General features: G+C 33.5%; 93 protein-coding genes and 5 pseudogenes (1 of these 98 running past the window's edge). 74 read left to right on the top strand and 24 right to left on the bottom strand.

Features of this window, described 5'->3' with window-relative positions:
* The 13 genes and pseudogenes from ACXQH5_RS08085 to lip1 all read left to right on the top strand — a co-directional run.
* A protein-coding gene (locus ACXQH5_RS08085) for an ABC transporter ATP-binding protein (protein ID WP_057504552.1) crosses the window boundary here: on the top strand, nt 1-666 show its end. The gene continues 1047 nt to the left of window position 1, outside the view; 666 of the gene's 1713 nt are visible here — the last part of the coding sequence; its start codon lies beyond the left edge, outside the window; its stop codon occupies nt 664-666.
* Complete coding sequence (locus ACXQH5_RS08080) at nt 663-1496, top strand: energy-coupling factor transporter transmembrane component T family protein (protein WP_001077835.1); 834 nt, start codon at nt 663-665, stop codon at nt 1494-1496. Before ACXQH5_RS08085 ends, ACXQH5_RS08080 begins: the two co-directional genes overlap by 4 nt.
* A gap of 46 nt (nt 1497-1542) precedes the next feature.
* On the top strand, nt 1543-2040 hold the full coding sequence (locus ACXQH5_RS08075; protein ID WP_000610980.1) for a GNAT family N-acetyltransferase: 498 nt from the start codon (nt 1543-1545) through the stop codon (nt 2038-2040).
* A gap of 117 nt (nt 2041-2157) precedes the next feature.
* Nucleotides 2158-3282: a polysaccharide deacetylase family protein gene (locus tag ACXQH5_RS08070; RefSeq protein WP_000549227.1), complete on the top strand. Its 1125-nt coding sequence runs from the start codon at nt 2158-2160 to the stop codon at nt 3280-3282.
* A gap of 311 nt (nt 3283-3593) precedes the next feature.
* Entirely contained in the window at nt 3594-4412 is an 819-nt protein-coding gene (locus ACXQH5_RS08065) for an ATP phosphoribosyltransferase regulatory subunit (protein WP_001065591.1), read from the top strand.
* A 17-nt stretch (nt 4413-4429) separates the two neighbouring features.
* Nucleotides 4430-5044 (top strand): ATP phosphoribosyltransferase, encoded by a 615-nt coding sequence (hisG, locus tag ACXQH5_RS08060; RefSeq protein ID WP_000944134.1) that lies wholly within the window; start codon nt 4430-4432, stop codon nt 5042-5044.
* Nucleotides 5037-6287 (top strand): histidinol dehydrogenase, encoded by a 1251-nt coding sequence (gene hisD / locus ACXQH5_RS08055; protein WP_000930655.1) that lies wholly within the window; start codon nt 5037-5039, stop codon nt 6285-6287. The genes hisG and hisD overlap by 8 nt, the downstream gene beginning before the upstream one ends.
* Nucleotides 6288-6302: 15 nt before the next feature.
* Nucleotides 6303-7316, top strand: coding sequence for a pyridoxal phosphate-dependent aminotransferase (locus ACXQH5_RS08050; RefSeq protein ID WP_000639176.1), 1014 nt, complete (start codon nt 6303-6305; stop codon nt 7314-7316).
* Entirely contained in the window at nt 7285-7863 is a 579-nt protein-coding gene (gene hisB, locus ACXQH5_RS08045; RefSeq protein ID WP_000640270.1) for an imidazoleglycerol-phosphate dehydratase HisB, read from the top strand. The genes ACXQH5_RS08050 and hisB overlap by 32 nt, the downstream gene beginning before the upstream one ends.
* Entirely contained in the window at nt 7860-8438 is a 579-nt protein-coding gene (hisH, locus tag ACXQH5_RS08040; protein ID WP_000635619.1) for an imidazole glycerol phosphate synthase subunit HisH, read from the top strand. Before hisB ends, hisH begins: the two co-directional genes overlap by 4 nt.
* Complete coding sequence (gene hisA, locus ACXQH5_RS08035; RefSeq protein WP_000571744.1) at nt 8431-9135, top strand: 1-(5-phosphoribosyl)-5-((5-phosphoribosylamino)methylideneamino)imidazole-4-carboxamide isomerase; 705 nt, start codon at nt 8431-8433, stop codon at nt 9133-9135. The genes hisH and hisA overlap by 8 nt, the downstream gene beginning before the upstream one ends.
* Nucleotides 9132-10519: pseudogene (hisF, locus tag ACXQH5_RS08030) on the top strand (imidazole glycerol phosphate synthase subunit HisF). The gene hisA and the pseudogene hisF overlap by 4 nt, the downstream one beginning before the upstream one ends.
* Nucleotides 10520-12037: 1518 nt before the next feature.
* Nucleotides 12038-14080 (top strand): YSIRK domain-containing triacylglycerol lipase Lip1, encoded by a 2043-nt coding sequence (gene lip1, locus ACXQH5_RS08025; RefSeq protein ID WP_000842043.1) that lies wholly within the window; start codon nt 12038-12040, stop codon nt 14078-14080.
* Between the two features lie 501 nt (nt 14081-14581).
* Here the strand turns inward: lip1 and icaC are convergent.
* The 4 genes from icaC to icaA are packed head-to-tail and all read right to left on the bottom strand — an operon-like array spanning nt 14582 to nt 17997.
* On the bottom strand, nt 14582-15634 hold the full coding sequence (icaC, locus tag ACXQH5_RS08020) for a polysaccharide intercellular adhesin biosynthesis/export protein IcaC (RefSeq protein ID WP_000723829.1): 1053 nt from the start codon (nt 15632-15634) through the stop codon (nt 14582-14584).
* Nucleotides 15621-16493 (bottom strand): intercellular adhesin biosynthesis polysaccharide N-deacetylase, encoded by an 873-nt coding sequence (gene icaB, locus ACXQH5_RS08015; RefSeq protein WP_000877362.1) that lies wholly within the window; start codon nt 16491-16493, stop codon nt 15621-15623. Before icaB ends, icaC begins: the two co-directional genes overlap by 14 nt.
* A complete protein-coding gene (gene icaD, locus ACXQH5_RS08010) occupies nt 16490-16795 on the bottom strand; it encodes an intracellular adhesion protein IcaD (RefSeq protein ID WP_000240580.1) in 306 nt (101 codons plus the stop codon). The genes icaB and icaD overlap by 4 nt, the downstream gene beginning before the upstream one ends.
* Nucleotides 16759-17997: a poly-beta-1,6 N-acetyl-D-glucosamine synthase IcaA gene (icaA, locus tag ACXQH5_RS08005; RefSeq protein ID WP_001159430.1), complete on the bottom strand. Its 1239-nt coding sequence runs from the start codon at nt 17995-17997 to the stop codon at nt 16759-16761. Before icaA ends, icaD begins: the two co-directional genes overlap by 37 nt.
* A 163-nt stretch (nt 17998-18160) precedes the next feature.
* On the opposite strand from icaA, the gene icaR reads away from it, so the two are divergent.
* The 7 genes from icaR to ACXQH5_RS07970 all read left to right on the top strand — a co-directional run bounded on the left by icaR (nt 18161) and on the right by ACXQH5_RS07970 (nt 23608).
* Nucleotides 18161-18721: an ica operon transcriptional regulator IcaR gene (icaR, locus tag ACXQH5_RS08000; protein ID WP_000653261.1), complete on the top strand. Its 561-nt coding sequence runs from the start codon at nt 18161-18163 to the stop codon at nt 18719-18721.
* Nucleotides 18722-19568: 847 nt separating this feature from the next.
* Nucleotides 19569-20231 (top strand): YveK family protein, encoded by a 663-nt coding sequence (locus tag ACXQH5_RS07995; RefSeq protein ID WP_000659677.1) that lies wholly within the window; start codon nt 19569-19571, stop codon nt 20229-20231.
* A 16-nt stretch (nt 20232-20247) separates the two neighbouring features.
* The gene (locus tag ACXQH5_RS07990; RefSeq protein ID WP_000185863.1) at nt 20248-20940 is read left to right on the top strand and encodes a polysaccharide biosynthesis tyrosine autokinase; all 693 of its coding nucleotides are present in this window, start codon (nt 20248-20250) and stop codon (nt 20938-20940) included.
* A complete protein-coding gene (locus ACXQH5_RS07985; protein WP_000565316.1) occupies nt 20937-21704 on the top strand; it encodes a tyrosine-protein phosphatase in 768 nt (255 codons plus the stop codon). Before ACXQH5_RS07990 ends, ACXQH5_RS07985 begins: the two co-directional genes overlap by 4 nt.
* 234 nt (nt 21705-21938) lie before the next feature.
* On the top strand, nt 21939-22439 hold the full coding sequence (locus ACXQH5_RS07980) for a GNAT family N-acetyltransferase (RefSeq protein ID WP_234720435.1): 501 nt from the start codon (nt 21939-21941) through the stop codon (nt 22437-22439).
* A 2-nt stretch (nt 22440-22441) separates the two neighbouring features.
* Nucleotides 22442-22918 carry a peptide-methionine (S)-S-oxide reductase gene (locus ACXQH5_RS07975; RefSeq protein ID WP_000301937.1) on the top strand — a complete coding sequence of 159 codons (477 nt, stop codon included), beginning with the start codon at nt 22442-22444 and terminating at the stop codon, nt 22916-22918.
* A 78-nt stretch (nt 22919-22996) separates the two neighbouring features.
* A complete protein-coding gene (locus tag ACXQH5_RS07970; RefSeq protein ID WP_000556737.1) occupies nt 22997-23608 on the top strand; it encodes a flavin reductase family protein in 612 nt (203 codons plus the stop codon).
* 84 nt (nt 23609-23692) lie between these two features.
* Here the strand turns inward: ACXQH5_RS07970 and ACXQH5_RS07965 are convergent, their stop codons facing one another.
* The 5 genes and pseudogenes from ACXQH5_RS07965 to ACXQH5_RS07945 form a co-directional block, all read right to left on the bottom strand.
* Entirely contained in the window at nt 23693-24052 is a 360-nt protein-coding gene (locus ACXQH5_RS07965; RefSeq protein ID WP_000603495.1) for a hypothetical protein, read from the bottom strand.
* Between the two features lie 149 nt (nt 24053-24201).
* Nucleotides 24202-24435 carry a hypothetical protein gene (locus ACXQH5_RS07960; protein ID WP_001150564.1) on the bottom strand — a complete coding sequence of 78 codons (234 nt, stop codon included), beginning with the start codon at nt 24433-24435 and terminating at the stop codon, nt 24202-24204.
* 1785 nt (nt 24436-26220) lie between these two features.
* Nucleotides 26221-26295, bottom strand: a pseudogene (locus ACXQH5_RS07955) (hypothetical protein); the annotation flags it as partial.
* Nucleotides 26282-27226: a hypothetical protein gene (locus ACXQH5_RS07950; RefSeq protein WP_078156769.1), complete on the bottom strand. Its 945-nt coding sequence runs from the start codon at nt 27224-27226 to the stop codon at nt 26282-26284. The gene ACXQH5_RS07950 and the pseudogene ACXQH5_RS07955, both read right to left, overlap by 14 nt.
* A gap of 71 nt (nt 27227-27297) precedes the next feature.
* Nucleotides 27298-28251 (bottom strand): hypothetical protein, encoded by a 954-nt coding sequence (locus ACXQH5_RS07945; RefSeq protein ID WP_458067111.1) that lies wholly within the window; start codon nt 28249-28251, stop codon nt 27298-27300.
* 313 nt (nt 28252-28564) lie between these two features.
* Between ACXQH5_RS07945 and ACXQH5_RS07940 the strand changes: the two genes are divergently transcribed.
* The 11 genes and pseudogenes from ACXQH5_RS07940 (at nt 28565) to ACXQH5_RS07890 (ending at nt 50127) form a co-directional block, all read left to right on the top strand.
* A complete protein-coding gene (locus tag ACXQH5_RS07940) occupies nt 28565-29257 on the top strand; it encodes a flavin reductase family protein (protein WP_001109870.1) in 693 nt (230 codons plus the stop codon).
* A 547-nt stretch (nt 29258-29804) separates the two neighbouring features.
* Entirely contained in the window at nt 29805-36605 is a 6801-nt protein-coding gene (gene sasA / locus ACXQH5_RS07935) for a serine-rich repeat glycoprotein adhesin SasA (RefSeq protein WP_057504553.1), read from the top strand.
* Nucleotides 36606-36733: 128 nt separating this feature from the next.
* A complete protein-coding gene (secY2, locus tag ACXQH5_RS07930) occupies nt 36734-37945 on the top strand; it encodes an accessory Sec system protein translocase subunit SecY2 (protein WP_000916113.1) in 1212 nt (403 codons plus the stop codon).
* A 10-nt stretch (nt 37946-37955) separates the two neighbouring features.
* Nucleotides 37956-39509 (top strand): accessory Sec system protein Asp1, encoded by a 1554-nt coding sequence (asp1, locus tag ACXQH5_RS07925; RefSeq protein ID WP_000873217.1) that lies wholly within the window; start codon nt 37956-37958, stop codon nt 39507-39509.
* Nucleotides 39499-41067 carry an accessory Sec system protein Asp2 gene (gene asp2 / locus ACXQH5_RS07920; protein WP_001137486.1) on the top strand — a complete coding sequence of 523 codons (1569 nt, stop codon included), beginning with the start codon at nt 39499-39501 and terminating at the stop codon, nt 41065-41067. The genes asp1 and asp2 overlap by 11 nt, the downstream gene beginning before the upstream one ends.
* Nucleotides 41045-42004 carry an accessory Sec system protein Asp3 gene (gene asp3, locus ACXQH5_RS07915; protein ID WP_000916734.1) on the top strand — a complete coding sequence of 320 codons (960 nt, stop codon included), beginning with the start codon at nt 41045-41047 and terminating at the stop codon, nt 42002-42004. The genes asp2 and asp3 overlap by 23 nt, the downstream gene beginning before the upstream one ends.
* Nucleotides 41994-44384, top strand: a pseudogene (gene secA2 / locus ACXQH5_RS07910) (accessory Sec system translocase SecA2). Before asp3 ends, secA2 begins: the two are co-directional and overlap by 11 nt.
* Before the next feature lie 17 nt (nt 44385-44401).
* Nucleotides 44402-45910: an accessory Sec system glycosyltransferase GtfA gene (gene gtfA / locus ACXQH5_RS07905; protein WP_000158407.1), complete on the top strand. Its 1509-nt coding sequence runs from the start codon at nt 44402-44404 to the stop codon at nt 45908-45910.
* Nucleotides 45903-47261, top strand: coding sequence for an accessory Sec system glycosylation chaperone GtfB (gtfB, locus tag ACXQH5_RS07900; RefSeq protein WP_000593160.1), 1359 nt, complete (start codon nt 45903-45905; stop codon nt 47259-47261). Before gtfA ends, gtfB begins: the two co-directional genes overlap by 8 nt.
* Before the next feature lie 241 nt (nt 47262-47502).
* Nucleotides 47503-49398, top strand: a complete 1896-nt coding sequence (sasF, locus tag ACXQH5_RS07895; protein WP_001151903.1) for a cell-wall-anchored protein SasF — start codon at nt 47503-47505, stop codon at nt 49396-49398.
* Between the two features lie 168 nt (nt 49399-49566).
* Nucleotides 49567-50127 carry a cysteine hydrolase family protein gene (locus ACXQH5_RS07890; RefSeq protein WP_000088195.1) on the top strand — a complete coding sequence of 187 codons (561 nt, stop codon included), beginning with the start codon at nt 49567-49569 and terminating at the stop codon, nt 50125-50127.
* Between the two features lie 266 nt (nt 50128-50393).
* On the opposite strand, the gene ACXQH5_RS07885 is transcribed toward ACXQH5_RS07890, so the two are convergent.
* Entirely contained in the window at nt 50394-52253 is a 1860-nt protein-coding gene (locus tag ACXQH5_RS07885) for an amidase domain-containing protein (RefSeq protein WP_001125615.1), read from the bottom strand.
* A gap of 210 nt (nt 52254-52463) precedes the next feature.
* Here ACXQH5_RS07885 and ACXQH5_RS07880 point away from each other — a divergent pair, with 210 nt between their 5' ends.
* Nucleotides 52464-55406 carry a YhgE/Pip family protein gene (locus ACXQH5_RS07880; protein ID WP_458067105.1) on the top strand — a complete coding sequence of 981 codons (2943 nt, stop codon included), beginning with the start codon at nt 52464-52466 and terminating at the stop codon, nt 55404-55406.
* A 111-nt stretch (nt 55407-55517) separates the two neighbouring features.
* Here ACXQH5_RS07880 and manA read toward each other — a convergent pair whose 3' ends face one another.
* From manA to ACXQH5_RS07860, 4 genes are all read right to left on the bottom strand, one after another.
* The gene (gene manA / locus ACXQH5_RS07875; RefSeq protein ID WP_001173194.1) at nt 55518-56456 is read right to left on the bottom strand and encodes a mannose-6-phosphate isomerase, class I; all 939 of its coding nucleotides are present in this window, start codon (nt 56454-56456) and stop codon (nt 55518-55520) included.
* Between the two features lie 13 nt (nt 56457-56469).
* The gene (locus tag ACXQH5_RS07870) at nt 56470-58422 is read right to left on the bottom strand and encodes a fructose-specific PTS transporter subunit EIIC (protein ID WP_000706126.1); all 1953 of its coding nucleotides are present in this window, start codon (nt 58420-58422) and stop codon (nt 56470-56472) included.
* A 76-nt stretch (nt 58423-58498) separates the two neighbouring features.
* Nucleotides 58499-60373: a BglG family transcription antiterminator gene (locus tag ACXQH5_RS07865; RefSeq protein ID WP_000887010.1), complete on the bottom strand. Its 1875-nt coding sequence runs from the start codon at nt 60371-60373 to the stop codon at nt 58499-58501.
* Nucleotides 60374-60612: 239 nt separating this feature from the next.
* Nucleotides 60613-61071 carry a hypothetical protein gene (locus tag ACXQH5_RS07860; protein ID WP_000734789.1) on the bottom strand — a complete coding sequence of 153 codons (459 nt, stop codon included), beginning with the start codon at nt 61069-61071 and terminating at the stop codon, nt 60613-60615.
* 257 nt (nt 61072-61328) lie between these two features.
* Between ACXQH5_RS07860 and isaB the strand changes: the two genes are divergently transcribed.
* From isaB to ACXQH5_RS07795, 13 genes are all read left to right on the top strand, one after another.
* Entirely contained in the window at nt 61329-61856 is a 528-nt protein-coding gene (isaB, locus tag ACXQH5_RS07855) for an immunodominant staphylococcal antigen IsaB (RefSeq protein WP_001044557.1), read from the top strand.
* A 412-nt stretch (nt 61857-62268) separates the two neighbouring features.
* A complete protein-coding gene (gene aur, locus ACXQH5_RS07850) occupies nt 62269-63798 on the top strand; it encodes a zinc metalloproteinase aureolysin (RefSeq protein ID WP_001225026.1) in 1530 nt (509 codons plus the stop codon).
* A 366-nt stretch (nt 63799-64164) separates the two neighbouring features.
* Nucleotides 64165-64614 carry an arginine repressor gene (locus tag ACXQH5_RS07845; protein WP_000748760.1) on the top strand — a complete coding sequence of 150 codons (450 nt, stop codon included), beginning with the start codon at nt 64165-64167 and terminating at the stop codon, nt 64612-64614.
* A 2-nt stretch (nt 64615-64616) separates the two neighbouring features.
* A complete protein-coding gene (locus ACXQH5_RS07840; protein WP_049280148.1) occupies nt 64617-64784 on the top strand; it encodes a hypothetical protein in 168 nt (55 codons plus the stop codon).
* Between the two features lie 176 nt (nt 64785-64960).
* Nucleotides 64961-66196, top strand: coding sequence for an arginine deiminase (gene arcA, locus ACXQH5_RS07835; RefSeq protein WP_000129411.1), 1236 nt, complete (start codon nt 64961-64963; stop codon nt 66194-66196).
* A gap of 32 nt (nt 66197-66228) precedes the next feature.
* Nucleotides 66229-67239, top strand: a complete 1011-nt coding sequence (gene argF / locus ACXQH5_RS07830) for an ornithine carbamoyltransferase (RefSeq protein WP_000136166.1) — start codon at nt 66229-66231, stop codon at nt 67237-67239.
* Nucleotides 67240-67329: 90 nt separating this feature from the next.
* Nucleotides 67330-68760, top strand: a complete 1431-nt coding sequence (gene arcD, locus ACXQH5_RS07825) for an arginine-ornithine antiporter (RefSeq protein ID WP_001005830.1) — start codon at nt 67330-67332, stop codon at nt 68758-68760.
* 16 nt (nt 68761-68776) lie between these two features.
* Nucleotides 68777-69718, top strand: a complete 942-nt coding sequence (arcC, locus tag ACXQH5_RS07820; RefSeq protein WP_000660026.1) for a carbamate kinase — start codon at nt 68777-68779, stop codon at nt 69716-69718.
* 98 nt (nt 69719-69816) lie between these two features.
* Nucleotides 69817-70521: a Crp/Fnr family transcriptional regulator gene (locus tag ACXQH5_RS07815; RefSeq protein ID WP_000138218.1), complete on the top strand. Its 705-nt coding sequence runs from the start codon at nt 69817-69819 to the stop codon at nt 70519-70521.
* A gap of 349 nt (nt 70522-70870) precedes the next feature.
* Nucleotides 70871-73810 carry an MSCRAMM family adhesin clumping factor ClfB gene (gene clfB, locus ACXQH5_RS07810; protein ID WP_156989294.1) on the top strand — a complete coding sequence of 980 codons (2940 nt, stop codon included), beginning with the start codon at nt 70871-70873 and terminating at the stop codon, nt 73808-73810.
* A gap of 115 nt (nt 73811-73925) precedes the next feature.
* Nucleotides 73926-74687: an alpha/beta hydrolase gene (locus ACXQH5_RS07805; protein WP_000323448.1), complete on the top strand. Its 762-nt coding sequence runs from the start codon at nt 73926-73928 to the stop codon at nt 74685-74687.
* 244 nt (nt 74688-74931) lie between these two features.
* On the top strand, nt 74932-75387 hold the full coding sequence (locus ACXQH5_RS07800) for a MarR family winged helix-turn-helix transcriptional regulator (protein WP_000106183.1): 456 nt from the start codon (nt 74932-74934) through the stop codon (nt 75385-75387).
* A gap of 121 nt (nt 75388-75508) precedes the next feature.
* Nucleotides 75509-75610 carry an SE2200 family small protein gene (locus ACXQH5_RS07795; RefSeq protein WP_000731972.1) on the top strand — a complete coding sequence of 34 codons (102 nt, stop codon included), beginning with the start codon at nt 75509-75511 and terminating at the stop codon, nt 75608-75610.
* Between the two features lie 59 nt (nt 75611-75669).
* Here ACXQH5_RS07795 and ACXQH5_RS07790 read toward each other — a convergent pair whose 3' ends face one another.
* Nucleotides 75670-77094 carry an alkaline phosphatase gene (locus ACXQH5_RS07790; protein WP_000953738.1) on the bottom strand — a complete coding sequence of 475 codons (1425 nt, stop codon included), beginning with the start codon at nt 77092-77094 and terminating at the stop codon, nt 75670-75672.
* Nucleotides 77095-77291: 197 nt separating this feature from the next.
* Here ACXQH5_RS07790 and ACXQH5_RS07785 point away from each other — a divergent pair, with 197 nt between their 5' ends.
* The 8 genes and pseudogenes from ACXQH5_RS07785 to ACXQH5_RS07750 all read left to right on the top strand — a co-directional run bounded on the left by ACXQH5_RS07785 (nt 77292) and on the right by ACXQH5_RS07750 (nt 83873).
* Nucleotides 77292-77492, top strand: a complete 201-nt coding sequence (locus ACXQH5_RS07785) for a hypothetical protein (RefSeq protein ID WP_000604725.1) — start codon at nt 77292-77294, stop codon at nt 77490-77492.
* Nucleotides 77493-77517: 25 nt separating this feature from the next.
* Nucleotides 77518-78183, top strand: a complete 666-nt coding sequence (nsaR, locus tag ACXQH5_RS07780) for a nisin susceptibility-associated two-component system response regulator NsaR (RefSeq protein WP_000697884.1) — start codon at nt 77518-77520, stop codon at nt 78181-78183.
* 10 nt (nt 78184-78193) lie between these two features.
* Nucleotides 78194-79081: a nisin susceptibility-associated two-component system sensor histidine kinase NsaS gene (gene nsaS, locus ACXQH5_RS07775; RefSeq protein WP_000143422.1), complete on the top strand. Its 888-nt coding sequence runs from the start codon at nt 78194-78196 to the stop codon at nt 79079-79081.
* A gap of 107 nt (nt 79082-79188) precedes the next feature.
* Nucleotides 79189-79944, top strand: coding sequence for an ABC transporter ATP-binding protein (locus ACXQH5_RS07770; protein ID WP_000923775.1), 756 nt, complete (start codon nt 79189-79191; stop codon nt 79942-79944).
* Nucleotides 79941-81942 (top strand): annotated as a pseudogene (locus ACXQH5_RS07765) (FtsX-like permease family protein). Before ACXQH5_RS07770 ends, ACXQH5_RS07765 begins: the two are co-directional and overlap by 4 nt.
* A 668-nt stretch (nt 81943-82610) precedes the next feature.
* Nucleotides 82611-82724, top strand: coding sequence for a hypothetical protein (locus ACXQH5_RS07760; RefSeq protein ID WP_078065157.1), 114 nt, complete (start codon nt 82611-82613; stop codon nt 82722-82724).
* Nucleotides 82725-83105: 381 nt separating this feature from the next.
* Nucleotides 83106-83366 carry a hypothetical protein gene (locus ACXQH5_RS07755; protein ID WP_011382405.1) on the top strand — a complete coding sequence of 87 codons (261 nt, stop codon included), beginning with the start codon at nt 83106-83108 and terminating at the stop codon, nt 83364-83366.
* 9 nt (nt 83367-83375) lie between these two features.
* Nucleotides 83376-83873: a glutathione peroxidase gene (locus ACXQH5_RS07750; RefSeq protein ID WP_001065268.1), complete on the top strand. Its 498-nt coding sequence runs from the start codon at nt 83376-83378 to the stop codon at nt 83871-83873.
* Nucleotides 83874-83980: 107 nt separating this feature from the next.
* Here ACXQH5_RS07750 and ACXQH5_RS07745 read toward each other — a convergent pair whose 3' ends face one another.
* Complete coding sequence (locus ACXQH5_RS07745; RefSeq protein WP_010956583.1) at nt 83981-84073, bottom strand: hypothetical protein; 93 nt, start codon at nt 84071-84073, stop codon at nt 83981-83983.
* Between the two features lie 194 nt (nt 84074-84267).
* On the opposite strand from ACXQH5_RS07745, the gene ACXQH5_RS07740 reads away from it, so the two are divergent.
* From ACXQH5_RS07740 to ACXQH5_RS07715, 6 genes are all read left to right on the top strand, one after another.
* Nucleotides 84268-86148: an assimilatory sulfite reductase (NADPH) flavoprotein subunit gene (locus ACXQH5_RS07740; protein ID WP_000775146.1), complete on the top strand. Its 1881-nt coding sequence runs from the start codon at nt 84268-84270 to the stop codon at nt 86146-86148.
* 62 nt (nt 86149-86210) lie between these two features.
* Nucleotides 86211-86816 carry an NAD(P)-binding protein gene (locus ACXQH5_RS07735; protein ID WP_001057044.1) on the top strand — a complete coding sequence of 202 codons (606 nt, stop codon included), beginning with the start codon at nt 86211-86213 and terminating at the stop codon, nt 86814-86816.
* Between the two features lie 475 nt (nt 86817-87291).
* On the top strand, nt 87292-88662 hold the full coding sequence (locus tag ACXQH5_RS07730) for a CitMHS family transporter (RefSeq protein WP_000093368.1): 1371 nt from the start codon (nt 87292-87294) through the stop codon (nt 88660-88662).
* Between the two features lie 247 nt (nt 88663-88909).
* A complete protein-coding gene (nrdD, locus tag ACXQH5_RS07725; RefSeq protein ID WP_001071714.1) occupies nt 88910-90760 on the top strand; it encodes an anaerobic ribonucleoside-triphosphate reductase in 1851 nt (616 codons plus the stop codon).
* Nucleotides 90757-91293: an anaerobic ribonucleoside-triphosphate reductase activating protein gene (gene nrdG, locus ACXQH5_RS07720; protein ID WP_000173331.1), complete on the top strand. Its 537-nt coding sequence runs from the start codon at nt 90757-90759 to the stop codon at nt 91291-91293. The genes nrdD and nrdG overlap by 4 nt, the downstream gene beginning before the upstream one ends.
* Before the next feature lie 99 nt (nt 91294-91392).
* Nucleotides 91393-91503, top strand: coding sequence for a hypothetical protein (locus tag ACXQH5_RS07715; RefSeq protein WP_031874613.1), 111 nt, complete (start codon nt 91393-91395; stop codon nt 91501-91503).
* A gap of 15 nt (nt 91504-91518) precedes the next feature.
* Here ACXQH5_RS07715 and ACXQH5_RS07710 read toward each other — a convergent pair whose 3' ends face one another.
* Complete coding sequence (locus ACXQH5_RS07710) at nt 91519-91680, bottom strand: hypothetical protein (protein ID WP_001791976.1); 162 nt, start codon at nt 91678-91680, stop codon at nt 91519-91521.
* A gap of 131 nt (nt 91681-91811) precedes the next feature.
* Between ACXQH5_RS07710 and ACXQH5_RS07705 the strand changes: the two genes are divergently transcribed.
* Nucleotides 91812-93434 carry a BCCT family transporter gene (locus ACXQH5_RS07705; protein WP_000711870.1) on the top strand — a complete coding sequence of 541 codons (1623 nt, stop codon included), beginning with the start codon at nt 91812-91814 and terminating at the stop codon, nt 93432-93434.
* 169 nt (nt 93435-93603) lie between these two features.
* Here the strand turns inward: ACXQH5_RS07705 and cudC are convergent, their stop codons facing one another.
* Both cudC and ACXQH5_RS07695 read right to left on the bottom strand, forming a co-directional pair.
* On the bottom strand, nt 93604-94167 hold the full coding sequence (gene cudC / locus ACXQH5_RS07700; protein ID WP_000198600.1) for a choline uptake/conversion transcriptional regulator CudC: 564 nt from the start codon (nt 94165-94167) through the stop codon (nt 93604-93606).
* An 88-nt stretch (nt 94168-94255) separates the two neighbouring features.
* On the bottom strand, nt 94256-94351 hold the full coding sequence (locus ACXQH5_RS07695) for a hypothetical protein (RefSeq protein WP_031845090.1): 96 nt from the start codon (nt 94349-94351) through the stop codon (nt 94256-94258).
* A 68-nt stretch (nt 94352-94419) separates the two neighbouring features.
* On the opposite strand from ACXQH5_RS07695, the gene betB reads away from it, so the two are divergent.
* The 5 genes from betB to mbcS all read left to right on the top strand — a co-directional run bounded on the left by betB (nt 94420) and on the right by mbcS (nt 100887).
* Nucleotides 94420-95910, top strand: coding sequence for a betaine-aldehyde dehydrogenase (betB, locus tag ACXQH5_RS07690; protein ID WP_000421701.1), 1491 nt, complete (start codon nt 94420-94422; stop codon nt 95908-95910).
* A 260-nt stretch (nt 95911-96170) separates the two neighbouring features.
* Nucleotides 96171-97880 carry a choline dehydrogenase gene (betA, locus tag ACXQH5_RS07685; protein WP_000066521.1) on the top strand — a complete coding sequence of 570 codons (1710 nt, stop codon included), beginning with the start codon at nt 96171-96173 and terminating at the stop codon, nt 97878-97880.
* 279 nt (nt 97881-98159) lie between these two features.
* Nucleotides 98160-98372 (top strand): sterile alpha motif-like domain-containing protein, encoded by a 213-nt coding sequence (locus ACXQH5_RS07680; RefSeq protein ID WP_000011688.1) that lies wholly within the window; start codon nt 98160-98162, stop codon nt 98370-98372.
* Nucleotides 98373-98651: 279 nt separating this feature from the next.
* Complete coding sequence (locus ACXQH5_RS07675) at nt 98652-99095, top strand: antibiotic biosynthesis monooxygenase family protein (RefSeq protein WP_001028780.1); 444 nt, start codon at nt 98652-98654, stop codon at nt 99093-99095.
* A 193-nt stretch (nt 99096-99288) separates the two neighbouring features.
* Nucleotides 99289-100887, top strand: a complete 1599-nt coding sequence (gene mbcS, locus ACXQH5_RS07670; RefSeq protein WP_001172340.1) for an acyl-CoA synthetase MbcS — start codon at nt 99289-99291, stop codon at nt 100885-100887.
* A gap of 59 nt (nt 100888-100946) precedes the next feature.
* On the opposite strand, the gene ACXQH5_RS07665 is transcribed toward mbcS, so the two are convergent.
* Entirely contained in the window at nt 100947-101276 is a 330-nt protein-coding gene (locus ACXQH5_RS07665) for a hypothetical protein (protein WP_025174545.1), read from the bottom strand.
* Between the two features lie 295 nt (nt 101277-101571).
* On the opposite strand from ACXQH5_RS07665, the gene lqo reads away from it, so the two are divergent.
* Nucleotides 101572-103068: an L-lactate dehydrogenase (quinone) gene (gene lqo / locus ACXQH5_RS07660; RefSeq protein WP_001130051.1), complete on the top strand. Its 1497-nt coding sequence runs from the start codon at nt 101572-101574 to the stop codon at nt 103066-103068.
* A 194-nt stretch (nt 103069-103262) separates the two neighbouring features.
* Here lqo and ACXQH5_RS07655 read toward each other — a convergent pair whose 3' ends face one another.
* On the bottom strand, nt 103263-104153 hold the full coding sequence (locus ACXQH5_RS07655; RefSeq protein ID WP_001031407.1) for a fructose bisphosphate aldolase: 891 nt from the start codon (nt 104151-104153) through the stop codon (nt 103263-103265).
* A gap of 122 nt (nt 104154-104275) precedes the next feature.
* Nucleotides 104276-104692 (bottom strand): hypothetical protein, encoded by a 417-nt coding sequence (locus ACXQH5_RS07650; protein WP_001237630.1) that lies wholly within the window; start codon nt 104690-104692, stop codon nt 104276-104278.
* Between the two features lie 253 nt (nt 104693-104945).
* Here ACXQH5_RS07650 and ACXQH5_RS07645 point away from each other — a divergent pair, with 253 nt between their 5' ends.
* Nucleotides 104946-106283, top strand: a complete 1338-nt coding sequence (locus ACXQH5_RS07645; protein WP_000030049.1) for an aspartate aminotransferase family protein — start codon at nt 104946-104948, stop codon at nt 106281-106283.
* 79 nt (nt 106284-106362) lie between these two features.
* Here ACXQH5_RS07645 and ACXQH5_RS07640 read toward each other — a convergent pair whose 3' ends face one another.
* The gene (locus ACXQH5_RS07640; RefSeq protein ID WP_000534436.1) at nt 106363-107811 is read right to left on the bottom strand and encodes an APC family permease; all 1449 of its coding nucleotides are present in this window, start codon (nt 107809-107811) and stop codon (nt 106363-106365) included.
* Nucleotides 107812-108497: 686 nt separating this feature from the next.
* Here ACXQH5_RS07640 and ACXQH5_RS07635 point away from each other — a divergent pair.
* Nucleotides 108498-109457: an L-lactate dehydrogenase gene (locus ACXQH5_RS07635; protein ID WP_000846637.1), complete on the top strand. Its 960-nt coding sequence runs from the start codon at nt 108498-108500 to the stop codon at nt 109455-109457.
* 277 nt (nt 109458-109734) lie between these two features.
* Entirely contained in the window at nt 109735-110439 is a 705-nt protein-coding gene (budA, locus tag ACXQH5_RS07630; protein ID WP_000186117.1) for an acetolactate decarboxylase, read from the top strand.
* Between the two features lie 85 nt (nt 110440-110524).
* Here budA and ACXQH5_RS07625 read toward each other — a convergent pair whose 3' ends face one another.
* Nucleotides 110525-111385: an oxidoreductase gene (locus ACXQH5_RS07625; protein WP_000953560.1), complete on the bottom strand. Its 861-nt coding sequence runs from the start codon at nt 111383-111385 to the stop codon at nt 110525-110527.
* A 72-nt stretch (nt 111386-111457) separates the two neighbouring features.
* Between ACXQH5_RS07625 and panB the strand changes: the two genes are divergently transcribed.
* From panB to sasK, 5 genes and pseudogenes are all read left to right on the top strand, one after another.
* Complete coding sequence (gene panB / locus ACXQH5_RS07620; protein WP_000860047.1) at nt 111458-112276, top strand: 3-methyl-2-oxobutanoate hydroxymethyltransferase; 819 nt, start codon at nt 111458-111460, stop codon at nt 112274-112276.
* The gene (gene panC, locus ACXQH5_RS07615; protein ID WP_000163745.1) at nt 112269-113120 is read left to right on the top strand and encodes a pantoate--beta-alanine ligase; all 852 of its coding nucleotides are present in this window, start codon (nt 112269-112271) and stop codon (nt 113118-113120) included. The genes panB and panC overlap by 8 nt, the downstream gene beginning before the upstream one ends.
* A 1-nt stretch (nt 113121) precedes the next feature.
* On the top strand, nt 113122-113505 hold the full coding sequence (gene panD, locus ACXQH5_RS07610) for an aspartate 1-decarboxylase (protein WP_000621530.1): 384 nt from the start codon (nt 113122-113124) through the stop codon (nt 113503-113505).
* A gap of 342 nt (nt 113506-113847) precedes the next feature.
* On the top strand, nt 113848-114924 hold the full coding sequence (locus ACXQH5_RS07605) for a trypsin-like serine peptidase (protein ID WP_000161217.1): 1077 nt from the start codon (nt 113848-113850) through the stop codon (nt 114922-114924).
* A 15-nt stretch (nt 114925-114939) separates the two neighbouring features.
* Nucleotides 114940-115266: pseudogene (sasK, locus tag ACXQH5_RS07600) on the top strand (LPXTG-anchored surface protein SasK); the annotation flags it as partial.
* Between the last annotated feature and the right edge of the window lie 77 nt (nt 115267-115343).

The following is a 115343-nucleotide window of genomic DNA, read 5'->3' as shown; positions in this document are numbered from 1 at the left end:
GCAATTTGTGGATTTTTAGATATAACAGGTAATATCCAATTTTGTAATAAGGGATTTAATCAATTGTCAATTAGCGAACGATCTGAATTCGTAGGTTATGTGATGCAAAATCCAAATCATATGATTTCCGAAAAAATGATTTACGATGAAGTAGCATTAGGGTTAAGAGCACGAGGTATGAAAGAATCAGATATAAAGATACGGGTAGAGAATGTGCTCAAAATATGCGGACTTTATGCATTTCGGAATTGGCCAATTGCCGCTTTAAGCTATGGTCAAAAAAAGAGGGTCACTATAGCATCTGTTTTAGTCTTAAATCCGGAAATAATCATATTGGATAAACCGACTGCTGGTCAAGATTTCTATCATTATAATGAGATAATGTCATTTTTAATTGAGCTAAACAGACAGGGGAAGACGATTATTATGATTACGCATGATATGCATTTATTGTCTGAGTATAGTTCAAGAACAGTTGTATTATCAAAAGGTCAAGTCGTTGCTGATACCACGCCAGTATTGGTTTTAAATGATAAAAAAATCTGTGAGATTGCATCATTGAGACAAACATCGCTATTTGAAATGGCCGAATATATAGGGATTAGTGAGCCACAGAAATTAGTACAATTATTTATTAACCATGATAGGAAGGTGAGACGCCAATGAATCAATATAATACTATAGGTTATCACCCGGGAAATAGTCGTATTCATCAATTAAATGCGACTGTTAAACTTTTATTCTTATTAGTTGTTTCTATTTCTGCAATGGTGACTTATGACACAAGATATTTAATTTTAATTAGTGCTTCATCTATTTTATTGTTCAAATATGCTCATATTGAATGGAAAAAAGTTCGTTTTGTTGTTAAATTCATTCTGTTTTTCACAATATTAAATATTATTGCCGTATACATATTTGATCCTGAATATGGTGTGAAGATTTATAATCAGCGTACAGAGTTAATCAATGGTATTGGTCGATTTACGCTAACATCACAGGAATTATTCTATCTTTTTAATCTAATATTAAAATATATTAGTACAGTTCCTTTAGCGTTAATATTTTTATTCACAACGAATCCGAGTCATTTTGCTGCAAGTTTAAATCAGCTAGGTGTGAATTATAAAATCAGTTACGCAGTCTCACTAGCATTAAGGTATATTCCAGATATTCAAGAAACATATTTTAATATTTCACAAGCGCAACAAGCAAGAGGATATGATAATTCGAAAAAAGCGAAATTTACTAGCCGTGTTAAAGGTATCAAACGCATTGTGTTACCTTTAATATTTTCTAGTATCGAAAGAATTGACACTATTAGTACTGCTATGGAGTTAAGACAATTCGGACAGTATAAAAGGAGAACCTGGTACGTCAAAAAACAATTAAAAAAAGATGATTATGTTGTTTTGTGTTTGACATTAATACTTCTGATGTTAGTAGTTACATTATTCTTTTTAAATAATAGTCGATATTTCAACCCGTGGCATTAGTATTCATATAAATAGTCTTTAAATAGAAATAGGAGGGAGACATTTAATGATAAATACTGAAAGATTAAATTTAATGATTCCGAGTTCCTCGCATTTAATTGAACTTTATAATATTTGTAGTCATCCACAAGCAAATATATACACTCCCAAAGGTTTACATAATTCCAAATTAGACACACAACGGTGGATTGAAAAATGGCGAAACCATTGGCAACAATATCAATTTGGTTACTTTGTATTGGTGAAAAAAATAGATTGTAGTGTTATTGGTATTTGTGGATATGAATATCGACAATTAAAGCAAGAAACAGTACTAAATTTATTTTATAAATTACATCCAAGTTTTGAAGGACAAGGGTACGCATGTGAGGCTATTACAGCAATCACAAATTTTGTGAATTATATCGATCAAGAAACAGTAAAAGTTATCAGGACAAATAAGTGTAACCAACGTTCAATAAATTTAGCAGAAAGGCTTAATTTCAAGCGAGACGATACAATGGACGACATTATCAGTCAAGGAGATATTGTGTTTTATAAATAAAATACTATGACATTATCTAAAAAATAAAATTAAAATCCCAACAGTTTCTTAAAAAGTTATGAGCCGCATAATAAAAATGTTATAATTGTGCATAATAAAACATAGGGAGAATGTTTAATGCATAAAAAATATTTATTGCTATTTTTTCTGTTATTATCAGTTGCATTGTTATATAGCTGTTCCAAGCAAAATGAGAAAGCTCAAAATAAATCTGTTAATCCAAATGAGTATGCAAAGCATAAATCGAAAATGGATGAACATTGGGAAACATATCACGGCCAAGTATATCATGTGTTTTATCATCCATTAATTACAGACCCAAAAGTTGCGTTTACAGGAGATACACACCAAGCTAAGGGCAACAATGATTGGATGATTACTGTAAGTGAATTTAAAAAATCATTGAACGAATTATATAAAAATAATTACATCATCGTTAATCCACATGATGTATACGACTTATCATCTCATCATGTAAAAGCCAAAAAAATAAAATTGCCGAAAGGTAAAAAGCCACTAATCATCTCAATTGATGATATGAATTACTATAGTTACATGAGACACCATGGTTATGCTGACCGCTTAGTACTTGATAAAAATAAGCATGTTGTATCTGAAACGACAGACTCAAAAGGCCATGCTACTTATTCTGATGACAATGATATCGTGCCAATTTTAAATAAATTTGTAAAAGAGCATCCAGATTTTTCTTTAAATGGTGAAAAAGGTGTTGTTGCTTTAACCGGTTATGAGGGTGTATTAGGTTATCGCACGAATGAATTAACGAGTAAAGATTATACAAAGAATAAAAAGGCGGCTGAGGAAGTTGTTCGCGCAATGAAACGGGATGGATGGTCATTTGCGAGTCATTCATATGGTCACATTAATTTTGAAAAAACATCTTTAGATGGTATTAAACGTGATACTAAAAGATGGAAAAATGAAGTTGAACCAATTGTAGGTAAAACAGATATGTTTGTATTTCCACATGGCGCACAGGATAGACATACACAAGCGTATGATTATTTGGTAGATGAAGCAGAGTTTAAGTTTATTGCAGGTGTCGGTCCAAACAATTTTACAGATATATCAGCAACGAACGTTTACCAAGATAGGGTTGCGATTGATGGTCTAAACTTATTTGAATTTAAATATAAACTCAAACCATTTTTTAATCCTGAAAATGTATATAGTAAACAAGATAGACAATTCTTTAAAGGTAATCGGGATTATGAAGAATAAGTTGAAATGAATAGAGTAATCCTGAAAAAAAGATAATGTATTAACTCATTAGGCAAGGACAATATGTGCAAGAAGTACAACTTCAATATAAAAATCTTGGTTAAGCATTTTTATAGGCACAAATGTCTTGCCTTTTTCTTTTGAAAAAATTTAAAACCAATACACCGAATTTTCTGAAAAAAAGGTTGTAATGTATTGCTAAAAATGATAAGTTATTAAGCATATTACACTTTAGTATGGTAGAGAAGTAAAGTGAACAACAAAAATACCAAGTGATTTTAAATACAGTATTGAAAGTAAAGGGTGGTCGAGTGAATAATTCAGAACAATTAATTGCGTTAAAAGAATCGGAAACAGCATTTTTAAAATATTTTAATAAAGCGGATTATGAGTTAGTTGATTTTAGTGTGGTTGAAAAATTGGACTGGAAACAATTGAACCATGAGGATTTGCAGCAGATGGGTGAGCGAAATTTTTGGCAACATGAGCATCAAATTTATGCACTTCGAAATGATTTTACAGATCAATTATTACGTTATTACTCAATGTATCCAACTGCAGCAACAAAAGTGGCATACACAGGTTTAATCATTCGGAATAATGAAGCGGCTGTACAAGTTGGTTTGGAAAACTATGCACCATCATTAGCGAATGTACAACAGAGCTTAAAGCTATTTATTCAGTTTATTCAACAGCAGTTGAGAGACAACGTGCATTTTGTTGTATTGGGACATTATCAATTGCTTGATGCCTTACTCGATAAATCGTTACAAACACCAGACATACTATCAATGATTGAGGAACGTAATTTATCGGGACTGGTTACATATTTGTCGACTGAACATCCAATTGTGCAAATCTTGAAAGAGAATACGCAACAACAATTAAATGTATTGGAACACTATATTCCAAATGACCATCCAGCACTCGTTGAATTAAAAATATGGGAACGTTGGTTACATACACAAGGTTACAAAGACATCCATTTAGATATTACTGCGCAGCCACCTAGATCCTATTACACAGGTTTATTTATTCAATGTCACTTTGCTGAAAATGAATCTCGAGTTTTAACAGGTGGTTATTACAAAGGAAGCATCGAAGGGTTTGGATTAGGATTAACACTTTAAGTAAGGGAGTATGCACAATGTTAAGAATCGCCATAGCAAAAGGGCGTCTAATGGATAGTTTAATTAACTATTTAGATGCAATTGAATTTACGACATTATCAGAAACATTAAAAAATAGAGAACGCCAATTATTATTAAGTGTAGATAATATAGAATGCATTTTAGTAAAAGGGAGTGACGTGCCAATCTATGTGGAACAAGGAATTGCAGATATTGGCATCGTTGGTAGCGACATTTTAGATGAGCGTCATTACAATGTTAATAATTTGTTGAATATGCCTTTCGGAGCATGTCATTTTGCGGTTGCAGCGAAACCCGAAACGACAAAATATCATAAAATCGCAACGAGTTATGTCCATACTGCCGAAGCATATTTTAAATCAAAAGGCATTGATGTCGAATTGATTAAATTGAATGGTTCTGTTGAATTAGCTTGTGTTGTCGATATGGTAGACGGAATTGTCGACATCGTTCAAACAGGTACTACTCTAGAAGCGAATGGACTGGTTGAAAAGCAACATATTAGTGATATCAATGCAAGATTAATAACTAATAAAGCAGCTTATTTTAAAAAATCACAATTAATAGAGCAATTTATTCGCTCTTTGGAGGTGTCTATAGCCAATGCTTAATGCACAACAATTTTTAAATCAATTTTCATTAGAAGCACCATTAGATGAGTCATTGTATCCAATTATTCGCGATATTTGTCAGGAAGTTAAAGTTCATGGAGATAAGGCTTTGAAAATGTATAATCTAACATTCGATCATACGAAAACAGATCATTTAGAAATTAGTCATGAACAAATTAAAGCAGCATTTGACACATTAGATGAAAAAACCAAACAAGCATTACAACAAAGTTATGAAAGAATTAAAGCATATCAAGAAAGTATTAAGCAGACGAATCAACAGTTAGAAAAATCAGTGGAGTGTTATGAAATATACCATCCATTAGAAAGTGTGGGTATTTATGTGCCTGGTGGCAAAGCAAGTTATCCATCAACGGTTCTAATGACAGCGACTTTAGCACAAGTAGCGGGTGTAGAAAATATTGTTGTTGTGACACCACCTCAACCTAACGGAGTATCCCAAGAGGTATTAGCTGCATGTTATATTACGCAAGTTAATCAAGTGTTTCAAGTTGGTGGTGCTCAAAGTATTGCTGCATTGACTTATGGAACAGAAACGATACCTAAAGTTGATAAGATTGTAGGTCCAGGTAACCAATTTGTTGCATATGCCAAAAAATATTTATTTGGACAGGTAGGTATTGATCAAATTGCAGGACCAACAGAAATAGCACTGATTATTGATGACACCGCAGATTTAGATGCCATCGTATATGATGTATTTGCGCAAGCAGAACATGATGAATTAGCACGTACATATGTCATTAGTGAAGATGCGCAAGTCCTTAAAGATTTAGAATCACGTATTGCTAAAGCATTGCCTAATGTGGACAGATACGACATTGTTTCTAAAAGTATCGCTAATCAACACTACCTTATCCATGCTAGTAATTTTGATGAAGCATGCCATGTCATGAATACAATCGCGCCTGAACATGCGTCGATTCAAACAGTAAATCCTCAACCATATATTGAAAAAGTGAAATATGTGGGCGCATTGTTTATTGGACATTATTCGCCAGAGGTCATAGGAGATTACGCTGCAGGACCTAGTCATGTATTACCTACAAATAGAACAGCTAGATTTACTAATGGGTTATCGGTCAATGATTTCTTAACACGGAACACGGTCATCCATTTATCAAAAGATACATTTGATCAAATTGCTGATTCAGCACAACATATTGCTCATGTTGAAGCATTATACAATCACCAACAGTCCATATTAATACGTCAGTCTTAGGGGAGTGTAATTGAAATGATTTATATTGATAAAAATGAAAGTCCAGTTACGCCGTTGGATGAAAAAACAATGACGGCTATTATTAGTGCAACGCCATATAATTTATATCCTGATGCAGCATATGAACAATTCAAGGACGCTTATGCTAAGTTTTACGGATTATCGTCTGAACAAATTATTGCAGGAAATGGCTCTGATGAATTGATTCAGAAGTTAATGCTGATAATGCCAGAAGGTCCGGCATTAACGCTAAATCCAGATTTTTTTATGTATCAAGCATATGCGGCACAAGTAAATCGTGAAATTGCATTTGTAGATGCAGGATCAGATTTAACGTTTGATTTGGAAACCATTTTAACGAAAATCGATGAAGTACAACCATCATTTTTTATTATGAGTAATCCACATAATCCTTCAGGCAAGCAATTTGATACGGCATTTTTAACAGCTATTGCAGATAAGATGAAAGCAATAAACGGATACTTTGTCATTGATGAAGCATATTTAGATTATGGCATGGCATATGACGTTGAAATGGCACCACACATTTTAAGAATGCGCACATTATCAAAGGCGTTTGGAATTGCCGGCTTAAGATTAGGCGTCTTAATTAGTACTGCAGGAACGATAAAGCGTATTCAAAAAATAGAACATCCCTACCCATTAAATGTATTTACGCTGAATATTGCGACTTATATTTTTAGACATAGAGATGAGACAAGTCGATTTTTAACAATGCAACGCCAATTAGCTGAGCAGTTAAAACAAATATTTGATACACATGTTGCAGATAAAATGTCAGTATTCCCATCAAATGCCAATTTTGTACTTACTAAAGGTTCAGCGGCGCAACAATTAGGACAATACGTATATGAACAAGGATTTAAACCTCGCTTTTATGATGAGCCGGTGATGAAGGGCTATGTAAGATACTCAATTGCAACAGCACCACAGTTAAACCAATTAGAAGAAATTGTTAAAGAATGGAGCGCAAAATATGATTTATCAAAAACAACGAAACACAGCTGAAACGCAACTAAATATTTCAATATCTGATGATCAGTCACCATCGCATATTAATACAGGTGTGGGCTTTTTAAATCATATGTTAACCTTGTTTACGTTTCATAGTGGACTGTCGTTAAACATTGAGGCACAAGGTGATATTGACGTAGATGATCACCACGTAACTGAAGATATCGGCATTGTCATTGGCCAATTGTTACTTGAAATGATTAAAGATAAAAAGCATTTCGTTCGTTATGGAACGATGTACATTCCAATGGATGAAACATTAGCACGTGTCGTTGTGGATATAAGTGGGCGTCCATACTTATCTTTCAATGCAACGTTAAGTAAAGAAAAAGTTGGTACGTTTGATACGGAGTTAGTTGAAGAATTTTTTAGAGCAGTCGTAATCAATGCAAGATTAACAACGCATATTGATTTGATTCGTGGTGGTAATACACACCATGAAATTGAAGCTATATTCAAAGCATTTTCCCGTGCATTAGGCATAGCGCTAACTGCAACTGATGATCAGCGTGTGCCATCATCGAAAGGTGTGATTGAATGATTGTCATCGTTGATTATGGATTAGGGAATATTAGTAATGTAAAACGCGCTATTGAACATTTGGGGTATGAGGTGGTTGTCTCAAATAACCCAAAAATAATCGACCAAGCAGAAACAATCATATTGCCCGGTGTCGGCCATTTTAAAGATGCGATGTCAGAGATAAAACGATTAAATCTCAATGCAATATTGGCTAAGAATACTGATAAGAAGATGATTGGTATTTGTTTAGGCATGCAATTAATGTATGAGCATAGTGATGAAGGCGATGCATCTGGATTAGGGTTTATCCCAGGAAATATTTCGCGTATCCAAACAGAATACCCAGTGCCGCACTTAGGTTGGAATAATTTAGTGAGTAAGCATCCTATGTTAAATCAAGATGTTTACTTCGTACATTCTTACCAAGCGCCGATGTCAGAAAATGTCATTGCATTTGCGCAGTATGGTACTGATATTCCAGCAATTGTTCAATTTAACAATTATATTGGTATTCAATTCCATCCTGAAAAAAGCGGTACATATGGGTTACAAATTTTGCGTCAGGCAATACAAGGGGGATTTATAAATGATTGAATTATGGCCAGCGATTGATTTGATTGGGTCAACAAGTGTGAGGTTAACAGAGGGGAAATATGATAGTGAAGAAAAAATGTCGCGTTCGGCTGAAGAAAGTATTGCTTACTATAGTCAATTTGAAAGTGTGAATCGTATTCATATCGTCGACTTGATAGGTGCTAAGGCACAGCATGCCCGAGAGTTTGATTATATTAAGTCATTGAGGAGATTAACAACCAAAGATATTGAAGTAGGTGGTGGCATTCGTACGAAGTCACAAATCATGGACTACTTTGCCGCAGGAATTAATTATTGCATAGTTGGAACGAAAGGCATTCAAGATACTGATTGGCTTAAAGAGATGGCACATACATTTCCAGGTCGTATTTATCTGTCAGTTGATGCTTATGGAGAAGATATTAAAGTGAACGGATGGGAAGAGGACACAGAGTTAAATTTATTTAGTTTTGTGAGACAGTTATCGGATATACCTCTTGGAGGCATTATATATACTGATATTGCTAAAGATGGCAAAATGTCCGGTCCTAACTTTGAATTAACTGGTCAATTAGTAAAGGAAACGACGATTCCTGTCATCGCGTCTGGTGGTATTAGACATCAGCAAGATATTCAACGATTAGCGTCGCTAAATGTTCACGCTGCTATTATAGGAAAGGCCGCACATCAAGCATCATTTTGGGAGGGGCTTAAATGATTAAAAAACGTATCATTCCATGTTTAGATGTCAAAGATGGTCGTGTCGTTAAAGGGATTCAATTTAAAGGATTAAGGGATATTGGGAATCCTGTTGATTTAGCAATGTATTACAATGAAGCGGGTGCTGATGAGTTAGTATTTTTAGACATCTCTAAGACGGAAGAGGGTCATAGCTTAATGTTAGAAGTGATTGAACAGACAGCGTCACGCTTGTTTATCCCTCTTACTGTAGGAGGTGGGATTCAAAGCCTCGATGATATTACCCAATTGTTAAATCATGGTGCAGATAAAGTATCATTAAATTCAAGTGCTTTAAAAAATCCACAGCTCATTAAACAAGCGAGTGATAAATTCGGTAGACAATGCATCTGTATAGCAATTGATAGCTATTATGATTCTGAAAGAAAAGCACATTATTGTTGTACGCATGGTGGTAAAAAGATGACAAATATTAAAGTATATGACTGGGTACAGCAAGTAGAACAGTTAGGCGCAGGTGAGCTCCTCGTAACGAGTATGGGACATGATGGTATGAAGCAAGGCTTTGATATTGAGCATCTTGCAAAAATAAAATCCCTCGTAAATATTCCAATAATTGCTTCTGGTGGTGGTGGCAATGCACAACACTTTGTACAATTATTTGATCAGACGGATGTTTCTGCAGGTTTAGCTGCAAGTATATTACATGATCGAGAAACGACGGTTCAATCTATTAAAGAAGTGATACGGCAAGGGGGTATAGCAGTAAGATGACCAATTACAAAATTGATTTTAGCAAAGGTTTAGTGCCAGCAATTTTACAAGATAATCAAACAAAACAAGTATTGATGTTGGGTTATATGAATCAAGAAGCTTTTGATAAAACGATAGAAGATGGTGTGGTATGTTTCTATTCGCGGTCGAAACAACGGCTATGGACAAAAGGTGAAACATCTGGTCATACGCAACGTGTTAAAGATATTCATGTAGATTGCGACAATGACACTATTTTAATTGATGTCATACCCAATGGACCAACATGCCATACAGGCAGTCAAAGTTGTTTCAACACAGAAGTTCCATTTTCAGTGCAAACATTAGCGCAGACAGTTCAAGATAGTGCCCAATCCAATAATGAAAAGTCATATACAAAATATTTATTAACAGAAGGTATAGAAAAGATTACAAAAAAATATGGTGAAGAAGCTTTTGAAGTCGTAATTGAAGCAATTAAAGGTGATAAAAAAGCATTTGTAAGTGAAGTAGCAGATGAACTTTATCATTTATTTGTCTTGATGCATGCGCTAGGCGTCGATTTTTCAGAAATTGAGGCAGAATTAGCGCGTAGACATCATAAGCGCAATAACTTTAAAGGCGAACGACAAAATATCGAACAGTGGTAAAGCAAGTATGGACTGAGATATAGAGAAAAGGATCATGGCTTATACACTTACAAATATTGTGGAAAACGTGACATTTTCAATTTTAAAATACGAACCAACATATTTTAACTATGAATGCTGTGATGGTACTAAAGTTGCGAACTCGTTATAGATAAGTAGTGGATAATCACAACACGAAATCAAAAATGATTATGAAAAGTAAATTGAGCAACTCAGGAATAGATGTCACTGTTAAAGATGTCGAAAAGTATATGAATCGATATAATTGAAGTTATGAAGGGAAAAAATGGCGAAAAAGCTAAAGAGAATTTAGTAGCCTTTAATAAAGAAGTAGAAAAACAACAGAAAAAATACTATAAGCAATAGAGATACTTGTGATGCTCTAACTGTAACTGGTTTTGCACATACAACTGCTACAACGGGAGCGATGGCTGCTCTAGGTGTTAGTGGTCCTATTGGCTGGGGTGTCGGTACTGGAATGGCAGCACTTTATGCTGGCGGATCTATTGCTTGTAATAATATGTAGGTGAAAAATATGAAAAAATTATTCAATGAATATTTTTTTACTACGAGTCAAGCAACTGCATTAATTATTTTTTCGTTACCAATGACAGACTTATTCACTAAGAACCTTTTATTATATATGCTTCTATTTATTGTAATAATTGGAAGTACACATTTATTGAGAGAGAGTTAAGTAAAAAATATTCATTACAGGAAAAAGCTAAAAAGTTATGTTTGTCGTTACTACCTATTAATATCATAGTTGTCTTTATATTCTTTGTATTTATACTGTGAATAAAAATATATCTAGCCTGAAATAGAAATGTCATAGCCTATTTAAAAGACAATCTCCATTAGAACTAAGATGTGCATCCCGAAAGTTGGACTAAAAAACTAACTTTATGGGGTGTATTTTTATGCTAATCATCATAAATTCGAGATTAAGTTAAAGGTAGTTCAAGAGTAATTAAACAATAAATTAAAAATAACACGACATATACTTTGAGAAGAGAACATGCAATGGTATATATCAATCAAAGTTACGAGCATAATGGTTTATCCTGATACAATCATTGTAGAAGAAATGATATTTTTAGGTTTAAAATACGACACCAGCAAACATTATAACTGTGATAGCTCATAAATCCCCCCATACAGCTAATCTAAAAAATAATACATCATTGGAATCAAGACCCAAGCATGTAAATATTAAAAATCACAAAAGATATATGTAAAAAAGTTACAATTTGCATAATTAAATTGTGTCTAATTATTGACTAATTAAATTTTGCCAAATATAATATTAATTAATAATTTGAAATGATTAGCGTATACACTTTAAATTCTCTTTGGAGAATATATTTTTTAAATACAAATGTAAACGCTTTCTCTTCAAATTAAACAATAGAAAGGATGGTCATTATGAGTGCTTGGTTAAGTAAATTATTTGAGTTTATTCCTCGAATAATTATCAATTTGTTTATCTAAAATAAAAAAATAGAGGTGCTGACAATGATGAAAAGTCAAAATAAGTATAGTATTCGTAAATTTAGTGTAGGTACATCTTCCATTTTAATAGCTACATTACTATTTTTAAGTGGTGGACAAGCACAAGCAGCTGAGAAGCAAGTGAATATGGGAAATTCACAGGAGGATACAGTTACAGCACAATCTATTGGGGATCAACAAACTAGGGAAAATGCTAATTATCAACGTGAAAACGGTGTTGACGAACAGCAACATACTGAAAATTTAACTAAGAACTTGCATAATGATAAAACAATATCAGAAGAAAATCATCGTAAAACAGATGATTTGAATAAAGATCAACTAAAGGATGATAAAAAATCATCGCTTAATAATAAAAATATTCAACGTGATACAACAAAAAATAACAATGCTAATCCTAGCGATGTAAATCAAGGGTTAGAACAGGCTATTAATGATGGCAAACAAAGTAAAGTGGCGTCACAGCAACAGTCAAAAGAGGCAGATAATAGTCAAGATTCAAACGCTAATAACAATCTACCTTCACAAAGTCGAACAAAGGAAGCACCACCATTAAATAAGTCAGATCAAACAAGCCAACGAAAAATTGTTAATAAGACAGAAATAGAAAAAGTACAACCACAACAAAATAATCAAGCGAATGCTAAAATTACTAAACACAATTTTAACAATGAACAAGAAGTGAAACCTCAAAAAGACGAAAAAACACTATCAGTTTCAGATTTAAAAAACAATCAAAAATCACCAGTAGAACCAACAAAGGACAATGACAAGAAAAATGGATTAAATTTATTAAAAAGTAGTGCAGTAGCAACGTTACCAAACAAAGGGACAAAGGAACTTACTGCAAAAGCGAAAGGTGATCAAACGAATAAAGTTGCCAAACAAGGGCAGTATAAAAATCAAGATCCTATCGTTTTAGTGCATGGTTTCAATGGGTTTACAGATGATATTAATCCTTCAGTGTTAGCTCATTATTGGGGCGGTAATAAAATGAACATTCGCCAAGATTTAGAAGAAAATGGTTACAAAGCTTATGAAGCAAGTATAAGTGCTTTTGGAAGTAACTATGACCGCGCAGTTGAACTTTATTATTATATCAAAGGCGGTCGTGTAGATTATGGTGCAGCACATGCAGCAAAATATGGACATGAACGTTATGGAAAAACATACGAAGGAATTTACAAAGACTGGAAACCAGGACAGAAGGTACACCTAGTTGGACATAGTATGGGCGGTCAAACGATACGTCAACTAGAAGAATTACTGCGTAATGGTAATCGTGAAGAAATAGAGTATCAAAAGAAACATGGTGGTGAAATTTCTCCACTATTCAAAGGTAATAATGACAATATGATTTCATCAATTACTACTTTAGGAACACCACATAATGGTACACACGCATCAGATTTAGCTGGTAATGAAGCTTTAGTGAGACAAATCGTATTTGATATCGGTAAAATGTTTGGTAATAAAAATTCAAGAGTAGACTTCGGGTTGGCTCAATGGGGTCTAAAACAGAAGCCAAATGAATCATATATTGATTATGTCAAACGCGTTAAACAATCTAATTTATGGAAATCAAAAGATAATGGATTTTACGATCTGACGCGTGAGGGTGCAACAGATTTAAATCGTAAAACGTCGTTGAACCCTAACATTGTGTATAAAACATACACTGGTGAAGCAACGCACAAAGCATTAAATAGCGATAGACAAAAAGCAGACTTAAATATGTTTTTCCCATTTGTGATTACTGGTAACTTAATCGGTAAAGCTACTGAAAAAGAATGGCGAGAAAACGATGGTTTAGTATCCGTTATTTCTTCTCAACATCCATTTAATCAAGCTTATACAAATGCGACGGATAAAATTCAAAAAGGCATTTGGCAAGTAACGCCTACAAAACATGATTGGGATCATGTTGACTTTGTCGGACAAGATAGTTCTGATACAGTGCGCACAAGAGAAGAATTACAAGATTTTTGGCATCATTTAGCAGACGATTTAGTGAAAACTGAAAAGGTGACTGATACTAAGCAAGCATAATTTATAAAGTAAAGGGAGGTATATACAATGACAGCAGACTTCTTTCAATTAATCGGATCATTATTTAGAATTCTAAAAGAATTATTCAAGTAATATCTTGGCGGGGCCCCAACAAAGAGAATTTCGAAAAGAAATTCTACAGGCAATGCAAGTTAGCGGGGCCCCAACATAGAGAAATTGGAACACCAATTTCAACAGGCAATGCAAGTTGGCGGGGCCCCAACAAAGAGAAATTGGAACACCAATTTCAACAGGCAATGCAAGTTGGCGGGGCCCCAACATAGAGAAATTGGAACACCAATTTCAACAGGCAATGCAAGTTGGGGTGGGACGACGAAATAAATTTTGTGAAAATATCATTTCTGTCCCACTCCCATCGGTATTTTTTAGTTTAAATGTACAATTAGAATATATGTATAACAATATTAAACACGCGGTCAAACGAAGTCAGTCAATTCAAACTGATTTCGCCCACCGCGTGTTTTTAACATAGCTTAATAATTAATAAGCATTAATGTTCAATTTATATGGTTGTTTTCCAATAATAAACCTAAAGATATAGAATTCACGCAATATCATACCGACACCTATACATAATCCTAAAATGAATAGTAGTGATATCGCTAGAAAGACCATTGTATTATCCTCAAATATATTTGTATATGCAAACAATGAGTCTAAAATGATTGGATGTAATAAATAAATAAAGAATGAGAAAGCACTAATCATTTGAATCGTATTAAATAACATTGTTTTAAAATGCGTGCAAATACCCAAGATAACAATAAACATAATACTATTATATGGTGTTAATGAATATGAAAAGCTGGTAACGTTCCAATAGTCTCCATTTGCTAACGCAATAAACACAAAATAAGTAGCTACAGCTAATACAATCATAATAACTAAATAACGTTCTAAGAAATTTAATACACGTTCGTAGTTATAACCCATATATGCACCTAAAAAGAAATAAAAAATCCATCCGAATATTATAGTGTTTTCACTTAATGGATAATAGTGTAGCACGGTATCGTGAAACGCTGTGTTATTCGTAAAGTAATATAAAAATGATTGCTGTAAAATAAAAGATAACAATAATAATATTTTACTATTGAATAGGTTATAGTTAATTTTAAAAATGATATAACTCAAAATAAAGAATTGCATGATAACAACGATAAAATAGCCATACCATTGACCTAATAGGACATTTTCAATGAATTGTTTATTGAAACTTGAATCTGTTAATAATGATTCACTATAACTGTAAAACAATCCCATTAATATGTAAGGAATAAGTATATATTTTACGCGTGTAGTTAAGTATCTATAGGTGACTTTTTGGTAATTCAAGGTTGTCAATAACTGTGACAAGATAATAAAGCAAGGTGTACCAAAAATCACAATATTACGAATGTAAAATTGTAATACTAAGGATCCTCCCTCCAAATTTTCATGTTTTAAAGTAATTTGTGTAAGTAAATGTGTGATAATAATAATTGCACATATAATAGCACGTAAATATACGAGTTCAAGTCTAATCTTTTTCATGGAATCCGTCCCATCTCTTAATTAAATGCTCAAAAGCATCATCACTAATTAATATTCTAGGGATGTAATAATCATTGGAGTTCGGAGTGACTGCTTTTTCCTCTAATGAAAAACCGTATTTTAACCCAGCTTTTTTGATTACCGGTAATTTATCGTCATTCATCAAGCCATAAGGATAGGCTATAGTTTTCTGCGACTTTTTAAAGTTTTTAGTTAGATATTTTTCACTTTTGTTTAAATCTTTTATGATTGTAGCTTCAGAAGCTTTCATTAATTTTGACTTATTATTTTTAGATAAGTTATGCAAATCGTGAGTATGTGTTTCAAATTCCCATAAACCAGTTTTATACATTTCTTTTAGTTCTTTTTTACTAATCATATCGAGGTTGTGAAAGTTTTCTTCCCCAACATGACCTGTGATAATAAACCCAGTTGCCGGTATTTTATATTTTTTTAAGATTGGATAAGCATTTTCATAAATAGTTTCATCCATATCATCAAAGTTAATCCATACACTTCGTTTTGGAAACTTACCTTTTTTCTTGTAATATAAAAATTCTTTCAAGGTTAAAAATTTAGCATCATGTGATTTTAGCCATTTTATTTGAGATTCAAATTGTGATTGACTAACACTATAATTTTTAATTTCTTTACTACTAGAAAAGAAGTAAATAAAATTATTCAGAAAATTCGCTTTTCTTACACGGTGATAATTTAATGCCAGAGCACTATTTTCTTTATATTTCAGTTTTTTAGGTGGATCGTCATCTGCATTTGCAATATGATGACCATCCAGTGTGCTTACAGGCAATATGATCAAGATACTCAGCACTAAAATTATTAATTTTCTATACTTCACGATTCTCTTCCTCTCTGCCATTTTTGAATCAATATGCTAATTGTAAAAAATACAAAAATGATAATCGCGAAAATGCCCATAGTTTCAAATATATCTAAAATTTCAGTATTTTCAATGTTTAAAGCAACACGTATTGTATTGATACTTTCGTCATGAATTTCAAATATAGTACCAATATAAACGAGTAGAACAACTAAACAATATATCCAAAAGACACACGATATAGCGATAAGTGCTGTTTCTCTTACAATATTTAGCGATGATTTTAGCGTTGGGTATTCCCTCTGTCTGGGCTTGACCATGTTGCGTAACCACCTTTCTTACGTTTTAATGCTTTTGGAAATGCGACAAGAACTACTGCTGCGTTAATAATCCAGTATACTGTCGGATACCAACTTACAAATATGAGTCCAGCCATATTCTTTTTCTCGTAGCGACTATCAATAAAGAGTGCGACTGTAAATTGAATAACGTTTATAAAAGTCATAGTAAATGATGATAGTAGAAATATTGAAAAACTATATGTCATAAATGTATAGTCTAAGAAGTTTGCTGTTATGAACAAATAGCCTAAATATAGAAGCACTATATATACCCATAAAATTGAGATGATTTGCTCAAACATCAAAATATATAAAGGAAACCTTTTTGTTTTCATTGTGCTAAAAAAGTCTCGTAGTAATACTTCGTGTCCCCCTTGAGCCCATCTCACGCGTTGCTTCCAAAGACCTCCCAATGTTTCTGGAACCAACATCCAACACATAGCAAGCGGTTCATACTTAATACGATATCCACGTAAATGCAATTTCCAAGAAACTGCAATATCTTCGGTAATCATATCAGTATCCCAGTAGCCAACATCGACAACTGCACTTTTTTTAAATAGAGTGAAGACACCCGAAATAGTATTGACTGCGCCAGCAAGTGTCTGACTTCGCTTAATACAGCCAATTAAACTTGCATATTCTATCGTTTGAATTTTACCTAAAATAGAACTCTTATTTCGAATTCTAGGATTACCTGTAACTGCACCAAGTTTTGGATCATGTTTGAAATTTTCAATCATATAATATGGTGCATCTTGATCAACGATAGTATCTGCATCCAAGCACATTACATAATCATATGAAGCCTGTTTAATGCCTTGATTGAGTGCGTTGGCTTTACCTCTGTTTTCTTGTAAATCGACGAAAATAAAGTCATTATTTTCTTTAATTTTATAGATGAGTTCTGCTGTATTATCTGAACTTCCATCATTAATGATAATAATTTCTTTTTTCTCGTATTTAAGTGCCAGAACATTAGACAACGTATCTTCAATCGTTTCACTTTCGTTATAACAGGCAAGTAAAAATGTAATGCCTTCTAATTCATCCACATTTATGTCAGGCTTCTTGTTCAATGAATATCTAATTTCTCTGGTAAAATAGAAATAAATTGAACCGACAATCCAGTAAATAGACATAAATACAGGATAAAAAAGCAAAAAGTTAAAAAATTGCAATTTCTTTACCTACCTTTCGTTAGTTAGGTTGTAAGCCATATGGTAATTGATAGTATTTTAATTTGCAATAGATTGTTGTTATAATTAAACGGAAATATTTGTAATTGCAACTTAATTTTCCTGTAACATAGTGTGATTAATTTTCAGTAGGGGGTTTTAAAAATTGAAGGATAAGATTATTGACAACGCAATAACCTTATTTTCAGAGAAGGGGTATGACGGTACAACACTTGATGATATAGCTAAAAGTGTAAATATAAAAAAAGCGAGTTTATATTACCATTTTGACTCGAAAAAAAGTATTTACGAACAAAGTGTTAAATGCTGTTTTGATTACCTTAATAATATTATTATGATGAATCAAAATAAATCGAACTATTCAATTGATGCTTTATATCAATTCTTATTTGAGTTTATTTTCGACATCGAAGAAAGGTATATTAGAATGTACGTTCAATTATCTAATACGCCTGAGGAATTTTCTGGAAATATTTACGGACAAATACAAGATTTAAATCAATCGTTAAGTAAAGAGATAGCAAAATTCTATGATGAATCAAAGATAAAGATGACAAAAGAAGACTTTCAGAATTTAATATTGCTGTTTCTTGAAAGTTGGTATTTGAAAGCATCCTTTTCGCAAAAATTTGGAGCAGTGGAAGAAAGTAAAAGTCAATTCAAAGATGAAGTGTATTCGCTACTAAATATATTTTTGAAGAAATAATTTTTGTTACTAGTTTGTAATAATTAACTTACTTTTGTAAAAAAAGACATGAGATTATTTTTTTAAATCTATATAAAGTTGACAATACAACTCGAAATTGAGAATATTAAGATGTATATGAATTTTATAAATTAAATGCAATACATTAATATAAATATCAATTGTTGCAAAATACGATTTGTTCAATGATTTGATAATATTATTCTTTATATTTGTGAATGGTTAAGTTTGTCTTTGAACATATTATAAAAATGTAATGTTCCCCTGAAAAGAATAAGTTGTCATCTAATTACAGGAAATCCGTATAAATTAGATGAAATGGAAAGTAATAATTAATAATTTATTGATAAGCGCCTATGTGATGGTAAATCATGACATAGGTGCTTTTTTATATAAGTTTAAAATGTAAAAAAATTATATAAATTACCCACATCTTTTTAAAAGATGTGGGCTTTATTATCATTAACCCAACTCACAGTGACGAATTACGCAAGGTATTGAACTCCCGAGTACGGGCACGCTCGGTGTTGTAAAGAGTAAATAATCAAGTAATGATGATGCTTCTACTCGATTATAAGAAAGCCATGATAGAGTACGATGGTATCTTGGTTTATTATTAATAGGTTTGGATATTTGGAGGTTTGACAATATTATATCTTGTGCAAAAATATAAATAAGTTATACATAATGGTCAAGAATCATGATATAATTTTAAACGATAAAATATTTATATAAATAATTAGAGAAAATGTAGTTGTGCATGTTTTGTGGTCGTTAAACTAGATATAATTGTACGATTTATAAAACATACATAATGAATACAATGATTGATTATGTGGAGGAAACCATGAAAGAAAAGTTTGATTTAGTAAAACTATTAAATATTCTAAAGAAGAATATTAAATTATTGCTTATTTTACCGGCAATATGTCTTGTAGTAAGTGCGGCATTAACCTTTTTTGTTATGCCTGACAAATATACTGCTTCTACTCAAATATTAGTGAACATGAAAAAGTCCTCAAGTGATTTAGCGTTCCAAAATGTTCAAAGTAGTTTGCAGTCTGTTAATACATATACGGAAATTATCAAAAGTCCAAGAATTCTAGATAAAGTATCTAGAGAGTTTGACGGTCAGTATTCAACAGCTGAGTTGAATTCGTTTTTAAAAGTAACCAATCAAACAAACTCTCAGATTATTACTGTATCAGTTACAACTGGGAATAAATCTGAATCTGACAAAATTGTTAATAGAATATCTAAAGTTTTTGCACATGACATGCCTAAAATTATGAGTGTTGATAATGTTACGATACTTTCCTCAGCACATGATAATGCTGTAAAAGTATCTCCAATAGTATCTGTCAACTTAGTGATCAGTATCATTGTTGGTATTGTTTTAGCAATATTGATTATTTTCTTAAAAGAATTATTAGATAAGCGTATTAAGACGGAAGAAGATGTTGAATCGCAACTAGGATTACCTATTTTAGGTTCAATACAAAAATTTTAATTTACGAGGAATTACCATGACGAATACACGAAGAAGTACATCAAGTTTAATTGTCCATGAACAACCAAAGTCACCTATTAGCGAGAAATTTCGAGGCATAAGATCAAATATTATGTTTGCAAATCCTGACAGTGCAGTTCAAAGCATTGTAATCACTTCAGAGGCACCAGGCGCAGGTAAGTCTACAATTGCAGCAAATTTAGCAGTTGCATATGCACAAGCAGGTTATAAAACATTAATCGTGGACGGGGATATGCGTAAACCTACGCAGCACTATATTTTTAATTTACCTAACAATGAAGGACTTTCAAGTTTATTGCTAAATTGGTCAACTTATCAAGACAGTATTATCTCAACTGAAATTCAAGATTTAGACGTCTTGACGTCTGGGCCAATCCCACCGAATCCGTCAGAGTTAATTACATCAAGGGCATTTGCAAATTTGTATGACACATTATTGATGAATTATAACTTTGTCATTATCGATACGCCACCAGTGAACACAGTTACAGATGCGCAATTATTTTCAAAGTTTACCGGCAATGTTGTCTACGTAGTTAATTCGGAAAATAATAATAAAGATGAAGTTAAAAAAGGAAAAGAACTTATTGAAGCAACAGGTGCTAAATTATTAGGTGTAGTCTTAAATAGAATGCCTAAAGATAAAAGTGCTAGTTACTATGCATATTATGGGACTGATGAATCATGATTGATATTCATAACCATATATTAGTTGATATAGATGATGGTCCTAAAACAATTGAAAAGAGTATTGCACTATTAAAGCAAGCTAAGGATGAAGGTGTAACAAGTATTGTAGCGACACCTCATCATTTGCATCCGAGATATGATAATACATTTCAACAAGTGCTTGTGAAATTGGCGGAGTTAAGAACGAATCCAGAAGTTCAAGCATTGGATATTAAATTATTTCCCGGGCAAGAAATTAGAATTACAGATTCGATTCTACAAGGCTTAGATAATGGTAGTATTCAAGGTATTAATCGTTCGAAATATTTACTAATTGAATTTCCAACGGGCGAAGTACCACATTATACAAAACAATTGTTTTTTGAAATACAATCGAGAGGCTACATACCAATCATTGCACATCCTGAAAGAAATAGAAGTATCGCCAAAAATCCAGAAATATTATATGAACTTGTTGCAAATGGTGCATTGAGTCAATTAACATCGAGTTCTTTAGTTGGTGGATTTGGAAAAAGCATTCAAAAGTTATCATTACAATTTATAGAATGTAATTTGGCTCATTTTGTAGCTTCAGATGCACATTCATGTGACCAAAGACCATTTTTGATGCAAGAATTATTTCACAATCATAAATTGAAGAAATATTCGAATGACATTGAAGCATTACTTCGAAATGCCAGTTCAGTAATCAATGATAATTTTGTTTATTTAGACAGACCGACTAAGCCAGGAAAAGTGAAGTCGTTTTTGAAATGGTTTTAACTAAATATATTTTTTCTAATTAGACTGGTATACATGTACCAGTCTTTTTGAGTATGCTTAAAATGAATTATAATCATGATTATTTGCAAATTCGTATAATACAACTTGTCTAATTGATTAAGGCGAATGGCTTTTAATAAAAAGACTCGTTTTTTATAGTGAAGGTAGTTTGAAAATAATGAATATATAGATGAAGGTATTACTTTTGATATATAGGGCTAAGGAAGTGTTTTTATGGTATTAAGAAAAGTAATCATGCAGGACTTAGATCAAATTATTGCACTTGAAAATATTGGTTTTTCACCGGAAGAAGCTGCAACACCAGAGGCATTGAAATTGAGAATTGAACAAATTCAAGAAACTTTTATTGTAGCTGAAAAGAATGATGAAGTGATTGGATATATCAACGGTCCTGTCATAAAAGAGCGTTACATTAGCGATGATTTATTTAAAAATGTCCCCAAAAATAATAGTGAAAGTGGTTATATTAGTGTGTTAGGTCTTGTTGTAGCACCAAATTATCAAGGTCAGGGTATTGCAGGTCGCTTACTAAACTATTTTGAAAATCTTGCTAAGAATCAACATCGACATGGTGTAACGTTAACATGTCGAGAATCATTAATTTCATTTTATGAAAAATATGGGTATCGTAATGAAGGTGTATCAGAATCATGTCATGGCGGTATTAAATGGTATAACCTTGTTAAAAATATAAAAAAGGATAATGAGGTGTAAATATGGCAGTTGTTTATGTAGCAGGAGGTTGTCTATGGGGTGTTGAAGCATTTTTCACAACAATACCAGGAATTATACATACAGAAGCAGGAAGAGCAAATGGAAGAAGCTCTAAATTAGACAGTCCGTATGATGGTTATGCTGAATGTGTCAAACTTCATTTCGATGATCGTATGTTAACAATTACAGACATCATGAATTATTTATTTGAAATCATTGATCCATACAGTGTGAATCGACAAGGAAATGATATTGGAGAAAAGTATCGAACGGGTTTATATAGTTGTGTAGATGACCACTTAATTGAAGCGCGTCAGTTCATTGAACGACGTAAAGACAGAGATCAAATTGCAGTGGAAGTCTTACCGCTGTCTAACTACATTAAAAGTGCTGAAGAACATCAGCAACATTTGGAAAAATATCCAGAAGATATGCATATGTGTCATATTTCAAAAGATTTGCTAAATAAATACAAGTGATTTTCAGAGGAGAATAGATGTTTAAATTAACCGAAATCGGAGAAATACCTAGATATACTAAGAAAAGAGGTAGGTATTATGCATACGTTTGATGCACAATCATTAACTGCTAGAGAAAACTATAAATTATTAATTGGTTCAATTATTCCACGACCTATAGCTTTTGTTACAACATTAAATCAAGATGCATCAGTAAATGCAGCACCATTTAGTTTTTTTAATATAGTTAATAATCATCCGCCAATGATTGCTATTGCAGTTCAACGTGCAGGAGGTAAGAGAAAAGATACTGCCTTGAATATAGAGCGGACTGGAGACTTTGTTGTGCATATTACAGACGAAGATAATGTTCAAGATATTAATGAGACTGCAGCGCCGTTAGCATATGGTGACAGTGAGTTGAGCCGTACAGAATTATCACTTTTAACTTCTACAACGATTAAGACGCCAGGAATTAAAGACGCGAAAATGAGATTCGAATGTAAACTATCGCAAATGATATTGCTTGGAGATGTATTAGATGGGGCTGATTTAATAATAGGCGAAATTGTAACTTATCATATTGATGACAGTATTTATGAGGGTGATTTTAAAATCAATCCACACGCATTACAGGCTGTTTCTCGTTTAGCCGGAAATGATTATGCTAAATTAGGGGGAATATTTACGATAAAGAGACCAGAAAAATAATAAAACACATGCTATAGCGGTGTACCGTTTATGAATTGAATCAAAAGTACACAGGTGCTAAAGTATGTGCTTCTAAAATGAAGACTATTTTTTATTACAAGAAAATGTATCTAGTAAACTTAAAGTAGCAAGTCCTAATAAATCTAATGCATGTTGCGCACCTTTTTTTCCATGACCAGCTTCGAAATGTTTGTAAGCAGCTACACTTAAAATACCTATTGTTGATAGCGAAGCAAGACGAGAAATGTTTTTATTGATAAAGCTAGCTGAGTATAAAGCAGCAGTAGTTGCTTCTGCAATGCCTACGTATTTTACAAGTTCTTTTTGCAAGCCAAAAGTATGTTCAAACAGTTCAATCATACCCTTATCTTCTTGCAATTTAGGTTTACTGGCTTGGTATAGCTCTTTCGCAAGTTTTAAATTGGTCACGTAACGTAAAATCATATTTTTATTCCTCCCAATATTTGATTTTTTGAAAAACGGTTGTTTTATCATTTTACCCGTTTCTTCAAAAATGAATCTCTTATGTAACATATGTAGTTCAGGAATGTTTGCTATGGAAATATAATTCTATTCACTCAAAATATATGAATTTAATGTGTGGTTTTATCGAGTTGCTCTTTTAATTTGGTTAGATTGTTTTTTAGAGAAGCGGTACTATTTTTAAGTGCATCAACAGATTTACCTTCGTTTTGAGACATTGCGTTTATAACAGCATGAAGTTCCGTTTCTAACATGTCGGCGTCACCTTTAGCATTAGAACTTAATACTTTAATATCTCTTAAAAGGCTATCTGATAGTAGGGCATTTTTGAAAAAGTCTTGCATCTCAACAATAACAAATTCTGTAAAAATAAGTTCACCAAGGATTAATCGCATATCAGTTAATTGTTGATGTAATTTATCAACAAGATTTTTGAAAGATTTAAGTGTTTCCGCTGTTGTCTTGGCAAATGGAACTTTGGAGGCAATCTATTCAATCTTACCAACAAAATTAGATAATGTTGGCGTGCATGCATCAACTATAGAAATGAGCGCAATGATTCTTAGTGTTTCTGGTACTAATAAAAGATTTATATTTGACGCAAGTGTAGCCAAACCAGATTCCATCACTTTATTTCGGATTTCTAAATTTAATAATAAATTCTTAGATTCTGCAAGTGGTTTTGATGTTTGCTTTGTAGCATTTTTATTGATGGGTACGTTGTTAACCATTACATTGTCATCCAAATGGGTCATTTGGGTCAATATATCATTAATGCCATCACCGAAATTAGTGACTTGATTTTTGATAATTTGAATATTTGGTATGACAACATTCAAATGGGCTAAAACTTCTTCTCTAACACCATCCTCAAATCCTTCTGATAAGTTGACAAACATTTTGACAATAGTGTTGCTAACTATATCAAAAGCAGCTTCCATGAAATCATCACCATATTTAATGAATTTTGAAATTTTATCGGTAATTTTATCAATAAAATCAATAATTGAATTAATAATATGATCGGCACCTACTAAATCTAAAATATTATCTTGGTCTCTAAGTGTTCTGAGGTTACCTTTTAATTCATCCGCTTTACTTTCAATTTTAGTCCTAATCAGATTGGATATGTTGTGAATCCAACCTTCTAATTCGTTAAGTTTTATTACTTTTTTAAAATGATCTTTCGTTTCATTTACATGTTGACTAAAATTATTATTTTCACGTTCAACGGATGTTCGAATGTCTTTCATTTTAATATCAATATTATTTACATATTCGGTTAATCTACCATGCACATAGTCATTCAGATCCGCCAGATGTCCTTTGTCTAATTTTATTTTTGATGTACCAGCACCAATAGCATCACCACTCCATACAAATATTGGAGTGTGTTCATCCATGTCAGCATAAATTTTCAATCCATTGCGACTCGTGTAGACTTCCTTGTTAATAATATTGTTTTGATCAAAATGGTCTAACTTCTCTTTTTCTTCAAAGTTGTATCCAGTATGAGCAGGTACCAATGCTCCAAACGTAGACACACCATTTTCTAGGAAAATGTGCTTTCCGACCATGGAATGATACATAAGTCCACCTATGTTAATTCTAGTTAAGGTATCACTTCTACTGTGGTAATTATGTATATTATTTGCATCTCGACGAGACATACGGGTAAGAGATTTCGGTATAGGTGCAGAATTTGTAGTAGTTACGTTAAGACCTGGATCTAATACACCTAAATACTGGGCTATGGCTCCAGAGAGTGAATTACCCCCTGCATTTGTGATTGATTTTCCTTTGTAATCAATAGACGCTTCTTTATATTTATTATAAAATTCAATATCACTTAAAGAACTTGCATCACTGTATTTTTGTTTTAAATCAGAATACACTTTGTGTGCTTCTTCCAATTGATTTGGAATGGAGTCTCCAGCGAGTCTTAAATCTGTACCTACATCGTTCGGGTCACTAAAGTCAGTACCATCAAATGATATGATTAACTTTCCTGTACTTCTATCATTATCATAACGTTCATATAACTTGTAACCGAGACCTGTATTAGTCGGTTTTTGATCTTTAATAACTTTATATTTATTTCCATTAACATGAATCTCGTCTGACAAGGTTATTTTGTCATTGTAATTCCACCCACTACTTAATTCAATAGCATCTAAATCGGTTATATGATCATTTTTTCTCATTATAATTGCCCCCGATAACATATATTTCATCTGCATCAGGATTTAAGCGCCCATATTGATCAAGTTCATAAGGTGATACTTTATCTTTGTAAAATCTCATGCGTTTTTCACCTGGGTATGTTTTCATTATTTCGTTAGTGGGTTTTTTTAGACTCCAAGCATAATCAGCTACAGTTTCTTTATTTGCATCTTTATCGTAATAGCCAATAAACTCGGACTTCATATTTTTTTGTATTTGTGGATATTTGTTAATCAAAGATTGTAACTGTTGATTGAATGCATCACCTTTTAAGTGCATGACAGGCTTGAATTCCTTTTTAAACTTATCTAGGTCATCTATACTAACGGTATTAAAATTTAAATATTGTTTAGTAACACCGTTGAATTCTTGTTTCTTTTGAAGTTTTTCATTCATGGCATAATAACCGTTTCTCTCAACTTCTGATTTAAATTTTAACCGAGCTTTTTCTATATCGTGTTCATAACGTTTGTACATCATGGCTGAAACGGCCGCTGATGTTTCATTTATATGACCAGGTGTAAATGTTGTGATAGTTACGCCATTTCTAGATTCAACAAATATCAGTCTAAACTGAAAAGGAACATCATAATTAACAGTACCGACGACTACTAAACCATCTGTTTTGCTTTTCTCGCTAAATCCAGATTTATTAGTATAGGCCTCAACTAAATTAATTTTACAATCATAACCAAAGGTGTCTTTCACGTAGTCTTTGTATTTTTTGATCGCTTCATCTTTATGTTTTTTCGGAAATACTTCATTTCTTTTTTTATGCTCACCAATATATTGACCATCATAATCTTTGACGCTAACCGTCTTTGGGATATCTTTTGTTTGGTTCTTTGGTATGAAAGAGCAACCGCTTACTATGATTGATGTGCATAATATGAAGCCTATCAGTTTTCTCATTTTTAATGACTCCTCATGATAATTAGTGCTTTGGGGATATAAATATAAAATATTTGTTTTTTGACATTGCGCTACTTTATTTCTTTTTGAATCTCTTCCCAATTTCCACCAGACATAGTTATTTTATTAGTTTTATTTTCTAACTTACCATCTTCTCCAATTTCAGATGGAGAAACACTGTCTTTATAAAAATACATCATTTTCGATCCAGGTATTTTTTTCATTGTGTCATTGGTTGGTATTTGTAAATCCCATGAATATTTATTAACATTTTTTGTGCTTTTCTTATCATAATAGGCAATAAAGTCAGATTTCATGCTTTTCTTAATTTCAGGATATTTATTAATTAAATTTTGTAACTGTTGATCGAATGCATCACCTTTTAAGTGCATAACAGGTTTGAATTCTTTTTTGAACTTATCCAGATCATCGATACTATCTGTTCTGAAATTCAAGTATTGCCTTGTAACGCCGTTAAATTCTTGTTTCTTTTGAAGTTTTTCATTCATGGCATAATAACCATTTTTCTCAACTTCTGATTTAAATTTTAATCGAGCTTGTTCAATTTCATGTTCATAACGTTTGTACATCATGGCTGCAACGGCCGCTGATGTTTCATTTATATGACCAGGTGTAAATGTTGAAATAGTTATGCTATTTCCAGATTCAACAAAAAGCAATTGGAGTTGAAAAGGAACGTCATAATTGATAGTACCAACCACTGAGATACCATCTACCTTACTTTTCTCGCTAAATCCAGATTTATTAGTATAGGCCTCAACTAAATTAATTTTACAATCATAACCAAAGGTGTCTTTCACGTAGTCTTTGTATTTTTTGATCGCTTCATCTTTATGTTTTTTCGGAAATACTTCATTTCTTTTTTTATGCTCACCAATATATTGACCATCATAATCTTTGACGCTAACCGTCTTTGGGATATCTTTTGTTTGGTTCTTTGGTATGAAAGAGCAACCGCTTACTATGATTGATGTGCATAATAAGATTCGCATAATTTTTCTCATATCTTCATTAGCTCCTTTGTATTAGCTGTTTTTCAGTTGATAGGCAAATTATACAAAAACTAAAATAATGTTATTCAATATTATTATAAGCTAATATTGATTATATTAACTAATATTAATTAAATTAACAAAAAACATCATTAATTATTAATTGCATAAATCCTTATCTGAAATTTTCGAATCAAGAACGCAAATTATAAGCAACCACGTCATATATAGTTTCTACTTATAAATAAATTGATTATTTATATTAGACGCTTATGTCATGAGAGCGTAACCTTAAATGTAATTACTAATAAGGGGTGAGGATAGAATGAATTATTCGCCGAAGCAAGGTGTAAGGAGTCATGGCTTACCACACGATCCATTTAAAAGTAGTACAGTACCACGTCCAATAGGGTGGATCTCTACTGTATCGAAAGATGGGAAAGATAATTTAGCACCTTATAGTCAGTATCAAAACTTAACTTGGGATCCACCTATGGTTATGTTCGCAGCAAATCAATCTGTTCTTGGTGATCATGAGCGTAAAGATACAGTAAAAAATGCAGAAGAGACAGGATGGTTTGTATGGAACATGGCCACGTATGATTTAAGAGAAGCTGTTAATTTATCGTCGAAGGCACTACCACCTGAAGAGGATGAATTTGAATATGCAGGTGTGACGAAAGAAGCATGTATAGAAGCACCAGGTTATCGAGTCAAAGAATCGCCAGTACATTTTGAATGTGAGTACGTTCAAACTATTTGTATTCCGACAGGAGACCCTGTATCAACAGTTGATATTGTTATAGGAAGAGTTGCTCAGGTTCATATTGACGATAAGGTCATTCTTGATAACGGTAAATTAGACATTAAGTCGATTAAACCTATTGCTAGGTTAGGATATTATGATTACACGGTTGTGAATGAAATATTTGAAATGAAAGCACCATCAGCTTCTAAAGAAGAGCTTGCAGGTTTAGAAGGAAGGAATTTTGATAATCAATCAGATAACAAAAAATAATGAATTCAATCATTTTCAATACATCGAAACTACACGTTGAAATTAGTTTCGATGTATTTTTATATTTCAAAACCGGGAAGCGATATGTCGCTATATTTATAATTTTAAAGAAGAATTTTTTAGAAATTCAGATATATAACACTAGGTTTATTGAAAATATATTGATATTACTTTAATATTAAAGATGTATTATAAATATAATATTTATCTTTTAGTTGTAAATTGACTGTTAATGAATAAAAGGTGGATGATAAATACATTTTAATAAAAAGAAGTTTTTACCAAATAAATAAAAGATGTCCAAGACGATAAGCACTGATTTTCAAAATTATATAAACATAATAAGGCATGTTATTCAGAATATAGTTAAAAAATTATACTAAATCCCACACAATAAAGAAAGCGATTTCATCAAAGAATATACTTTTGAGAAAAATTGGATTTTGACAAATTAAGTATTTTTTATTTGAAAAAAGAGTTGTATTAAATTGAATAGTGGCATATATTATAATCTAATGAATGTAAAGATAATACAAGGAGTTATTACATGAGTAAAAGACAGAAAGAATTTCATGACAGCTTAGCAAACGAAAAAACAAGAGTAAGACTTTATAAATCTGGAAAAAATTGGGTGAAATCCGGAATTAAAGAAATAGAAATGTTCAAAATAATGGGACTACCATTTATTAGTCATAGTATAGTGAGTCAAGATAATCAAAGCATTAGTAAAAAAATGACGGGATACGGACTGAAAACTACAGCGGTTATTGGTGGTGCATTCACGGTAAACATGTTGCATGACCAGCAAGCTTTTGCGGCTTCTGATGCACCATTAACATCTGAATTAAATACACAAAGTGAAACAGTAGGTAATCAAAACTCAACGACAATCGATGCATCAACATCAACAGCCGATTCCACAAGCGTAACGAAAAATAGTAGTTCGGTACAAACATCAAATAGTGACACAGTCTCAAGTGAAAAGTCTGAGAATGTCACTTCGACAACTAATAGTACAAGCAATCAACAAGAAAAATTGACATCTACATCAGAATCAACATCCTCAAAGAATACTACATCAAGTTCTGATACTAAATCTGTAGCTTCAACTTCAAGTACAGAACAACCAATTAATACATCAACAAATCAAAGTACTGCATCAAATAACACTTCACAAAGCACAACGCCATCTTCAGCCAACTTAAACAAAACTAGCACAACGTCAACTAGCACCGCACCAGTAAAACTTCGAACTTTCAGTCGCTTAGCTATGTCAACATTTGCGTCAGCAGCGACGACAACCGCATTAACTGCTAATACAATTACAGTTAATAAAGATAACTTAAAACAATATATGACAACTTCAGGTAATGCCACTTATGACCAAAGTACCGGTATTGTGACGTTAACGCAAGATACTTACAGTCAAAAAGGTGCCATTACATTAGGAACACGTATTGACTCTAATAAGAGTTTTCATTTTTCTGGAAAAGTAAATTTAGGTAACAAATATGAAGGGCATGGAAATGGTGGAGATGGTATCGGTTTTGCCTTTCCACCAGGTGTATTAGGTGAAACAGGGTTAAACGGTGCCGCAGTAGGTATTGGTGGCTTAAGTAACGCATTTGGTTTCAAATTGGATACGTATCACAATACATCTACGCCAAATTCAGCTGCAAAGGCGAAAGCTGACCCATCTAATGTAGCTGGTGGAGGTGCGTTTGGTGCCTTTGTAACAACAGATAGTTATGGTGTTGCGACAACGTATACATCAAGTTCAACAGCTGATAATGCTGCGAAGTTAAATGTTCAACCTACAAACAACACGTTCCAAGATTTTGATATTAATTATAATGGTGATACAAAAGTTATGACCGTTAAATATGCAGGTCAAACATGGACACGTAATATTTCAGATTGGATTGCGAAAAGTGGTACGACCAACTTTTCATTATCAATGACAGCCTCAACAGGTGGTGCGACAAATTTACAACAAGTACAATTTGGAACATTCGAATATACAGAATCTGCTGTTACACAAGTGAGATACGTTGATGTAACAACAGGTAAAGATATTATTCCCCCAAAAACATATTCAGGAAATGTTGATCAAGTCGTGACAATCGATAATCAACAATCTGCATTGACTGCTAAAGGATATAACTACACATCTGTCGATAGTTCATATGCATCAACTTATAATGATACAAATAAAACTGTAAAAATGACGAATGCTGGACAATCAGTGACATATTATTTTACTGATGTAAAAGCACCAACTGTAACTGTAGGCAATCAAACCATTGAAGTGGGTAAAACAATGAATCCTATTGTGTTGACTACAACGGATAATGGTACAGGGACTGTGACAAATACAGTTACAGGATTACCAAGCGGATTAAGTTATGATAGTGCAACGAATTCAATCATTGGGACACCAACAAAAATTGGTCAATCAACAGTGACAGTAGTATCTACTGACCAAGCAAATAACAAATCGACGACAACTTTTACAATAAATGTTGTGGATACGACAGCACCAGCAGTGACGCCAATAGGAGATAAATCATCAGAAGTTTTTTCTCCAATATCACCGATTAAAATTGCTACGCAGGACAATAGTGGTAATGCAGTAACAAATACAGTCACAGGATTGCCGTCTGGATTAACATTCGACAGCACAAATAATACTATTAGTGGTACACCAACAAACATTGGTACAAGTACTATTACAATCGTTTCCACAGATGCGAGTGGTAACAAAACGACAACCACTTTTAAATATGAAGTAACAAGAAATAGTATGAGTGATTCCGTATCAACATCGGGAAGTACCCAACAATCACAAAGTGTGTCAACAAGTAAAGCTGACTCACAAAGTGCTTCTACGAGCACATCTGGTTCAATAATGACTTCAACATCAGTTAGTACTTCGAAATCAACAAGTACAAGTTTATCTGATTCAGTGAGTGCATCTAAGTCATTAAGTACATCTGAAAGTAATAGTGAATCAAGCTCAACAAGCACAAGTTTAGTAAATTCACAAAGTGTATCATCAAGCATGTCAGGTTCAGTTAGTAAATCAACATCATTAAGCGATTCTATTTCGAACTCTAGCAGTACTGAAAAATCCGAAAGTCTATCAACAAGTACATCTGATTCATTGCGTACATCAACATCGTTAAGTGATTCAGTAAGCATGAGTACATCAGGAAGCTTGTCTAAGTCACAAAGCTTATCAACAAGCACATCAGATTCGGCTAGTACATCACAATCGGTAAGTGATAGTACATCAAATTCAATTAGTACATCAGAATCATTAAGTGAGTCAGGTAGTACATCAGAATCTATAAGTATTTCTAATAGCATTTCGAATTCAGTGAGTGCATCAACAAGCAAATCAGATTCACAAAGTACATCAATATCATTAAGTACAAGCGATTCTAAATCGATGAGTACATCAGAGTCATTAAGCGATTCAACGAGCACAAGTGATTCAGTATCTGGATCATTAAGTGTAGCGGGGTCACAAAGTGTCTCAACAAGCACATCAGACTCAATGAGCACGTCTGAAATGATAAGCGATTCTATGAGTACAAGTGGATCATTAGCTGCATCAGACAGTAAATCAATGTCTGTAAGTAGTTCAATGAGCACGTCTCAGTCAGGTAGTACATCAGAATCATTAAGTGATTCGATAAGTACATCGGATTCTGACAGTAAGTCATTATCATTGAGTACAAGTCAGTCTGGCTCAACAAGCACATCAACATCAACAAGTAGTTCAGTACGTATGTCGGAATCACAAAGTACATCTGGTTCAATGAGCACAAGTCAATCCGATTCAACAAGCATATCAACGTCGTTTAGTGATTCAACGAGTGATAGCAAATCAGCTTCAACTGCATCAAGTGAATCAATATCACAAAGTGTATCAACAAGTACATCTGGTTCGGTAAGTACTTCGACATCGTTAAGTACAAGTAATTCAGAACGCACATCAACATCTATGAGTGATTCCACAAGCTTAAGTACATCAGAGTCTGATTCAACGAGCGACTCAACGTCGACGAGCGATTCTATCAGTGAAGCGATATCTGGTTCAGAGAGTACGTCTATATCATTAAGTGAATCAAATAGTACAAGTGATTCAGAGTCGAAAAGTGCATCTGCTTTTTTAAGTGAATCATTAAGTGTAAGTACGTCTGAATCAACATCAGAGTCAGTGAGTAGTTCGACAAGTGCGAGTACGTCATTATCAGACAGTACATCAGAATCTGGTAGCACTTCAACATCATTAAGTAATTCAACAAGTGGTAGTGCGTCCATTTCAACATCGACAAGTAACAGTGAATCAACGTCAACGTTTAAGAGCGAGAGTGTTTCAACATCACTGAGTACGTCAACGAGTACAAGTTTGTCTGACTCTACAAGTTTGTCAACATCATTAAGTGATTCCACAAGTGATAGTAAGTCTGATTCATTAAGTACATCAATGTCGACAAGTGATTCAATCAGTACAAGAAAATCAGAGTCATTAAGTGCATCGACATCATTAAGCGGTTCAACGAGTGAGAGTGAATCCGGCTCAACATCATCAAGTGAAAGTACATCCGAATCAACATCAATGAGCCTGAGCGTGTCCCAATCAACATCAGGAAGTACAAGTTTGTCAACATCAGAAAGTTTGTCTGACTCAACGAGTACATCATTGTCACTGAGTGCCTCAATGAATCAAAGTGGTGTAGACTCAAACTCAGCAAGCCAAAGTGCCTCAACCTCAACAAGTACAAGCACGAGCGAATCCGATTCACAAAGCACATCATCATATACAAGTCAGTCTGGCAGCACAAGTGAATCCACATCGACATCAACGTCACTAAGCGATTCAACAAGTATATCTAAAAGTACAAGCCAATCAGGTTCAACAAGCACATCTGCATCATTAAGTGGTTCAGAAAGCGAATCCGATTCACAGAGTATATCAACAAGCACAAGTGAGTCAAAATCAGAAAGTACATCAACATCGCTCAGTGACTCAACAAGTACAAGCAACTCAGGATCAGCAAGTACGTCAACATCGCTCAGTAACTCAGCGAGCATTAGTGAATCCGATTCGTCGTCAACATCATTAAGTGATTCAAAGTCAGCGTCAATGCAAAGCAGTGAATCCGATTCACAAAGCACATCAACATCATTAAGTAATTCACAAAGCACATCAACATCAAACCGAATGTCTACTATTGCAAGTGAGTCAGTATCGGAAAGTACATCAGAATCTGGCTCAACATCAGAAAGTACAAGTGAATCCGATTCAACATCAACATCATTAAGCAATTCACAAAGCACATCAAGAAGTACAAGTGCATCTGGATCGGCAAGTACATCAACATCAACAAGTGACTCTCGTAGTACATCAGCTTCAACTAGTACTTCGATGCGTACAAGTACGCTTGATTCACAAAGTATGTCGCTTTCAACAAGTACATCAACAAGTGTGAGTGATTCAACGTCATTATCTGATAGTGTGAGTGATTCAACATCAGACTCAACAAGTACGAGTACATCTGGTTCGATGAGTGCGTCTATATCGTTAAGTGATTCGACAAGCACATCAACATCGGCTAGTGAAGTAATGAGCGCAAGCATATCTGATTCACAAAGTATGTCAGAATCTGTAAATGATTCAGAAAGTGTAAGTGAATCTAATTCTGAAAGTGACTCAAAATCGATGAGTGGTTCAACAAGCGTAAGTGATTCTGGCTCATTGAGCGTCTCAACGTCATTAAGAAAATCAGAAAGTGTAAGCGAGTCTAGTTCATTGAGTGGCTCACAATCGATGAGTGATTCAGTAAGCACAAGCGATTCGTCATCATTAAGTGTATCGACGTCACTAAGAAGTTCAGAAAGCGTGAGTGAATCTGATTCATTAAGTGATTCAAAATCAACAAGTGGTTCGACTTCAACAAGTACATCAGGTTCATTGAGCACTTCGACATCATTAAGTGGTTCAGAAAGTGTAAGCGAGTCTAGCTCGCTAAGTGATTCAATGTCAATGAGTGATTCTACTAGTACAAGTGACTCCGACTCATTAAGTGGATCAATATCTTTAAGTGGTTCCACAAGTCTTAGCACTTCTGATTCATTAAGTGATTCAAAATCATTGAGTAGCTCGCAAAGTATGAGTGGATCAGAATCAACGTCAACAAGTGTGAGCGATTCGCAGTCAAGCTCAACAAGTAATAGTCAATTTGACTCTATGAGCATCAGTGCATCAGAAAGTGACTCAATGTCTACAAGCGATTCGTCTAGCATCAGTGGATCAAATTCAACGAGTACATCACTTTCAACATCTGATTCAATGAGCGGAAGCGTATCAGTTTCAACATCGACAAGTTTAAGTGACTCAATATCAGGTTCAATAAGTGTAAGTGACTCGAGCTCAACGAGTACATCAGAGTCGCTAAGTGATTCTATGGCACAAAGCCAGTCAACAAGCACAAGCGCATCAGGTTCGTTAAGCACATCGATATCATCATCAATGTCAGCAAGTGCAAGTACATCGAAATCACAAAGCACGTCGGTGTCGACGTCATTATCAACATCAGACAGTATAAGTGATTCGACTTCAATAAGTATCAGTGGTTCACAAAGTGCTGTAGAATCAGAATCTACAAGTGATTCAACTTCTATCAGTGACTCAGAATCATTGAGTACATCTGGCTCAACAAGTGGTTCAACTTCAACAAGCACATCAGAATCATTAAGTACGTCAGGTTCAGGTTCAACGAGCGTATCCGAATCATTAAGTACGTCAGGTTCAGGTTCAACGAGCGTATCTGACTCATCGAGTACGTCTAGTTCCTTAAGTACATCTGGTTCAACGAGTGTATCTGACTCAACATCAATGAGTGACTCAGAATCAGTGTCAACAAGCGCATCAACGTCATTAAGTACGTCTAATTCGGAAAGTGCGTCAGTTTCAATAAGCGACTCAACATCATCAAGTATGTCTAACTCAATGTCAATGAGTACATCAGAATCTAACTCAATACATCCGTCAAATTCGATGAGTACGAGTCAGACTCATTTCACGAGCACATCTATTTCAACAAGTGAGTCCATAGCACCAAATACAAATGAATCTCAGTCAACATTAAGTGCGACATCTGTATCATCAAAACATGATGCTGAACCTGCGCAACGTGAAGAAAGATTGCCAGATACAGGTGACTCAATAAAACAAAATGGATTACTAGGTGGCGTTATGACATTATTAGTTGGTTTAGGTTTAATGAAGAGAAAGAAAAAGAAAGATGAAAATGATCAAGATGATTCTCAAGCATAAATTGAATTTATAGCTGGCTAAAATTAAAAAGACTGGGGCGTTGTTCACTAAAAAATCTATATCAGATTTTAATAATTAGTGAAATATCCTTAGTCTTTTTAATGTTTTTGATATAAAAGAGGTGTAACATGTTAAAACTTTTACAACAATACGAATATAAAATTATATATAAACGTATACTTTACACATGTTTTATCTTGTTTATTTATATATTAGGTACAAATATTTCTATCGTTTCGTATAACGATATGCAAGTAAAACATGAGTCGTTTTTTAAAATAGCTATTTCTAATATGGGTGGAGACGTTAATACTTTAAACATTTTTACTTTGGGATTAGGTCCGTGGCTAACATCAATGATTATCTTGATGCTGATTTCTTATCGGAATATGGATAAATACATGAAACAAACAAGTCTTGAGAAGCATTATAAAGAGCGCATCTTAACATTGATTTTAAGTGTTATTCAAAGTTATTTTGTGATTCATGAATATGTTTCGAAACAACGTGTTCATCAAGACAATATTTACTTAACAATATTGATTTTGGTTACTGGAACGATGTTATTAGTTTGGTTAGCTGACAAAAATAGTCGTTACGGCATCGCAGGACCAATGCCGATTGTAATGGTTAGCATTATTAAATCAATGATGCATCAAAAAATGGAATATATAGATGCAAGTCATATTGTGATTGCGTTGTTAATCATCCTTGTGATAATCACATTGTTTATCCTATTATTCATTGAATTAGTAGAAGTTAGAATTCCGTATATTGATTTGATGAATGTCTCGGCTACAAATATGAAATCTTATTTGTCTTGGAAGGTTAATCCTGCAGGCAGTATTACATTAATGATGAGCATTTCAGCTTTTGTTTTCTTAAAAAGTGGCATTCATTTTATTTTATCAATTTTTAATAAAAGCATATCAGATGACATGCCAATGCTGACGTTTGATAGTCCAGTAGGTATTTCAGTATATTTAGTGATTCAAATGTTATTGGGTTATTTTTTATCGAGATTTTTAATAAATACAAAACAAAAATCAAAAGACTTCTTGAAAAGTGGCAATTATTTTTCAGGAGTTAAACCTGGTAAGGATACAGAACGTTATTTAAATTATCAAGCAAGACGCGTATGTTGGTTTGGATCGGCATTAGTTACAGTCATTATTGGTATACCGCTTTATTTCACATTGTTTGTACCGCATTTATCTACTGAAATTTATTTCTCAGTACAACTGATTGTATTAGTTTACATCAGTATTAATATTGCAGAAACAATTCGTACATATTTATATTTTGATAAATATAAGCCATTTTTAAACCAGTATTGGTAAGGAGGTAATTATGAAATACTTTATTCCAGCTTGGTACGATGACCAACGATGGTGGCAAGACACGACTGTGCCGTATTATCAGATGCAAAATAAGACGGAATTTGACGATATGATTAGTTTAATGGGGATGCACCTTGAAAATAATTTAGATTATCAACTGATTGTTCTCAATCATGCGCCGAATATAAGAACATTTTTACATCGATATGATTTGTATGAAACAAAGTATTGGTCTGTGTTTGATGAAATTCAAGGATTCAGTCACCATGCGCCACAAGCGATTAATTATCATCACTTAAAATGGCCGGATGATGTTGAGTTTGTGTACACGCCGTATTTATTAAAATGTGTGACGAGTGAACAGACCTATACAAATATTTATTTTAGTCAAGAAGGATATTCAATTTGGTTTGAAGAATTTGAAAGAGATCAGTTACAACGGCGTTATATTTTTGATGACAGAGGTTATTTATCAGCTATACGTTATTTTGATAATCAGGGAGAGGCTTCTTACCAAGAATATTTAACGATTAATGGAGATTGTGTGCTTTATGAAAACTTAAAAAATGGACGAGTCACTGTTTCAAAAAGATATCAACATCACTATCAACAAACAGAATATAACAATATGGCTCAACTAATTGAAGAAAAATTTCAAGCAATGATTGCACAACAAATACATGAAGATGATCATGTGATTGTGGCTTCAGATGCTAGGCACAATCGACAAATAGCCAATCATATTCCGGCGAAATTATTAAGTTATTCATTTTTTAAAAATAGAAATGAAACTGTGTCAGATGAGGAATATCAATCTATCGTAAAGAATGCCCATTTAATTGTTGATAGTGTGCAACTAGAACGTGATTTAATTAGTCATCAAGAGAAGTATCAGCGAGAGAATACAATGATTCGAATCACGCCATTTGAAACGAGACAATCACCTAATATAAGTAGTCAATTGATGGAAACATTTATAGGTGTATGGATAGATGGTATGAGTGACGCTGATTTGCAACAAATGATGCAACGACTTGTGGATTATATCGCACAAGAAGATAATTACCGTTTAATTTTATTAACGCGCCATCAAAATGACATACCGATGTGGCTTCGTGAATGTATTGCGTCGGTAAATGAGGAATACCAAGCTAAACAGAATGCGGATGTTAATGTTTCAGCATTAATGACACCTGAAGATCAAGATGACATCATTGCTGTTAAGACGATACATGCTGAACATGATGTTGTAGAAGCATTGCGGACGTTGCGACTTGTGATAGATATGTCAAAAGAACCTGATTTGTATTTACAAATTAGTGCAATTAGCGCTGGGATTCCACAAATTAATGGTCAACAAACAGATTACGTCTCTGATTATGACAATGGCCGTATTATAAATACAGTTGATGAATTAGATGATGCGTTAAATTATTATTTGTTTTATTTGAAAAATTGGAATTATGCGTACGCCTATTCTTTAAAATTAATAGATGCATATGCTTCTAAGAATATTATTAATCAGCTCGATGAGTTAATAGAAGGTGAAAATGATGCCACGTAAATTTAGAGTTTTGCAAATTGGAGGAGACGATTTAGAACCTATTTTCCAACACAAAAAAGGTGTGAGTTGGGATTACTTCGATATTGGATTGTTTGAATTTGATAGTGGTTATGTAGAGGCTATTGAAGCGATTGTTGAAGCAGAAGGGCGCTTTGATTTTATCTATATTCAAGCACCATACTCGGAGACATTAACGAATTTATTACGAATGATAAGCGAACCATACAATACGTATGTTGATGAATCATTTTGGTCAGTTGAATATGAACAAGACGAAAATGTCCAAAAATACGTTGTTCAACCATTACATTACCGGAACATTGAAGAACGTAATAATAAATTAGAGGCAGTTAGCTTCTCAGGACAGTATGGAGATAAGGTTTCTCCTAAGTTAGCACTTGTTCATCCGAATTTTAAAGGAGATGTCGTTTACCAAGGTAATTCAGAGCTCACGTTGAGTGGAGAATTTGGAAAAGAATTTAAACCTATCGCATCTTGGCAAAATAATCTCGTTTACGATAAAGATAAAGTTATTCAAATATGGCCAGAATTTGATATTGATGGTGCGGTCGAGTTGCAATATACATTTAGATTGATTCAGACTGGCGCTGATGGTGCATTAATTGAACAAATCGTATTGACTGATGATATGTTAGACAGTCCTTTAGAGATACCTACGAAACCATTTGATGCTTATATAAGTGTAACTGTTAAGGCGCGTGGGAACGGGACGGTACATTTAGGACCTATACACAAACGATGGTCTAGATTAGACATGGGTCAATTTTTACTCGGTGGTAGTCGTTTCGTAGATAGTCAACGACAGGAATTTATTTATTATTTCCACCCTGGTGATATGAAACCACCACTAAACGTATATTTTAGTGGTTATCGAACAGCGGAAGGTTTCGAAGGATATTATATGATGAAACGTATGAATGCACCGTTTTTACTTATCGGCGATCCTCGTGTTGAAGGTGGTAGCTTTTATATCGGTTCATCTGAATATGAACAAGGTATTATCAATGTTATTGACGAGACATTAGAAAAGCTGAATTTTAAATCACATGAATTAATATTATCTGGTTTATCTATGGGTTCATTTGGTGCCTTGTATTATGGTGCTCAGTTAAATCCTCAGGCAATTATTGTTGGTAAACCACTTGTTAATATTGGAACGATTGCTGAACATATGCGATTACTTAGACCAGAAGAGTTCGGTACAGCATTAGACGTCCTGGTGTCTAATGAAGGTGATACATCTCAAGCGTCGATACAGGCATTAAATCAAAAATTTTGGCAAACATTCCAAAAGAAATCATTGTCACAAACTGTTTTTGCCATAGCATATATGCAACATGATGATTATGATCCACATGCATTTCAAGAGCTACTACCTGTATTGACAGCACACCAAGCAAGAGTGATGAATCGCAGTATTCCTGGGCGACATAATGATGATTCACCTACCATTGCAAGTTGGTTTGTTAATTTTTACAACATTATTTTGGAAGACAAGTTTGGGAGAGTTCAACATGCTGAAAAACAAAACATTTAAAGTTACTTGGAATTATATTTCACAAACTACATTTATGTATGGCTCAAAAGTATCATTTTCAAATGGTGAAGTGACTTTTATAAATCCTTTGATGCCCTCTGGATTACCGATTCATGAGTGGTTGATGTTAAAACAATTTTCAAAATATAAAAGTGCGCCAAGTTTACCAATTTTGCGTAGAGGACAGCATTATAAATTGCATTTTGATTTTGATGCAACGCCTGCTGGTTCAGTGTATTTTATCATCATTTTTTATAATAAAAATGGCACAAAACTAAGTACTGAGATTGTAAAGTCAAATAGTATTACGATTCAATATCCTGATGAAGCCTATGCTTATAAAATAAAAATGATGAATGCAGCATCGACGAGTCTTATATTTAGATGTTTAACAATTACAGAGATGACGCATCAAGATGATTTAGAGTATAAAAGCATGCGGGTGACGAAGATAGGCGATGACCAATATGGAAATGATAGGATCAATGTCATTATTGCAGAACCATCTGACGCCTATCCAACTATTTCGAATGATTTTTTGAAACCGTTTGGTCATGTTTGGCTCGTTGAACGTTGGATGGACGACAATATCGAGGGAAATATTAAGCAACTAAAGAATGATTTGCAAAGTCAAGATACCATAAAGGCTATTAACTTGATTAGTTATGGGTCAAAGTCAAATGTTTTTGCAACTTATGTCGCTCAGCATTTAGATTGCAAAGTGTATCGTACAAGCCATGAAGATGATGATTTAAAAGATTGGTTTAAAGAACATGTCCCAGGAAATCATGAACTAAAAGATACAAATGTCGAGGTTTATTTTAAAGAAGAGCAAGACAACCATCTAAATTATATGTCACGTTTAATGAATCCAGTACGATTTTTAGATTACTTAGATGTATCGAAACTGAATGGTGGGGAAGTAAATGAAACATAAACTAGATGTTACGATAAACGAATTAAGACTAAAGTCGATTAGAAAAATAGTGAAACGCATCAATACATGGAGCGATGAAGTTAAATCATATTCTGATGATGCGTTAAAACAAAAGACAATAGAATTTAAAGAACGTTTAGCATTAGGAGTTGATACACTAGACACATTGTTACCTGAAGCTTATGCAGTGGCACGTGAAGCGAGCTGGAGAGTATTAGGTATGTATCCTAAAGAAGTTCAGTTAATCGGAGCGATTGTATTGCATGAAGGTAACATTGCGGAGATGCAAACAGGCGAAGGTAAAACATTAACAGCAACGATGCCTTTATATTTAAATGCACTTTCGGGAAAAGGAACATATTTAATTACAACGAATGATTATTTAGCGAAGCGTGATTTTGAAGAGATGCAACCATTATATGAATGGTTAGGTTTAACTTCTTCATTAGGTTTTGTTGATATTGTGGATTATGAGTATTAAAAAGGGGAAAAACGTAATATATATGAACATGATATTATATATACAACTAATGGACGTCTCGGTTTTGATTATTTAATTGATAATTTGGCAGATAGTGCGGAAGGAAAATTTTTACCACAATTAAATTACGGTATTATTGATGAAGTGGACTCAATCATTTTAGATGCTGCTCAAACACCATTAGTTATTTCGGGTGCACCAAGATTACAATCAAATCTATTTCATATTGTGAAAGAGTTTGTAGATACATTGATTGAAGACGTGCATTTTAAAATGAAGAAGACCAAAAAAGAAATATGGCTGTTAAATCAAGGTATTGAAGCGGCACAATCATACTTTAATGTTGAAGATTTATATAGCGAACAAGCGATGGTCTTAGTGCGTAATATTAATCTAGCACTGCGCGCGCAATATTTGTTTGAATCTAATGTCGATTATTTCGTATATAATGGTGATATTGTTTTAATTGACCGTATTACAGGTCGTATGTTACCGGGAACTAAGTTGCAAGCTGGACTTCACCAAGCTATTGAAGCGAAAGAAGGTATGGAGGTTTCAACAGATAAAAGTGTTATGGCAACAATTACCTTCCAGAATTTATTTAAACTTTTTGGATCATTTTCAGGTATGACAGCTACAGGAAAATTAGGCGAATCAGAGTTCTTTGATTTGTATTCAAAAATAGTCGTACAAGTACCAACTGATAAAGCGATTCAACGTATCGATGAACCAGATAAAGTGTTTCGTTCAGTTGATGAGAAAAACATCGCGATGATTCATGATATAGTTGAACTTCATGAAACGGGGCGACCGGTTTTACTCATAACGAGAACTGCTGAAGCGGCTGAATACTTTTCGAAAGTATTATTCCAAATGGATATTCCTAATAATTTACTCATTGCGCAAAATGTTGCAAAAGAAGCGCAGATGATAGCTGAAGCAGGGCAAATTGGTTCCATGACTGTTGCGACTAGTATGGCAGGTCGAGGCACAGATATTAAACTTGGTGAAGGTGTCGAAGCATTAGGTGGATTAGCTGTTATTATTCATGAACATATGGAAAATAGCCGTGTAGACAGGCAATTACGTGGCCGTTCTGGTAGACAAGGGGATCCAGGATCATCTTGTATATATATTTCACTAGATGATTATTTAGTTAAGCGATGGAGCGATAGTAATTTAGCGGAAAATAATCAATTATATTCATTAGATGCACAACGATTATCGCAAAGTAGTTTGTTTAATCGCAAAGTTAAGCAAATTGTAGTTAAAGCGCAGCGTATCTCGGAAGAACAAGGGGTTAAAGCTCGTGAAATGGCTAATGAATTTGAAAAAAGCATTAGTATACAGCGAGATCTTGTATACGAGGAACGCAATCGAGTTTTAGAAATAGATGATGCTGAGAATCGAGATTTTAAAGCGTTAGCTAAAGATGTATTTGAAATGTTTGTAAATGAGGAAAAGGTGCTAACAAAATCGCGTGTTGTCGAGTATATTTATCGAAATTTAAGTTTCCAATTTAATAAAGATGTGGCTTGTGTTAATTTTAAAGATAAGCAAGCAGTAGTGACATTTTTATTAGAGCAATTTGAAAAGCAAGTAGCTTTGAATCGTAAAAACATGCAAAGTGCATATTATTATAATATTTTCGTTCAAAAAGTCTTTTTGAAAGCAATTGATTCATGTTGGTTAGAACAAGTCGACTATTTACAACAATTAAAAGCAAGCGTTAATCAACGACAAAATGGGCAACGTAACGCTATTTTTGAATACCATAGAGTTGCATTAGATTCATTTGAAGTTATGACACGAAATATCAAAAAAAGAATGGTGAAAAATATTTGTCAAAGCATGATTACATTTGATAAAGAGGGTATGCCAGTTATACATTTTCCATAAATGAAAAGGGGTAGCGCATGACAATATATAATATAAACTTTGGTATAGGCTGGGCGAGTAGCGGTGTTGAATATGCACAAGCTTACCGTGCTAAATTATTGAGACGTACAAATCAAGACACTAAATTTGTGTTTTTAGATTTTATACAGTCAGAGAACATACAGACATTAACGCAAAACATTGGGTTTGAAGATCAAGAAGTTATTTGGTTGTATCAGTATTTTAGTGATATTTCTATAGCACCAACAACGTACACGTTAGATGACATTGAACGTGAGCTTGGTCATGATATTAGTTTTAGAGAAAGAAATGGTAAGATAGTCCGCCTATATTTTAATGGGAAATCATCATTTGTAACATGTTATCTGCAAAATGAGCAAAAAGACATTGTGGATCGTGCAGAATTTGTAATTAATAGTATGTTAGTACGTAAAGATTTTTATAGTTATACACGCATATTTTCTGAGTATTATGCACCAGCTGATAATAAAGCGAAATTATATATGCGACAATTCTATAATGAAGATGGTTCCATCGCTTATAACGAATATATTGATGGAGACAGCTCTATATATGTGTTTGAAGATGCGGTGTTGTATAACAAAACGGAATTTATTGCATACTTTTTACAACGATTGAATTTAACCCGAGACGATATTGTCATATTAGACCGCGCTTCTGATATTGGTCAGGCTGTTTTGCAGCATAAAGGTGATAGTAAAGTTGGTGTTGTGATTCATGCTGATCATTATAGTAATAATATGATGAGTGAGCAGCATATACTATGGAACAATTATTATGAATATCAATTTTCAAAAGCTAAATACATTGATTTCTTTATTACAGCAACAGATATTCAAAATCATATGGTTTGTCGACAATTTGAGCAATATCAAGGTTATCGCCCACGTGTTTATACTATTCCTGTGGGAAGCATTGATGCATTATCATATCCAACATTATCAAGAAAGCCATATGCGATGATTAGTGCATCTCGTTTAGCAAATGAGAAACATATTGATTGGCTTGTCAAAGCAGTTATCGTGGCTAAACGACAAGTGCCAAAATTAACATTTGATATTTATGGAGAAGGTAGCGAGAAGACGCGACTGCGTAAAATTATTGATACACACCGCGCGCAAGATTATATTCGTTTACTAGGGCATGTTAAACTTGATGAAATTTATACTGATTATGAGTTATTTCTTTCTGCATCAACTAGCGAAGGTTTTGGATTAACACTAATGGAAGCGGTAGGCTCAGGACTAGGTATGATTGGATTAAATGTGAATTATGGTAACCCAACCTTTATTCGAGATGGGGAAAATGGCTACTTGGTACCTTTTGATACCGATGAAGATAGTGTGGATGATGTTGTCGCAAAACTAGCTCATGCCATTGTAATGTATTTTAACGATGGTCCTCAGACACCACATGACATCTCTTATGAAGTGGCACAGCAATTTATGACTCAAGATATTATTTTAAAATGGGAAACATTAGTTCAAGAGGTGCTGTATGATTAAATTATTTGATTACTTTAACGATCATTCACGAAAGTTATATGAGTCTTTTAAAGCCAGTAAGTTGGAAGAAGATTTAACAATTGTACTCAATGACAATGGCTTTTTACCGGACGATGTTATATCACCGTATCAATTTTTTGCAGATAATCATAATACAGAAAATATGAAACCACGATTTTTTAATCAGGTTACTGTACCAGCTTTTTGGGAAATTAAAGGTAACAACAATTCGGCTACAATTAATGATATGGGACGTCTACGAGGCAAAATATTTTATCAAAGTGGAGAGCGCCCTAGAATTGTTAGTCGTGTCGAATGGTTTGATGACCAACAACGTGTCCGATTTGTCGATTATTATTCTAAGAATGGTATTAAATTTGCACAAACTGTTTACGATTTAAATCGTAAAGCGATCTTGAAGAAATATATGACAGCAGAGGGTAAAGAAGTGATTTATGAAAATTTTGTAACATCTGATGTCATATTAGATTGGCAAGGGAAGTCTTACTTTTTCCCTTCAAAGCTCGCATTCGTATTATTTTTTATCAAGCAACTTGAAATTACGGAACATCATTTCGTTATTAACTCACTAGCCCTACCATTTTCAGTGTTATATAATTTGCCATCAAATGGTAGTGATGTTTTGGTATGGCAAGAACAGTGCGATGGTAATGTCCCAGGAAATATGCAATTGATGTGTAAAGGTGATATGAAACGACATTGTAATATTATTATTCCAGATAAAAACGAATATGAAACGATGCTCAATATAGCAGACGCAAAGGTTCAATCTCGTATTTTACAAGGCGGATATCTATATAATTATCGTAGTCGTAATAGATATACTAAAGAAATTGTAATATTAACTAACTCGGATCAACTTCGTAACATCAAGGTATTGGTTGAAACTTTACCAGATTTTAAGTTTCACATCGCTGCTATTACAGAGATGTCTGATAAGCTAATGCAACTTGATCAATATGCTAATGTGCACTTATACCCATCTATTAATATAGACAGGGTAAATGAACTATACCAGTTATGTGATATTTATCTTGATATCAATGAGGGTAATGAAATTTTAAATGCGGTGGAACAAGCGTTTGACTATGAGTTGTTGATTTTAGGTTATCGTCAAACAGCACACCATGCTAAAGTAACACTATCAGAGCACTTATTTGAGCATAATGATGAGATAACAATGGAAAGTAAAGACCAATTAATACAAATGTTAGAAAGTTTGAAAGATCAACAACAGTTTCGAGATGCTTTATTAGCACAAAAAGCACATGCACACGAAATCTCGCGTGAACAATTCGAGCAAGTTTTTAAACAGGCGCTCGAAAGCTAAAAAGAAAAAGCAGTCTAAAATAAAGCATCATTTAATATAAAAGATTTGACGTAATATGATGTTAGCGACATGGACAATATGATATTACGTCATGCTTTTTTGGTTTACTTAAATATAAGCTAAGTAATAAGTGGATAATTACTAACAACAATAACTAGATAGATAAGTGTAAATTTCTTGTAAACAGGTATATAATAGTATGTAATTCTTTTAAGGAAGTAAGTGAGAAAGGAGTATGTTGATGGCTAAATATCGAGGGAAACCGTTTCAATTATATGTAAAGTTATCGTGTTCGACAATGATGGCGACTAGTATCATTTTAACGAATATCTTGCCGTACGATGCCCAAGCTGCATCTGAAAATGATACTGAAATTTCAAAAGAGATATTATCTAAGCAAGATTTATTAGACAAAGTTGACAAAGCAAATCGTCAAATTGAGCAATTAAAACAGTTATCGGCTTCATCTAAAGCACATTATAAAGCACAACTAAATGAAGCGAAAACAGCATCGCAAATAGATGAAATCATAAAACGAGCTAATGAGTTGGATAGCAAAGACAATAAAGGTTCTCACATTGAGATGAACGGTCAAAGTGATATAGACAGTAAATTAGATCAATTGCTTAAAGATTTAAATGAGGTTTCTTCAAAGGTTGATAGGGGTCAACAAAGTGGCGAGGATGATCTTAATGCAATGAAAAATGATATGTCACAAACGGCTACAACAAAACATGGAGAAAAAGATGATAAAAATGATGAAGCAATGGTAAATAAGGCGTTAGAAGACTTAGACCAATTGAATCAGCAAATACACAAATCGAAAGATGCATCGAAAGATACAGCAGTGTCTACAACAGATAATAAAAATGAAGTAGCTAAAACGCCAAATAATGATGGTTCTGGACATGTTGTGTTAAATAAATTTCTTTCAAATGAAGAGAATCAAAGCCATAGTAATCGACTCACTGATAAATTACAAGGAAGCGATAAAATTAATCATGCTATGATTGAAAAATTGGCTAAAAGTAATGCCTCAACGCATCATTACACATATCATAAACTGAATACATTACAATCTTTAGATCAACGTATTGCAAATACGCAACTTCCTAAAAATCAAAAATCAGACTTAATGAGCGAAGTAAATAAGACGAAAGAGCGTATAAAAAGTCAACGAAATATTATTTTGGAAGAACTTGCACGTACTGATGATAAAAAGCATGCTACACAAAACATTTTAGAAAGTATATTTAATAAAGACGAGGCAGATAAAATTCTAAAAGATATACGTGTTGATGGTAAAACAGATCAACAAATTGCAGATCAAATTACTCGTCATATTGATCAACTATCTCTGACAACGAGTGATGATTTATTAACGTCATTGATTGATCAATCACAAGATAAGTCGCTATTGATTTCTCAAATTTTACAAACGAAATTAGGAAAATCTGAAGCAGATAAATTGGCTAAAGATTGGACGAATAAAGGATTATCAAATCGCCAAATCGTTGACCAATTGAAGAAACATTTTGCATCAACTGGCGACACGTCTTCAGATGATATATTAAAAGCAATTTTGAATAATGCCAAAGATAAAAAACAAGCAATTGAAACGATTTTAGCAACACGTATAGAAAGACAAAAGGCAAAATTACTGGCAGATTTAATTACTAAAATAGAAACAGATCAAAATAAAATTTTTAATTTAGTTAAATCGGCATTGAATGGTAAAGCGGATGATTTATTGAATTTACAAAAGAGACTCAATCAAACAAAAAAAGATATAGACTATGTTTTATCACCAATAGTAAATCGTCCAAGTTTACTAGATAGATTGAATAAAAATGGGAAAACAACAGATTTAAATAAGTTAGCAAGTTTAATGAATCAAGGATCAAATTTATTAGACAGTATTCCAGATATACCCACACCAAAGCCAGAAAAGACGTTAACACTTGGTAAAGGTAATGGATTGTTAAGTGGATTATTAAATGCTGATGGTAATGTATCTTTGCCTAAAGCGGGGGAAACGATAAAAGAACATTGGTTGCCGATATCTGTAATTGTTGGTGCAATGGGTGTACTAATGATTTGGTTATCACGACGCAATAAGTTGAAAAATAAAGCATAATTATATTGGGGGAAGAGCATCTATATATTTTTTTAAGTATATAAGACGTCTTATTTCCCCCTTAAATTATTGTGAAGTATATGCAAAATGCAATGAATAGATTGTCCATCATTTTAACGTTATAATGAATTTAACGACTTAGAACTACACAAGTAAAGGAGAATGAAGATGTCTCGAAAAACGGCGCTATTAGTTTTGGATATGCAAGAAGGTATAGCGAGTAGTGTACCTAGAATAAAAAATATTATTAAAGCGAATCAGAGAGCAATTGAAGCAGCAAGACAACATCGAATACCAGTCATTTTCATACGTTTAGTGTTAGATAAGCATTTTAATGATGTCTCCTCGAGTAATAAAGTGTTTTCAACAATTAAAGCTCAAGGATATGCGATTACTGAAGCAGATGCATCTACACGAATACTTGAAGACTTAGCACCACTAGAAGATGAGCCGATTATTTCTAAGCGACGCTTTAGCGCATTTACAGGTAGTTACTTGGAAGTTTATTTACGTGCAAATGATATTAATCATTTAGTATTAACGGGTGTCTCTACAAGTGGAGCTGTATTGAGCACGGCATTAGAAAGTGTAGATAAAGACTATTATATTACTGTTTTAGAAGATGCTGTTGGTGATAGATCAGATGATAAACATGACTTTATTATTGAACAAATTTTATCACGCTCATGTGACATTGAATCCGTAGAGTCATGGAAAAGTAGTTTATAGTTAATATAACGTCAATTAAAGCTCGGCAGTAATGTTTGAGAATAAGTACATTTGCTCATATTTATAAAATGTGTGAGATGGCAATTGAAACGGATATGATGAGGAACATTTGAACATAAAATAATATATTTATATAAAATGACCCGAGGCGTTCGAACTGAATGCCTCGGGTTTAATTGAATAAGAAATCGGACTTATGAACAGAAATATGCTTAAGTCCGAACTCCTTGTTTATACTTATAAATTTTACGGGTTTAATATAATACTTATTTACCTGTAATATATGATAATTCTTCAGCGGCAGATGCGTTGATAGTTCTATGAGAAATGATACCTAATCCTTTAACATTGGATTCTGAAATAACGATAGAACCATCACTGTTAACTTTTTCAACAAATGCTACATGACCGTAATGTTGATCTGCACCAAATTGTCCAGCCTCAAATACAACAGCAGCATGACGTTTTGGTGTATGACTTACTTGATAATCACGGTATTGAGCTCGATTATTCCAATTATGTGCATCACCTAAATCACCTGAGATAGATGTACCAAATTGTTTCATACGGTTATATACGTACCAAGTACATTGGCCATGTGGATATGGCATACTATCAGATACCTCGCGGAAAGGTTTGAATTCATCTGATGAATCATCATAATCCTTGATAGAACGTTCATATTTATCTAAATCTGGCATGCGTTCATCGTCAAACTGAGTTAATTGATAGTGTTTAATAATACTGTTTAATTTCTTAGCATAGTTTGGATCTGTAGCATACGTTTTAGATAAGTGTGATGTTGCATCTTTATAAGAATCGGCTTCCGATTTCCATGTTGGTTTATAAATTGTTCGATTGCCATCAATACCATTTTTAATAAGGTCAGAGTAATCTTTTAGTGATTCTTTCGTGCTTGGATATTTTCGGAATCCAGCATTAATACTATACAATTGATTACCATCAGCTTCTAATGTGTTAAAAGGAACAGAATTCCCTTCAAAAGCCCCTTTGATACCGAATAAATTATGGTTTGGTGACTTAGCTAAAGCACTACGACCTGAGTCAGATTCTAAGATTGCTTGGGCAATCATGACAGACGCATAAATATCGTTATCTTGACCAATACGATGTGCATCTTTAGCAATTGATTTTACAAATTGACGTGTATCTTTTGAGTCAACAACGTTAAATTGTCCACTATCATCATTGTTAGATATACTAGGATCTGTTTCGAATAATGATGTTGCACGTGTATCCTTTTGATTAACATCGTTATTGAATGATTGAGCAGGTTTAGATTTATGTTTCAATTCATCTTGTGTTGGTAACTGTGGATTCTTTGTATTAGATTTTTCATTTTTGTCTTTTTTAGATTGAGATGCGTAATCTTTTTGTGTTTTCTTTGCATCTTCACTGTATTGATCCAAAATAGAGTCTAAAGCCGAATCTGACATTGATTGATTATCTTTCGATGAAGGTTTTTGATTTGCTTTATCGTCACTTGCTGGTTGACTATTTGATTGATTTGGTTGTGTTGGCTTTGGCGAATTTGGTTGCTTATTAGATGTATTTGGTTTTGTATTGTTTGATTTAGGTGCTTTTTGATTGTCTGCTTTATCTTGTTTAGATGATTGCGTATCAGTGTCATTTTTGATGCTATTGTCACTGTTTTTATTCGAATCATTTGTTGACTTTTCACCATTACGAGGTTGTTCGTAATCAGAAATATCCGAATTTAAATTGAACAAGTTTTGGATTAAAGTTGTTAATGAGTAATTATCATCGTATTTATTTTTGGTTAGCAATTGGTTTATATTGGTTTGTGGTAAATTCTTATAAATAAAATCAATGATATTGTTAGAGTCTGAAGTGCTGTCGTCTATAGTTTTAAATTTTTTGTCGTTATTGTCTTGGTTACTTGTATTATTGTTGTCTGCTTTATCAATATCTTTACTTGTAGTATCCTTAGAAGTTTCATCGTCATTAGATTTTTTTGAATCATGAGATGTTGTCTTAGCTGTAGTATCTTTTTGAGGTGTGTCAGCATAAGCGGTAGGTGAAACTAAAGTAGGTAATACGAGCGTAGTTGATAGCAAATAAATTAAAATTTTATTTTTAGGCATATTTCGTATTCTCCCTTGAAAAATATAATAATTAAGTGTGATAATAAACTATGATTTGTTATAATTTATCGTATGCTGAAAATAGTTGATAGGTATCAATCGACTAAATATCTTCCAGTAAATTGATTATACTAATTCACAACGCAAAAATAAATTAATTTACAAAAAATATATAAAAAATATGAATAATTCCTACATAGGAGTGTGACAATGAAGAACGCATTTAAATTATTTAAAATGGATCTGAAGAAAGTAGCTAAGACGCCAGCTGTGTGGATTATCTTAGCAGGCTTAGCTATTTTACCATCGTTCTACGCTTGGTTTAACTTATGGGCAATGTGGGATCCATATGGCAACACGGGACACATCAAGGTCGCAGTCGTTAATGAAGATAAAGGCGACACAATCAGAGGGAAAAAAGTTAATGTCGGTAATACGATGGTTAATACACTCAAGAAAAATAAAAGCTTTGATTGGCAGTTTGTAAGTAGAGAGAAAGCTGATCATGAGATAAAAATGGGTAAATATTTTGCAGGTATTTACATCCCATCTAAGTTTACACATGAAATTACCGGGACACTACGTAAGCAGCCTCAAAAAGCAGATGTAGAATTTAAGGTGAATCAGAAGATTAACGCTGTTGCGTCTAAGCTAACAGATACTGGTTCGTCAGTTGTCGTTGAAAAAGCGAATGAACAATTTAATAAAACAGTAACTCGAGCATTATTAGAAGAAGCTAACAAAGCAGGTTTAACTATTGAAGAAAATGTGCCGACAATTAACAAGATAAAAAATGCGGTATATTCAGCAGATAAAGCTTTACCTAAGATTAATGACTTTGCGAATAAAATTGTATATTTGAATAACCACCAAGCGGATTTAGATAAATATGCGAATGATTTTAGAAAACTAGGAAATTATAAAGGTGATATTTTAGATGCTCAGAAAAAATTAAACGAAGTCAATGGTGCTATTCCGCAACTTAATGAAAAGGCTAAGTTGATATTAGCTTTAAATAATTATATGCCGAAAATTGAAAAAGCGTTAAATTTTGTAGCTGATGACGTGCCAGCGCAGTTCCCTAAAATTAATCAAGGACTTAACATTGCGAGTCAAGGTATTGATCAAGCTAATGGACAGTTAAATGATGCCAAAGGCTTCGTCACACAAGTTAGAAGTAGAGTCGGTGATTATCAAGATGCAATTCGACGCGCGCAAGATTTAAATCGAAGAAATCAGCAACAGATTCCTCAAAATAGCGCGGCGAACAACGAAACATCAAATAGTGCACCTGCAGCTGGTAATGGTGTAGCACCAACGCCACCAAGTGGCGATACTGCACCAAATAGTAATAATGCGCCTGTATCGACTACACCACAAAGTACAAGCGGAAAAAAAGATGGTCAAAGTTTTGCAGATATAACAACAACACAAGTCAGCACAGCTAACGAGAACACACAAAACATTACAGATAAAGATGTTAAATCAATGGAAGCGGCATTAACGGGCTCTTTATTATCATTATCAAATAATTTAGATACCCAAGCGAAAGCCGCACAAAAAGATAGTCAGGCATTACGTAATATTTCGTATGGCATTTTAGCATCGGACAAGCCTTCTGATTTTAGAGAGTCTTTAGATAATGTTAAGTCCGGTTTAGAATACACAACTCAATATAATCAACAATTTATCGATACATTAAAAGAGATTGAGAAGAATGAAAATGTTGATTTATCAAAAGAAATTGATAAGGTAAAGGCAGCTAATAATCGAATTAATGAATCATTAAGGTTAGTTAATCAATTAAGCAATGCATTAAAGAATGGTAGTTCAGGAACTGCTGAAGCTACTAAATTACTAGATCAACTGTCAAAACTAGATTCATCATTATCATCATTTAGAGATTATGTTAAAAAAGATCTTAACAGCTCTTTAGTATCAATATCACAACGTATTATGGATGAATTGAATAAAGGGCAAACGGCATTGTCTAATGTTCAGTCTAAGCTAAATACAATTGATCAAGTCATCAACAGTGGTCAATCTATTTTAAAAAATGGTAAAACACGTATCGATCGTTTACAAACAGTATTACCAAGTATTGAACAACAATACATTAGTGCTGTTAAAAATGCTCAAGCAAACTTCCCGAAAGTGAAAAGTGATGTAGCGAAAGCAGCTAACTTTGTACGTAACGATTTACCACAGTTGGAGCAACGTTTAACCAATGCGACAGCAAGTGTGAATAAAAATTTACCAACGTTATTAAATGGTTATGATCAAGCGGTAGGATTACTAAATAAAAATCAGCCACAAGCGAAAAAGGCTTTATCAGATTTAGCTGATTTTTCTCAAAATAAATTGCCTGATGTTGAAAAAGATTTGAAAAAAGCGAATAAAATTTTCAAGAAATTAGACAAAGATGATGCAGTCGACAAATTAATCGATACACTTAAGAATGATTTGAAAAAGCAAGCGGGTATTATTGCAAATCCTATTAATAAGAAGACTGTTGATGTTTTCCCAGTTAAGGATTATGGTTCAGGTATGACACCATTCTATACTGCACTGTCGGTATGGGTAGGCGCACTCTTAATGGTAAGCCTATTAACTGTTGATAATAAACATAAGAGCTTAGAGCCAGTGTTAACGACACGACAAGTATTCTTAGGTAAAGCAGGATTCTTTATAATGCTTGGTATGTTGCAAGCACTCATTGTATCGGTTGGAGATTTGTTAATCCTAAAAGCAGGGGTTGAGTCACCTGTATTATTCGTACTTATAACGATTTTCTGTTCGATTATTTTCAACTCAATCGTATATACGTGCGTATCATTACTTGGCAACCCAGGTAAAGCCATTGCAATCGTATTGCTTGTATTACAAATTGCAGGTGGTGGAGGAACATTCCCAATTCAAACTACGCCACAATTTTTCCAAAACATTTCGCCATACTTACCATTTACGTATGCAATTGATTCATTACGTGAAACAGTAGGCGGTATTGTTCCGGAAATCTTAATTACAAAATTAATTATATTAACGTTATTTGGCATAGGATTCTTCGTTGTAGGTTTAATTTTAAAACCTGTAACAGATCCATTGATGAAGCGCGTATCTGAAAAAGTTGACCAAAGTAACGTTACAGAATAAAAATTAAATCCACACATTAGGGTTATAGCTCCTTAATGTGTGGATTTTTATGTTTTTAGACAGAAGAGATAGTAATTTCTGTCTTTTATGGGACGGGTGTTATCATTGCTATTATCCAGGATGACTTACTATAGCACTAATATTACCGACAAAGTGAATATCCTCGTCTTCCGTAGTTAAAATAAAGCTAGAACCTTTTTGGATGTCATAGTGCTTATCGTTTACTGTTAAAGTACCAGTACCATCGATAATTGTAACCAAGCAATAAGCATGTGGTTTATTGAATTTTAAATCTCCATGAATATCCCATTTATATATTGCAAAATATTGATTATCTACAAATTGATTTACAGTGTGTGTGTCGATGTGAGTTGTTATAGGAGTAGTATTTGGTTCATGATTGCCTAATTCAATCACATCTTTACTTTGCTCTAAGTGCAAGTCACGCAATTGACCATTTTGATCTCGTCTATCATAGTCATAAATACGGTATGTCGTATCGGATGATTGTTGTGTCTCTAAAATTAAAATACCCGAACCAATGGCATGGACAGTGCCAGCAGGAACATAATAAAAGTCACCGGGCTTAACAGGTATACGTTTGAAAAGACTGTCAAATTCATGATTATCAATCATGTCGATTAACGTCTGTTTATTATGTGCATGTACGCCATATATAATTTCAGCACCTGGGGCTGCATCTAAAATATACCAACATTCTGTTTTACCTAGTTCGCCTTCGTGTTTTAAAGCGTAATCATCATCTGGATGAACTTGAACAGATAATTTATCATTGGCATCTAATACTTTAGTTAGCAGAGGGAAACTATCTCGTGAATCATTATCGAATAATTCACGATGTTGTGACCAAAGTTGATCTAGGGTCATATCCTTGTATGGACCATTGATAATTATATTAGGACCATTTGGATGTGCAGAAATTGCCCAGCATTCACCAGTTGTTTCATTAGGGATATCATAGTTAAATGCTTTTAATGCATGACCGCCCCAAATTCTGTCTTTAAAAACGGGTTGTAAAAATAATGCCATAGTTAAAACTCCTCTATATTTTCATTAATAAGTTATAAATTTCTTTAGTACTGTTTGCATTAATTAGTGATTGGCGTGTCTCATCATTCATTAACGCTTTAGATAAGCGTTGAAGTATTTTTAAATGTGTATCCTGACTGTTGTTTGGTACGGCAATTAAGAATATCAATTGAGGTAGACTACCATCTAGACTTTCCCATTTAACACCATGATTATTTTTCATAACAGCTACAATCGGTTGTTTTACAACATCAGACTTTGCATGTGGAATGGCCACGTTCATGCCAATAGCTGTCGTAGACTCCATTTCACGTTCTAGGATCGCATTTTTTAAATGCGATGTGTGCTCTACATAACGGCAAATTTTAAGTTTATGAATCAACATATCAATTGCTTCGTTACGAGACATGTCGTGATCAGTAATTATCATAGTTTGTTGATCAAAAACATGAGAAGGTTTATTGAGATGTGAATGTTTCGCGGTGTTATCGACATTGTCAACCTCTGTATCATGTTGTGTTATATCTGTATCATGAAGTTGCGTGTGTTGCGCTGGTGCATCTACTGCTATAACTGGTGTATTGCGTTTTAATAATAGTACAGTAATCATTGTGACAAGACTACCTACTATCACTGCAAAGATAAACCATAATATATGATCAATACCACCTAATACAGCCACGATTGGACCTCCATGTGCGACTCTATCGCCGACACCACCAATGGCTGCAATGACTGATGCAATCATTGCACCAATGATGTTTGCAGGTATAATGCGCAATGGATCTTGCGCTGCGAAAGGAATAGCACCTTCAGTAATACCAAATAGTCCCATAGTGAAGGAAGCCTTACCCATTTCTCTTTCAGAATGATTGAATTTATACTTTTGAACAAACGTTGCTAAACCTAAACCGATTGGTGGTGTACATACAGCAACTGCGACCATACCCATAACGGCGTAATTACCTTCAGCAATAAGTGCTGAGCCAAATAAAAATGCTACTTTGTTTACTGGACCGCCCATATCGAAGGCGATCATCGCACCTATAATCATCGCAAGTATAATAATATTAGCACCTTGCATACTTTTTAACCAGGTTGTTAATGCCTCAAAAATATTAGAAATTGGTGCACCGATTAAAAATATAAATATCAATCCTACAACGACCGATGAAATAATGGGAATAATAATGATAGGCATAATTGGTGCCATTGCTTTTGGAACTTTAATATCTTTAATCCACTTTGCGATATAACCTGCTAAGAAACCAGCAACAATACCACCTAAAAATCCTGCGCCTGCATCACTGCCATAAAAACTACCGTCAGCAGCGATAGCGCCGCCAATCATACCAGGAACAAGTCCCGGCTTGTCAGCGATACTAACAGCGATATATCCAGCTAGTATTGGAACCATAAATTTAAAGGCTAAACTACCAATGTTTTCAATGGGTTTCCAAAATGAATCATCTGGGATGACTAATCCTTTTGATGTCGTTTCACCGCCTAGAGTCAGCGCGATGGCGATAAGGAGTCCACCAACTACGATAAAAGGAACCATAAACGATACACCGTTCATTAAATGTTGATACACCATTTGAATACCACTTTTAGACTTATCGCGATCTTTCGAATAATAATTTGTTTCAGATTGATAAATAGGCGCATCTTGATTAATGATACGTTGAATTAGACCTCTCGGATTATGAATCCCTTCGCGAACATTTTCATTAATCAACCGTTTACCAACAAATCGGGACAGATCAACTTGTTTATCAGCTGCAATTATGACACCGTCAGCTTCTTCGATGTCTTGCGTAGTTAAAACATTTTCAGCACCAACACCGCCCTGTGTCTCTACTTTAATATCCACACCCATTTCTTTTGCTACCTGCTCAAGTTTTTCTTGAGCCATATATGTATGTGCAATGCCATTTGGGCACGAGGTAATAGCTACAATTTTCATAAAATCATCTCCTTTTCTATATTGTAAGCGCATTCTCGATACTAAAAAAAAGAATAATTACCGTTACTAGTGGCAATTATTCTTGTAAGTATTCAAATAACTGTTGCTTTAAACTATGATCATCTAAACTACATAAATGGTTCACTGAATCATCATCCAAGTTAGCAATTAATTGCATCATTTGTTTTGTAAAAGCTTTGTCTTTATGCGAAATCGCTAAGAAAAAGACAAGTTTGACATCGTGTTGTCGCCAAGGAAAAACATCTTTTGTACGAAAAATAAGCACATGTGATTGTAAAACTTTTTCAGGATCTCCATGAGGAATCGCCATAAAATTACCTATGTATGTAGAAGATGATTTCTCACGCTCTAAAGCTGATTCGATATATCCTTCTACAATCGCATGATGTGCTTGTAATATTTTTTGAGCTTCTTCAAAAATTTGCACAGTATGTCGTGGTTTTTGTTCAGTATTTACGACAAGGAAATTGACAGTGTCCATATGATGATGTGCTTGAACCGGATTTTGCTTTTGCTTCACAACGTGTCTGATTTTGTGACGGTCATCTTCAGAAAATAATGGTGCAACCTTGATAATCGTTAGGTGCTTAGGAAGTATGTTTAGCGTTTGTTTTGGAATATCATGGGTCGTTATTAATAAATCTACATTGTCAAAGTGATAGTGTGTTATATTTTCTAGTTTAATCGTATTTATCACTGACAACTCTTCGGATAAGTTATTTATTTTAGTTTCTAAAAAATTCGACACACCTAGACCATAATAACAAGCGATGACTACATTTAATTGTGTTTTGGTACGACGCTCGATGGCAGCTTGAAAATGAATGGTTAAAAAGGCAATTTCATCTTCGCTCATCTCTATATCAGTATCAATTGCTAATTTATCAATCGCTTCAAAAAGTGTGTTAAACACAAAGGGATAGAGTTTTTTAATCTCTATAACTAAAGGATTGTTTAAATAAATGTTTTGAGTGATACGTAAATATGCTTTACTAAAATGATTATATAAATTTTGTTGTAAAATCGAATCTTCATTGAAAGGTACATGAATATGTTGCTGCATCAATTCGATTAAGCGATCAATATAACTTTGTATAAATATACGTTCTATGCCAATATCGAGTTTATTAAAATGATAACCAATAAAGAATGAAAACATATTGATTACTTTTTCGTTCAAGTCATAACCTAATCTTTCGTTGATTTGCTTAATGCAAGATTGAGATATCAATTTTGCATCGTGGTTTAACGTGTCTAGCTCACTTAAAGATTGCTTACGTTTAATGATTAAAATGAGATGAATTAAAAGCTGTTGTATTTGAATATCAGTTGTTTCAATACTATGTTGTTGAAGTGTCTCTTGTATAATATGCGAAATCATCCTTTGGTGTGAATCAGGTAATTCATTTAAAATTAGGTCTTCAACATGTACATGCCCTGATGATAATTGATTTAAATGGATGATGGCATTAGTGATATCATTATCTGTTCCATCGACCACAATACCTTGTTTTTTCTTGATTGTTAAAGCGATATTAAATTTTTGACACCATTGTTGAATTCGAACGAAATAGTCGTTGAGCACAGTTTTAGATAATAGATAATCTTGCTCTAGTTGTTGCAATGTCTGCGATTTATTGTGCATTAGCAGTTGATACGCCATAGATAATAATAGTTTTTCTTTATATGATTGAATATGCGTGTAACGTTCAGTTATCGTTTCTAAGGTATACTGCGATGTATTTAATTGATATCCTTTAGATTTAATACTTACGATGATATCATCCATAAAATTGCTATTGATAACATGGATATCATTGCGAACTGTGCGGTTTGAAACATTGACATGTTCAGCAATTTCATTAGAACTAATGTGCTTTGATGGATTTTTAATAAAAAACTGGAGTAGTTTTAAGTGTCTATCAAGCATTTAACATGTACCTCCTTTCTAAATTTTCCGTGTAAGCGTTTTTAAAGGTGTATTAATATTATTAAACATGAGAGCTTATACATACGTCAATGACATTAAAGCGAACTTTTATATGAATTTAACAGAGTGCGAATTATGCAAATAAAGAACAGCAGTAAGATATTTCAAATAGAAGAATATCTTACTGCTGTTTTTCTGAATTTATTTACCTGATACTTGTGGACGTATCAGGTAAATGATTAATTTTTAGGTGATTGTGCTTGAGGTGTTTGTTTAGAAGGCGTATTGGTATTATTTGATTTATTAGCAGGTGGTGTGTTCTGTTGTTGATTATTTTGGTTGTTTGTTGACGATTGACTGCCACTACCGTGAGTATTATTTTTATATGTATTTGAGTCTTTTGGCTGAGCTGGTTGCGTATTCGAAGGTGCTGTTGAATGGTTGTTAGGAACATTTGACGGTAAAGATGGTTGATTGTCATTAGTAACGTTATTGCCATTATTTTGATTTTTATCTGCTTTGTCTGCACTATCATCTTGTTGATCATTTTCTTCGGTGTCTGTCTTTTTATGCGTAGCTTTATTTTCTTGTTCTTGGTTATTACTTGATGATGTAGAATGATTTATTGCAGCATAAATTGCGAACCCAAGTGCTCCGATTAATACGATAATTACGATGGTAATAAGAAGTTTTTTCAAATATAACGCCTCCATGTTAATGAAAAGTAGTCGATACGTGAAGCTAAATAATTTATTTCAATATTGCCATAATCATTTTAAAAAATAAATATTAGAAAATTAGACGATATTAATATTTTCATTGTTTTTTGTGTACTTCAATTAGTATAACAAAACTGTTATGTATTTATAAATATAATCATTAGTATTTTTATGGCTGAAAAAGTTATAATAAAAGTGTAAGGAATAAAATATTTGTATGGAAAAGAGAGATAATTATGAATAAAACCAGTAAAGTTTGTGTAGCAGCAACATTAGCATTGGGCACACTGATTGGAGTAACAGTTGTTGAAAATTCGGCGCCAACAAGTAAACAGGCACAGGCAGCAATAACCCCATATTATACTTACAATGGTTATATTGGTAATAATGCTAATTTTATTCTGGATAAGAATTTTATTAACGCGATTAAGTATGATAACGTGAAATTCAATGGTATTAAATTAGCTAAAACGGATACGATAAAAAAAGTAGAGAAATATGATCAAACTTTTAAAGGTGTTTCTGCAAAAGGAAACGAAGCAAGTCAATTGCAATTTGTAGTTAAAAATAATATTTCATTAAAAGATATCCAAAAAGCTTATGGCAAGGACTTGAAAAAAGAAAATGGTAAAACAAAGGAAGCTGATAGCGGTATTTTTTACTATCAAAATGCTAAAAAGACATTAGGAATCTGGTTTGTCGTTGATCATAATAGAGTTGTCGAAGTAACAGTTGGACATACACCATACAAAACAAGTAAATAAAATAATAACATATTAAGGCTAGAGTGTGAGGAGTGATACCGCATTCTAGTCTTTTTTATTATATGATGGTAGTTTTGGTGTCTCCATGATATTGAAATATATAGATTTAATCATGCACAGTTAAGTAGTCAGTATACATATTTCAAGCATTGATTAAGTATATAGAGCACTATTTTGTATTTGTTAATATTTTCACAAAAATAAAGCCTTGATAAATTTTAAAATATAATTAAGCCCAATTTTTAAAATTTTATTTAGTCACAGATAACATTTTTAAAAAAGAAAAGAATCAATAAATAAAATCAATGAACAAAAAGTATCGAAATAAATAGAAATAATCATTTACTTTTCTTAAAAATTAAATTAATATTTTATTTATAAGCTGTTTTTAAGATTTCAGGAGGAATGAAATGTGAGGAAATTTTCAAGATATGCATTTACAAGTATGGCAGCAGTAACCTTGTTGAGCACTTTATCACCAGCAGCATTAGCGATTGATTCAAACAATAAACCAGCTAATTCTGATATTAAATTTGAGGTGACTCAAAAGAGTGATGCGGTCAAAGCATTAAAAGAATTGCCTAAATCCGAAAATGTAAAAAATATTTATCAAGATTACGCTGTTACTGATGTAAAAACTGATAAAAAAGGATTTACGCATTACACATTGCAACCGAGTGTTGATGGTGTTCATGCACCTGACAAAGAAGTGAAAGTACACGCAGACAAATCAGGAAAAGTCGTTTTAATCAATGGGGATACTGATGCGAAGAAAGTAAAGCCAACGAATAAAGTGACATTAAGTAAAGATGACGCAGCCGACAAAGCATTTAAAGCAGTTAAGATTGATAAGCATAAAGCGAAAAATCTTAAAGATAAAGTCATTAAAGAAAACAAAGTTGAAATCGATGGTGACAGTAATAAATACGTTTATAATGTTGAGTTAATTACAGTGACACCAGAAATTTCACATTGGAAAGTTAAAATTGATGCTCAAACTGGCGAAATTTTAGAAAAAATGAACTTAGTTAAAGAAGCTGCAGAAACTGGTAAAGGAAAAGGTGTACTTGGCGATACAAAAGATATCAATATCAATAGTATTGACGGTGGATTTAGCCTAGAAGATTTAACGCATCAAGGTAAATTATCAGCATTTAGCTTTAATGATCAAACAGGTCAAGCAACATTGATTACTAATGAAGATGAAAACTTCGTAAAAGATGAGCAACGTGCTGGCGTAGATGCAAATTATTACGCTAAACAAACATATGATTATTACAAAGACACATTTGGTCGTGAATCATATGACAACCATGGTAGTCCAATTGTTTCATTAACCCATGTTAATAACTATGGTGGTCAAGATAACAGAAATAATGCCGCATGGATCGGTGACAAAATGATCTATGGTGATGGTGATGGTCGCACATTCACAAGTTTATCGGGTGCAAATGACGTAGTGGCACACGAATTAACACACGGTGTGACACAAGAGACTGCGAACTTAGAATATAAGGACCAGTCAGGCGCTCTAAATGAAAGCTTTTCAGATGTTTTTGGATACTTTGTAGATGACGAGGATTTCTTAATGGGTGAAGATGTCTACACACCTGGAAAAGAGGGAGACGCTTTACGCAGCATGTCAAACCCAGAACAATTTGGTCAACCAGCTCATATGAAAGACTATGTATTCACTGAAAAAGATAATGGTGGCGTACATACGAATTCTGGAATTCCAAATAAAGCAGCTTATAACGTGATTCAAGCAATAGGGAAATCTAAATCAGAACAAATTTACTACCGAGCATTAACGGAATACTTAACAAGTAATTCAAACTTCAAAGATTGTAAAGATGCATTATACCAAGCGGCTAAAGATTTATATGACGAGCAAACAGCTGAACAAGTGTATGAAGCATGGAATGAAGTAGGCGTGGAGTAAAAATATATAAACAAGAAGAAGTAATGTTAAACACTTATAAATAATTAAATTTTAAATACAGCTTATATATGGGGTATACCTACATTGATTATTGACTTTGTAGGTGTACCCTCTTTTTGTAATTAGATGAGAGGAGTGTGAGGGTTGTCTGCCGAAAGACTACTCGGCAGTCTAAAATCATTACTAGTAGCAAATATGTGATAATTAAATGCTGACTTAGAATACAAAATTCATTTTAAAAGTTGTCACAAAAAATTTACATGTATTTTTATTATCTTTTGCAAAACAAAGTGTTAAATTATAAATGAAACATGCATGAATTTATTTTTTAATACAAGAAACGTAACTACCAAAGGAGTTTACAATATGAAGAAAAGTAAACGATTAGAAATTGTTTCTACAATAGTTAAAAAGCATAAGATTTATAAAAAAGAACAAATCATTTCATATATTGAAGAATATTTTGGTGTAAGATATAGTGCAACAACAATTGCTAAAGACTTGAAAGAACTTAATATATATCGTGTCCCTATCGATTGTGAAACATGGATTTATAAAGCTATTAATAATCAAACAGAACAAGAGATGAGAGAAAAGTTTAGACACTATTGTGAACATGAAGTTCTAAGTTCAATCATCAATGGTTCATACATTATTGTCAAAACCTCACCTGGTTTCGCCCAAGGCATAAACTATTTTATCGATCAGCTAAATATAGAAGAGATATTAGGTACGGTGAGTGGAAATGACACTACATTAATCTTAACTGCCTCAAATGATATGGCGGAATACGTATACGCAAAATTATTTAAATAGACATGTATCAAATGAATAATAAAAATTTGTTTCGTATCACGTGTACTCAAGTTAGTTACCAAATATTAACTTGTGTACGCGTTTTTTTATGGAAAGAAAGAATTCATAGTCATTCATTTGACTGTATAAAAAACTTTATACAACATGTTTTTGTGGGTCTTTTTGAATAAAAAATGTATATTTAGACCCAAAACACCTTTATTTATGTATAAAAATCCATTATTATGTATTGTATAACAAAAAGATATGAAATTTTCGACTTTCTTTATGTGAATATAATCACATGTAAGCGTTTGAAGATTGTCTATACTCTAAATGAATTCAAAGATAAAAGGAGGAAATAGACATGACAGATGGTCCAATTAAAGTAAATAGCGAAATTGGAGCTTTAAAAACTGTGTTACTTAAGCGTCCTGGAAAAGAATTAGAAAATTTAGTACCTGATTATTTAGATGGATTACTATTTGATGATATTCCATATTTAGAAGTAGCTCAAAAAGAGCATGACCATTTTGCACAGGTGCTAAGAGAAGAGGGTGTTGAAGTACTTTACCTTGAGAAGTTAGCAGCTGAAAGTATTGAAAATCCTCAAGTAAGAAGTGAATTTATTGATGATGTATTAGCAGAGTCTAAAAAAACAATATTAGGTCATGAAGAAGAAATTAAGGCATTATTTGCGACACTTTCTAATCAAGAACTTGTAGATAAAATAATGTCAGGGGTACGTAAGGAAGAAATTAATCCGAAATGCACACATCTAGTAGAGTATATGGATGATAAATATCCATTCTATTTAGATCCAATGCCAAACCTTTATTTTACTAGAGATCCACAAGCCTCAATAGGACACGGTATAACAATCAATCGGATGTTCTGGAGAGCACGACGACGAGAATCAATATTTATTCAATATATTGTAAAGCATCATCCTAGATTTAAAGATGCGAATATTCCAATCTGGTTAGATCGAGATTGCCCATTCAATATTGAAGGCGGCGATGAACTTGTTTTATCTAAAGATGTCTTGGCTATAGGCGTTTCAGAACGTACATCTGCACAAGCTATTGAAAAGTTAGCGCGACGTATTTTTGAAAATCCGCAGGCGACGTTTAAAAAAGTAGTAGCAATTGAAATTCCAACTAGTCGAACATTTATGCACTTAGATACAGTATTTACAATGATAGATTATGACAAATTTACAATGCATTCAGCCATTTTAAAGGCAGAAGGCAATATGAATATATTTATTATTGAATATGATGACGTAAATAAAGATATTGCCATCAAACAATCTAGTCATTTAAAAGATACTTTAGAAGACGTACTAGGTATAGATGATATTCAATTCATTCCAACAGGAAATGGTGATGTCATTGATGGTGCTAGAGAGCAATGGAATGATGGCTCAAATACATTATGTATAAGACCAGGTGTTGTAGTGACTTACGATAGAAACTATGTATCGAATGATTTATTGAGACAGAAAGGCATTAAAGTTATTGAAATAAGTGGTAGCGAGTTGGTACGTGGACGTGGGGGTCCTAGATGTATGAGTCAACCACTATTCAGAGAAGACATTTAACGTAATAAATTATAGAAACGAGGGTGAAAATAATGACAGAAATTCAAAAACCGTATGATTTAAAAGGCAGATCATTATTAAAAGAAAGTGATTTTACCAAAGCAGAATTCGAAGGACTTATTGATTTTGCAATTACATTAAAAGAGTATAAGAAAAACGGTATTAAGCATCACTACTTATCTGGAAAAAACATTGCACTACTATTCGAAAAAAATTCGACGAGAACGCGTGCAGCGTTTACAGTTGCGTCTATTGATTTAGGTGCGCATCCAGAATTTTTAGGGAAAAATGATATTCAATTAGGCAAAAAAGAATCTGTAGAGGATACTGCGAAAGTATTAGGTAGAATGTTCGATGGTATTGAATTCCGTGGTTTTTCACAACAAGCTGTTGAAGATTTAGCGAAGTTCTCTGGTGTACCGGTGTGGAATGGATTAACAGACGATTGGCATCCTACACAAATGTTAGCTGATTTTATGACAATAAAAGAGAATTTTGGATATCTAGAAGGAATAAACTTAACTTACGTTGGAGATGGACGTAATAATATTGCGCATTCATTAATGGTAGCAGGTGCTATGTTAGGTGTTAATGTAAGAATTTGTACACCTAAATCATTAAATCCAAAAGAGGCATATGTTGATATTGCAAAAGAAAAAGCGAGTCAATATGGTGGTTCAGTCATGATTACGGATAATATTGCAGAAGCAGTTGAAAATACAGATGCTATATATACAGATGTTTGGGTATCGATGGGTGAAGAAAGTGAATTTGAACAACGTATTAATTTATTAAAAGACTATCAAGTGAATCAACAGATGTTTGATTTAACAGGTAAAGATTCAACGATATTCTTACATTGTTTACCAGCATTCCATGATACAAATACACTTTATGGACAAGAAATTTATGAAAAATATGGATTAGCTGAAATGGAAGTTACAGACCAAATCTTTAGAAGTGAACATTCAAAAGTGTTTGATCAAGCTGAAAATAGAATGCATACAATTAAAGCAGTAATGGCAGCAACATTGGGGAGTTAATCACTAAATGGAACGATATGAATATGATGTGTCTGATGATATAAGTGTCATGTACAGACACCTCATATTGGTATTAAAGGAGAAATGAATATGAACGAATCAGGAGATAACAAACTCAGTAAATCTTCTTTAATTGGACTAGTTATAGGATCCATGATTGGTGGCGGTGCGTTCAATATAATGTCTGATATGGGCGGTAAAGCCGGTGGATTAGCCATTATTATTGGTTGGATTATTACAGCTATAGGAATGATTTCATTAGCGTTCGTATTTCAAAATTTAACCAATGAACGGCCGGAGCTAGACGGTGGTATTTATAGTTATGCTCAAGCAGGATTTGGCGATTTTGTAGGCTTTATCAGTGCTTGGGGATATTGGTTCTCAGCGTTTTTAGGCAATGTTGCCTATGCAACACTATTGATGTCAGCAGTAGGTAACTTTTTCCCGATTTTTAAAGGAGGCAACACATTACCAAGTATTATTGTCGCCTCGTTACTACTCTGGGGTGTCCATTTCTTGATTTTAAAAGGCGTTGAAACAGCAGCATTTATCAATAGTATTGTTACTGTTGCAAAGTTAATACCGATTTTACTTGTAATCATATGCATGATAATTGCATTCAATTTTGACACTTTTAAAACAGGCTTTTTCGGTATGACGTCAGAGGGTGTATTGCCATTTAGTTGGGCGAGCACAATGAGCCAAGTTAAAAGTACGATGCTAGTGACAGTATGGGTGTTTATCGGTATCGAAGGTGCAGTAATTTTTTCTAGTAGAGCTAAAAATAAAAAAGATGTAGGTAGTGCCACGGTTATAGGACTTATATCAGTTTTAATTATCTATTTCTTATTAACTGTATTAGCTCAAGGCGTGATTTTGCAAAATCATATTCCTCAATTAGATTCGCCAAGTATGGCACAGGTGCTTGCAACTATTGTAGGTGGTTGGGGATCTACACTTGTAAATATTGGTTTAATTATTTCGGTACTAGGTGCATGGTTAGGATGGACACTGCTTGCTGGTGAATTACCTTTCATTGTTGCAAAAGATGGATTATTTCCAAAATGGTTTGCTAAAGAAAATAAAAATGGAGCACCTGTAAATGCACTGCTTATTACCAATATATTAGTACAATTATTTTTGATAAGTATGCTATTTACACAGAGTGCGTATCAATTTGCATTTTCACTAGCATCAAGTGCTATTTTATACCCTTACATGTTCAGTGCATTTTACCAAGTTAAATACACTTTAGAGCATCGACAGCAAGCAACTACTAAACAATGGACGATTGGTATCATAGCCTCAATTTATGCTATATGGCTTATATATGCAGCAGGTATCAATTACTTATTATTGACGATGTTACTTTATATTCCAGCTCTTCTTGTTTATTCAATCGTTCAAAAGAATAATCAGACACGTTTGATTAAATCAGACTATATTCTTTTTATGATTATTATCGTACTTGCAGTTATCGGGTTAATTAAGTTATTGATGGGAACGATAAATGTTTTTTAAAAGGAGCGACAAAAATATGAAAGAGAAAATTGTCATTGCATTAGGCGGTAATGCGATACAGACAAAAGAAGCAACAGCTGAAGCACAACAAACAGCTATTAGACGTGCGATGCAAAACCTTAAACCTTTATTTGATTCACCAGCGCGTATTGTCATTTCACATGGTAATGGCCCACAAATTGGAAGTTTATTAATCCAACAAGCTAAATCGAACAGTGACACAACGCCGGCAATGCCATTGGATACTTGTGGTGCAATGTCACAGGGTATGATAGGCTATTGGTTGGAAACTGAAATCAATCGCATTTTAACTGAAATGAATAGTGATAGAACTGTAGGCACAATCGTTACACGTGTGGAAGTAGATAAAGATGATCCACGATTTGATAACCCAACTAAACCAATTGGTCCTTTTTATACGAAAGAAGAAGTTGAAGAATTACAAAAAGAACAGCCAGACTCAGTATTTAAAGAAGATGCAGGACGTGGTTATAGAAAAGTAGTTGCGTCACCACTACCTCAATCTATACTAGAACACCAGTTAATTCGAACTTTAGCAGACGGTAAAAATATTGTCATTGCATGCGGTGGTGGCGGTATTCCAGTTATAAAAAAAGAAAATACCTATGAAGGTGTTGAAGCGGTTATAGATAAAGATTTTGCTAGTGAGAAATTAGCAACGCTGATTGAAGCAGATACCTTAATGATTCTTACGAATGTAGAAAATGTATTTATTAACTTTAATGAACCTAATCAACAACAAATCGATGATATTGATGTAGCAACACTGAAAAAATACGCGGCACAAGGTAAGTTTGCGGAAGGATCGATGTTGCCAAAAATAGAAGCTGCGATACGATTTGTTGAAAGTGGGGAAAACAAAAAAGTTATCATTACCAATTTAGAGCAGGCATACGAAGCTTTGATTGGTAATAAAGGTACACACATTCACATGTAGCACTTTATCACGCGACAAAACATTAAATATGTTTCTCCGTTGATTCAAATGAAAAAGTTGTCTGCTGACACTTTGCAAGGTTTGAAGGAGTTTAACTTATGACAGAAAACTTTATTTTGGGTAGAAATAATAAATTAGAACATGAACTAAAGGCATTAGCAGATTACATTAATATCCCATATAGTATATTACAACCATATCAAAGTGAATGTTTTGTCAGACATTATACGAAAGGCCAAGTTATTTATTTTTCGCCACAAGAAAGTAGCAATATTTACTTTTTAATTGAAGGTAACATTATTAGAGAACATTACAATCAAAATGGAGATGTATATCGTTATTTTAATAAAGAGCAAGTATTATTTCCAATCAGTAACTTATTTCATCCGAAAGAGGTTAACGAATTGTGTACAGCATTAACCGATTGTACAGTTCTTGGATTGCCTAGAGAATTGATGGCCTTTTTGTGCAAAGCTAATGATGATATATTTTTGACACTTTTTGCATTAATAAATGATAATGAGCAGCAACACATGAACTATAACATGGCATTAACAAGTAAATTTGCTAAAGATCGAATTATCAAATTGTTATGCCATCTATGTCAGACAGTAGGATACGATCAAGATGAATTTTATGAAATCAAACAGTTTTTAACTATTCAACTCATGAGTGATATGGCTGGGATTTCCCGGGAAACAGCTGGTCATATTATTCATGAACTTAAAGATGAAAAACTTGTTGTTAAAGATCATAAAAATTGGTTAGTAAGCAAACATTTATTCAATGATGTATGTGTTTAATATACAATGTAAAATGAATAAGTTGAACATGAGGTCTAACGTACATTTATACGTTAGGCCTTTTTTGCTAGCATGATGAGAAATTTAAAATGTTAGTTAAATTTGATTGTTGAAATTACAGTAAAATTTAAGGTGATGAAAAATTTAGAACTTCTAAGTTTTTGAAAAGTAAAACATTTGCAATAGTGTAAAAATAGTATATTGATTTTTGCTAGTTAACAGAAAATTTTAAGTTATATAAATAGGAAGAAAACAAATTTTACGTAATTTTTTTCGAAAAGCAATTGATATAATTCTTATTTCATTATACAATTTAGACTAATCTAGAAATTGAAATGGAGTAATATTTTTGAAAAAAAGAATTGATTATTTGTCGAATAAGCAGAATAAGTATTCGATTAGACGTTTTACAGTAGGTACCACATCAGTAATAGTAGGGGCAACTATACTATTTGGGATAGGCAATCATCAAGCACAAGCTTCAGAACAATCGAACGATACAACGCAATCTTCGAAAAATAATGCAAGTGCAGATTCCGAAAAAAATAATATGATAGAAACACCTCAATTAAATACAACGGCTAATGATACATCTGATATTAGTGCAAACACAAACAGTGCGAATGTAGATAGCACAGCAAAACCAATGTCTACACAAACGAGCAATACCACTACAACAGAGCCAGCTTCAACAAATGAAACACCTCAACCGACGGCAATTAAAGATCAAGCAACTGCTGCAAAAATGCAAGATCAAACTGTTCCTCAAGAAGCAAATTCTCAAGTAGATAATAAAACAACGAATGATGCTAATAGCATAGCAACAAACAGTGAACTTAAAAATCCTCAAACATTAGATTTACCACAATCATCACCACAAACGATTTCCAATGCGCAAGGAACTAGTAAACCAAGTGTTAGAACGAGAGCTGTACGTAGTCTTGCAGTTGCTGAACCTGTAGTAAATGCTGCTGATGCTAAAGGTACAAATGTAAATGATAAAGTTACGGCAAGTAATCTACAGTTGCAAAAGACTACATTTGACCCTAACCAAAGTGGAAATACATTTATGGCGGCAAATTTTACAGTGACAGATAAAGTGAAATCAGGGGATTATTTTACAGCGAAGTTACCAGATAGTTTAACTGGTAATGGAGACGTGGATTACTCTAATTCAAATAATACGATGCCAATTGCAGATATTAAAAGTACGAATGGCGATGTTGTAGCTAAAGCAACATATGATATCTTGACTAAGACGTATACATTTGTCTTTACAGATTATGTAAATGATAAAGAAAATATTAACGGGCAATTTTCATTACCTTTATTTACAGACCGAGCAAAGGCACCTAAATCAGGAACATATGATGCAAATATTAATATTGCGGATGAAATGTTTAATAATAAAATTACTTATAACTATAGTTCGCCAATTGCAGGAATTGATAAGCCAAATGGCGCGAACATTTCTTCTCAAATTATTGGTGTAGATACAGCTTCAGGTCAAAACACATACAAGCAAACGGTATTTGTTAACCCTAAGCAACGAGTTTTAGGTAATACGTGGGTGTATATTAAAGGTTACCAAGATAAAATCGAAGAAAGTAGCGGTAAAGTAAGTGCTACAGATACAAAACTGAGAATTTTTGAAGTGAATGATACATCTAAATTATCAGATAGCTACTATGCAGACCCAAATGACTCTAACCTTAAAGAAGTAACTGATCAATTTAAGGATAAAATCACTTATAAATACCAAAACGTAGCAAGTATTAATTTTGGTGATATAAATAAAACGTATGTCGTTTTAGTTGAAGGTCACTATGATAATACTGGAAAAAACTTGAAAACACAGGTTATTCAAGAAAATATTGACCCAGCGACAGGTAAAGACTACAGTATTTTCGGATGGAATAATGAGAATGTTGTACGTTATGGTGGTGGAAGTGCTGATGGTGATTCAGCAGTAAATCCGAAAGATCCAACTCCAGGGCCACCGGTTGACCCAGAGCCAGAACCGGAGCCAACGCCGGATCCAGAACCAAGTCCAGATCCAGAACCGGAACCAACGCCAGATCCAGAACCAAGTCCAGACCCGGATCCGGAACCAACGCCAGATCCAGAGCCAAGCCCAGAACCAGATCCGGAACCAACGCCAGATCCAGAGCCAAGCCCAGAACCAGATCCGGATTCGGATTCGGACAGTGACTCAGGCTCAGACAGCGACTCAGGTTCAGACAGTGACTCGGACTCAGACAGCGACTCAGATTCAGATAGTGACTCAGATTCAGATAGTGACTCAGACTCAGATAGTGACTCAGACTCAGATAGTGACTCAGACTCAGATAGTGACTCAGATTCAGACAGCGATTCGGATTTAGACAGCGATTCGGACTCAGACAGCGACTCAGATTCAGATAGTGACTCAGACTCAGATAGTGACTCAGATTCAGACAGCGATTCGGATTTAGACAGCGATTCGGACTCAGACAGCGACTCAGATTCAGATAGTGACTCAGACTCAGATAGTGACTCAGATTCAGACAGCGATTCGGATTTAGACAGCGATTCGGACTCAGACAGTGACTCAGATTCAGATAGCGATTCGGATTTAGACAGCGATTCAGATTCAGACAGCGATTCGGATTCAGACAGCGACTCAGATTCAGATAGTGATTCAGACTCAGATAGTGACTCAGATTCAGACAGCGACTCAGATTCAGACAGCGACTCAGATTCAGATAGTGATTCAGACTCAGATAGTGATTCAGATTCAGACAGCGATTCAGACTCAGACAGTGAGTCAGATTCAGATAGCGATTCAGACTCAGACAGTGACTCAGACTCAGATAGTGATTCAGACTCAGACAGTGAGTCCGATTCAGATAGCGATTCGGACTCAGATAGCGACTCCGATTCAGATAGCGAGTCAGATTCAGACAGCGATTCAGACTCAGACAGTGACTCAGATTCAGATAGTGATTCAGACTCAGACAGTGATTCGGATTCAGACAGCGATTCAGATTCAGATAGCGATTCGGACTCAGATAGCGACTCTGATTCAAGAGTTACACCACCAAATAATGAACAGAAAGCACCATCAAATCCTAAAGGTGAAGTAAACCATTCTAATAAGGCATCAAAACAACACAAAACTGATGCTTTACCAGAAACAGGAGATAAGAGCGAAAACACAAATGCAACTTTATTTGGTGCAATGATGGCATTATTAGGATCATTACTATTGTTTAGAAAACGCAAGCAAGATCATAAAGAAAAAGCGTAAATACTTTTTTAGGCCGAATACATTTGTATTCGGTTTTTTTGTTGAAAATGATTTTAAAGTGAATTGTTTAAGCGTAAAATGTTGATAAAGTAGAATTAGAAAGGGGTCATGACGTATGGCTTATATTTCATTAAACTATCATTCACCAACAATTGGTATGCATCAAAATTTGACAGTCATTTTACCGGAAGATCAAAGCTTCTTTAATAACGATACAACTGCTAAACCATTAAAAACTTTAATGTTGTTACATGGATTATCAAGTGATGAAACGACATATATGAGATATACAAGCATAGAAAGGTATGCGAATGAACACAAATTAGCTGTGATTATGCCCAATGTGGATCATAGCGCATATGCTAACATGGCATATGGTCATAGCTATTATGATTATATTTTGGAAGTATATGATTATGTTCATCAAATATTTCCACTTTCCAAAAAGCGTGATGACAATTTTATTGCAGGTCACTCTATGGGAGGATATGGCACAATTAAATTTGCATTAACACAAGGGGATAAATTTGCCAAAGCTGTACCATTATCTGCTGTATTTGAAGCGCAAAATTTAATGGATCTAGAGTGGAATGATTTTTCAAAAGAAGCCATAATTGGCAATCTTTCAAGTGTTAAAGGAACTGAACATGATCCGTATTACTTGCTAGACAAAGCTGTAGCTGAAGATAAACAAATTCCAAAATTGCTCATTATGTGTGGGAAACAAGACTTTTTATATCAAGACAACTTAGATTTTATCGATTATTTATCACGCAAAAATGTTCCTTATCAATTTGAAGATGGACCAGGAGATCATGATTATGCATATTGGGACCAAGCGATTAAGCGTGCTATAACATGGATGGTGAATGATTAATTATTTCCTGGAAAATATGTGACTGCATTAAATACACAGAGTGAGTGATACAAACTATTTACGCACGACTAACATTTCTGAGTGTTTAAATTAAATTTGTATTAATATGATTGGCGCAATTTGCTGATACACAAAAATGTTTCTCGTGAAACTTAGATTTAGCTTATAGTTTTATCATCATTTGTATGACTTACATTATAAATTTTATTATAATGAGGTTAACGCTTTGAAAGGAGTCATCATCATGTCGACCAATAAAAACGATTATGAGCATATGTTGTTTTATTTTGCATATAAAACGTTTATTACTACCGCTGATGAAATTATAGAGAAGTATGGTATGAGTCGTCAGCATCATCGTTTTTTGTTTTTTATCAATAAATTACCTGGTATTACTATTAAATCATTACTAGAAATATTAGAAATTTCTAAACAAGGATCACATGCAACACTTCAAAAATTAAAAGAGCAAGGTCTCATTATTGAAAAAATTTTAGAGACTGATCGACGTGTCAAAAAATTATATTCGACGGATAAAGGCAATCAACTCATTGCTGAATTGAACAAGGCGCAAGATGAATTATTGCAAAATATATATCAACAAGTCGGTTCGGATTGGTATGATGTGATGGAAGCATTGGCTAAAGGGCGACCTGGCTTTGATTTTATTAAGCATTTGAAAGATGAAAAAGAAAGCTAGCATCAGAAATGTTAAAAATCTTCGCATTCTTAAATTTAAAAAATATGTCAAAAAGTGTATAATAAAAACATATAATTTAATTGAACTCAGTTTCAACACATCTTAGAAAGGAGTTTGAATGATGAAAAAATTAGCAGTTATTTTAACATTAGTTGGCGGTTTATACTTCGCATTTAAAAAATACCAAGAACGTGTTAACCAAGCACCTAACATTGAGTACTAAATTAAACCATAAAAAATTCCCGAACACCTTGTTGTAGTGCTCGGGAATTTTTTTATGCTTTACTTGAATATATCAAATATTATTTTTGCGCTTTCTGTATTTTCGATATTACCACTAAATGATTCTGATCTAGGTCCATAAGCGTAGGTATTAACATCCTCGCCTGTATGTCCATCGGAAGTCCACCCTGTATAAGATTTATCATTTACTGGCTTCTGAATTGCGTGTTGTAAGGCTTTTGTTTGTTTTTCTACTTCTGCGGATTTTTCGTCTTTTTCTTTTTTAAGTAGTCTTTTTAGCTTTTTATTCTCTTTTTTAACCTTTTTCATATCATCTTGTGAAAATTCAAAGCCATAACCTTCATTAATAACTTTTTCAGGGTCTTCACCTTTAGCCATTTTTTCTGTCATATATGATCCAGAGTGTTTCATCGATTTAATCGGTTGAGGATTCCATTCGTATCCTTTATCTTTACCAATTGTTAGACCACCAGTAGAGTGATCTGCTGTTGCAACGACAAGTGTATCTTTATGCTTCTTAGCATATTGAATGGCGTCATCGAATGCTTTTTCAAAACCTTCCATTTCAGACATAACGCCTGTAATATCGTTGGAATGCGCTGATTTATCTATAGAAGCACCTTCGACCATTAAAAAGAAACCTTTTTTATTACGCTCAAGCTTATTAAGTGCACTTTGTTGCATATCAGCTAATGATGGTTCGTCTTTAGAAGCATCTATTGCAAGTGGCATATTTTTATCTGCAAACAAACCAAGAACTTTATCTTTATCAGATTTTGATAACTCCTTACTGTTCGTGGCAAGATCATAACCATCTTTTTTGAATTTTTTATCTAAATTGCCATTACTTTTACCGAAATATTTAGCGCCACCGCCTAATAAAACATCAACTTTATGCTTTCCGTTGATTTTATCTTTATAAAATTGTTTAGCGATTTCGTTTTTATCATCTCTAGAAGTCACGTGTGCAGCATATGCTGCTGGTGTTGCATCTGTTAATTCAGCTGTTGAAACAAGACCAGTCGACTTACCTTTTTCTTTTGCACGTTCAAGCACCGTCTTTACTTTCTGCTTGTTACTGTCAACACCGATGGCACCATTATATGTCTTATGACCAGAACTAAAGGCTGTTCCGCCAGCTGCAGAATCAGTAATATTCTGTTTTGGGTCATTTGAATATGTACGATTTGTGCCTTTTAAATATGAATCAAAAGCAGTAGGGGTCATTTCTTTAGCATGCGGATCATTTTTATAATAACGATAAGCTGTGTTAAATGATGGACCCATGCCATCGCCAACTAAAAAGATAACATTTTTTGGATTTTTAGTATTACCAACCGCGAAACTTTCATCTTTAGAACTTTTATCGGATTGCGCAATTGCAGGTGTGACAGAACTGAAAACTGTTGACACGATAATAAGGTTAGCAACTGCAAATTTTGTGGCTTTTTTAACTGATAACATAAGACATCCTCCTGAGTATATGACTATGTCTTCAGTGTAAAAGAGGAATTTTGAGCAATTATGTAGTTTTAGTTAAAAATATGTAAACAGAGTGATTTAGAATAACAAAAAATGAATATATATGACAATTTGTTATAGAAAGCGTTAGAATAGAAGCGTGTGAAAATATAGAATTAAATATAATTTGAGGTGGAAAAATGATACTAGTAATGTTATCTCCATTATTAATCATATTCTTTATAGTGTTGTCTATTTTAGAAGAGCGTAAACGTACGAAGAAAAAGCAACTCGAGAAAGAAAAAGCAAATACACTAAATCAAAATACAAATGATACGGAAAGTTCAAATCAAGAGCCGTCATTGCAGCAGGCTAAAGAACAAAAAGATGACAAAGGATAATTCAATTGAAGGAAGAAGATTATAGATGAAAATATTAATTGTTGAAGATGATTTTGTTATAGCAGAAAGTTTAGCATCTGAACTTAAAAAATGGAATTACGGTGTTATTGTCGTTGAACAATTTGATGATATACTGTCTATCTTTAACCAACATCAACCTCAGCTTGTATTGCTAGATATTAATTTGCCAACGTTAAATGGTTTTCATTGGTGTCAAGAAATCCGAAAAACATCTAATGTGCCAATTATATTTATTAGTTCCCGTATTGATAATATGGACCAAATTATGGCAATACAAATGGGGGGAGATGATTTTATCGAAAAACCATTTAATTTGTCATTAACGATTGCCAAAATTCAAGCATTATTGAGACGAACTTATGACTTGTCAGTAGCTAATGATTCGATGACGGTTAAAGGTTGTACATTAATATTAGATGAAGCAAAAGTCGTGTATCAAGAACAAAGCATACAGCTATCTTTGACTGAATTACAAATATTAAAGTTATTATTTCAAAATGAAGATAAATATGTAAGTAGAACTGCTTTAATTGAAAAATGTTGGGAATCAGAAAACTTCATAGATGATAACACATTAGCTGTTAACATGACGCGCCTGCGTAAAAAATTAAATACTATTGGCGTTAATGATTTTATCATTACAAAGAAAAATGTCGGATATAAAGTATAGGGTGAATGCAATGACCTTTCTTAAAAGTATTACTCAGGAAATAGCAATAGTCATAGTTATTTTTGCTTTATTTGGCTTAATGTTTTACCTGTATCATTTGCCATTAGAAGCATATTTACTAGCACTTGGCGTTATTTTATTATTATTACTCATATTCATAGGTATTAAATATTTAAGTTTTGTAAAAACTATAAGCCAACAACAACAAATTGAAAACTTAGAAAATGCGTTGTATCAGCTTAAAAATGAACAAATTGAATATAAAAATGATGTAGAGAGCTACTTTTTAACATGGGTACATCAAATGAAAACACCCATTACTGCAGCACAACTGTTACTTGAAAGAGATGAGCCTAATGTTGTGAATCGTGTTCGTCAAGAGGTTATTCAAATTGATAACTATACAAGTTTAGCACTTAGTTATTTAAAGTTATTAAATGAAACTTCTGATATTTCTGTCACTAAAATTTCGATTAACAATATCATTCGCCCAATTATTATGAAATATTCAATACAGTTTATTGATCAAAAAACAAAAATCCATTATGAACCTTGTCATCACGAAGTATTAACTGACGTTAGATGGACCTCTTTAATGATAGAACAATTAATAAATAATGCACTTAAGTATGCGAGAGGTAAAGATATATGGATTGAATTTGATGAGCAATCCAATCAATTATACGTAAAAGATAATGGTGTTGGTATTAGTGAAGCGGACTTGCCTAAAATATTTGATAAGGGCTATTCAGGTTATAATGGCCAGCGCCAAAGTAACTCAAGTGGGATTGGTTTATTTATCGTAAAACAAATTTCAACTCACACAAACCATCCTGTTTCAGTCGTATCTAAACAAAATGAGGGTACAACATTTACGATTCAATTTCCAGATGAATAAAAACTTTCAATATTGTAAGCATACTAGTAACATTTTTTCACTAATTTAAATGTTATTAGTATTTTTTTGTTTTAATATAGAACTAACAAAGAAATGAGGTGCATGCCATGTTGCTAGAAGTGAAACATGTAAAAAAGGTTTATGGTAAAGGTTTGAATGCTACGACAGCACTTAATCAAATGAATTTATCAGTTGGAGCTGGTGAATTTGTTGCAATTATGGGTGAGTCTGGGTCAGGGAAGTCTACACTACTAAATTTAATTGCTTCTTTTGATGGACTAACTGAAGGTGACATTATTGTGGATGGCACACATTTAAATAATATGAAAAATAAAAGTAAAGCATTGTATCGTCAACAAATGGTAGGTTTTGTTTTTCAAGATTTTAATCTTTTACCAACAATGACGAATAAAGAAAATATAATGATGCCATTAATTTTAGCTGGTGCTAAACGAAAAGATATAGAACAAAGGGTACATCAGTTGACAGTACAATTACATTTAGAGGGATTTTTAAACAAATATCCTTCTGAAATCTCAGGGGGTCAGAAGCAACGCATTGCCATTGCACGTGCATTAGTTACTAAACCGACGATTTTACTAGCCGATGAACCTACAGGTGCACTTGATTCAAAAACATCAAAGGCATTGATGATGTTATTTCAAGAGATTCATCAATTGGAACAGACAATTTTAATGGTAACTCATTCAAATATCGATGCGTCTTATGCAGAGCGTGTCATTTTTATTAAAGATGGGCGTCTATATCATGAAATATATCGTGGTGAAGAAAGTCAATTAGCTTTTCAACAACGAATAACAGACAGCTTAGCACTTGTGAATGGAGGAAGTGTCAATATATGAAGTTAAGATTGTTATGGCACATAATGCGACGTCAATTTATCACGCAGCGACTTGTAATCATTCCATTCATTTTAGCGGTAAGTGTACTATTCATGATTGAATATACGCTTGTGTCAATTGGGTTAAATAGCTACATAAAACAGAAGAATGACTTCCTAGTACCATTTATTATCATAGCTAATTTTTTTATGGCGCTTTTAACTTTTATTTTTATTTTCTATGCAAATCACTTTATGATGTCACAAAGACGAAAAGAGTTTAGCATTTTTATGACATTGGGTATGACCAAGAAAAGTATGCGTTTAATTGTAGTGATGGAAACTATCTTACAATTTATAATAATTTCAGTCGTTAGTATTGCCGGCGGATACTTACTTGGTGCGATATTTTTCTTGTTTATACAGAAAATAATGGGCATTGAAGTTGCAACGTTAAGGTATTATCCATTTGACTCTGTAGCGATGTTTATTACTTTGATTATCATTGCTGTATTAATGGGCATGCTACTTATATTCAACTTGTTCAGTATTAATTTTCAACGACCGATAACTTATCAACATCGTTCCGATTCCAGTGTCATATCACGATGGTTGCGTTACGTTTTAATTGTTATAGGAAGCGCAGCACTATATTTAGGCTACTTTATTGCATTACAACAAGATACGACGTTTGGTGCCTTTTTTAAAATATGGATTGTCATAGGATTAGTTATTATCGGTACTTATGCATTTTTTGTAGGTATAAGTGAAATAATTATTAGTATATTGCAGCAGGCATCAAAAGTTTACTATCATCCACGGTATTTTTTTGTGGTAGTTGGGATGCGTGTACGTCTTAAAATGAATGCAGTCAGTCTTGCAACAATCACTTTGCTGTGTACATTTTTGATTGTAACGCTCACAATGACATTAACAACCTATCGCGATATGAATCATACCATTATGAAATTGATTACGAATGATTATGATTTGTCGTTTAACGACAATTCTAAGTCACACATAGAACGTCAACAAACGATTGAGAATATTAAACGTGATATACAGGGTTCGGTTAATGCAAAAGACTTCAAAGTATATGAAACGACATTATTTAGAGCTTCTTTAGAAAAGAATCGTGCTTATTACAAGTTAAAACAGGCTAGTGATGATATTCCAATAGACTTCATTGGTAATGAAGGCTCGATATTTTCTAAGCAATCAGTAATGATCACAGCACTTACTGTGCAAGATTATAATCGATATCACCAAAACAAATTACACTTAGACAATCAAAGTATAGGTATGATTACGAATGTACCTATTTTTAAAAAGCAGTCTAAGGTCGGTCTTAATAATGAAGTCTTTAAAGTGAAACAACTTGACGCACATGCGTTAAATTTGATGATGATTCAAGATAGTATGGTTTTAATTGTTAAAGATAACAATCAATTACAAAAAGTAAAAGGATTTTATGCACATGAACAAAAGAAGTCGACAATATCGATAAACTTTAATGTATCTGGAAAGACGAAATTAACAACATCACAAATACAAAAGCTATCGAAAAAAATACGATGCGTCAATAAATTCTAAATCAGAAATGCTAATGATTTGGGATCGTCTGACAGGTGGACTAATATTTGTAGGTGGCGTAGTATCAATTGTACTTGTCATTGGAATATTTCTAATGATGTACTATAAACAAGTTTCAGAAGCCTATGCAAATCAGCACAATTATGACATTATGAAAAAACTTGGTTTAGATAATGGAAGAATAGCAAAGATAACACGAAATCAAATGACTTTCTTGTTCGGAATACCAATAACAGTAGCACTGATTCATACATTAATTTCTAGTAACATTGTATATACGTTACTAAATATGATAGGTATTAATAACCATCATATATTTTTAACAAGTTACGTACTAACTGTCATTATAATTTCGTTTCTATATATGGCGATGTACAAAATAACTTCCTATATTTATGCTAAAGTTATTCATCAACAACGTAATTAACCATGTTTCAGTGAAATCACAATCAATCATGTATTTTCACTGAAATATATTATATTAAAAAGAAACCTAAAAACATTACAAATAACAATAACAAATTTTAACCGATAAGATAAAATGTCTTGTCGGTTTTTAATATAACAAGTGATATTTTGGAAATATCAAAAATATATAGCTTGTTTATATAAAATGATTTAAAATGTTTTATAACAACATATTTTATGCAACACATAAAATGGGTAACTAACATCACGAAATCATTGTATTTGTTGTTACACTGATGAAGCGATGTCACAAAGAAATGTCGTTATCAAACGAAGCCCGAAATACATACTGATACTCGAATTAATGTAACGATAAATAACAATGATAACGATTGATTACTACGCAAAAATATATGTAAATTGACGATTTAAATGCAATTCGTATATTTTGCCAATGATTTACACATTAAAATGTTTGAAAATTGTAACAATTCAGTCTAATTTAAAAGGAAGTTAAAGTAAATTAATTACAAAATTCAAAAATCATGCATCGTGTCATTTAGATATTGAAAAAGATGAGTCAAATTTGTTTCATATATTTTCCAATAACAAATGATTATATCTAAATATACAATCAGAAATATATGAATAGAAATATCAATATGAAAAATAATATGATTAAAAATGATGATTGGCATACTTATAAAGTGTCTAAATATTGGTGGTCAATATTACTTACAAACACGAATGTTAAGTAATGAAGACAATGCTGAAAAAACAATAAGTGGAAACTCTATATAGAATGTTCGTTTTTATTTTTAATAATTGAATAATCATTATTGATGATTTAATATGTATTCGGTCGCACACGATACAAAGTGACTTGTTTTAATGATATGCAATAATATGACGTTTATCGTCGCGTGTAACTATGTATGAGTGTGTCAGTTTAATTTTAAAAGGGTTATAAGGATATTTAATAAGATAAAGGAGGGCTTAATAAACAATCACATGTGAAGTTTTTAAGGATTATATGAGTTGGGCAGCTCTTTAATCCATAGTTATAACGAATTTTAAATTGTTAGATTTAACGTATGGTATCAGTATGTATGAGTTTAACTTAAGTATTAATCTATAGTTTAAAGAGCGGTCTAATTGTCTTTTTAAAAATAGAAAATAAGGATGATTATAATGAGGGGTTATAACGAAAGATATTGTAGCTGGACTAATACAGCTATACAATGTGATTATTTTAATAAAGTAAGACAGGTGAAAAAAGACGGTAAATCGGATAGGTTGAGCAACAACATAAACTCGAACATTATTTATCGTGTGCTCGAAAAATGTATCACGCTATATAATGTGTGTTCGCGGTATAAACGCGCACTTATTTTATCAGAACATTCTAAAAAGAACATATTCAATATAAAAAAGGCTGTGTAGGGGTGTCTTATGAATAATAGAAATGTGTATGATATCGAAGTAAGTGATTATAAAGGCTTAACTTATAAATTAGAAGCATTTAGAGGTAAAGTGATTTTAGTTGTTAATACTGCAACAGAATGTATATATAGCGAACAATTGAAAAAACTAGAGACTTTGTTTCAAAAATATAAGGATCGTGGGTTTGTAGTGTTGAGTTTTCCGAATAATAATTTTGACAATCGACAACCAGGTTCTAATGAAGAAATCTTGAAAATTAGTCGTGAGAAATTTGGTGTTACATTTCCAGTGCTAGCTAAAATATCTGTGAACGGGAACGATGAACATCCGTTATTTACGCATTTAAAGAATGAACAACCAGGAATCTTTGGGTCCCCAATAAAATGGAATTTCACAAAATTTATAATCGATCGACAAGGCAATGTTGTAAATCGATTCTTGCCAATGGAAGATCCATTGGATATATCGACAAATATAGAAATATTATTGCAAGAATCTTCATCTTAAATTTAAAATTGAGCGCTTAGTATGCAAATAACACAAGAGCCTCTTAATGATGTACTAATAGTATGTCATTAGGAGGCATTTTATATTTAGAAAATCAGTAATTTGACCTATTTTACTGAAAGGCTGATTTGGTACATAATAAATAGTAAATAAATAAAAAATAACAACGATGCATTACTGTATGCATTAATAACTGACACGACATAATCAAAGTTTTGTCTGAATTACTGATAATGTCATTCAAGCAACATGAAGGTTGTAAATATTTGTAAGTATAACTATCAGACACAACTCAAGTTTGTTTTAATTTATACCATACATATTAAAAAATTGACTGAACTATCGATAAAAAATGAGTCAATCATCTATTTCAAGTTTATTGAGGTGAAAATATTTGAAATTAAATACATCTAATAGTCCATTTACAGAAAAACAAGTCACAGAGATTAACAATCTGCTGCAAACATTAACAGAGAGCCAACAACAGTGGCTTAGTGGTTTTTTACTAGCTAATAGTAACGATACGACAAGTGATAGTAATCAACAACAATTAGAGACAGAAGTGTGGCAACAATCACAAATATCAGAAGAACAAGCAACTTCAACAACGTATATGTTACAAAATAAAGAGCCACATATCGAAGCTAATCAGCGGCATGTCACAGTGCTATATGGTTCTGAATCAGGTAATGCCATGCGTTTAGCTGAAATTTTTTCAGAACGTTTAAGTGATATCGGACATCAAGTTGTTTTGATGTCAATGGATGAATATGATACGACAAACATCGCACAGTTAGAAGATTTATTTATTATTACGTCTACTCATGGTGAAGGAGAACCGCCTGATAATGCATGGGATTTCTTTGAATTTTTAGAAGACGATAACGCACCTAATTTAAATCATGTGAGATATTCAGTACTAGCTTTAGGTGATCAAACATATGAATTTTTCTGTCAAGCAGGTAAAGATGTAGATGCTTTACTAGAAAATCTAGGCGCTGAGCGTATATGTAAGCGTGTAGATTGTGATATTGATTATGAAGAAGACGCAGAAAAGTGGATGGCAGACATCATTAATATTATTGATACCACATCAGAAGGTATTCAAAGTGAATCGGTGATAAGTGAATCAATTAAGTCTGCCAAAGAAAAGAAATATTCCAAATCGAATCCATACCAAGCAGAAGTATTAGCGAATATCAATTTAAATGGTACCGATTCAAATAAAGAAACACGACATATAGAATTTTTACTTGATGATTTTAGTGAATCATATGAACCAGGAGATTGTATAGTAGCATTACCGCAAAACGACCCTGAATTGGTTGAAAAACTAATATCCATGTTAGGTTGGGATCCACAATCTCCGGTGCCAATTAATGATCATGGTGATACAGTTCCTATTGTTGAAGCACTAACATCACATTTTGAATTTACTAAATTAACATTGCCATTATTGAAAAATGCAGATATCTATTTTGACAATGAAGAATTATCTGAACGTATTCAAGATGAGTCATGGGCGCGTGAATATGTTATAAATCGGGACTTTATAGATTTAATAACAGATTTTCCAACTATAGAATTACAGCCTGAGAATATGTATCAAATCCTTAGAAAATTACCACCAAGAGAGTATTCGATTTCTAGTAGTTTTATGGCAACGCCAGATGAAGTGCATATTACCGTTGGTACGGTTCGTTATCAAGCACATGGACGTGAGAGAAAAGGTGTATGCTCGGTTCATTTTGCTGAGCGTATTAAACCAGGCGATATAGTACCAATTTATTTGAAGAAAAATCCGAACTTCAAATTTCCGATGAAGCAAGATATACCGGTTATTATGATTGGACCAGGTACTGGAATTGCTCCTTTTAGAGCATATTTACAAGAACGTGAAGAACTTGGTATGACTGGAAAAACATGGTTGTTCTTTGGTGATCAACACCGTAGTTCTGACTTTTTATATGAAGAAGAAATAGAAGAATGGCTTGAAAATGGAAACTTAACACGCGTAGATTTAGCATTTTCAAGAGACCAAGAACATAAAGAATATGTACAGCATCGTATAATGGAAGAAAGTGAACGTTTCAATGAATGGATTGAGCAAGGCGCAGCAATCTATATTTGTGGCGATGAAAAATGTATGGCGAAAGATGTCCATCAAGCCATTAAAGATGTATTGGTAAAAGAACGTCATATTTCTCAAGAAGAAGCAGAGTTATTATTGCGACAAATGAAACAACAACAACGCTATCAACGTGATGTTTATTAGCGATTGGTGTTAAATATTTTAAGGTGTAATGATGTAAAATTATATAAAGGATGTTGCTCAACATGAATATGCCATTAATGATAGATTTAACAAATAAAAATGTCATCATAGTTGGTGGAGGCGTCGTTGCAAGTCGTCGGGCACAAACATTAAGTCAATATATTGAACATATAATGGTTATCAGTCCTGAAATCACTGAAAAACTTCAAAATATGGTAGATAAAGGTGTCGTCATATGGAAAGAAAAAGAATTTGAACCAAGCGATATTGTAGACGCGTATCTAGTCATTGCAGCAACCAATGAGCCACGTGTCAATGAAGCGGTAAAACAAGCCTTACCTGAGCATGCCCTTTTTAATAATGTTGGAGATGCATCAAATGGCAATGTTGTATTTCCAAGTGCACTACACCGCGACAAGCTAACTATCAGTGTATCAACTGATGGTGCGAGTCCTAAGTTGACAAAATCAATTATGGCAGAGCTTGAGGCGTTATATCCACCATCATACAGTTCGTATATCGACTTTTTATATACTTGCCGACAGAAAATAAAAGTACTTGATATGAATCACAGCGAAAAGCAGCAATTGTTATCACAAATAGTGACGAAAGAATTTTTAAACGATACTAAACAAGCTCAATTTTTGGCATGGTTAGATAAAAAATAATAACTGTGTGCCGTCTAAAGGCAGTCTTGAAGTAATAACATGTCTGTTTGTAAATGAAGATGGGATGCACACTAATAATTTCTAAGCGAAGATGATAAACATATGTAAGATGATTTCTAACATAGAGAAATAGACGATTTGAAAAATCTTAATAAATATATAGGTTATTAGAAAAACTGGTTGAAGTTGCTATGAATAATAGCTAATTTTAGCCAGTTTTTTTGTGTAATAGAACCGAGAATTCAACCATTGCTATTAAAAATGATACTTATGAAAAGATTCAAATTAGTCAATTGGATTCAAATAGTCATTAGAGACACTGCATAAAAATTAGATATCCGAATTAACTATTACGCAAAAAAGATTTTTTTGATAAAATGAGATAACTTAAATATAAAAAATTATATTAATTATAATATTTAAGTTAAAGAGGGGGATTATGTGAATTTTATATTTAATGGAGGGAGAAAATAATATGAGTAGTGATAATTTATGGTTAACAGTAATGGGGCTCATTATTATTATTTCAATTGTAGGTTTACTCATTGCCAAAAAAATAAATCCTGTTGTAGGTATGACAATCATACCTTGCTTAGGGGCAATGATTTTAGGATATAGTGTGACAGATTTGGTTGGATTTTTTGCTAAAGGGTTAGATCAAGTCATCAACGTTGTTATTATGTTTATCTTTGCCATTATTTTCTTTGGCATCATGAACGATAGTGGTTTATTCAAGCCGCTTGTCAAACGCTTAATATTAATGACACGAGGCAATGTCGTTATTGTCTGTGCAATGACAGCTTTAATTGGCACAATAGCCCAATTAGATGGTGCCGGTGCGGTAACATTTTTGCTTTCTATTCCTGCATTATTACCTTTATATAAAGCGTTAAATATGAATAAATATTTATTGATTTTACTATTAGCATTAAGTGCTGCGATTATGAACATGGTACCTTGGGGAGGTCCAATGGCACGTGTAGCTGCAGTGTTAAAAGCCAAAAGTGTCAATGAATTATGGTATGGATTAATTCCTATTCAAATAATAGGATTCATTCTTGTTATGTTGTTTGCGGTATATCTTGGATTTAAAGAACAAAAACGTATCAAAAAAGCAATTGCTAGCAATGAATTACCTCAAACACAAGATATAGATGTACATAAATTAGTTGAAGTATATGAACGAGATCAAGATGTAAGGTTTCCTGTAAAAGGACGTGCACGAACAAAACCATGGATAAAATGGGTGAATACAGCTTTAACTTTAGCTGTTATTCTAGCGATGTTAATAAATATTGCGCCACCTGAATTTGCATTCATGATAGGTGTCTCGTTGGCGCTTGTTATTAATTTTAAATCAGTGGATGAACAAATGGAGCGATTAAGAGCGCATGCGCCGAATGCATTAATGATGGCTGCAGTGATTATTGCAGCAGGTATGTTTTTAGGTGTACTAAATGAAACCGGTATGCTTAAAGCGATTGCGACGAATTTAATCAAAGTGATTCCTGCAGAAGTAGGACCATACTTGCATATTATTGTAGGTTTACTTGGCGTACCATTAGATTTACTAACTAGCACAGACGCTTATTATTTTGCTGTGTTACCGATCGTCGAACAAACAGCAGGGCAATTTGGTGTACCGTCTGTATCAACAGCTTATTCAATGGTCATAGGGAATATTATAGGTACATTTGTCAGCCCATTTTCACCAGCCTTATGGTTGGCAATTGGTTTAGCAGAGGCAAATATGGGCACGTATATTAAGTATGCATTCTTTTGGATTTGGGGATTCGCCATCGTTATGTTAGTAATTGCAATGTTGATGGGTATTGTGACGATTTAAGTATGAAAAAAATAGAAACTATGGTCCCGTTACAAAATGAAATAATAGTTGCATAAACATGTCGAAATGACGGACGAATCTTTAAACAATTTTAAAAATTAATGAAATAATTGTGTGGAAATATGAATTTCACTAAATGTTAATAACTTTGTGACGTTTTAGTTAACAGACTAATAAAAATTTGAAAATACTATATATAGTGGTATAACGTAATGGGTAGACACAATATATAGGAAGAAGGGGTAAAATGAATCAAATCGAAGAAGCATTAACGGGTTTGATTTCTAAAGATCCTGCTATTGTTAACGAAAATGCCAACAAAGATAGTGATACATTTTCAACAATGAGAGATTTAACAGCAGGTATCGTTTCTAAATCTTACGCATTAAATCATTTATTACCAAAGCACGTTGCAGATGCACATCAAAGAGGGGACATACATTTTCACGACTTAGATTATCATCCATTCCAACCGTTAACAAACTGTTGTTTAATAGATGCTAAAAATATGCTACATAATGGATTTGAAATAGGCAACGCGAATGTAACTTCACCAAAATCAATACAAACTGCATCAGCGCAGCTTGTACAAATTATAGCCAATGTTTCTAGCAGTCAATATGGTGGCTGTACGGTTGACCGCGTTGACGAATTACTTAGTACATATGCACGACATAATGAAGAACAACATAGAAATATCGCAAAGCAATTTGTCAAAGAATCTGAAATTGATCGTTATGTTGATCAACAAGTCACTAAAGACATCAATGATGCGATTGAAAGTTTAGAATATGAAATTAATACCTTATATACATCTAATGGACAGACACCTTTTGTAACATTAGGATTCGGCTTAGGCACAGATCATTTAAGTCGCAAAATTCAACAAGCTATCTTAAATACTCGTATCAAAGGCTTAGGAAAAGACCGCACGACAGCGATTTTCCCAAAACTTGTATTTTCAATAAAAAAAGGAACCAACTTTAGTCCGCAAGATCCGAACTATGACATTAAACAACTAGCATTAAAGTGTTCAACGAAACGTATGTATCCAGATATTTTAAATTATGACAAACTCGTAGAAATATTAGGTGATTTCAAAGCACCAATGGGTTGTCGTTCATTTTTACCAAGTTGGAAAGATGCGGAAGGTCATTTTGAAAATAATGGTCGTTGTAATCTTGGTGTTGTTACACTTAATTTACCTAGAATGGCATTAGAATCTGCCGGTAATATGACGAAATTCTGGGAAATCTTTTATGAACGTATCGATGTGTTACATGATGCATTACTTTATCGTATAAATCGTTTGAAAGATGCTGTACCGAATAACGCACCAATTTTATATAAAAGTGGCGCTTTTAACTATAAATTAAAAGAAACAGATGATGTTGCTGAGTTATTTAAAAACAAACGTGCAACGATTTCAATGGGCTATATTGGGTTATACGAAACAGCTACTGTTTTCTATGGTCCAGACTGGGAAACATCTCAAGAAGCAAAAGCATTTACGCTTGAAATTCTTAAAGAAATGAAACGTTATCAAATGAAATGGACAGAATTATATGACATTTGGTTCAGTATTTACAGTACGCCGAGTGAATCGCTAACGGATCGTTTTTGTCGTTTAGACCAAGAGAGATTTGGAGATATTAAAGACATTACAGATAAAGGATATTATCAAAACTCTTTCCATTATGATGTACGTAAAGATGTTACACCTTTTGAAAAGTTAGATTTTGAAAAAGATTATCCTTATTATGCGAGTGGTGGTTTCATTCACTATTGTGAGTATCCGAAATTGCAACACAATTTGAAAGCACTAGAAGCGGTATGGGACTACTCTTATGACAAAGTTGGTTACTTAGGTACAAATATTCCGATTGATCATTGTTATGAATGTGATTACGATGGAGATTTTGAAGCAACTGAAAAAGGATTTAAATGCCCGAACTGTGGCAATGATAATCCTAAAACAGTTGATGTCGTTAAACGAACATGTGGTTACTTAGGCAATCCAGTTCAACGTCCAGTAATTAAAGGCCGTCATAAAGAAATTTGCGCACGAGTAAAACATATGAAAGCGCCTAAAGAATGACACTTTTAGACATTAAACAAGGACAAGGTTATATTGCTAAAATAGAATCAAATAGCTTTGTTGACGGTGAAGGAGTAAGATGCAGTGTTTATGTATCTGGATGTCCATTTAATTGTGTTGGATGTTACAACAAAGCCTCACAAAAGTTCAGATATGGCGAGAAATACACTGATGAAATATTAGCAGAAATATTAGATGATTGCGATCATGATTATATATCTGGGCTAAGTCTATTAGGTGGCGAACCATTTTGTAATTTGGATATTACATTAAATCTTGTCAAAGCATTTCGAGCACGTTTTGGAAATACAAAGACAATTTGGGTATGGACTGGATTTTTATATGAATATTTAGCAAATGATTGTACAGAACGTCGAGAGTTATTATCATACATTGACGTTTTAGTAGATGGGCTATTTATACAACACTTATTCAAACCTGATTTACCATATAAAGGTTCTTTAAATCAACGAATTATAGATGTACAACAATCACTCTCGCATGCGCGTATGATTGAATATATTGTTAGTTGAAAATGTATTAGAAGTCAAGGTAACATCCGTTGCCTTGGCTTCTTTTTATGTTAGGTACATAATTGAAAGTTAATAAAAGCAATTCTTTAGAAAAATATATTGATAGAATATGACCTAACAATCATTTTGATACTAATACTAAAAGTTGCATATCCGTTTTTTAAAAAAGTTGAAAGTGAAAAGTGGGACTTTAGTGGGAAGGAAGTCTAACTTTTTGGTAGCGTTTTACAATAAATAAATATTCGTTAAAAACGTATAAATATTCTTAAATGCCGTCCTAGTAAAATTTGTTAAATTCGTTAAATCATAACTTAACACAGCTGTTTTAGCGCTATTAAAGTTTTGTTTATTACGAGAAAAATTATATAAATATTCAATAATTGCCAAGTTTCAAATTGTATGAAATTTGCATTATTATTAAATATTAGTTATTGTCAATTTTGTGAATCAATATAATTATTACATTTTGAGATAAATCGAAACAGGATTCATAAAATTAATAATTAGGGGGAGCACAATTGAAAAAAGAGAAAGTTATGGACTGGACGACCTTTATAGGGACAGTAGCTGTACTTCTTTTTGCAGTTATACCTATGATGGCTTTTCCAAAAGCAAGTGAAGATATCATCACTGGTATTAATAGTGCCATTTCTGATTCAATTGGTTCGATATATTTATTTATGGGGCTGGCGATTTTTTGCTTTGTAATGTATATCGCATTTGGTAAATATGGTAATGTCACACTTGGTAAAGCAAGTGATAAACCAGAATTTAATACATTTACATGGGCGGCAATGCTGTTTTGTGCAGGCATAGGCTCTGATATTTTATACTGGGGCGTTATTGAATGGGCTTTTTACTATCAAGTTCCACCAAATGGCGCGAAAAGTATGAGTGATGAAGCACTCCAATATGCGACGCAATATGGTATGTTCCACTGGGGACCAATTGCTTGGGCTATTTACGTTTTACCAGCATTACCAATTGGTTATTTAGTGTTTGTTAAAAAACAACCGGTATATAAAATTAGTCAAGCTTGTCGTCCGATTTTAAAAGGTCAAACAGATAAATTTGTAGGTAAAGTTGTAGATATCTTATTTATCTTTGGATTGCTAGGTGGTGCGGCAACATCACTAGCGTTAGGTGTGCCATTAATTTCTGCAGGCATAGAAAGATTAACTGGTTTAGATGGTAAAAATATGATATTACGTTCGGCCATTTTATTAACAATCACGGTTATATTTGCCATTAGTTCGTATACAGGATTGAAAAAAGGTATTCAAAAGTTAAGTGATATCAACGTTTGGCTATCATTTGTACTTTTAGCCTTTATATTTATTATTGGACCGACTGTTTTTATTATGGAAACGACAGTGACAGGGTTCGGAAATATGTTGAGAGATTTTTTCCATATGGCAACATGGTTAGAACCGTTCGGTGGTATTAAAGGTCGAAAAGAAACGAATTTCCCACAAGACTGGACAATATTCTACTGGTCATGGTGGTTAGTATATGCGCCATTTATCGGTTTATTTATCGCTAGAATTTCAAAAGGTCGACGCCTTAAAGAAGTTGTGCTAGGAACAATTATTTATGGAACGCTTGGATGTGTATTATTCTTTGGTATTTTTGGTAACTATGCTGTATATTTACAAATTTCTGGACAGTTTAATGTAACACAATATTTAAATACACATGGTACAGAGGCAACCATTATTGAAGTGGTGCATCATTTACCATTCCCATCATTGATGATTGTACTATTCTTAGTATCTGCTTTCTTATTCTTAGCAACAACATTTGATTCGGGTTCATATATTTTAGCGGCAGCATCTCAGAAAAAAGTGGTAGGCGAACCATTACGTGCCAATCGTTTATTCTGGGCATTTGCATTGTGCTTATTGCCATTTTCATTGATGCTAGTTGGTGGCGAACGTGCATTAGAAGTATTGAAAACTGCTTCAATACTGGCAAGTGTGCCATTAATTGTTATTTTTATTTTCATGATGATATCATTTTTAATCATTTTAGGACGCGATAGAATTAAACTTGAAACGCGTGCTGAAAAATTAAAAGAAGTTGAACGTCGTTCATTGCGAATCGTTCAAGTATCAGAAGAAGAACAAGACGATAATTTATAATTCAATAAATGATGCATAAGATTTTGAATTTTATAACTCCATAATTGATTGTCATATTAAGCAAAAACGGTAATTTCTATTTATTGAGATAGAAATTACCGTTTATTTCGTGCACCTATTGCATTGTTTTAAGTATATATTGTTGTTATTGTCGTTGTTTGAGTCAATTTTAGTTTTCAGAATCAGAAGGCTGTTCTGGAATTGGGAAATATTTGAAAATTTCACCGCTTTCAATCGCTTCGGTTAACTGTTCTAACCATTCGTAATAAACATGTGTATGATCAAGCTGAACTTTAATTTTTTGTGCCTCTTGTGTTTCAGCTTCAGTTAAATCACTGCTTTCAAGTAATGGATTGATAATAGCCTGAGCATCTTTTACTGCTTCGACATTGATGTCAATTTCACGCTGAAATTTTTTAGTGAAAAAGTTTCGGAAAAAGATGAAAAAGTCTTTCTCGGCGATAAAATGTTGTTTGCGGCTTCCTCTCGTAAATTGTTGTTTAACAATATCAAATTCCTGCAATTTCTTAACGCCAGCACTCATACTTGGTTTGCTCATTTGCAATTGATGACGCATTTCATCAAGCGTCATACTGCCTTCAAACACCATAGTGCCATATAAGTTTCCTACACTTCTATTAGTGCCATACAAATCCATTGTCTGTCCAATTGAATTAATTACAATATCTTTTGCTTGTTCTAATTGTTGCTGTTTGTTCTGAGAACGAGTCATCATTGCACCTCCGTACATCATTTTGGTCACGTTAAAATAAATACTAATACATTATAAAACCTTTTCTAAAAAAAGACATTAAAAATATTTAAAGCATTAAAGTTAAATGTTTCGTTAAATAAAAATCTAACGAATCTACAAAACTTAATTCTTGAGTTGTTTTGTAAATTGACACATTTTTCATTTCTATGCTAACATAAGTTTGTAAAATTCGTTAAATAAAAATTTAACAAACTTAACGGAGGTTGTTGAATGGAACTTTTAAAACATTTATCTCAGCGTCAATATATTGATGGTGAGTGGGTTGAAAGCGCGAATAAAAATACAAGAGATATTATCAATCCTTACAATCAAGAAGTGATATTTACGGTTTCTGAAGGGACAAAAGAGGATGCAGAACGTGCAATCTTAGCTGCAAGACGTGCGTTTGAGTCTGGTGAATGGTCGCAAGAAACTGCTGAAACAAGAGGTAAAAAAGTACGTGCCATCGCGGACAAGATCAAAGAACATCGCGAAGCGTTAGCACGATTAGAAACATTAGATACTGGAAAAACGTTAGAAGAATCATATGCAGATATGGATGATATTCATAATGTGTTTATGTATTTTGCTGGATTAGCAGATAAAGATGGTGGCGAAATGATTGATTCACCAATTCCAGATACAGAAAGCAAAATTGTTAAAGAACCAGTAGGTGTAGTTACACAAATTACACCTTGGAATTATCCGTTATTACAAGCATCATGGAAAATTGCGCCAGCGCTTGCTACGGGTTGTTCACTAGTTATGAAACCAAGTGAAATTACACCATTAACAACAATACGTGTTTTTGAATTAATGGAAGAAGTTGGTTTCCCTAAAGGAACAATTAATCTTATTCTAGGTGCAGGTTCTGAAGTTGGTGACGTAATGTCAGGTCATAAAGAGGTTGACCTTGTATCATTTACAGGTGGCATTGAGACTGGTAAGCATATTATGAAAAATGCTGCTAATAATGTTACGAATATTGCCTTGGAACTTGGCGGTAAAAATCCAAACATTATCTTTGATGATGCTGATTTTGAATTGGCGGTAGACCAAGCGTTAAATGGTGGATATTTCCATGCAGGTCAAGTTTGTTCAGCAGGATCAAGAATATTAGTACAAAACAGTATTAAAGACAAATTTGAGCAAGCACTTATTGATCGCGTGAAAAAAATCAAATTAGGTAATGGTTTTGATGCTGATACTGAAATGGGACCAGTGATTTCAACAGAACATCGTAATAAAATCGAATCTTATATGGATGTAGCTAAAGCAGAAGGCGCAACAATTGCTGTTGGTGGTAAACGTCCAGATAGAGACGATTTAAAAGATGGTCTATTCTTCGAGCCAACAGTCATTACAAATTGTGATACGTCAATGCGTATTGTACAAGAAGAGGTTTTCGGACCTGTCGTTACTGTAGAAGGCTTTGAAACTGAACAAGAAGCGATTCAATTAGCGAATGATTCTATATATGGTTTAGCAGGTGCTGTATTTTCTAAAGATATTGGAAAAGCACAACGCGTTGCTAACAAGTTGAAACTTGGAACGGTGTGGATTAATGATTTCCATCCATATTTTGCACAAGCGCCATGGGGTGGATACAAACAATCAGGTATCGGTAGAGAATTAGGCAAAGAAGGCTTAGAAGAGTACCTTGTTTCAAAACACATTTTAACAAATACAAATCCACAATTAGTGAATTGGTTTAGCAAATAAAAATTAGATAAGGTGAGTGCCATTGTAAGAACACAAGACACTCACTTTGTTTTGTATAAGTGGCGATATGTTGATTGATAATTTGGACTAAACGCAAAATGAATCATAGATTATTTCATGACTGTTAGTAACAATCATAAAAGTAAAATCGAGTGTTTTGGTTAGCTAAGTTTAGCAATTCAACGATAACCAATCAGCCACTAACAAATATTTCATGCAATACTCACTTTGAAATACAACAAACTTTGGAGGTCATAACGATGAGTAACAAAAATAAATCATATGATTATGTCATCATTGGAGGAGGCAGTGCAGGTTCTGTACTAGGTAATCGTCTGAGTGAAGATAAAGATAAAGAAGTCTTAGTATTAGAAGCGGGTCGCAGTGATTATTTTTGGGATTTATTTATCCAAATGCCTGCTGCGTTAATGTTCCCTTCAGGCAATAAATTTTACGATTGGATTTATTCAACAGATGAAGAACCACATATGGGCGGTCGTAAAGTAGCACATGCCCGAGGTAAAGTTTTAGGTGGATCAAGTTCGATTAATGGCATGATTTATCAACGTGGTAATCCAATGGACTATGAAGGCTGGGCAGAACCAGAAGGTATGGAAACTTGGGATTTTGCGCACTGTTTACCGTATTTTAAAAAATTAGAAAAAACATACGGTGCAGCGCCTTATGATAAATTTAGAGGCCATGATGGACCAATTAAATTAAAACGAGGGCCAGCAACGAATCCTTTATTCCAGTCATTCTTTGATGCAGGTGTTGAAGCAGGCTATCATAAAACACCTGATGTGAATGGATTTAGACAAGAAGGTTTTGGACCGTTCGATAGTCAAGTACATCGTGGTCGCCGAATGTCAGCTTCAAGAGCATATTTACATCCAGCTATGAAGCGTAAAAACTTAACCGTTGAAACACGTGCCTTTGTTACTGAAATTCATTATGAAGGTAGAAGAGCAACTGGTGTTACGTATAAGAAAAATGGCAAACTACATACGATCGATGCTAATGAAGTCATTTTGTCTGGTGGGGCATTCAATACGCCACAATTACTACAATTATCTGGTATCGGTGATTCAGAGTTCCTAAAATCAAAAGGCATTGAGCCACGTGTTCATTTACCTGGTGTGGGTGAAAACTTTGAAGATCACTTAGAGGTATACATTCAACATAAATGTAAGGAACCTGTATCATTACAGCCAAGCTTAGATATCAAGCGCATGCCATTTATTGGTTTACAATGGATTTTCACACGTACAGGTGCAGCAGCATCTAACCATTTTGAAGGTGGCGGATTTGTACGTTCAAATAACGAAGTTGATTATCCTAACTTAATGTTCCATTTCTTACCAATAGCTGTAAGATATGATGGTCAAAAGGCAGCGGTCGCACATGGTTATCAAGTTCACGTAGGACCAATGTATTCAAACTCTCGTGGTAGCTTGAAAATCAAATCTAAAGATCCATTCGAAAAACCAAGTATCCGCTTTAATTATTTATCAACAGAAGAAGATAAAAAAGAGTGGGTAGAAGCAATTCGTGTAGCAAGAAATATTTTATCTCAAAAAGCAATGGATCCATTCAATGGTGGAGAAATTTCACCAGGACCAGAAGTGCAAACAGACGAAGAAATTCTTGATTGGGTTCGTAGAGATGGTGAAACAGCATTACACCCATCTTGTAGTGCTAAAATGGGTCCTGCTTCAGATCCAATGGCAGTAGTTGACCCGTTAACAATGAAAGTCCACGGTATGGAAAATTTACGTGTAGTTGATGCATCAGCTATGCCACGTACGACAAATGGCAATATACATGCACCTGTTTTAATGTTAGCTGAAAAAGCAGCAGACATTATACGTGGCAGAAAGCCTTTAGAGCCACAATATATTGATTATTATAAGCATGGTGTTCATGATGAAAATGAAGGTGCAATCGAAGTGAAACCATACGCTAAATAAATTTATATAGTAGACTCTTAGTCTGGCATCTATTGTATTGGTGCCAGGCTTTTTTGCGTTTTATCTAAATGAGAAGTTAATGTGTTGTTCAAAAACGGTGTGTGTGAGTATATGAACTGAAAGTAGAGTTAATTGTACATTGTGATGATTAATTGACCTAATTGGCAGACATTAAAAGAGTGTACAACCTTAAAAAGTTCACTAAATAGACATTTAATTGTGTTTTCTTGAAAGCTTTCGTGGTAGGATTTATATAAGTAAATTGAGAGAAGGAATACTATGAGCTTTTACGAATATATACAAACATTTAAAGATGATAAAACACCATTAGGCGAATTAGCGATTTGGATTAAAGAAGATGATTCATTCCCAAAACAAGAGAAGCTAACAGAAAACATTTTGTCTTATTTTCATCAAATGTCCAATATAGATCATGAGTTTTTAGAAATTGTAAAAAGATCACTTTCTCTGTATGATCAATTAAAATCGTAAAATCAGAAATAAAGTTAGCTAAAATAAAAGGCCGGTGATTTCACAGATGAAGTTGTCGGCTATTTTCATGACTAATGTTAAATAATGATTATGAAATTGAAGACACAAAAATAGCGGGCGACTCCTGTCCCCATTTGTATGAAATATTAATACTTTTTACAAAGTCTTATCTTTTAAAAATAAGCCAAACTATGATTGTAATTAATAAATACGGGAATGAATTAGTAATAGATATAAAGTAATATGACCAAAAATATAAATGAAATGAAGGCATTTATTATGAACATTTATGATGAATATAGAAGTTATGTAATAGAAGAACTGGATGATTGTCTCACAATACAAAAAAATAATGACACTGCATATTACGATGTTCTAGAAGCGATAAATGATTTATCAAATGATTCATTATGTGTGTTAAATCATTTATATATTAACGAAGGACAAGAAGAAACATTTGAGCAAAAATTTTTGCAACGTAATAAGCATTTAAAAAACGTTGATGGGTTCAAAGCATTAAGGTTTTTAAGACCTAGAACAGCTGGTAGACACTATATCATTATTACGCTGTGGGAAAATAGGCAAGCATTTTATCATTGGCAAAATTCAACTGAGTACAAGCATACACACAAGCATCGTGGCACTTCGAAAGGTGCAGATGTAAAAATAATTAATCGTGAATTATCATACAATATTCGTATTGAATTAGCTGATATGGTCTAGCCCGAGATATCAATCCTCAATCATTTGAAAGTCCTTGAATGCTACGTCATGTCAAAGTGTAGTGTCGAGGACTTTGGTATTTAACCCTATTTAATTGAAAATTCTGTAAAGATAGGCGTATGATATATATAATTCATTTATAAAATTATAATGTTCATCACAGGAAAAGTGGATGTATGAAAGGAAGTTAGTTATGCAAAAGTCAGCTCTATTCGCGCCTGAAAAATATAACATTATTTCGGAAATCGAAAAATATAGCCACATACCAGATAAAAAGGCAATTCTATATCATAATACTGAAGGCGAAGATATATCAGTCACTTACCAACAGCTCATTGAACAGTCTAATAAAGTAGGTAATGTTTTAGCATCGCACGGTTTATCTAAAGGCGATAAAGTACTCATTATGATGCCACGATCTATTGCGACGTATGAATTATATATTGCTGCTTTAAAATTAGGTGTTGCAATCATTCCATGTTCTGAAATGCTAAGAACTAAAGATTTACAATACCGTATCACACACGGTGAAATAAATGCAGTCATTGCATTAGAGCCATTCACAGTTGAATTTGAAAAAATTAAAGAATATGATGCGTTAACTAAATTTGTTATTGCCGGTCAAAAAGATGGATGGATTTCACTTGAAGCTGAAAAAGAAAACGCAAGTAACAAACTAGAAATGGCAGATACGACGCGTGATGATATGGCGATTCTGTCATATACATCTGGTACAACTGGCAATCCTAAAGCCGTTACACATTGTCATGGATGGGGATTTGCACATTTACAAATGGCACCAAAACATTGGTTATGTATTAATGAAGATGACTTAGTTTGGGCAACAGCAGCACCAGGTTGGCAAAAATGGGTATGGAGTCCTTTCTTATCTGTATTAGGTTCAGGTGCAACTGCTTTTGTATTTAATGGAAGATTCAGCCCTGAAACATACTTAGAATTGCTTCAAAAATATCAAATTAATGTTTTATGTTGTACACCGACAGAATATCGTATGATGGCTAAATTACAGAACTTAAATGATTATGACTTAACGCATTTACATAGTGCCGTTTCTGCAGGTGAGCCACTAAATCGAGAAGTAGTTGAACAATTCAAGAAATACTTTAATTTAACTGTAAGAGATGGATATGGCCAGACTGAAAGTACCTTGCTTATAGGCTTTTTAAAAGATACACCACAAAGGATTGGATCAATGGGTAAAGGCATTCCGGGTAGTTCGGTCACTGTAGTAGATGATGAAGGGAATAGCGTACCTGCTAATACGAAAGGGAATATTGCAGTACCACTTGATTTGCCAGCACTTTTCAAAGGGTATTATAAAGAGCCAGAACGTACGGCGAAAGCGCAAACAGGTAAATACTACATCACTGGTGACTTAGCTCATGTAGATGATGATGGTTATTTCTGGTTTGAAGGACGTAGAGATGACATTATTATTAGTTCAGGCTATACGATCGGGCCTTTTGAAGTTGAAGATGCGTTAACGAATCATCCAGCCGTTAAAGAATGTGCTGTAGTAGCAAAACCTCATGATATACGAGGAAATATTGTTAAAGCATTCGTTATTTTACAGGACCATACTGCGGGTGATGATACGCTAGTTAAAGAACTACAACAATTTGTTAAAAATGAAGTTGCACCATATAAATATCCAAGAGAGATTGAATTCGTTGACGACTTACCAAAAACAAACTCAGGTAAAATTCGTCGTGTTGAACTACGAGATGCTGAAATAGAAAAATGGCAACAACAAAAAGATAGCAATCAATAAACATAGCAAAGCAGTCCAATGCGTAAGGTATGATGATACGCACTGGACTGCTTGTTTATTTATGATGTTCTTTGTCGTCTAGTTATAAATATTAATATTAGTTTAGAAACAAGCGCAACCAGTATTAAGAATGAGAAAATATAAGATGTTAAACCTCGAATATCCCAGTTTAATAAAAACACATTACTATCACCGACATTAAGTTGAAACTCAGTATGTGTTAGAACGATAATTACAATACCTATAAGGGCAAGATTCAAAATAAATTTCAATATTAAAGGTAATTGAAGTGATTTTCTTAGATGCATATATTGAATCTCCTTTTTATGATTGATTTTACACTTATATTGTATCAAAATAGAGTATATGTTTAAAATGCTATAAGTCAAATGTAGATTAAAACAATCGTTAGCTATTTGTTGTCAAATAATTATGATCGATTTGATATTTATCTTCTATGAATAAAAGATTTAATATATTGCAAAGTTAATGAATAATTATAATTTACATTTACCACTGCTTGCTTTAACATATATATGTAAGCACTAACTATAGTATTTTGTTACAGCGTATCAATTAAAACAGGAAGTTATCTATGGCGTTGATATTTTAAAGAAATATGTCAGTTTTATGTAACTTTCATATTGATGATACACATTTACAATTTTTGGAGAGGTGAAACCAATGGCTAAGTCTAATAGTAAAGACATCGTTTTAATTGGAGCCGGTGTACTTAGCACAACATTTGGTTCAATGTTAAAAGAAATTGAGCCAGACTGGAATATCCACGTTTACGAACGCTTGGATCGTCCTGCAATTGAAAGTTCAAACGAAAGAAATAATGCTGGTACGGGTCATGCAGCATTATGTGAGTTGAACTACACAGTTTTACAACCTGATGGTTCTATCGACATCGAAAAAGCGAAAGTGATTAACGAAGAGTTTGAAATTTCAAAACAATTCTGGGGTCACTTAGTGAAAAGCGGTAGCATCGAGAACCCAAGAGAATTTATCAATCCATTACCACACATCAGTTATGTTAGAGGTAAAAACAATGTTAAATTCTTAAAAGATCGTTACGAAGCGATGAAAGCTTTCCCTATGTTCGATAATATCGAATATACTGAAGACATCGAAGTAATGAAAAAATGGATTCCATTGATGATGAAAGGCCGTGAAGATAACCCTGGTATCATGGCGGCAAGTAAAATTGACGAAGGTACAGATGTAAACTTCGGTGAATTAACACGTAAAATGGCTAAAAGCATTGAAGCACATCCAAATGCTACAGTGCAATTTAACCATGAAGTTGTTGATTTTGAACAATTATCAAATGGTCAATGGGAAGTTACTGTTAAAAATCGCCTAACTGGTGAGAAATTCAAACAAGTAACTGACTATGTATTCATCGGTGCTGGCGGTGGAGCAATTCCATTATTACAAAAAACAGGTATCCCTGAAAGTAAACATTTAGGTGGATTCCCTATCAGTGGTCAATTCTTAGCTTGTACAAACCCACAAGTTATTGAACAACACGATGCCAAAGTTTATGGTAAAGAGCCACCTGGTACACCACCAATGACTGTACCTCATTTAGATACGCGTTACATTGACGGCCAAAGAACATTGTTATTTGGACCATTTGCTAATGTTGGACCTAAATTCTTGAAAAATGGTTCTAACTTAGATTTATTCAAGTCTGTTAAAACATACAACATTACAACTTTATTAGCAGCAGCAGTTAAAAACTTACCTTTAATTAAATACTCATTTGATCAAGTGATTATGACAAAAGAAGGTTGTATGAACCACTTACGTACTTTCTATCCAGAAGCACGTAATGAAGATTGGCAATTATACACTGCTGGTAAACGTGTACAAGTTATCAAAGATACACCTGAACACGGTAAAGGATTCATCCAATTCGGTACAGAAGTGGTTAACTCACAAGACCACACTGTAATCGCATTATTAGGTGAATCACCAGGGGCTTCAACTTCAGTTTCAGTTGCGTTAGAAGTATTAGAACGTAACTTCCCTGAATACAAAACTGAATGGGCACCTAAAATCAAGAAAATGATTCCATCATACGGTGAATCATTAATTGAAGACGAAAAATTAATGAGAAAAATCCGTAAACAAACTTCAAAAGACTTAGAATTAGGTTACTACGAAAACTAAATTCTAATAGCTATATTTAAAATCGGGCAACTGAGAAATCTTATAGATTTTTCAGCTGTCCGATTTTTTTCGCGTAATCTATAATACATACGCAAAATCAACTTTAATCAAAAAGACTCATACACAATGCCTTTAAAGCACATGTATGAGTCCTTTTTAGTAGTTTATATCAAAAAATACGTTTAATGTATAAATTAGTTTTTGTTTACAGATGCGTCGTAGATTGATTCTACAGCGTCACCTAATGCTTTATCGAATTCTTCTTTAGATTGTCCAGCTCTTAAATCACTAGCTAATGCACGTGAGAAGCTTGCGATAAGTTCAGCGTTATCTTTAAGTAATTCGTTCGCTTTTTCTCTGCTGTAACCACCTGATAATACAACGATACGAACAACATTTGGATGTTCAGCTAAGTCTTTGTATAAGTTAGCTTCAGTAGGAATTGTTAATTTTAACATAACTAATTGATCAGCATTTAAGCTGTCTAAACCTTTTTTAAGCTCAGCTTTTAATACTTTTTCAATTTCAGCTTTATCTTTTGCGTTAATATTAACTTCTGGTTCGATAATTGGCACTAACCCTTTAGCAATAATTTGTTTAGCGACTTCAAATTGTTGTTCAACAACGTCTTTGATACCTTGTTCATTTAATTCTAAAATATTAGAACGCATTTTTGTACCAAAAATGTGACGCTCGTTTGCACGATCTAATAAGCTGTCTAAGTTGTCGATTGGTTTCATTAATTGAACACCATTTTGCTCTTCAGCAAGACCTTTGTCTACTTTTAAGAACGGAACAACACCTTTATCAGCTAAGTAATCTGCAGTGTATTTGCCTTCTACTTCGCGATCCATTGTTTGTTCGAAAAGAATAGCACCCAAAATTTTATCTGGTGAGAATGAAGGTGAAGTTACCACACGTGTACGCATATCGTGAACAAGTTGGAACATTTCGTCTTCATTGCTATATTGATCTTCGTTTACACCATATTCCTTAAGTGCTTTTGGTGTACTACCACCACTTTGGTCTAATGCGGCAATAAAGCCTTTTCCATTTTTCATTTTTTCTAATTGCTCTTTATTCATACTTTCCACTCCTTAACTTTTCAATACACCTCCAGTATGATAAAAATGAGAACATTTCTCAAGTCATAAACCTTGAAAAGTGTATAAAATGTGAAAAATAATTGTCAGTTTAATTAAAAATATTATTTTATTCTAGGTATGACTAACGCCATTAATGACATAAAGAAAATATGTGTAATAATCCAACCGATTAATTCTGTCACACTAAATTGAAAAATTGGACGTTGCGCAATAAATACTAAAAAGGGATACAATGCTATAAATAAGAAAACTAAAGGGATATAACATAGATAGTAAAGCCTTTTAGAAGTATGAAACAGCAACACAAATACAAAATAAATGACGCTACCAATTAGTAAGTGACATATTATTTCTAGAATATATGGTGTATTGTCAGAAGGAATTAGAAAATCTAAATTCAATAATAAAGCTTTTAAATGTGATTGATTGCTTATTAAGTCAAACAACATGGTCATCCATAGCAACATGAATGATATGAAAATAGCAGCAATGAAATGGAACAATACTTTTAAACGCATTCGTATCACCTCAGAGTCAAATGGAATATAGTAAACAATTCCCTAATCGAACAAAATTATGCGCATAAACAAAGTAGATTGATATAAAATTCTTAATTATCAGAATATATTTACAAATCTGAATTTTATTAGTATATTGGATAGTATTCATAGAGGCATGACGGTATTTTCACGTGATATCAAATCGAATGTGGTTATCGATATAGGGAAGGTAATTATGTGAATAAGGTCTGTCAATGGGAGGGGAATGTATATGAGTAAAGCACATCAATTAATTCAAGAGGATGAACATTATTTTGCGAAACCAGGACGTATTAAATATTATCCGTTAGTTATTGATCATGGATATGGAGCAACATTGGTTGATATTGAGGGGAAGACATATATCGATTTGTTATCGAGTGCGAGTTCTCAAAACGTAGGTCATGCACCTAGAGAAGTAACAGAAGCGATAAAGGCACAAGTTGATAAATTTATTCATTATACACCAGCATATATGTATCATGAACCGTTGGTACGTTTAGCTAAGAAGCTTTGTGAGATTGCACCTGGAGATTTTGAAAAAAGAGTGACCTTCGGATTAACTGGATCAGACGCAAATGATGGCATCATTAAATTTGCCAGAGCATATACAGGGCGTCCTTATATCATTAGTTTCACTAATGCATATCATGGTTCAACTTTTGGCTCATTGTCTATGTCAGCTATTAGTTTAAATATGCGCAAACATTATGGTCCGTTATTGAATGGTTTTTATCATATTCCGTTTCCAGATAAATATCGTGGTATGTACGAGCAGCCACAAGCTAATTCAGTAGAAGAATATTTAGCACCCTTAAAAGAAATGTTTGCGAAATATGTACCTGCTGACGAAGTAGCATGTATTGTTATTGAAACGATACAAGGCGATGGTGGACTTTTAGAACCAGTTCCAGGGTATTTTGAAGCGTTAGAAAAGATTTGTCGTGAACATGGTATTTTAATCGCTGTCGATGATATTCAACAAGGTTTTGGGAGAACAGGTACATGGAGTTCAGTCTCGCATTTTAATTTTACGCCTGATTTAATCACTTTTGGAAAATCCTTAGCAGGTGGTATGCCTATGTCAGCAATTGTTGGACGCAAAGAGATTATGAATTGTTTAGAAGCACCAGCACATTTATTTACAACAGGTGCTAATCCAGTTAGTTGTGAAGCTGCATTAGCCACAATTCAAATGATTGAAGATCAGTCGCTTCTTCAGGCTAGTGCGGAAAAAGGGGAATATGTTAGGAAACGAATGGATCAATGGGTATCTAAATACAATAGTGTAGGCGATGTTAGAGGTAAAGGTCTGAGTATTGGTATTGATATTGTTTCTGACAAAAACCTCAAAACACGTGATGCTATTGCGGCACTTAAAATATGTAATTACTGCTTTGAGCATGGCGTAGTTATTATAGCTGTAGCTGGAAATGTGTTGCGATTCCAACCGCCATTGGTAATAACATATGAGCAATTAGACACGGCGTTAAACACTATAGAAGATGCACTGACTGCTTTGGAAGCAGGAAACTTAGATCAATATGACATATCTGGACAAGGTTGGTAATAGCGATTATCTTAATATAAAATAAAAAATCATTTCCACATCTGGATGTTAATCAGATGGGAAATGATTTTTTTAATTTTTATTTTGGTGGGTGGTATTCAGCTACGTCATTTTTCTTAGAATGTCTAAGTCCATAACTTAAATATAGAATGATACCAACAATAAACCAAATTAAAGTGTATAATTTCGCTTCGAATCCTAATCCCCAGAATACTAGCAATACTAAAACAAATGTAACTGCTGGTAACACAGGATATAAAGGTAATTTAAATGCAGGAATTGGTAGATCTTTACCTTCACGCTTTCTCAAACGATACATTGCTAATGAAACGAACATAAATGCAACAAGTGTACCGGCTGAAATTAATTGTGCTAAAAATGCGAATGGGAACATAGAACCAATTAAAACACCAATAATAGTAAGTATAACTAGTGCGCGATTAGGTAAATGTTTGTCGTTTAAGTGGCTTAACCATGAAGGTAATAAGCCGTCACGTCCAAATGAATAAAGTAAACGTGAGCCTGCTAACATCATACCAATTAATGCTGTAAACATACCGATAACAGAGATAGCTTGAACAATAGCTGCTACAACACCATGACCACTTTGACGTAAAGCCCAACCAACAGGTTCAGCATTGTTTGCGTATTGTGAGTAATGGAACATACCAACTAACACTAGTGCTACAGCAATAAATAATACGATAGCAACACTTAAAGAACCAAGAATACCTCTAGGCATTGTCTTTTGAGGGTCAAGTGCTTCTGCTGAGTTTGCTGCGATAGAATCGAAACCGATATACGCTAAGAAAATCATTGAAACACCAGCATATATGCCTTGCCATCCACCAAAGTCACCTGTAGCAGTTACTTTGTGTTCTGGAATAAATGGCACATAGTTACTAACATTTATTGCTGTTAAACCTACGATTACAAATAAAATAATAGCTAATACTTTTAAAATAACTAAAATGTTTTCCATACGTGCTGCTTCTGACATACCACGTGATAGTAATAATGCAGTTAATAAAATAACGATAGCAGCAATAATATCGATAAAACCGCCATTGGTACCAAATGGATTTGATAATGCTGCAGGTAATTCGATGCCAATTGGTTTCACAAGTCCGCGTAAATTCGCTGAGAATCCTGATGCAACAAAGGCTACGGCGATAAAATATTCAGCTAATAGAGCCCAACCGGCAACCCATCCAAAAAATTCACCAAATAATACATTGACCCAAGAATAGGCTGAACCTGCAAATGGCATAGCGGCAGCCATTTCTGCATAAGTAAATGCAACTAAACCAGCAACAATAGCAGCGAGTAAGAATGATAACGCAACGGCCGGTCCTGCATGTTGTGCAGCAACAATGCCAGGTAGCGTAAAGATAGATGTCGATACAATTGTTCCTACACCTAAAGCTAAGAAATCACGCACCCGTAGTGTACGCTTTAAATGACCATCTTTATTTTGATAGATAGCCGGATCCTCTTTTCGTGCTATTTTATTGAAAAAACTTCCCATAAACTTTCCTCCCAAACATTCATAAACAATTCTATACGGTGTTTTTTAATATGTTATATCATAGCACAAATAATCAATATTTTGTCTAAAAATTCTGAAAAATCACAACTTTATATTACGTATTAATGACTTGTCTTGATAACATCCATAGATTTTTTAAATGATAAAACTGATTATAACAGATATTAAATGAATAAGTACTATTTTTTGCTAATTTTCTAACAATTTTGCGCATTATATTTTTAAAATCAATTTCATGTTTATGTCTGATTGGCTAATTTGTATGAAATGTAATTCTTTGACTATAAAAAGATGCATCAAATATGATGAGGGTAAGGCGGAAAATAGGAGGTTATATAGTAAGTCATTTAAGTCGAATAGCCATCCTTTTTAAAATGAAAAAAATAGAAAGCTCAATAGTTTGTTAAAGCCTTTAAATAGCGTCATTACGCAATTTTAGAATGCTAAAAATTGTCACAAATTTCAAATTACGTGCTAAAGCTTGAGATATCAATATTTATTGGCGTTAGAGTGTAATTTGACTCCGCTTACATCTCAGTTTTATGTTTGTAATTTGGTAGCATAATATTATAATAAAATAAAATTGTTAATCTTTAATTTCAGTATAGATATTTTTACGTGTAGTCACGTGTAAAATAAATTCAATTAGGTTAGGAGACATAATTATGAAAACATTTGGTAAAAAGGTTGTATTAATCGGAGATGGATCTGTAGGATCAAGCTATGCCTTTGCAATGGTTACGCAAGGTGTTGCTGATGAATTTGTAATTATTGACATTGCAAAAGACAAAGTAAAAGCAGATGTTCAAGATTTAAACCATGGTACAGTCCACAGTCCTTCACCAGTTGATGTGAAAGCAGGTGAATACGAAGACTGTAAAGATGCAGATTTAGTTGTTATTACAGCTGGTGCACCTCAAAAGCCAGGTGAAACACGTTTACAATTAGTTGAAAAAAATACTAAGATTATGAAGAGCATTGTTAAGAGTGTTATGGATAGCGGCTTTGATGGATATTTCTTAATCGCGGCAAACCCTGTAGACATTTTAACAAGATTTGTAAAAGAATATACTGGATTACCAGCAGAACGTGTTATCGGTTCAGGTACTGTATTGGACAGTGCACGTTTACAATATTTAATTAGCCAAGAACTTGGTGTTGCACCTTCAAGTGTTGACGCTAGTATTATTGGTGAGCATGGTGATACTGAACTTGCAGTTTGGTCACAAGCAAATGTAGCAGGTATTTCAGTATATGACACATTAAAAGAACAAACTGGTAGCGAAGCTAAAGCGGAAGAAATTTATGTAAATACACGTGACGCTGCTTATGAAATTATCCAAGCTAAAGGGTCAACATACTATGGTATTGCATTAGCATTGATGCGCATTTCAAAAGCCATTTTAAATAATGAAAATAATGTCTTAAATGTTTCTATACAATTAGATGGTCAATATGGTGGTCACAAAGGCGTTTACCTAGGTGTACCAACATTAGTTAACCAACATGGCGCAGTTAAAATTTATGAAATGCCATTAAGTGCAGAAGAACAAGCATTGTTCGATAAATCTGTTAAAACATTAGAAGATACATTTGATTCAATTAAATATTTATTAGAAGACTAAGCCTATTTTAAGTGTTAATTAGAAATATATTAATGGTAAGAGGATCTATTAGTGTTGCAGTAAAATGTGGCACTGATAGGTCCATTTTTTTAGCAAGCATTGATAGAGGCAATACTTTTGCGTAAAATAATAATTGAATAAAGTATTATGACTCGTGAAAATTTAGTGACATGAATAGAAATGTCGAGGCGTCATTGAGTATAAAGGAAAGTAGTTCTGCATTAAGCACGAAGTAGAGCATGACAACGAGGAATAACTATAGGGAGATGGTTTTGGAATGACGAATGTCTTGTATCAACATGGTACATTAGGTACGTTAATGGCTGGCTTACTAGAAGGAACAGCTACAATTAATGAATTGTTAGAACATGGAAATTTAGGGATTGCAACGTTAACAGGGTCTGATGGCGAAGTAATATTTTTAGACGGGAAGGCATATCATGCTAACGAGCATAAAGAATTTATAGAATTAAAAGGCGATGAGAAAGTACCGTATGCATCGATTACTAATTTTAAAGCGAGTAAGACATTTCCATTGCAACAATTATCACAAGATGATGTATTCGCACAAATTAAAAATGAAATGTTAAGTGAGAATTTATTTTCGGCTGTTAAAATTTATGGCACATTTAAACATATGCATGTACGAATGATGCCTGCTCAGCAACCGCCATATACACGTTTGATTGATTCAGCACGCAGACAACCTGAGGAAAAAAGACAAGATATTCGTGGTGCCATTGTTGGATTTTTTACACCAGAATTATTTCATGGCGTAGGGTCTGCTGGTTTTCATATACATTTTGCGGATGATGAAAGAGCTTATGGTGGACATGTTCTTGACTTTGAAGTGGATGACGTTGTCGTTGAGATACAAAACTTTGAAACATTCCAACAACATTTCCCGGTAAATAACGAGACGTTTGTTAAAGCGAAAATAGACTATAAAGATGTGGCAGAAGAAATTAGAGAAGCTGAATAGTCTAATATAATTAAAAGACCTTAGCGATATTAGGAACAGGTGGTTCTAAATGCATCGTTAAGGTCTTTTTATATTATATATGTGCTTACATATTTTGTTGATAAGCGCGTAAAAAGCTATAAATAGTATCAAGATATGGGGTGTCAAGATTGTGTTCACGTGCACGTCGATAAATAAAGCCTTGAATCGCTTCGACTTCAAGAGGTTGCTGATGCACAATGTCGTAATACATGCTCGTTCCCATTTCGTCGGGATAACCTTGATATATAGTCATAATAGTATCGACAGTTTGTTCTGAAAAGTTTAACCCCTCTGCCTGTGCAACACGACAACCATCTAGTAATAACTGTCTACACAGTGTACGTATTTCAGGATTATGCATGATTGCAACTGTCTGTCTCCCGAGTGCTGTGATAGAATTAATGCCCAAGTTAACTAACAATTTATACCAAATAGCTTGTTGAATATTTGCTTCTAATACAATGTCGATTTGACTGTCTTGGACCAAATCTCTAAATTGTCGTGTTAATGCATTATCTTGTATACGTAATTGATAATCTCTGAAGTGCGTAACAACATCGCCTTTCTTTTGACCACTTATATAGACAACTGCTTGGCATACATTTTTAAATGGAATATGTTCGAGTTGACCATAACCATTTTGGGCTAAAATGATGAGCGTGTCCTCATGTGCAAGATGAGTTAAATGAGGAATAACGGCATCAAGTTGATGTGTTTTGACCGCAATAATAATAACATCAAATGTGTTTGTGACATCTTCATAACCTTTCACAACAATATCTTGTGCAGGTGCATGTGGTACAGTATAATATGTTATTGTTTTGGCGTGTCTCCCGATAAGCGTTGTATGAGGCAATGATTGTTGTAATTCATAGGCAATAGTTGTACCGACAGCGCCTGGGCCGATAATCGCAACTGATAACATCTTCTTCTTTCCTTTCTATAAAAGATTCATTATACTATTTCTAATAATACTGCAAAAAGAGGTTGAATAACATTGAAAACAGTAAGTCAATTAATAGATATGAAACAAAAGCAAACTAAAATTTCTATGGTAACAGCTTATGATTTTCCAAGTGCTAAACAAGTGGAAGCAGCGGGTATTGATATGATTCTTGTTGGGGATTCACTTGGTATGACTGTATTAGGTTATGAAAGTACCGTACAAGTGACGTTAGCAGATATGATTCATCACGGTCGTGCAGTAAGAAGAGGCGCACCAAATACATTTGTAGTTGTTGATATGCCGATTGGTGCAGTAGGCATCTCTATGACACAAGACTTAAATCATGCTCTAAAGCTTTATCAGGAGACGAATGCAAATGCAATTAAAGCAGAAGGAGCGCATATTACACCATTTATTGAAAAAGCAACGGCAATTGGTATTCCTGTTGTTGCACATTTAGGATTAACACCTCAAAGTGTTGGCGTTATGGGGTATAAATTACAAGGTGCAACGAAAGAAGCAGCGGAGCAACTTATTTTAGATGCGAAAAATGTAGAACAAGCTGGTGCAGTTGCGTTAGTACTTGAAGCAATTCCAAATGATTTAGCAGAGGAAATTAGCAAGCACTTAACAATTCCAGTCATTGGTATTGGTGCAGGAAAAGGTACAGATGGTCAAGTATTGGTTTATCACGATATGTTAAATTATGGTGTTGAACATAAAGCGAAATTTGTGAAGCAATTTGCTGATTTTAGTGTTGGTGTGGATGGTTTAAAGCAATACGATCAAGAAGTTAAATCTGGTGCATTTCCATCAGAAGAATATACGTATAAAAAGAAAATTATGAATGAGGTTAATAACAATGACTAAGCTGATTACTACGGTAAAAGAGATGCAACACATTGTTAAAGCAGCCAAACGCTCAGGAACAACGATTGGTTTTATCCCAACAATGGGTGCCTTACATGATGGACATTTAACGATGGTACGCGAATCAGTTAGTACAAATGATATTACAGTTGTGAGTGTATTTGTTAATCCATTACAATTTGGTCCAAACGAAGATTTCGATGCTTATCCGAGACAAATTGATAAAGATTTAGAATTAGTATCAGAAGTAGGGGCGGACATTGTTTTTCATCCTGCAGTAGAAGATATGTATCCAGGTGAATTAGGTATTGATGTCAAAGTAGGTCCATTAGCTGATGTGTTAGAAGGAGCGAAGCGTCCAGGGCATTTTGATGGGGTGGTAACAGTAGTTAATAAGCTATTTAATATTGTTATGCCGGATTATGCTTATTTTGGTAAAAAAGATGCCCAGCAATTGGCTATTGTCGAGCAAATGGTAAAAGACTTCAATCATGCCGTTGAAATTATTGGTATTGATATCGTTCGAGAAGCAGATGGTTTGGCGAAAAGTTCAAGAAATGTTTATTTAACGGAGCAAGAACGACAAGAAGCGGTACATTTAAGTAAAAGTTTGCTATTAGCACAAGCGTTGTATCAAGACGGTGAACGTCAAAGTAAAGTAATTATAGACAGGGTTACTCAATATCTTGAATCACATATAAGTGGACGCATTGAAGAAGTTGCTGTTTATAGTTATCCTCAATTAGTAGAACAACATGAAATAACTGGACGCATATTTATCTCGTTAGCTGTCAAATTTTCAAAAGCGCGTTTAATAGATAATATAATAATTGGAGCTGAATAAAGTGATAAGAACAATGATGAATGCTAAAATTCATAGAGCAAGAGTGACTGAGTCAAATTTAAATTATGTAGGTAGCATTACGATTGATTCAGATATATTGGAAGCGGTAGACATCTTGCCAAATGAAAAAGTAGCCATCGTGAATAATAATAATGGTGCACGTTTTGAAACATACGTAATAGCTGGTGAAAGAGGTAGTGGTAAAATTTGTTTAAACGGTGCAGCATCAAGACTTGTTGAAGTAGGCGATGTAGTCATAATCATGACTTATGCACAGTTGAATGAAGAAGAAATTAAACACCATGCACCTAAAGTAGCAGTAATGAATGAAGACAATGTCATTATTGAAATGATTCATGAAAAAGAAAATACGATAGTGTTATAAAATAGTATAAGTTAGAAACCTCTAGTAGATAACAATGTAGTTATCCATTAGGGGTTTTTATTTTTATGCCAATTGGGTTAGCGTAAGAAAATCATATGTATTATTGTTACAATTTTAGCAGTGTTTAATGATGGTCATATTTATAAAGAAATAGTTTTGCGAATTGATTATCTAAAACAGTATTCAGAATTTATTTGGTAGAAAATAGAATTCTTAACTTAACGAGATAAGTTAATGACATGTTGTTTAGTTTCGTGAAGTAAAAATATTGAATTGATAGAAATTATATAATAAAATTATATGAAATAGATAAAAATAATATAGATTAAAGGAGGAATGCCTATGACAAAAATTTTTAAAATATCATTTTTGATTTTGTTAGTAGTAATTGTTTCTAGTTATTATGGTGAAAGTTTTGTCTTAGCTGATAATAATCCTATCGTCAATTCAGAAAATGGTAGTGATAATAATTTTGAATCAGGAACAATTGAACGTAATCAAAATGAGCTTTATGAAGTAGGTGATTATAGTACGCCCTTAACTGAGCGAGTTTTCGGTAAAGATCAAAGAATTGTTGTTAATAATATTTTACAAAGACCTTATAAGCAGACTGTATTATTAAATATGACGTTTTCAAATAACCGTGTATATAAAGGCACCGGTACTATGATTGGTAAGGACATTGTATTGACAGCGGCTCATAATGTCTATTCTAAAGACGATAAGGGTTGGGCTAAAAAGATTGATGTCTATGCTGGAGTATATGGGCAAACATATACAATAGGAAAGGCCTTTTCGCATAAGTTTTTTGTATCTAAATCTTGGATTAATAATGCTCCTACAAAAGAAGATATAGCAATTATTAAGTTAAATAATAATTTAGGAAATAAAACAGGTTACTTAACTTTGAACACACGCATTAGCAAAGGTGAAAATATTGAGATTTCTGGATTTCCAGGAGACAAGTCAGACAACAGACAATATAAAGGTAAAGGGAAATTAGAAAGTTTTGATGAGAATGAAATGTATTATACAGTAGATACATTTTCAGGACAAAGTGGTAGTGCGATAAGAGATTCAAAAAACAATATCATCGGAGTACATGCATACGGCAGATATAATCATAATTCAGGCGTGAGAATAAATGATTTAAAATTAGATTACATAAATTATTGGATAGGTAAGTACAGAAGTCATCCATATAATAAGAAAGTGAAAGTAATTAAAAGTAAGTATATATATTGGAAAAACATTGAAATTACAAAAAAGGGTGATAATAAATTAATTAAAAAAGATAAAGCGTACACAGCTAAACTCTATTACAATATTCCAAATGGGTATAAATATTACTCTTTATACGACGAAAAAAATAGATGGATGGGTTACTTTAATAGCAATGATATTAAGGTAGTAAAATAGGAAAGGATGAATAAGATGAAAAAAGTTATAAGTTTATTTGTTGCAATTTTATCAGTGTTGATTTTTACGGATAATGCGAACGCCGAAAATAACAAACCTGAAGGTGTGAATGAAAACAGCAATTTAATACCAGTTAGACAACCGGATGCAAATTATCCAGGGCCAGTTAGTGACATAGCACGTGTGAAAAAACTTGATAATTTAATAGATGGCACGAAAGATCCAGATGTTATCAAGCAGTTGAAAGATGATAATGAGGTGCCGAATAATGCGGTAAAGGCAAAAGATTCTAAAATAGTATCCGACTGCAGACATTTACTAAAACATCCAGATAATTTAATAGGTTCTGTTGCAAAGTTTTAAATCTACTATCAAATAAGGTAGAATAATAGAAAAAGATAGCAGGAGGAATGACGATG

Source organism: Staphylococcus sp. SA22 (assembly GCF_054165785.1).
The sequence above is the reverse complement of the archived record's forward strand: the minus strand, read 5'-3'. Positions and strand labels throughout refer to the sequence as shown.

Excerpts from the sequence above, each read along its gene's own strand:
- hisH (WP_000635619.1), top strand. The coding sequence starts at position 7,860 with ATGATTGTCATCGTTGATTATGGATTAGGGAATATTAGTAATGTAAAA.
- ACXQH5_RS07800 (WP_000106183.1), top strand. The coding sequence starts at position 74,932 with ATGTCGACCAATAAAAACGATTATGAGCATATGTTGTTTTATTTTGCA.
- asp1 (WP_000873217.1), top strand. The coding sequence starts at position 37,956 with ATGAAATACTTTATTCCAGCTTGGTACGATGACCAACGATGGTGGCAA.
- ACXQH5_RS07625 (WP_000953560.1), bottom strand. The coding sequence starts at position 111,385 with ATGTTATCAGTTGCGATTATCGGCCCAGGCGCTGTCGGTACAACTATT.
- ACXQH5_RS07785 (WP_000604725.1), top strand. The coding sequence starts at position 77,292 with ATGATACTAGTAATGTTATCTCCATTATTAATCATATTCTTTATAGTG.
- icaC (WP_000723829.1), bottom strand. The coding sequence starts at position 15,634 with ATGAAAAAGATTAGACTTGAACTCGTATATTTACGTGCTATTATATGT.
- ACXQH5_RS07815 (WP_000138218.1), top strand. The coding sequence starts at position 69,817 with ATGACAGAAAACTTTATTTTGGGTAGAAATAATAAATTAGAACATGAA.
- hisB (WP_000640270.1), top strand. The coding sequence starts at position 7,285 with ATGATTTATCAAAAACAACGAAACACAGCTGAAACGCAACTAAATATT.
- ACXQH5_RS07805 (WP_000323448.1), top strand. The coding sequence starts at position 73,926 with ATGGCTTATATTTCATTAAACTATCATTCACCAACAATTGGTATGCAT.
- asp2 (WP_001137486.1), top strand. The coding sequence starts at position 39,499 with ATGCCACGTAAATTTAGAGTTTTGCAAATTGGAGGAGACGATTTAGAA.
- ACXQH5_RS07730 (WP_000093368.1), top strand. The coding sequence starts at position 87,292 with ATGAGTAGTGATAATTTATGGTTAACAGTAATGGGGCTCATTATTATT.
- nrdD (WP_001071714.1), top strand. The coding sequence starts at position 88,910 with ATGAATCAAATCGAAGAAGCATTAACGGGTTTGATTTCTAAAGATCCT.
- ACXQH5_RS07965 (WP_000603495.1), bottom strand. The coding sequence starts at position 24,052 with ATGATTTTACGTTACGTGACCAATTTAAAACTTGCGAAAGAGCTATAC.
- ACXQH5_RS07990 (WP_000185863.1), top strand. The coding sequence starts at position 20,248 with ATGACGAATACACGAAGAAGTACATCAAGTTTAATTGTCCATGAACAA.
- argF (WP_000136166.1), top strand. The coding sequence starts at position 66,229 with ATGACAGAAATTCAAAAACCGTATGATTTAAAAGGCAGATCATTATTA.
- hisA (WP_000571744.1), top strand. The coding sequence starts at position 8,431 with ATGATTGAATTATGGCCAGCGATTGATTTGATTGGGTCAACAAGTGTG.
- ACXQH5_RS07845 (WP_000748760.1), top strand. The coding sequence starts at position 64,165 with ATGAAGAAAAGTAAACGATTAGAAATTGTTTCTACAATAGTTAAAAAG.
- ACXQH5_RS07865 (WP_000887010.1), bottom strand. The coding sequence starts at position 60,373 with ATGCTTGATAGACACTTAAAACTACTCCAGTTTTTTATTAAAAATCCA.
- betB (WP_000421701.1), top strand. The coding sequence starts at position 94,420 with ATGGAACTTTTAAAACATTTATCTCAGCGTCAATATATTGATGGTGAG.
- gtfA (WP_000158407.1), top strand. The coding sequence starts at position 44,402 with ATGACAATATATAATATAAACTTTGGTATAGGCTGGGCGAGTAGCGGT.
- ACXQH5_RS07985 (WP_000565316.1), top strand. The coding sequence starts at position 20,937 with ATGATTGATATTCATAACCATATATTAGTTGATATAGATGATGGTCCT.
- ACXQH5_RS07940 (WP_001109870.1), top strand. The coding sequence starts at position 28,565 with ATGAATTATTCGCCGAAGCAAGGTGTAAGGAGTCATGGCTTACCACAC.
- lip1 (WP_000842043.1), top strand. The coding sequence starts at position 12,038 with ATGAAAAGTCAAAATAAGTATAGTATTCGTAAATTTAGTGTAGGTACA.
- mbcS (WP_001172340.1), top strand. The coding sequence starts at position 99,289 with ATGCAAAAGTCAGCTCTATTCGCGCCTGAAAAATATAACATTATTTCG.
- cudC (WP_000198600.1), bottom strand. The coding sequence starts at position 94,167 with ATGACTCGTTCTCAGAACAAACAGCAACAATTAGAACAAGCAAAAGAT.
- ACXQH5_RS07735 (WP_001057044.1), top strand. The coding sequence starts at position 86,211 with ATGAATATGCCATTAATGATAGATTTAACAAATAAAAATGTCATCATA.
- ACXQH5_RS07945 (WP_458067111.1), bottom strand. The coding sequence starts at position 28,251 with ATGAGAAAAATTATGCGAATCTTATTATGCACATCAATCATAGTAAGC.
- ACXQH5_RS07890 (WP_000088195.1), top strand. The coding sequence starts at position 49,567 with ATGTCTCGAAAAACGGCGCTATTAGTTTTGGATATGCAAGAAGGTATA.
- arcA (WP_000129411.1), top strand. The coding sequence starts at position 64,961 with ATGACAGATGGTCCAATTAAAGTAAATAGCGAAATTGGAGCTTTAAAA.
- ACXQH5_RS07655 (WP_001031407.1), bottom strand. The coding sequence starts at position 104,153 with ATGAATAAAGAGCAATTAGAAAAAATGAAAAATGGAAAAGGCTTTATT.
- arcD (WP_001005830.1), top strand. The coding sequence starts at position 67,330 with ATGAACGAATCAGGAGATAACAAACTCAGTAAATCTTCTTTAATTGGA.
- ACXQH5_RS07970 (WP_000556737.1), top strand. The coding sequence starts at position 22,997 with ATGCATACGTTTGATGCACAATCATTAACTGCTAGAGAAAACTATAAA.
- ACXQH5_RS07650 (WP_001237630.1), bottom strand. The coding sequence starts at position 104,692 with ATGCGTTTAAAAGTATTGTTCCATTTCATTGCTGCTATTTTCATATCA.
- ACXQH5_RS07680 (WP_000011688.1), top strand. The coding sequence starts at position 98,160 with ATGAGCTTTTACGAATATATACAAACATTTAAAGATGATAAAACACCA.
- ACXQH5_RS07640 (WP_000534436.1), bottom strand. The coding sequence starts at position 107,811 with ATGGGAAGTTTTTTCAATAAAATAGCACGAAAAGAGGATCCGGCTATC.
- ACXQH5_RS07840 (WP_049280148.1), top strand. The coding sequence starts at position 64,617 with ATGTATCAAATGAATAATAAAAATTTGTTTCGTATCACGTGTACTCAA.
- isaB (WP_001044557.1), top strand. The coding sequence starts at position 61,329 with ATGAATAAAACCAGTAAAGTTTGTGTAGCAGCAACATTAGCATTGGGC.
- sasA (WP_057504553.1), top strand. The coding sequence starts at position 29,805 with ATGAGTAAAAGACAGAAAGAATTTCATGACAGCTTAGCAAACGAAAAA.
- nrdG (WP_000173331.1), top strand. The coding sequence starts at position 90,757 with ATGACACTTTTAGACATTAAACAAGGACAAGGTTATATTGCTAAAATA.
- nsaR (WP_000697884.1), top strand. The coding sequence starts at position 77,518 with ATGAAAATATTAATTGTTGAAGATGATTTTGTTATAGCAGAAAGTTTA.
- ACXQH5_RS07770 (WP_000923775.1), top strand. The coding sequence starts at position 79,189 with ATGTTGCTAGAAGTGAAACATGTAAAAAAGGTTTATGGTAAAGGTTTG.
- icaD (WP_000240580.1), bottom strand. The coding sequence starts at position 16,795 with ATGGTCAAGCCCAGACAGAGGGAATACCCAACGCTAAAATCATCGCTA.
- ACXQH5_RS08070 (WP_000549227.1), top strand. The coding sequence starts at position 2,158 with ATGCATAAAAAATATTTATTGCTATTTTTTCTGTTATTATCAGTTGCA.
- ACXQH5_RS08080 (WP_001077835.1), top strand. The coding sequence starts at position 663 with ATGAATCAATATAATACTATAGGTTATCACCCGGGAAATAGTCGTATT.
- ACXQH5_RS07635 (WP_000846637.1), top strand. The coding sequence starts at position 108,498 with ATGAAAACATTTGGTAAAAAGGTTGTATTAATCGGAGATGGATCTGTA.
- sasF (WP_001151903.1), top strand. The coding sequence starts at position 47,503 with ATGGCTAAATATCGAGGGAAACCGTTTCAATTATATGTAAAGTTATCG.
- ACXQH5_RS07675 (WP_001028780.1), top strand. The coding sequence starts at position 98,652 with ATGAACATTTATGATGAATATAGAAGTTATGTAATAGAAGAACTGGAT.
- manA (WP_001173194.1), bottom strand. The coding sequence starts at position 56,456 with ATGGCATTATTTTTACAACCCGTTTTTAAAGACAGAATTTGGGGCGGT.
- betA (WP_000066521.1), top strand. The coding sequence starts at position 96,171 with ATGAGTAACAAAAATAAATCATATGATTATGTCATCATTGGAGGAGGC.
- hisD (WP_000930655.1), top strand. The coding sequence starts at position 5,037 with ATGCTTAATGCACAACAATTTTTAAATCAATTTTCATTAGAAGCACCA.
- ACXQH5_RS07995 (WP_000659677.1), top strand. The coding sequence starts at position 19,569 with ATGAAAGAAAAGTTTGATTTAGTAAAACTATTAAATATTCTAAAGAAG.
- ACXQH5_RS08075 (WP_000610980.1), top strand. The coding sequence starts at position 1,543 with ATGATAAATACTGAAAGATTAAATTTAATGATTCCGAGTTCCTCGCAT.
- ACXQH5_RS07750 (WP_001065268.1), top strand. The coding sequence starts at position 83,376 with ATGAATAATAGAAATGTGTATGATATCGAAGTAAGTGATTATAAAGGC.
- ACXQH5_RS07960 (WP_001150564.1), bottom strand. The coding sequence starts at position 24,435 with ATGCAAGACTTTTTCAAAAATGCCCTACTATCAGATAGCCTTTTAAGA.
- ACXQH5_RS07790 (WP_000953738.1), bottom strand. The coding sequence starts at position 77,094 with ATGTTATCAGTTAAAAAAGCCACAAAATTTGCAGTTGCTAACCTTATT.
- ACXQH5_RS07975 (WP_000301937.1), top strand. The coding sequence starts at position 22,442 with ATGGCAGTTGTTTATGTAGCAGGAGGTTGTCTATGGGGTGTTGAAGCA.
- arcC (WP_000660026.1), top strand. The coding sequence starts at position 68,777 with ATGAAAGAGAAAATTGTCATTGCATTAGGCGGTAATGCGATACAGACA.
- ACXQH5_RS07695 (WP_031845090.1), bottom strand. The coding sequence starts at position 94,351 with ATGAAAAATGTGTCAATTTACAAAACAACTCAAGAATTAAGTTTTGTA.
- ACXQH5_RS07760 (WP_078065157.1), top strand. The coding sequence starts at position 82,611 with ATGATTGGCATACTTATAAAGTGTCTAAATATTGGTGGTCAATATTAC.
- ACXQH5_RS07980 (WP_234720435.1), top strand. The coding sequence starts at position 21,939 with ATGGTATTAAGAAAAGTAATCATGCAGGACTTAGATCAAATTATTGCA.
- panC (WP_000163745.1), top strand. The coding sequence starts at position 112,269 with ATGACTAAGCTGATTACTACGGTAAAAGAGATGCAACACATTGTTAAA.
- ACXQH5_RS07950 (WP_078156769.1), bottom strand. The coding sequence starts at position 27,226 with ATGAGAAAACTGATAGGCTTCATATTATGCACATCAATCATAGTAAGC.
- secY2 (WP_000916113.1), top strand. The coding sequence starts at position 36,734 with ATGTTAAAACTTTTACAACAATACGAATATAAAATTATATATAAACGT.
- gtfB (WP_000593160.1), top strand. The coding sequence starts at position 45,903 with ATGATTAAATTATTTGATTACTTTAACGATCATTCACGAAAGTTATAT.
- hisG (WP_000944134.1), top strand. The coding sequence starts at position 4,430 with ATGTTAAGAATCGCCATAGCAAAAGGGCGTCTAATGGATAGTTTAATT.
- ACXQH5_RS07755 (WP_011382405.1), top strand. The coding sequence starts at position 83,106 with ATGATTATAATGAGGGGTTATAACGAAAGATATTGTAGCTGGACTAAT.
- ACXQH5_RS07605 (WP_000161217.1), top strand. The coding sequence starts at position 113,848 with ATGACAAAAATTTTTAAAATATCATTTTTGATTTTGTTAGTAGTAATT.
- ACXQH5_RS07645 (WP_000030049.1), top strand. The coding sequence starts at position 104,946 with ATGAGTAAAGCACATCAATTAATTCAAGAGGATGAACATTATTTTGCG.
- ACXQH5_RS07795 (WP_000731972.1), top strand. The coding sequence starts at position 75,509 with ATGAAAAAATTAGCAGTTATTTTAACATTAGTTGGCGGTTTATACTTC.
- ACXQH5_RS07870 (WP_000706126.1), bottom strand. The coding sequence starts at position 58,422 with ATGAAAATTGTAGCTATTACCTCGTGCCCAAATGGCATTGCACATACA.
- nsaS (WP_000143422.1), top strand. The coding sequence starts at position 78,194 with ATGACCTTTCTTAAAAGTATTACTCAGGAAATAGCAATAGTCATAGTT.
- asp3 (WP_000916734.1), top strand. The coding sequence starts at position 41,045 with ATGCTGAAAAACAAAACATTTAAAGTTACTTGGAATTATATTTCACAA.
- ACXQH5_RS08050 (WP_000639176.1), top strand. The coding sequence starts at position 6,303 with ATGATTTATATTGATAAAAATGAAAGTCCAGTTACGCCGTTGGATGAA.
- lqo (WP_001130051.1), top strand. The coding sequence starts at position 101,572 with ATGGCTAAGTCTAATAGTAAAGACATCGTTTTAATTGGAGCCGGTGTA.
- budA (WP_000186117.1), top strand. The coding sequence starts at position 109,735 with ATGACGAATGTCTTGTATCAACATGGTACATTAGGTACGTTAATGGCT.
- ACXQH5_RS07880 (WP_458067105.1), top strand. The coding sequence starts at position 52,464 with ATGAAGAACGCATTTAAATTATTTAAAATGGATCTGAAGAAAGTAGCT.
- ACXQH5_RS07885 (WP_001125615.1), bottom strand. The coding sequence starts at position 52,253 with ATGCCTAAAAATAAAATTTTAATTTATTTGCTATCAACTACGCTCGTA.